Annotated in this window: 84 protein-coding genes, 1 tRNA gene, 1 pseudogene and 1 riboswitch (1 of these 87 running past the window's edge); of the genes and pseudogenes, 37 read left to right on the top strand and 49 right to left on the bottom strand. The window is 72.3% G+C overall.

Translation table 11 applies throughout. From position 1 onward, the window contains the following. A protein-coding gene (locus LN042_RS37670; protein ID WP_308191790.1) for an MBL fold metallo-hydrolase crosses the window boundary here: on the bottom strand, positions 1–306 show its 5' portion. The gene continues 129 nt to the left of window position 1, outside the view; 306 of the gene's 435 nt are visible here — the first part of the coding sequence; it begins with the start codon at positions 304–306; its stop codon lies off the left edge, out of view. Positions 307–436: 130 nt separating this feature from the next. On the opposite strand from LN042_RS37670, the gene LN042_RS10970 reads away from it, so the two are divergent. From LN042_RS10970 to LN042_RS10960, 3 genes are all read left to right on the top strand, one after another. Beyond that, entirely contained in the window at positions 437–967 is a 531-nt protein-coding gene (locus LN042_RS10970; protein ID WP_230050940.1) for an SMI1/KNR4 family protein, read from the top strand. Between the two features lie 118 nt (positions 968–1,085). Beyond that, positions 1,086–1,844: a VOC family protein gene (locus LN042_RS10965; protein ID WP_230050938.1), complete on the top strand. Its 759-nt coding sequence runs from the start codon at positions 1,086–1,088 to the stop codon at positions 1,842–1,844. Between the two features lie 510 nt (positions 1,845–2,354). Further along, positions 2,355–3,080, top strand: a complete 726-nt coding sequence (locus LN042_RS10960) for a nucleoside/nucleotide kinase family protein (protein ID WP_230050936.1) — start codon at positions 2,355–2,357, stop codon at positions 3,078–3,080. A 341-nt stretch (positions 3,081–3,421) separates the two neighbouring features. Here the strand turns inward: LN042_RS10960 and LN042_RS10955 are convergent, their stop codons facing one another. The 7 genes from LN042_RS10955 to LN042_RS10925 all read right to left on the bottom strand — a co-directional run bounded on the left by LN042_RS10955 (position 3,422) and on the right by LN042_RS10925 (position 15,301). Beyond that, the gene (locus tag LN042_RS10955; protein ID WP_230050935.1) at positions 3,422–4,453 is read right to left on the bottom strand and encodes a GNAT family N-acetyltransferase; all 1,032 of its coding nucleotides are present in this window, start codon (positions 4,451–4,453) and stop codon (positions 3,422–3,424) included. A gap of 390 nt (positions 4,454–4,843) precedes the next feature. Continuing rightward, positions 4,844–6,358, bottom strand: a complete 1,515-nt coding sequence (locus tag LN042_RS37225; protein ID WP_283843673.1) for a C40 family peptidase — start codon at positions 6,356–6,358, stop codon at positions 4,844–4,846. A gap of 142 nt (positions 6,359–6,500) precedes the next feature. Next, entirely contained in the window at positions 6,501–7,454 is a 954-nt protein-coding gene (locus tag LN042_RS10945; RefSeq protein ID WP_230050933.1) for a hypothetical protein, read from the bottom strand. A gap of 62 nt (positions 7,455–7,516) precedes the next feature. After that, positions 7,517–9,448 carry a threonine/serine exporter family protein gene (locus LN042_RS10940; RefSeq protein ID WP_230050931.1) on the bottom strand — a complete coding sequence of 644 codons (1,932 nt, stop codon included), beginning with the start codon at positions 9,446–9,448 and terminating at the stop codon, positions 7,517–7,519. Positions 9,449–9,648: 200 nt separating this feature from the next. Next, positions 9,649–12,108, bottom strand: a complete 2,460-nt coding sequence (locus tag LN042_RS10935; protein WP_230050929.1) for a hypothetical protein — start codon at positions 12,106–12,108, stop codon at positions 9,649–9,651. Beyond that, positions 12,105–14,000 (bottom strand): ATP-binding protein, encoded by a 1,896-nt coding sequence (locus LN042_RS10930; protein WP_230050928.1) that lies wholly within the window; start codon positions 13,998–14,000, stop codon positions 12,105–12,107. The genes LN042_RS10935 and LN042_RS10930 overlap by 4 nt, the downstream gene beginning before the upstream one ends. Before the next feature lie 113 nt (positions 14,001–14,113). Further along, complete coding sequence (locus LN042_RS10925) at positions 14,114–15,301, bottom strand: TetR/AcrR family transcriptional regulator (protein ID WP_230050926.1); 1,188 nt, start codon at positions 15,299–15,301, stop codon at positions 14,114–14,116. 239 nt (positions 15,302–15,540) lie between these two features. Here LN042_RS10925 and LN042_RS10920 point away from each other — a divergent pair, with 239 nt between their 5' ends. After that, a complete protein-coding gene (locus LN042_RS10920) occupies positions 15,541–16,698 on the top strand; it encodes an acyl-CoA dehydrogenase family protein (protein ID WP_230050924.1) in 1,158 nt (385 codons plus the stop codon). Between the two features lie 136 nt (positions 16,699–16,834). Here LN042_RS10920 and LN042_RS10915 read toward each other — a convergent pair whose 3' ends face one another. Then, positions 16,835–17,098 (bottom strand): hypothetical protein, encoded by a 264-nt coding sequence (locus LN042_RS10915; protein WP_230050923.1) that lies wholly within the window; start codon positions 17,096–17,098, stop codon positions 16,835–16,837. Between the two features lie 246 nt (positions 17,099–17,344). On the opposite strand from LN042_RS10915, the gene tatA reads away from it, so the two are divergent. The 3 genes from tatA (at position 17,345) to LN042_RS10900 (ending at position 19,964) form a co-directional block, all read left to right on the top strand. Next, positions 17,345–17,602, top strand: a complete 258-nt coding sequence (gene tatA / locus LN042_RS10910) for a Sec-independent protein translocase subunit TatA (protein WP_230050921.1) — start codon at positions 17,345–17,347, stop codon at positions 17,600–17,602. A gap of 154 nt (positions 17,603–17,756) precedes the next feature. Beyond that, positions 17,757–19,223, top strand: a complete 1,467-nt coding sequence (locus LN042_RS10905; protein ID WP_230050919.1) for a hypothetical protein — start codon at positions 17,757–17,759, stop codon at positions 19,221–19,223. An 81-nt stretch (positions 19,224–19,304) separates the two neighbouring features. Then, positions 19,305–19,964: a double zinc ribbon domain-containing protein gene (locus tag LN042_RS10900; protein WP_230050917.1), complete on the top strand. Its 660-nt coding sequence runs from the start codon at positions 19,305–19,307 to the stop codon at positions 19,962–19,964. Positions 19,965–20,155: 191 nt separating this feature from the next. Here LN042_RS10900 and LN042_RS10895 read toward each other — a convergent pair whose 3' ends face one another. Beyond that, a complete protein-coding gene (locus LN042_RS10895) occupies positions 20,156–21,118 on the bottom strand; it encodes an MmcQ/YjbR family DNA-binding protein (protein WP_230050915.1) in 963 nt (320 codons plus the stop codon). Between the two features lie 61 nt (positions 21,119–21,179). Then, positions 21,180–22,829 (bottom strand): protein kinase domain-containing protein, encoded by a 1,650-nt coding sequence (locus LN042_RS10890; protein ID WP_230050913.1) that lies wholly within the window; start codon positions 22,827–22,829, stop codon positions 21,180–21,182. Positions 22,830–23,012: 183 nt separating this feature from the next. Between LN042_RS10890 and LN042_RS10885 the strand changes: the two genes are divergently transcribed. From LN042_RS10885 to LN042_RS10870, 4 genes are all read left to right on the top strand, one after another. Next, positions 23,013–23,921: an ABC transporter ATP-binding protein gene (locus LN042_RS10885; protein WP_230050911.1), complete on the top strand. Its 909-nt coding sequence runs from the start codon at positions 23,013–23,015 to the stop codon at positions 23,919–23,921. A 68-nt stretch (positions 23,922–23,989) separates the two neighbouring features. Continuing rightward, on the top strand, positions 23,990–24,598 hold the full coding sequence (locus LN042_RS10880; RefSeq protein WP_230050910.1) for an HAD-IA family hydrolase: 609 nt from the start codon (positions 23,990–23,992) through the stop codon (positions 24,596–24,598). Between the two features lie 307 nt (positions 24,599–24,905). Next, positions 24,906–25,661, top strand: coding sequence for a hypothetical protein (locus LN042_RS10875; protein WP_230050908.1), 756 nt, complete (start codon positions 24,906–24,908; stop codon positions 25,659–25,661). Further along, entirely contained in the window at positions 25,648–26,304 is a 657-nt protein-coding gene (locus tag LN042_RS10870; protein ID WP_230050907.1) for a class F sortase, read from the top strand. Before LN042_RS10875 ends, LN042_RS10870 begins: the two co-directional genes overlap by 14 nt. Before the next feature lie 53 nt (positions 26,305–26,357). Here LN042_RS10870 and LN042_RS10865 read toward each other — a convergent pair whose 3' ends face one another. Beyond that, the gene (locus LN042_RS10865; RefSeq protein WP_230050905.1) at positions 26,358–26,765 is read right to left on the bottom strand and encodes a DUF3224 domain-containing protein; all 408 of its coding nucleotides are present in this window, start codon (positions 26,763–26,765) and stop codon (positions 26,358–26,360) included. 290 nt (positions 26,766–27,055) lie between these two features. Beyond that, positions 27,056–27,508, bottom strand: coding sequence for an ATP-binding protein (locus LN042_RS10860; RefSeq protein ID WP_230050903.1), 453 nt, complete (start codon positions 27,506–27,508; stop codon positions 27,056–27,058). A gap of 171 nt (positions 27,509–27,679) precedes the next feature. On the opposite strand from LN042_RS10860, the gene LN042_RS10855 reads away from it, so the two are divergent. The 4 genes from LN042_RS10855 (at position 27,680) to LN042_RS10840 (ending at position 31,304) form a co-directional block, all read left to right on the top strand. Beyond that, complete coding sequence (locus tag LN042_RS10855; RefSeq protein WP_230050902.1) at positions 27,680–28,492, top strand: helix-turn-helix domain-containing protein; 813 nt, start codon at positions 27,680–27,682, stop codon at positions 28,490–28,492. Positions 28,493–28,524: 32 nt separating this feature from the next. Further along, positions 28,525–28,716, top strand: a complete 192-nt coding sequence (locus LN042_RS10850; RefSeq protein ID WP_230050900.1) for a DUF397 domain-containing protein — start codon at positions 28,525–28,527, stop codon at positions 28,714–28,716. A 477-nt stretch (positions 28,717–29,193) separates the two neighbouring features. Beyond that, entirely contained in the window at positions 29,194–30,249 is a 1,056-nt protein-coding gene (locus LN042_RS10845; protein WP_230050898.1) for a hypothetical protein, read from the top strand. Between the two features lie 47 nt (positions 30,250–30,296). Further along, positions 30,297–31,304: a phosphotransferase family protein gene (locus LN042_RS10840; protein WP_230050897.1), complete on the top strand. Its 1,008-nt coding sequence runs from the start codon at positions 30,297–30,299 to the stop codon at positions 31,302–31,304. Positions 31,305–31,379: 75 nt separating this feature from the next. Here the strand turns inward: LN042_RS10840 and LN042_RS10835 are convergent, their stop codons facing one another. The 4 genes from LN042_RS10835 to LN042_RS10820 form a co-directional block, all read right to left on the bottom strand. After that, the gene (locus LN042_RS10835) at positions 31,380–32,585 is read right to left on the bottom strand and encodes an MFS transporter (RefSeq protein ID WP_230050895.1); all 1,206 of its coding nucleotides are present in this window, start codon (positions 32,583–32,585) and stop codon (positions 31,380–31,382) included. 84 nt (positions 32,586–32,669) lie between these two features. Then, a complete protein-coding gene (locus LN042_RS10830; protein ID WP_230050893.1) occupies positions 32,670–33,554 on the bottom strand; it encodes a helix-turn-helix transcriptional regulator in 885 nt (294 codons plus the stop codon). Positions 33,555–33,831: 277 nt separating this feature from the next. Continuing rightward, complete coding sequence (locus LN042_RS10825) at positions 33,832–34,410, bottom strand: Uma2 family endonuclease (protein WP_230050892.1); 579 nt, start codon at positions 34,408–34,410, stop codon at positions 33,832–33,834. 158 nt (positions 34,411–34,568) lie between these two features. Further along, a complete protein-coding gene (locus LN042_RS10820; protein ID WP_230050890.1) occupies positions 34,569–36,260 on the bottom strand; it encodes an NRAMP family divalent metal transporter in 1,692 nt (563 codons plus the stop codon). Between the two features lie 296 nt (positions 36,261–36,556). Beyond that, positions 36,557–36,733, bottom strand: a riboswitch (M-box (ykoK) riboswitch). A 153-nt stretch (positions 36,734–36,886) separates the two neighbouring features. Between LN042_RS10820 and LN042_RS10815 the strand changes: the two genes are divergently transcribed. Both LN042_RS10815 and pglW read left to right on the top strand, forming a co-directional pair. Next, a complete protein-coding gene (locus tag LN042_RS10815; protein WP_230050888.1) occupies positions 36,887–37,672 on the top strand; it encodes an aminotransferase class IV in 786 nt (261 codons plus the stop codon). A 500-nt stretch (positions 37,673–38,172) separates the two neighbouring features. Then, positions 38,173–42,555 (top strand): BREX system serine/threonine kinase PglW, encoded by a 4,383-nt coding sequence (gene pglW, locus LN042_RS10810; protein ID WP_230050887.1) that lies wholly within the window; start codon positions 38,173–38,175, stop codon positions 42,553–42,555. A gap of 12 nt (positions 42,556–42,567) precedes the next feature. Here pglW and LN042_RS10805 read toward each other — a convergent pair whose 3' ends face one another. The 5 genes from LN042_RS10805 to LN042_RS10785 are packed head-to-tail and all read right to left on the bottom strand — an operon-like array spanning position 42,568 to position 47,745. Continuing rightward, the gene (locus LN042_RS10805) at positions 42,568–43,620 is read right to left on the bottom strand and encodes a ParA family protein (RefSeq protein WP_230050885.1); all 1,053 of its coding nucleotides are present in this window, start codon (positions 43,618–43,620) and stop codon (positions 42,568–42,570) included. Further along, the gene (locus tag LN042_RS10800; protein WP_230050883.1) at positions 43,617–44,408 is read right to left on the bottom strand and encodes an RNA/DNA-binding domain-containing protein; all 792 of its coding nucleotides are present in this window, start codon (positions 44,406–44,408) and stop codon (positions 43,617–43,619) included. The genes LN042_RS10805 and LN042_RS10800 overlap by 4 nt, the downstream gene beginning before the upstream one ends. Before the next feature lie 54 nt (positions 44,409–44,462). After that, positions 44,463–45,914, bottom strand: coding sequence for a hypothetical protein (locus LN042_RS10795; protein ID WP_230050882.1), 1,452 nt, complete (start codon positions 45,912–45,914; stop codon positions 44,463–44,465). Further along, positions 45,911–47,257 carry a KGGVGR-motif variant AAA ATPase gene (locus tag LN042_RS10790; RefSeq protein ID WP_230050880.1) on the bottom strand — a complete coding sequence of 449 codons (1,347 nt, stop codon included), beginning with the start codon at positions 47,255–47,257 and terminating at the stop codon, positions 45,911–45,913. Before LN042_RS10790 ends, LN042_RS10795 begins: the two co-directional genes overlap by 4 nt. Continuing rightward, positions 47,254–47,745 (bottom strand): hypothetical protein, encoded by a 492-nt coding sequence (locus LN042_RS10785; protein WP_230050878.1) that lies wholly within the window; start codon positions 47,743–47,745, stop codon positions 47,254–47,256. The genes LN042_RS10790 and LN042_RS10785 overlap by 4 nt, the downstream gene beginning before the upstream one ends. Positions 47,746–48,092: 347 nt before the next feature. Between LN042_RS10785 and LN042_RS10780 the strand changes: the two genes are divergently transcribed. Both LN042_RS10780 and pglX read left to right on the top strand, forming a co-directional pair. Beyond that, complete coding sequence (locus LN042_RS10780; protein WP_230050877.1) at positions 48,093–48,806, top strand: hypothetical protein; 714 nt, start codon at positions 48,093–48,095, stop codon at positions 48,804–48,806. A gap of 311 nt (positions 48,807–49,117) precedes the next feature. Beyond that, positions 49,118–52,885 (top strand): BREX-2 system adenine-specific DNA-methyltransferase PglX, encoded by a 3,768-nt coding sequence (gene pglX / locus LN042_RS10775; RefSeq protein WP_230050875.1) that lies wholly within the window; start codon positions 49,118–49,120, stop codon positions 52,883–52,885. 60 nt (positions 52,886–52,945) lie between these two features. On the opposite strand, the gene LN042_RS10770 is transcribed toward pglX, so the two are convergent. After that, entirely contained in the window at positions 52,946–53,164 is a 219-nt protein-coding gene (locus LN042_RS10770) for a DUF397 domain-containing protein (protein WP_230050873.1), read from the bottom strand. Further along, positions 53,161–54,009, bottom strand: coding sequence for a helix-turn-helix domain-containing protein (locus LN042_RS10765; RefSeq protein WP_230050872.1), 849 nt, complete (start codon positions 54,007–54,009; stop codon positions 53,161–53,163). Before LN042_RS10765 ends, LN042_RS10770 begins: the two co-directional genes overlap by 4 nt. Positions 54,010–54,241: 232 nt before the next feature. On the opposite strand from LN042_RS10765, the gene LN042_RS10760 reads away from it, so the two are divergent. Next, a complete protein-coding gene (locus LN042_RS10760; RefSeq protein ID WP_230050870.1) occupies positions 54,242–54,715 on the top strand; it encodes an ATP-binding protein in 474 nt (157 codons plus the stop codon). 560 nt (positions 54,716–55,275) lie between these two features. Here LN042_RS10760 and LN042_RS10755 read toward each other — a convergent pair. The 3 genes from LN042_RS10755 to LN042_RS10745 all read right to left on the bottom strand — a co-directional run bounded on the left by LN042_RS10755 (position 55,276) and on the right by LN042_RS10745 (position 58,066). Then, the gene (locus LN042_RS10755; RefSeq protein ID WP_230050869.1) at positions 55,276–55,608 is read right to left on the bottom strand and encodes a hypothetical protein; all 333 of its coding nucleotides are present in this window, start codon (positions 55,606–55,608) and stop codon (positions 55,276–55,278) included. Between the two features lie 481 nt (positions 55,609–56,089). Continuing rightward, entirely contained in the window at positions 56,090–57,049 is a 960-nt protein-coding gene (locus LN042_RS10750) for a hypothetical protein (protein WP_230050867.1), read from the bottom strand. A gap of 18 nt (positions 57,050–57,067) precedes the next feature. Then, a complete protein-coding gene (locus LN042_RS10745) occupies positions 57,068–58,066 on the bottom strand; it encodes a serine hydrolase (protein WP_230050865.1) in 999 nt (332 codons plus the stop codon). Positions 58,067–58,319: 253 nt separating this feature from the next. Here LN042_RS10745 and LN042_RS10740 point away from each other — a divergent pair, with 253 nt between their 5' ends. The 10 genes from LN042_RS10740 (at position 58,320) to LN042_RS10695 (ending at position 77,752) form a co-directional block, all read left to right on the top strand. Next, positions 58,320–58,661, top strand: coding sequence for a hypothetical protein (locus LN042_RS10740; RefSeq protein WP_230050863.1), 342 nt, complete (start codon positions 58,320–58,322; stop codon positions 58,659–58,661). Positions 58,662–58,798: 137 nt separating this feature from the next. Beyond that, positions 58,799–62,749 carry a DUF6079 family protein gene (locus LN042_RS37220; protein ID WP_283843672.1) on the top strand — a complete coding sequence of 1,317 codons (3,951 nt, stop codon included), beginning with the start codon at positions 58,799–58,801 and terminating at the stop codon, positions 62,747–62,749. Then, complete coding sequence (gene pglZ / locus LN042_RS10730; protein ID WP_230050862.1) at positions 62,749–65,532, top strand: BREX-2 system phosphatase PglZ; 2,784 nt, start codon at positions 62,749–62,751, stop codon at positions 65,530–65,532. Before LN042_RS37220 ends, pglZ begins: the two co-directional genes overlap by 1 nt. Continuing rightward, positions 65,529–66,860, top strand: coding sequence for a BREX system ATP-binding protein BrxD (gene brxD, locus LN042_RS10725; protein WP_230050860.1), 1,332 nt, complete (start codon positions 65,529–65,531; stop codon positions 66,858–66,860). Before pglZ ends, brxD begins: the two co-directional genes overlap by 4 nt. Further along, positions 66,857–69,019, top strand: a complete 2,163-nt coding sequence (locus LN042_RS10720; RefSeq protein WP_230050858.1) for a DEAD/DEAH box helicase — start codon at positions 66,857–66,859, stop codon at positions 69,017–69,019. The genes brxD and LN042_RS10720 overlap by 4 nt, the downstream gene beginning before the upstream one ends. 47 nt (positions 69,020–69,066) lie before the next feature. After that, complete coding sequence (locus tag LN042_RS10715; protein ID WP_230050856.1) at positions 69,067–69,345, top strand: PIN domain-containing protein; 279 nt, start codon at positions 69,067–69,069, stop codon at positions 69,343–69,345. A gap of 161 nt (positions 69,346–69,506) precedes the next feature. Next, on the top strand, positions 69,507–71,105 hold the full coding sequence (locus LN042_RS10710) for a TIGR02677 family protein (protein WP_230050855.1): 1,599 nt from the start codon (positions 69,507–69,509) through the stop codon (positions 71,103–71,105). Then, entirely contained in the window at positions 71,098–72,372 is a 1,275-nt protein-coding gene (locus tag LN042_RS10705) for a TIGR02678 family protein (RefSeq protein ID WP_230050853.1), read from the top strand. The genes LN042_RS10710 and LN042_RS10705 overlap by 8 nt, the downstream gene beginning before the upstream one ends. Next, entirely contained in the window at positions 72,369–76,472 is a 4,104-nt protein-coding gene (locus tag LN042_RS10700; RefSeq protein WP_230050851.1) for a TIGR02680 family protein, read from the top strand. Before LN042_RS10705 ends, LN042_RS10700 begins: the two co-directional genes overlap by 4 nt. A 14-nt stretch (positions 76,473–76,486) precedes the next feature. After that, the gene (locus LN042_RS10695) at positions 76,487–77,752 is read left to right on the top strand and encodes a TIGR02679 family protein (protein ID WP_230050849.1); all 1,266 of its coding nucleotides are present in this window, start codon (positions 76,487–76,489) and stop codon (positions 77,750–77,752) included. Between the two features lie 12 nt (positions 77,753–77,764). On the opposite strand, the gene LN042_RS37665 is transcribed toward LN042_RS10695, so the two are convergent. Further along, complete coding sequence (locus tag LN042_RS37665; RefSeq protein ID WP_230050848.1) at positions 77,765–78,445, bottom strand: ATP-binding protein; 681 nt, start codon at positions 78,443–78,445, stop codon at positions 77,765–77,767. A gap of 622 nt (positions 78,446–79,067) precedes the next feature. Here LN042_RS37665 and LN042_RS10685 point away from each other — a divergent pair. The 3 genes from LN042_RS10685 to LN042_RS10675 are packed head-to-tail and all read left to right on the top strand — an operon-like array spanning position 79,068 to position 81,304. Beyond that, positions 79,068–80,342 (top strand): helix-turn-helix domain-containing protein, encoded by a 1,275-nt coding sequence (locus tag LN042_RS10685; RefSeq protein WP_230050846.1) that lies wholly within the window; start codon positions 79,068–79,070, stop codon positions 80,340–80,342. After that, positions 80,339–80,890: a flavoprotein gene (locus tag LN042_RS10680; protein ID WP_230050844.1), complete on the top strand. Its 552-nt coding sequence runs from the start codon at positions 80,339–80,341 to the stop codon at positions 80,888–80,890. The genes LN042_RS10685 and LN042_RS10680 overlap by 4 nt, the downstream gene beginning before the upstream one ends. A 3-nt stretch (positions 80,891–80,893) precedes the next feature. Further along, a complete protein-coding gene (locus LN042_RS10675) occupies positions 80,894–81,304 on the top strand; it encodes an NUDIX hydrolase (RefSeq protein ID WP_230050842.1) in 411 nt (136 codons plus the stop codon). A gap of 202 nt (positions 81,305–81,506) precedes the next feature. Here the strand turns inward: LN042_RS10675 and LN042_RS10670 are convergent. Beyond that, a tRNA-Thr gene (locus LN042_RS10670) sits at positions 81,507–81,580 on the bottom strand. Positions 81,581–81,719: 139 nt separating this feature from the next. Beyond that, on the bottom strand, positions 81,720–82,211 hold the full coding sequence (locus LN042_RS37215) for an AfsA-related hotdog domain-containing protein (RefSeq protein WP_230050840.1): 492 nt from the start codon (positions 82,209–82,211) through the stop codon (positions 81,720–81,722). Between the two features lie 383 nt (positions 82,212–82,594). On the opposite strand from LN042_RS37215, the gene LN042_RS10660 reads away from it, so the two are divergent. Then, on the top strand, positions 82,595–83,248 hold the full coding sequence (locus tag LN042_RS10660; RefSeq protein WP_230050838.1) for a TetR/AcrR family transcriptional regulator: 654 nt from the start codon (positions 82,595–82,597) through the stop codon (positions 83,246–83,248). On the opposite strand, the gene LN042_RS10655 is transcribed toward LN042_RS10660, so the two are convergent. The 11 genes from LN042_RS10655 to LN042_RS10605 form a co-directional block, all read right to left on the bottom strand. After that, a complete protein-coding gene (locus LN042_RS10655) occupies positions 83,193–84,755 on the bottom strand; it encodes an alpha/beta hydrolase (protein WP_230050837.1) in 1,563 nt (520 codons plus the stop codon). The genes LN042_RS10660 and LN042_RS10655 overlap by 56 nt on opposite strands. Before the next feature lie 195 nt (positions 84,756–84,950). Beyond that, entirely contained in the window at positions 84,951–85,997 is a 1,047-nt protein-coding gene (locus LN042_RS10650; protein ID WP_230050835.1) for an alpha/beta hydrolase, read from the bottom strand. A 358-nt stretch (positions 85,998–86,355) separates the two neighbouring features. Next, positions 86,356–87,573 (bottom strand): DNA polymerase III subunit delta', encoded by a 1,218-nt coding sequence (locus tag LN042_RS10645; protein ID WP_230050833.1) that lies wholly within the window; start codon positions 87,571–87,573, stop codon positions 86,356–86,358. A 129-nt stretch (positions 87,574–87,702) separates the two neighbouring features. Next, complete coding sequence (gene tmk, locus LN042_RS10640; protein WP_230050831.1) at positions 87,703–90,984, bottom strand: dTMP kinase; 3,282 nt, start codon at positions 90,982–90,984, stop codon at positions 87,703–87,705. A gap of 137 nt (positions 90,985–91,121) precedes the next feature. Next, positions 91,122–94,043, bottom strand: coding sequence for a type I DNA topoisomerase (gene topA / locus LN042_RS10635; protein WP_230050829.1), 2,922 nt, complete (start codon positions 94,041–94,043; stop codon positions 91,122–91,124). A gap of 546 nt (positions 94,044–94,589) precedes the next feature. Beyond that, positions 94,590–95,051, bottom strand: coding sequence for a DUF3592 domain-containing protein (locus tag LN042_RS10630; protein WP_230050828.1), 462 nt, complete (start codon positions 95,049–95,051; stop codon positions 94,590–94,592). A 301-nt stretch (positions 95,052–95,352) separates the two neighbouring features. Further along, the gene (locus LN042_RS10625; RefSeq protein WP_230050826.1) at positions 95,353–96,885 is read right to left on the bottom strand and encodes a DUF7059 domain-containing protein; all 1,533 of its coding nucleotides are present in this window, start codon (positions 96,883–96,885) and stop codon (positions 95,353–95,355) included. A gap of 151 nt (positions 96,886–97,036) precedes the next feature. Next, the gene (locus LN042_RS10620; RefSeq protein WP_230050824.1) at positions 97,037–97,885 is read right to left on the bottom strand and encodes a hypothetical protein; all 849 of its coding nucleotides are present in this window, start codon (positions 97,883–97,885) and stop codon (positions 97,037–97,039) included. Positions 97,886–98,185: 300 nt separating this feature from the next. Further along, positions 98,186–100,537 (bottom strand): sodium-translocating pyrophosphatase, encoded by a 2,352-nt coding sequence (locus LN042_RS10615; RefSeq protein ID WP_230051086.1) that lies wholly within the window; start codon positions 100,535–100,537, stop codon positions 98,186–98,188. 687 nt (positions 100,538–101,224) lie between these two features. After that, positions 101,225–101,644: an ATP-binding protein gene (locus tag LN042_RS10610; RefSeq protein WP_230050822.1), complete on the bottom strand. Its 420-nt coding sequence runs from the start codon at positions 101,642–101,644 to the stop codon at positions 101,225–101,227. Between the two features lie 176 nt (positions 101,645–101,820). Next, on the bottom strand, positions 101,821–102,162 hold the full coding sequence (locus LN042_RS10605; RefSeq protein ID WP_230050821.1) for an STAS domain-containing protein: 342 nt from the start codon (positions 102,160–102,162) through the stop codon (positions 101,821–101,823). 269 nt (positions 102,163–102,431) lie between these two features. Between LN042_RS10605 and sftH the strand changes: the two genes are divergently transcribed. Further along, entirely contained in the window at positions 102,432–104,786 is a 2,355-nt protein-coding gene (gene sftH, locus LN042_RS10600; protein WP_230050819.1) for a DEAD/DEAH box helicase, read from the top strand. Between the two features lie 480 nt (positions 104,787–105,266). Here sftH and LN042_RS10595 read toward each other — a convergent pair. From LN042_RS10595 to ssd, 7 genes and pseudogenes are all read right to left on the bottom strand, one after another. Beyond that, positions 105,267–105,641, bottom strand: a pseudogene (locus LN042_RS10595) (Rv3654c family TadE-like protein); the annotation flags it as partial. Continuing rightward, a complete protein-coding gene (locus tag LN042_RS10590) occupies positions 105,628–106,071 on the bottom strand; it encodes a TadE family type IV pilus minor pilin (RefSeq protein WP_230050817.1) in 444 nt (147 codons plus the stop codon). The gene LN042_RS10590 and the pseudogene LN042_RS10595, both read right to left, overlap by 14 nt. Next, a complete protein-coding gene (locus tag LN042_RS10585; protein ID WP_372495715.1) occupies positions 106,061–106,252 on the bottom strand; it encodes a DUF4244 domain-containing protein in 192 nt (63 codons plus the stop codon). Before LN042_RS10585 ends, LN042_RS10590 begins: the two co-directional genes overlap by 11 nt. A gap of 326 nt (positions 106,253–106,578) precedes the next feature. Next, positions 106,579–107,229 carry a type II secretion system F family protein gene (locus LN042_RS10580; RefSeq protein ID WP_230050816.1) on the bottom strand — a complete coding sequence of 217 codons (651 nt, stop codon included), beginning with the start codon at positions 107,227–107,229 and terminating at the stop codon, positions 106,579–106,581. 197 nt (positions 107,230–107,426) lie between these two features. Then, complete coding sequence (locus tag LN042_RS10575) at positions 107,427–108,581, bottom strand: type II secretion system F family protein (RefSeq protein WP_230050814.1); 1,155 nt, start codon at positions 108,579–108,581, stop codon at positions 107,427–107,429. After that, positions 108,578–109,813, bottom strand: a complete 1,236-nt coding sequence (locus tag LN042_RS10570) for a TadA family conjugal transfer-associated ATPase (RefSeq protein ID WP_372495714.1) — start codon at positions 109,811–109,813, stop codon at positions 108,578–108,580. The genes LN042_RS10575 and LN042_RS10570 overlap by 4 nt, the downstream gene beginning before the upstream one ends. 92 nt (positions 109,814–109,905) lie before the next feature. Next, positions 109,906–111,006 carry a septum site-determining protein Ssd gene (gene ssd / locus LN042_RS10565; protein ID WP_230051084.1) on the bottom strand — a complete coding sequence of 367 codons (1,101 nt, stop codon included), beginning with the start codon at positions 111,004–111,006 and terminating at the stop codon, positions 109,906–109,908. A gap of 566 nt (positions 111,007–111,572) precedes the next feature. Here ssd and LN042_RS10560 point away from each other — a divergent pair. Further along, positions 111,573–112,520 (top strand): HAD family hydrolase, encoded by a 948-nt coding sequence (locus LN042_RS10560; protein WP_308191789.1) that lies wholly within the window; start codon positions 111,573–111,575, stop codon positions 112,518–112,520. A 450-nt stretch (positions 112,521–112,970) separates the two neighbouring features. On the opposite strand, the gene LN042_RS10555 is transcribed toward LN042_RS10560, so the two are convergent. Next, the gene (locus LN042_RS10555; protein ID WP_230050812.1) at positions 112,971–113,873 is read right to left on the bottom strand and encodes a Fic family protein; all 903 of its coding nucleotides are present in this window, start codon (positions 113,871–113,873) and stop codon (positions 112,971–112,973) included. 191 nt (positions 113,874–114,064) lie between these two features. On the opposite strand from LN042_RS10555, the gene LN042_RS10550 reads away from it, so the two are divergent. Then, positions 114,065–115,084: an ATP-binding protein gene (locus LN042_RS10550; RefSeq protein WP_230050810.1), complete on the top strand. Its 1,020-nt coding sequence runs from the start codon at positions 114,065–114,067 to the stop codon at positions 115,082–115,084. The last annotated feature ends 259 nt before the right edge of the window (positions 115,085–115,343 follow it).

The raw sequence follows: 115,343 nt of genomic DNA, 5'->3' as shown, positions 1-115,343 counted from the left end.
CCGATGGCCTTCGGTCAACTCCGTGACGGTGAAGGCGGATTCGATCGGAGAGCGCTCCGGGGTGTTGCTGAGGAAGGCAGCCGGCCGGTCCGCGGTGCCCGGCGGGCCGTGGAGCGGGATCGGCGCATCGAGGCGGATGTCCGCGTACCGGGCGCCGTAGTAGGCGGTCAGCAGCTCCGCGCCGTGGTCGGCGTGCAGGTGCGAGACCCAGGTCGCGTCCAATTCGTCCAGTAGGACACGGCGTTGCAGCGGTCCCGGGGTTCCGCTGCCGGCCTCCACCCACACCCGGGTGCTCCCAGCGGACACCAGGTAGCCGGAGCACGGGTTGTCCGCACTCGGATACGGGTCGCACTGCCCAGGACGGTCAGTCCGAGCGGCTCGTTGCTCATCGCGCAAGCCCCACGGAGGTGACAGTGCCGGCCCGTAGCGTGTGCGCATGACGTCGATCGATGACCGCGCCTTCCCTGCCGCACTCGCCGCCGCACTCGCCGTCCCGTTCGCGGACGACGAGGAGAGCTGGGTGGATTTCGAGCCCTATCCGGCCTTCGAGGCCGCAGCGGACACCGCTTGGTGGTTCCGGCTCTGGACCGGTAACCAGGAGGCGGACGGCAGCCAGTTCCGTTTCTTCGGGGCGAACGGCGCCGGCGGGTACGCGGGGTTCTGGCTGGTCCGGCCGGGCCGGCCGGTCGCCGAGCAGCCCGTGGTGTTCCTCGGGTCGGAGGGTGAAACTGCCGTGGTGGCACGGGACTTGGGCGACCTGCTGTGGCTGCTGGCCAGCGGTTACGGCCCCTCGGAAGCGGCCTGCCCGACCCTCTGCGACGATTGGACCCCTCGCGCCAACCCCGAGCTCACCGCCATTGCCGAACGGTTCGCGCCGGACCGGCGCCGCTCGCCCGAGGCCGTGATCGAGGCGGCCGTCCGGGAGTTCCCCGACTTCGAGGAGACCATCTCGCAGCTCTGCCGCTGATCCCGCGGCTCCCGCGGACACCCCGGACGCGACCGCGGTCCGGTGGCGCCCGCGCCGGGGGCGGGTTTGGATGGGAGGACCGCCCCTGAAGACGACGTCGAGAGGGACTGCGTTGAAGGTGACCGACTTCCCCCCTGGCGCGCCCTGCTGGGCGCAGCTGAGCGCCTCCGATCCTGAGGCGGCCAAGCGGTTCTACGGCCAGCTGTTCGACTGGACCGCCGCCGCCCCGGATCCCCAGTACGGCGGCTACACCGTCCTCTCCCTGGACGGCGCCCCCGCCGCGGCCGTCGCCCCGCTGATGAATCCGCAGCAGCCGGTGATGTGGCTGCTCTCCTTCGCCACCAACGACACCGATGCCACCTGCGAAGCCGCCAAGAAGGCCGGCGCACAGGTCTGGATGGAGCCGATGGACGTCGGCGAGCTGGGCCGCTGGGCCCTGCTCAGCGATCCGACCGGCGCGCCGCTCTCGGTGTGGCAGGCCAAGCAGTTCGCCGGGTTCGGCGTGCTGGACGAGCCCAACGCCTTCGGCTGGATCGACCTCGCCACCCGGGACACCACCGCCGCGCTGGCTTTCTACCAGGGCGTCTTCGGCTGGGAGGTCACGCCGCACGAGCAGTACCCGATGGTGGGCCTGGCCGGCAAGATGTTCGGCGGCGTCATGGACATGGGCGACAGGTTCCCCAAGGAGGTGCCCGCGCACTGGACCCCGTTCTTCCGGGTCCGCGACGTGGACGCCGTCGCCGGTACGGCCTCGAAGCTCGGCGCGGACGTCCTGCACGGCCCGACCGACGTGGAGATGGAGAACGGCCCCAGGATCGCGGTCATCCGCGACCCGCAGGGCGCCACCTTCGGTGTCTTCGCCCCGCGCACCGGCTGAGCGAGCCGCATCCACCCACCCCACCACCACTCCCGGGGGCCGCGTCGGACGCATGGCGCGGCCCCGACGGCTGTCGCCCCCGAAAACCGGCCGGCCCGAGCCGGTGCCCGCCGCCCCGGCGGACCACCGCCCGGACCAGCGCCGGTCCGCACCGGCGGCAGGCCCGCGGTCGGGCCAGCGCAGCTCGGCCCGGACCACGGCCCCGGACCACGGCCCCGGACCACGGCCCCGGACCAGCGCCGGTCCAGAACACCCCACATGTCCCGTCGCATTGGATCTTGCTTTCAGGGGCTTGTCTGACCAGCGGGTATGCAAGGTGTCGTGAGACGGGGCAGCGCCCGTGTCTCACCGCATCGTGTCTGTGCGGGGCAGATGATGGCAGGTGTCTCAGGGCATCGTGTTTGCTGTGCCCATGAGTTGGTGGGGAGGCGACTGTGCGCTTGCCCGTGCCTCCGTACGGGCGGGCAGGGCGATCTTTCTCGCCATTGAGGGAGCCGATAGGTTCGCCTCATGGGACTGCAGCGAGCGGGCGTGCATCATTCGGTTTCGACTTGGCAGCAGCCGTGTCCTCCGACGACCTCTCACGAACGCACTGCGCTGGTCGAACGGATCGCGAAGCGGATCCTGGCACTCGGCCAGGGCCGTCTGATGGTAGGGATCGACGGTTTCACCGCTGCGGGCAAGACGAGTTTCGGGCACGAATTGGCTGAGTGGATCAGTACTGCGGGACGGCCCGTGCTCCGGGCAACCCTCGATGACTTCAAGAAGCCGTGGAAGGACCGGCACCTGTATGACCGGGAGTCAGGTGAGGGGTATTACCGCAACGCGTACGACTATGACGCGGTCAAGCGGCTGCTGCTTGGGCCCTGCCGGTCGCCGGAGGCCACGTCGTGCGTGCTGTGCAGCATCGACCCGCTGACGCAGAAGGATCATTCCTCAGACCGGACGTCCCTTGCTTCGGATGCGGTGCTGATCGTGGATGGCGTCTTCGCCTTCCGGCCGGAGATCAACGAGTACTGGGACTTCCGTGTCTGGCTGCAGGTAGATGCGGAACTGTCCGTTCAGCGAGGTGCTGACCGTGATCAGGACTGGGCCGGGAGCGATGCGGAGTCGATCCACCGCAACCGGTATCTGGTGGCAGAGCGCATCTATCTTCAGGAAGTCGACCCGATCCCGATGATGGACGTCGTCATCGACAACTCGACGTTCGCCAGCCCGCGCGTCGTGGAGTCGTGACCTCTGGAGGGATCTGCGGCTGCTGGTGTCGGGCTCGGTTCAAAGTGCCTGCCGGTCGTCCTTCCCGGTGGCGAGGCTGACGTGGCGATAGACCGTTCCGCGAGACCTTGAAGGTCCGGACGAGTTGCGGGACTGACGGGTCCTTGCGCTTTCCTCGTTGACGGGGTGGGTGCGCTGCCCAGTGCGTGGTCTCGTGGTTGGTGATCGTCTCGTTCAGCTGGAGGAGTTGGTAGTAGGTGCGGCGGCGCCCGGGACTGCGTCCGGGCGCGGGTCAGAAGAGCACCCACCCGCTCCTCTTCTGACCCGTGCCGTCAGCCGCTCATCGACCGGCGGGTCTGGGCTCAGAGGGCGTTGGAAGGGGTGGCCGCCAGCTTCTCGGCGAGGCTCGTCGTTGTGGTCTCGACCCAGTTCATCGTCCGGGCCGTGTGGTAACCGAGTGCGAGGTTGATGTCGATCATGTAGGTGTTCGTCGTGGCGGTGGTGGTGAGGATGCGTTCCAGGTCCGGTCGCTCGTCGGTGAGCTGGCGCATCATGGCAGCCTTGATCGCCCGACCGAGCCCGTGGCCGCGATGTGCGGCCAGCACGGAGGTGTCGTGGATGAAGCCGACCCCGGGGCGGTGCGGGTAGGTGTGGATGACGTGCGCGCCGACGACCTGGTCCGTGGCGTCGTCGATGGCGATGACGACTCGCTGTTCTGCGCCGGCCTCCGCCAGCTCACGGTCGGTCGCGCAGATCTGGGCGGGGGTCCAGACGGTCGGCCGGTAGCTGGTGCGACCGAACGGAGCGTCCTGGATGGCCTGTCGGGCCATGGCATAGGAGTCGATGAACCGTTCGGGCGTCGCTCCCGTCCAGTGCGCCAGGCGGTAGCCAGCCGGGTCGGGCACGTCCCACAGCTGCGCGGGAGTCGTCGCGATGGGCAGGACCTGCATCACCATGCTGTGCGTCACCTCGAACCCGAGGCCCGCCACCCACGGAGCCCCGGCGGAATCGGGCTTCATGGGTTGCCCGAGGACGGTGCCGCGCCGAGCGTCCAGGACCGCGGGCATCGCGGCCCGGAGCAGTGCGGTGCCGATACCGCGACGCCGCAGCTCGGGGTGCACGTGGACCTCGACATTGACGATCCCGCTGTTCGAGCCCTCCGGCAGCGCGACCCTGACCGAACCGACCAGACGTCCGTCCAAGTGACCGACCCAGAAGCGGCACGGTCCGTCCTCGAGCGGCGGGGTGCGTAGGCGGCCGATCGAAGCCTCATAGGTCAGCGGTGGGTCCTCGGAAAAGTCCACCGCTGCGACAGCCGCCCGCATCGCGTGGTAATCGGCCAGCTGCTGTTCTGGGGCAAGGTGCGGATCGAGCGGCTGTATGTCGAGGGTCACCGGATCTCCATGTTCTCTGCGGGTGGGGCCGTTGGCGTTGGCTGGATCTCGCCAGCCGCGGGCCCGTTGAGCGGTTGCGGCGCTGGGAAGCGGTTCGTTCGTGATCTTCTTTCGGCTTCAGTGTGCGCTGGTCTCATCGATGCCGCGCGGCCTTTGGCGCATCCTCCTCGCACTTTCGTCGTTGGCGGGGTGGGTGTGCTGCCAGGCGGACGGTCTCGTGGATGGCGGCGTCTCGTCCGGCCGGGGTGAGTTGGTAGTAGGTGCGGCGGCGTCCGGGGCGCCGGCCCGCCCAGTCGGCGTCCCACTGATCTTGCGCATGCGCAGCTTGGGCGCAGAATCAGTGGGAAAGCGCAAAGTGAAATGGGAAGCTACACGGCCGCCCCGCCTGGTTCAGGGTCGGGCGAAGAAGCTGGGCCCGCCCATCACCCAGACGCTGGTCTGCTCGATCCTGCCGCCCGGGTGGGGCGCCATGATGACCTGATCGTCACCCAGGTAGATCGCCACGTGGTAGATGTCGGCGGCCTTGCCGGTGTGCGACCAGAAGACCAGGTCACCGGGGCGCAGCTGGTGGTAGGTGACGGGAGTGGACTCGGCGTACTGGTCGGCCGCGAAGTGGGTGAGCCGGCGGCCGCCCTGCTGCCAGGCGATCTTGGTCAGGCCCGAGCAGTCGTAGCCGCCCGGCCCCTCGCCGCCCCAGAGGTACGGCAGCCCCAGCCGGGCCTTCGCGAAGGCGACGGCCGCCTGACCGCCCGACTCGGACGAGGACGAGGACGAGGACGAGGGTGGCGGCGGTGCGGGCCGCTGCGACCGACCCGGCGCGCCCCCGGACTGCTGCGCGGCCTTCCCGGCGGCGGCCTTGTCCGCAGCCGCCCTATCCGCAGCCGTCCTATCCGCAGCCGCCCTGTCCGCGGCCGCCCTGTCCGTAGCAGCCTTCTCCGCCGCGGCCTTCTGGGCTGCCGCCTTCTCGGCGGCGAGTGCCGCCGCCTTGGCCACCTCCTCGGCCTGCTGCGCGGCGATCGCCTCCAGAGCGGCCTGTCGCCGCCGCTCCAGCTCCACGGTGGTGTTGCGGGCGGCGGCAAGCTCCCCGAGCAGGCGTTCGCTGCGGTCGGCGAGCTCGGCGACGGTCTGCTGGTGGGCCGTCAGCTGTGCCTGGGCCTCGGCCTTGGCCCGGGCGACCGCGTCGGCCGCCCGCTCGGCCGCGGCCGCGTCGGCCTGGGCGGCCCGCTGAGCGTCGGCGGCGGCCCGGGCGGTGCTGGTGGCGTCCTCCAGGATCTGCCGGGTGGTGCGGGCGGCGGCGCCCACGGCGACCGCTTGGTCGGCGGCGGCGCGGGGCCCCCGGGCGCCGAACAGGTCGTTGAAGGCGGAGAGCTCGGGGGTGGCGCCGGTGCGGTAGGTGGCGGCGGCCAGCGCGGCGGCCTGCTCGGCGGCGGCGGCGCGGGCCGACTCGGCGGCGGCCGCGTGGACGGCGGCATCGGCCGCTGCCGCGCGGGCCCGGGCGAGCCTGGCCTGGGCGCCGTTGTAGGCCTCGACGGCCTGGTCGGCGCGCTGTCCGGCCTGCTCGAGCTCGGTGCGGGCGGCCGCCAGCTGGGCCTCGATCGCGCTTGCGGCGGCGGCCCGCCGGGCGGCGTCGGCCCGGGCCCGGTCGATGTCGCCGGTGCTGGGGTAGGCCTGGCCGTTGGGCTGCGGCGGGTCGTCGGTCGGCGCGTGCGCGGGCGCGAGGGCCGGCGCGAGGGCGGGCGCCAGGCGCGGTGCGGCGACCGGCCCCACCAGCACCGGGTGGGCAGCGGCCGGCGGAGCGAGTACCGTGCCGCTGACCAGTAGGACCAGGGCGAGCAGCGGGACCCAGCCGCAGCGCCGAGCGCGGATCCGGGGGAGCATCCGGCTGCGGTTCCGAGTGCGGACCATCCGTTCGGTGATCAATGAGCCATCCCATCGCGTAACCAACAGGTCACTCGACGTAATATTCTCAAATCCGACGATGCTCGGCATCACGGCCCCGGCAGCCATTCGGGTGAGATCGCAGAGACCCGCGCGCCCGCGCGCAGGATCAGAGCACGCGCCGGCGCGCGCGGCGCGCCCGGTAGGAGCGGACCCGTCCGGCCTGGACGGTGCGGCGCCGCTGGTCGGCGGCGCGCTCGGCGGGCGCCGCTGCCGGGCGCCCGGTGCGGTGCGGGTCGAGGTGCGCGGTCGCCCGGGCCGCCACCCGTTCGGCCATCCGGTGCGTCACCGCGTGGTGCGCGGGCACCTTGTCGGGGGCGCCGGCGATCAGGTCGAAGAGCCACATCCGGGCCCGGTCCACCCGGGCGTGCAGCCGCTGCTCCCGCCGCACCGCGCGGGCCCGGCGGCGCGACCGGTCACCGTACCGCCAGCGCGCCCAGGGGCTGGACGGCCGGGCCAGCCGAACCGCTCCGATCCACGACAGGCCGGGCACCATGATGCCGAGCAGCCCGGTCCACACCTTGCCCTTGAGCAGCGCGACGATCGACATCAGCGCGTTGAAGGAGATGAGCCCCACCACGCCCCAGCTGCCCGACCCATCGGCACCGCTCTCCCCGGGCACCACCCCGAGCGGCGCGAAGCCGATCAGCAGCAGGCCGGTGATCAGGATGCCCAGGATCACCGCGTCCACCGACTTGCGGCCCTGCTCGCTCCAGTAGACGTCCTCCAGGTGGAGGATCAGTGCGAACTCGTCCAGCACCAGGCCGCAGCCGATCCCGAAGACCAGCCCGAACCAGTCGATCCACGGATGGCCGCCGTCGGTGGCGAACACCCCGATGCCGGCGACCAGCAGCGCGCCCACCCCGAAGACCACGTGGTGGATGTGCAGCCCGCCCGGCGTGATGTTCCCGGGCCACCAGCGCACCTTGGCCCTGATCATCCGCACGCTCACCCTGATGAGGACGAACGAGCTGATGAACCCGGCCAGCAGCAGGAAGAGCGGCTGCTTGTGCGCGGCCACGATGTGCGTGCGGTATGCCTCCACCAGGCCGGCCAACTGCATCGGTGCTACGTCCTCGGGCTCGTGGTCATCGGCGTGCTGCCCCCCTCGACTCCAACGGGCGATCAGAAGCCGCGGGTGCGCTTCGCGGCCCGGCGCGGCCCGGTCAGGTACGGCACCAGGCGGCCCGCGGCCTCGATCCCGCCGCTCGGCCCCGGCACCTTCATGAAGAGCCGGGCCACCTCGCCACCGAGGTTCACCCCGATCGCCAGCGCCATGGCCAGCGCGGCGGCCTTGCTTATCGACACCAGGCCGGGGGACGACTGCCCCTGGGCGAAGGCGAGCATCCCAAGGTACAGCGCGGATCCGGGCATCAGCGGGCCGAGCGCGGCGGTGACGTAGGGCAGCGCCGAGGCGTACCGGTACCGGGCCATCAGCTGTCCGAACAGGCCGACCACGCCGGCCGCGATCCCGGTCGCCACGATCGGCGAGACCCCGCCGTCGTAGACCAGCACACCGTAGACCGCCCAGCCGATGCCGCCGTTGACCGTGACCAGCGGCAGCGTGCGGCGGCTCGCCTGGAGCAGCATCGCGAAGAACAGCGTCAGCAGCATCGCGGCGACCAGCTGCACCGGCGGGTCGTAGGTGCCGACCAGCGACTCGCTGGGCTTGAGCTGGGCGTCGAAGCTGACTCCCGCGTAGAGGATCAGCATCACGCCGATCACGATGCCCGCCACCAGGTAGACCACTTCCAGCAAGCGGGCGGCGGCGGTGATGTAGAAGCCGGTCAGGCCGTCCTGCACGGCGGCGACCAGCGCCCGCCCGGGCAGCAGCGCGAACAGGCCACCGGTGACCACCACCGAGCCGCGCAGGCCGGAGCTGTTCAGCGACAGGATGATGCCGGAGGTGGCGGCCGGCATCGCGGCCAGCACGAACTGGTAGAACTCCGGCAGCCCGCGGCCGGCCACCAGCGAGGCCAGCCGGTCGCCGACGACGGCGGCGACCACGGCGTTCACGAAGACCAGCCACGCGGCGGCGTCCACCCGGCCGCCGACCAGGAAGGTCGCGGCGCCCGCCAGCAGACCGGCGGTGAGCGACAGCACCCAGCCCGGGTACGGGTGCCGGTTGCGGCGGATCGCCGCGAGCCGGCGGTACGCGTCGTTGACGCTGACCTTGCCGCCGGTGATGTCGGCGACCAGCCGGTACACCGCCGCCAGCCGGGTGTAGTCGGAGGTGCGGCGACGCACCACCCGGGCCGAGGTGACCGGTGCCTCCACCAGCGAGGGCTGGTAGGAGATCGAGATCAGGGTGAAGGTGACCTGCGGCTCGCAGCGGTCCAGCCCGTAGGCGTGGGTGACGCCGAGCATCGCGGCCTCCACGTCCTCGGCCGCCTCGCCGCTGGCCAGCAGCAGCTCGCCGATGCGCAGCGTCAGGTCGAAGATCCGGGGCACGTTGCGGGCGGCGGCCTCCGGCTTGGCCAGGTGCGGCGCCCGTTCGGAGGCCGGGCGCTCGTGCATCGGGGTGCGCAGCAGGGTGCGCATCCGGTCCGGCCAGGGCTCGGCGCCGCGCGGACCCTGCCGCAGGATCGGGATCGCGCCGCTGGGCGGGTTGTAGCCGACGGCGCGCCAGACCTCCGGCGAGAGGGTGTCCTCGGAGCCGCCGCCGAACGCCTCGAAGGCGGCGAACTCGTCGGTGTCGACGAGCTCGGGCCGCCGCTCGACGGCGTCCTCGGCGGTCCGCTCGGCGGCGTCCTCCGGCCTCTCCCGGGCGGTCTCCTCGGGGGCCTCCCCGCCGGTCTCCCCGCCGGTCTCCTCGCCGGGCTCCTCGGTGACGGCCGGCAGCGGCTGCTCCCCGGTGCGCTGACCCGGCGTCAGCAGTCCCTCGGTCTCCTGCGGCAGCGGGGCCAGCGGGATCAGCTGCACCTGGTCGGCCGGCGGTGCGGGGTTGGTGAGCAGGTTCTCGGTGGGCGGCGCCTGGGACGGCGGGACCGGCTCACCCCCCTTGCCGGCGCTGCCGCCCTGCTGCTCGCTCCCGCCCCGACGGCCCCGCTTAGGCACTGCTACTGCTCCTGACTGCTGGTGATCTCCGCTCCACCTTGCCCGACGCCAAGTCATGACGCACAGGGACAAGTCGGCCGCTCCCGGCTACCGCGCGTACCGGACCGGCCATCCCGACGATACGACCACCGGGTGCCCGAACGCGATGCCCGGGACCGGTCGGTGGGGAGAATCACCGCAGCTCAGACGCCCCTGGCGAGTCAGAGCCCGTAGCGCAGCACCGCCTCCTCGTGCCGGGCGGTGTCGACACCGGCCGCCTTGGCCAGGTCGAGCCAGCTGAGCCGGTGCCGCCACCCCGCGGTCAGCTGCTCCAGCAGCGCGTCGGCCTCGGCCGCCGAGGCGGTGGGCGGCACCCCGACCGCCGCGTAGACCCCCGGCAGCGTGACCTCCCCACTGGCCGGGTCGGTGATCAGGTACTGGTCGCCGCTGTACGCCCAGATTGCGAAGCCGCGCTCCCGGAGCCCGCGGCGCAGCGCCTCCCAGCCCGCCTCGCCCGGCCAGGCGCCGTCCACGAACCAGGTGGTGTAGCCGGCCGGGTCGAGCAGGGTCAGGACTTCGAAGGTCGGCCGCCAGCGCTCCTTCTCCTGCTCCGGGGCGTCCTCGGCCGGGGCAGGCTCCAGCAGCTCGGGGCGGAACACCACCACGTCGCCGTGGTTGAGCGCGATGTCCTCGCCGAGCACCGGCAGGATCCGCGCGGTGGCCGGGCCGGTGCGCACGGCCGGCAGGTCGGCCTGCGCGCCGTTGCCGCGGCGGGCTCGGACGATGACGTACTGCCACTCCTCGTCCACCGGCCCGTCCGGCTGGTCGAACTCGATGCCGAGCCGGGCCCCCGTCGAGCGGACCACCGCCCAGTCGCGGTTGGCGGTCGCCGCGGTGATCAGCTCCCACAGGTCGGACGGCTGCACGGTGCGGTACCCCAGCTCGGGCGCGGTGCCCTCGGCGGGCAGCGCGTGCTCCAGCAGCTCCAGGTAGAACTGCTGGGCGGCGGCGTGGTCGCCCAGCTCGGTGGCGGCGGCAGCGGCCATCCGGCGCGGGTTGATCCGGTCCGGTTGCGCGCGCAGCAGCGCCCGGCACTGCTCCAGCACCTCCGGCCAGCGGCCCTCGGCCATCGCCCAGCGGGCCCGCAGCCAGTGCCCCTGGGGGGAGCCGGCGGCGGCCACCCGGTCGGCCAGCCGGCGCACCCCGTCGCCGTCCCTGGCCTCGATCAGCACCGAGCCGAGCATGCCCACCAAGTCCTGGTGGTTCGGGTCCTGGTCCAGCCGGGCCCAGAGCAGTCCGGCCGAGGCCTGCTCATGGCCGAGCGAGGCGAGCAGGCCGGCCAGGCTCAGCAGCAGGTCGGTGGCGGCGGTCGGCGCCATCGATTCGTCGGCCGCCGCCCAGGCCGCGGCCAGCAGTTCGAGGTCGGCCTCCGGGTCGGCCGGCGCCGCCTCTCCCCCGGCCTTCGGCTGGGTTGGGGTCCCTCCCGGCCTCCCCCGGCCTCCGGCCGGGGGGACTCCCATGGCTGGGGGCGTGCCCTCGTTGCGCCCGGCGAGGTGGGCCAGCAGCTCGGCGGCCGGCACCGGCAGCTCGGCCGTCGGCAGGGCCAGCGCCGCCGCCCGCAGCTCGGCCAGCCGGTCGGCCACCCGGTCGGTGCGGCGCAGCAGCGCCAGCTTGCGCTCCCCGGTGGCGACCAGCGCCAGCGCCACCTCGCGGGCACCGCGCCGCACCGCGAGCCGGCCCGCCGTCAGGGCCAGGTCGAGGCAGGGGCGGTGCGAGCCGGCGGAGTCCAGGAAGGAGACCCAGCGGGCCAGCCGGGCGCCGAGCAGGGCGTCATTGGGGTACCGGTCGGCGGCGGTCAGCAGCTCGACGGCCTCGGCCCAGCGGTGCCTGATGTCGGGGAACCCGTCCGCCTCGGCGGCGTCGGGAAGATCGGCCAGGGCCTCGTCGAACCTGCCGAGCCGGGCCAGCAGCCGGGCCCGGATCACGCCGCCCTTGCGCCGGTCGTCGTCGTCCAGGCTGTGCCCGGCCTTGGTGTACGCCTGCTCGGCGGCGGCCAGCGAGTCCAGCGCCTCCTGGTACCGGCCGAGCTGGTGGAGGGCGGAGGCGCGCGCGTGGCCGAAGGAGAGCGAGACCGACTGGCCGGCCGCCTGGATCCGGGCCTGGGCGCGGTCCAGGTGGGCCAGGGCGGCGTCGGCCCGGCCGTCGTCCTCCAGGGTGTCCGCGTACTCCCGGGAGAGGCAGTCGAAGCAGGCCCGGGCCGGTTCCACCCGCTCCAGCGTCTCCTCCAGCACCGCCAGTCGCTCCGGCACGTAGCCGGGGCCGTCGATGTTGGCGTGGCAGATGGTGAAGTCCTGCACCGCGCAGACCGACTGCGGGCAGCCGGCCGTCTCGTCGCGGTGGGCGAACTCCAGCAGCGAGACCGCCTCGGCCATCGCCTGCTCGCCCTGGTGGCGCTTGTTCAGCAGGTTCTGCAGGCGCCAGTGCCGCAGGAAGACCTCGACCCAGGGCAGGCCCAGCGCGCGGGCCGAGGCCAGCGCCTCCGGGTACATCGCGTCGAGCTGGTCGTTGCGGCCGTCCACGGCGTGGCCGGCGATCTCCACCAGCGCCGTGGCCAGCCGGTGCCGGCCGCCCTCGACCAGGCGGGTGTGGGTCTCGTGGACCCAGTCCCAGATGTCGGTCATCGGTCGTCCTCCCCGCCGTCGGCCTGCGGGAACAGTGTGTCGACGTCCACTGACAATCCGTCCGCCGGGGCGGTCAGTGCGGCCACGGCGGTGCCGATGCCGGCCAGCGCGGCGGTCAGGTCGCCGCCGGCCCGGCCGTCCGAGCCGGCCGCCGCCATGATCACCTTGACCGAGCGGAGCAGTCCGGCGGCGGTGGCGGCGCCGGTGTGGCCGGCCCGGTAGGCGCGCAGCAGGTCGCGGACGGCGGGCGCGTCGGTGTTCAGGTAGAGCCGGGCGCGCACGCTGCCGTCGGTGCGGGAGGTGAACGCCCGGGCCAGGCGCAGCGCGGCGGACGGGATCCGGGCGTCGGCCTGGTCGTCCTCGATCCGGGCCTTCAGCTCGGCCTCCCGGTCCGGGACCAGCACCAGCGGCAGGCCCGGCGGGTCGAACCTGGCCGGCACCAGCTGCTCGCCGTCGTCGGCGAGCGCGGCGGCCAGCCAGCCGGCCTCCTCGGGCGGCAGCGGGGTCTCGGGGTCGCGGAACAGCTCGCGGTTGCCGCTCTCGCTGCCGAGCTCGACGATCCGGCAGCCGCGCAGCTGCGCGTACCGGCGCAGGAACGGCAGCACGGCGTACCGGTCGCCGCGCGCGATCGGCACCCGCATGGCGCGGTAGAGCATCTCCTCGAAGCCGCCGCCGGAGCCCAGCGCCACGTGCAGCGCGCCGCCGCCGGCCGCGCGCAGCGCACCCGCCGTCAGGTCGCCCTGCGAACTGGGCACCGGCACGTCGTCGGCGAGCAGGGTGAAGAGCCGGTCGTCGCAGAGCGCGGCGCCGAGCAGCTCCTGGCCGTGCCGGGCCAGGATGCGGCGCCAGGCGGCCGGGTGCAGTCGCGCGGTCTCGTAGAGGCCGTTGACGATGGCGTCGGCGAGGGCCTGCTGGAGCGCCCGGTAGTGCTCGTCGCGCTGCAGGTCCTCGCGGCTGGCGGTGGGGGTGAGCCGGTTGGACTCGACCACGCCGCCGATGAACCCGGCCCAGCTGGGCAGCAGGTCGCGGGCGTCCTCGGCGAGCAGCATGCCGCGCAGGTAGACGGCCAGGTCGCGGTTGTCGCTGCTGCCGTAGGTGCCGCCGTCCTGCACCCAGAGCAGGCCGACGGCGTCGGTCTGCTCGGTGGGCTCGACCGGAAAGGCCGTCAGCGGTTCGAAGCGGCGGCCGAAGGCGGTGGCGAAGGCCATCCGGGCGGCGTGCTGCCCGCCTGCGGGCGGTTCCTCGCGCCAGGGCACCGGGACGGCGTTGACCGGGTGCTCGTCGTCGCCGACGTGCACCGGGATGCCGAGCAGCACGCAGTAGCGGGCCAGGACGTCGCGCAGCACCTGCTCGTCGGCGAGGTGGGCGTGCTCGGGCTTCAGGGCCAGCTCGACCACAGTGCCGGGCTGCGGGCGCGGCGGCACCGGGTCGACGCTGTACTGCTCGCCGCCGCGGCTGCGGTAGCGGTGGCCGAGCTGCGGGGCGCGGTGCGAGGTGCTGGTGACGGTGACCTCGTCGGCCACCGAGAAGGCGGAGAGGAAGCCCAGGCCGAACGCGCCGATCAGCTCCTCGTTGCCGGTGAGGTCGCGCAGCAGCCGGGTGTAGCCGGTGCCGACGGTCGCCAGGTAGGCGTGGATCTCCGGTTCGGTGAGGCCTGCGCCGGTGTCCTCGATGGCGACGGTGCGCCGGAGCGGGTCGCCGCTGACCCGGATCAGGGCCGGGTGGGCGCCGGCCGGGTCCTCCAGGCGGCGCCGGGTGTGCGAGTCGTGGGCGTTCTGGACGAGTTCGCGCAGGGCGACCAGCGGCGTGGAGTAGAGGTGGGTGGCGAGGACGCTCACCAGTCCGCCGAGGTCGACCTCGGTGGTGCGCAGGTTCTCGTGACCTTCAGACATGAGGCCCCAGTCTGCCAGTCTGACAATCGCCGGACCACCGGGTTTGCCCGTGCCGGGCGGAAACCTGACGCGGCGGGAGTGCCGGCCGTACGCCCCCTTCGGGGCCCACCCCGTCAGGCCGCTCCCGGCAGCCCCAGCACGATGCCGGCCAACTGCGCCAGCCCCGCTGCCGGTTGGCCGGTCCGCCGCCAAGCCGGGTGCCGCACCCCGTCGTTGACCAGGGCGAACATGGCGTGCACCCGGATCCGGGCCTCCGCCTTGTCGTACTCCGGGCGCACCTGCCGCAGCAGGTCGACCCAGAGCCGCAGGAAGTCCCGGCGGAAGTCCACCGCCCGGGTGCGGTCCGGCTCGGCCAGCCGTTCGGTCTCGCTGACCATCGCGCCGAGGTAGTGGTGGTGCCGGCGGGCGAAGTCCACGTAGTCGGCCAGGCCCTTCGCCAGCGTGCCGGCCGGGTCGCCCGGTGCGGCCAGGGTGCCCGCCACCTCGTGCCAGAGCCGCTCCCGGCAGCGGACCAGGGCGGCGGCCAGCAGGTCGACCTTGGTCGGGAAGTGCTTGTAGAGGCTGGGCCCGGCGATGCCGACCGCCGCACCGATACGGTCGGTGCTGACGTTGTCGAAGCCGCGCTCGTCGAAGAGCCGCACGGCGGCGGCCAGCAGCTCCTCCCGCCGCCCGACCGGCTCATCCTCCTCGAACCGGCGGTCCCGACGACGTTCTGACGTGACGTCAATTCCTGCTCCCAGCACGCCGCGCAGCAGGCCGGAGAGGAGCTGCTCGAACCGGCGGCGCGGCGGCGCGAAGGTGTGGTACGACAGGCTGCCGCCCACCGAGAGCGCCGACCACAGCAACAACTCGGCCTCGCCCATGGTGAGTTCCTGGCGGGCAGCGCGCAGCTGACCCGCCCCGGCGCGCACCGTGGCACACAACTGGCGCCGCAGCTCGGAGCGTTGGGCGGCCGGCAGCAGTCTGGCGTCCCGCTGGCAGAGCGTGCCCAGGGCCCGCTGGTCCAGCGCCACGGCGGTCAGCGCCGCGGCGAGCGCCGCCGGTCCCCGCTCCGCTGCGCCGCCGGCCGCGGTGACCGCCCGGTCCAGCTCGTCCAGGCCGCCGCGCACCGCTTGGCGCAGCAGCTCCGGCTTGCCCCGGTAGTGCCGGTAGAGCGCGGGGGCGGTGATCCCGACGGCGGCCGCCACCTCGGCCATCGCCACCTGGTGGTAGCCGCGCCGGTGGAACTGCTCGGCGGCCACCAGCAGGATCTGGGTGCGGCGCCCGCGCGGTCGGCGCACCACCGCCGCCTCCCGGTCCATCCGCGCTCGCCTCCTCCCGCCTGCGGGCCTGCGGCTAGCAATGATTCACAAAAAGTCGACGCAGGTCCACTGTCACGGGCATCGGGGGCGCGGATTCCGACCCCCCCGAGGCACGCGCCCACCCTGGACAGCAAAGCTACCGAGGATTAACTTAGGCCGCGTTCAACCCGGCACCCGGGAGCGCGGCCGCAGCCCGACCGGCCCCGCCGGGCAGGCCCCTGTGCGAAGGGAGCGCCGTCGTGCGCCGCACTGTGTACAACGAGGACCACGAGGCGTTCCGGGCGACGATCCGGGACTTCATCACCAAGGAGGTCGTCCCGGTCTACGAGACCTGGGAGAAGGACGGCCACCCGCCGCGCAGCTTCTACAACAAGCTCGGCGAGCTGGGCGTGTTCGGCATCGAGGTGCCGGAGGAGTACGGCGGCGCGGGTGAGACGGGCTTCAAGTACCAGGCCGTGCTCATGGAGGAGACCGCCCGGGCCGGAGTCACCTTCGGCTCGTCGGGCGTGCACACCGGCCTGGTGCTGCCGTACCTGCTGGAGTACGCCAACGAGGAGCAGAAGCAGCGCTGGCTGCCCGGCTTCGTCTCCGGCGACATCATGACCGCGATCGCGATGACCGAGCCCGGCACCGGCTCCGACCTCGCCGGCATCGCCACCACCGCCAAGCTCTCCGAGGACGGCACCCACTACGTCCTCAACGGCGCCAAGACCTTCATCACCGGCGGCGTGCTGGCCGACCTGGTGCTGGTGGTCGCCCGGACCAGCCCGTACGACCCGGCCAACCGCCGCGCCGGCCTCTCCATCCTGTGCGTGGACACCAAGTCCGAGGGCTACACGGTCGGCCGCAAGCTGGAGAAGATCGGCCTGCGCAGCTCGGACACCGCCGAACTGTCCTTCGTGGACGTCAAGGTGCCGGTCGCCGACCTGCTCGGCGAGGAGGGCAAGGCGTTCAGCTACCTCACCCACAACCTGGTGCAGGAGCGCCTGGCGATCGCGGTCAGCGGCTACGCGGTGGCCGCCGCGGCGGTCAACTTCGCACTGCAGTACGTCAAGGACCGCAAGGTCTTCGGCCAGGCGGTGGCCGAGTTCCAGAACACCAAGTTCGTGCTGGCCGAGTGCAAGACCCAGGTCACCGCGATGCAGGCGGTTGTGGACCAGGCCCTGGAGCTGTACCAGCAGGGCGAGTTGACGGTGGCCGACGCCGCCGAGGCGAAGCTGTTCACCACCGAGGCCGCCTCCGCGGTGGTCGACAAGTGCCTCCAGCTGCACGGCGGTTACGGCTACATCCTGGAGTACCCGATCGCCCGTCTCTACGCCGACAACCGGGTGTTCCGGATCTACGGCGGCACCAGCGAGGTCATGAAGACCATCATCGCCAAGTCGCTGGGCCTGTAGCACCAGCGGTCGCGGGCCGCGCCGGCCCGCGACCCAGCCCCGCATCGGTGGCGGGCGGTCCGGGGCGGCGCCGCGCCGGTGTGGTGCCGCGCCCCGGGGTGGTGCCGCGCCGGCGGCCGCTCGCCCGGCCCGGGGCTTAGTTGGACGCCGCCGCGTTGCGCCAGGCCTCCAGCCCGGCCTGGGACGCGGCCTTGGCCTGCGTCAGCGCCCGGGAGGCCCGCTCGGCCGGCGCGGTCTCCAGCTGCCGGAGCCAGTCCCGTCCCGCCGCGGCCAGCGCCGAGCAGACCAGCATCGTGCCCACCGCGGCGGTGGCCGCGCCCACGGTGGCGAGCAGCGTCCCGACCCGGATCAGCTGCCGGTTGGGCTGGAATCCCATGGAGATCTTCTGGGTGTTCATCATGTGACCAACCATCGGTCCGGCGCCGCACCCCCGCACCCCGGACGGTCCGACAGGGGTACGCCCACCGGGGCCGTGGTGTGGACCGCGCCAGGAGTGCCGCCGCGGCGGACGCCTTCACCGCCTCTTTGACCGCCGTTTCCCGGGCGGTGTATACGTTCCCCGTCCGGGTTGGGCATACTTGGCAGGGTCGGGCGGCCCCGCCCGGCTCTGCAACGGCGAGTAAACCGAAGGGACCGGTGGTCAGGGATGTTCCGCAACGGTCTGGAGCCCTGGCACCTCCTGGTGGTGCTGGTCGTCCTCATTCTGCTGTTCGGCTCGAAGAAGCTGCCGGAGATGGCGCGCGGGCTGGGCAAGTCGATGCGCATCCTGAAGGCCGAGACCAAGGCGATGCGCGAGGACGGCTCGGACTCCGACGGCACCGCCACGGCGACCGAGCGCCCGGCCGTGGAGCGGGTCAACGTCACCAAGGCCGAGGACGCCGTGACCAAGGACAACGTCGCCTGAGACGCCGAGGTCCGGCACCCGTCCGGTCCCTCATGAGCCCCTGACCCGTCGCTGCCCGACGGCCCATCAGGGGCTTCGTGGTGCCCGAGGTCGCACCTGACCTTTTGCACCAGCACAAGTGGCCGTCCGTTTTGTCCGGGTATCTCCTGGTCTGGTGGCCAATCACCCCGGCAACCAGCCACCCCCCGAGGGGCCCGAGCCTGCCGAGCCCGGGCCTTCAGGCCCCGAGCCTGCCGGACCCCCGCGCGACGCCGGCGCCGACGGTCGTGCCGACGACAGGCGTGGCAACGCCGACGACGGGCGCGGCGGCGCCGACGACGGCGATGGCGAGGCCGCCGAGCTCGCCGAGCTGCGCGGTCGGCTCGCCGTCCTGGAGCAGCGCAAGCGCGGCGCCCGGTTCCGCCTGCTGAGCCTGCTCTCCGCCGTCCTGGTCGTCCTGGCCGCTCTGCTGGCCCCTGTCTCGGTGGTCGCCACCTGGGCCCACTCGCAGATCACCGACACCGACCGCTATGTGGCCACGGTGGGCCCGCTGGCCCTCGACCCGGCCGTGCGCGGCGCCGTCACCGACCAGGTGACCGCCCAGATCGTCGCCGCCCTGCCGATCGACAGTCTGCTCTCCCTGGTGCCCGGCGCCGACCAGCCGCTCATCAGGCAGCTGCTGGGCGCGGCCGGCGGAGCGCTGAACAACGCGGTCACCTCGGTGGTGCGCGACCAGGTGGCCGCGGTGGTGGACAGCGACGCCTTCGCCGGTCTGTGGGTCGAGATCAACCGGACGGCCCATGACTCCCTGAACCGCGCGCTGACCGGCCAGGGCGGCGGCGCGGTGCAGATCAAGGGCAACACCGTGACCCTCGACCTGGCGCCCGTGATCGACCAGGTGAAGAACCGGCTGGCGGCGCGGGGCCTGGGCGTCGCCAGTCAGATCCCCGTCATCCACACGGACTACGTGCTGGTCGAGTCGGACGCCATCCCCAAGGTCCGGTCCTTGCTGCGGCTGCTCCAGGTGGTCGGGAACTGGGTGCCGGTGGCCGCCGTGCTGCTGGCCGTCGGCGGTGTGCTGGCGGCCGCCCGGCGCCGGCGGGCCGCCGTGACGGTGGCCCTGGCCATGGCGGGCGCGACGGCGGCGCTGGGCATCGGGCTGACCGTGTTCCGGTCGATCTACCTGGATCAGCTGCCCGCCGACGTGAACCAGGCAGCGGCCGGTGCCGTCTACGACGCACTGGCGCACTACCTGTACACCAGCGTGCGCGTGGTGGTGGTGCTCGGCGTGCTGGTCGCGCTGGGCGCCTGGGTGAGCGGTTCCGGGCGCTGGGCGCGCGCGGTGCGCATCCTCTGGCGGGCCGGGATCGACGCGGTGCGGCGGGCCGCCGAGCGGCTCGGCATGCGACTGGGACCGGTCGGGCGGTTCGTCCACCGGGCCAAGCTGTGGCTGAACTGGGCGGCCGTGCTGGCGGCGTTCGGCCTGCTGGTGACCTGGCACTATCCGACCGACCTGGTGGTGGTCTGGCTCACGGTCGCCCTGCTCGCCGTGCTGGCCGTGGTGGAGTTCCTGGACGAACCGGGCGGGTTCCGTGAAACGGCTGAGCAACAAGAGGTCGATGAGGCTGGCGGCACCGCCTGATTGTCGGTAGAACCACCCGGGGAGGCCGGGCGTCCTGCGACGCCGCAGGGCCGAGGACCAGACTGCCGGGGGGCATCACTCATGAGCACCGAGATCTCGTTCAGCAACAACTACCGCGACCTGTGCGAGCAGCACGGCACCGGTGCGGGCTTCCAGTTCGAGTTCAGCTGCCAGCGCTGCTGGGACACCTGGCGCTCGCCGTTCGAGGCGTTCACCGCCGGACGGGCGGCGGGCTGGGTCGGCAAGGGCGTCAGCGCCGCCTGGAACCTGCTGGGCGGCAACGGGAGCACCATCAGCAACGCCGCCGACGGCCTGGCCGGCGCCGGTTGGGGCAGCTCCCGGGACGCCGCCTTCCAGCGCGCCGTCGCCGCCGCCCAACAGCACTTCCACCGCTGCGCCCGGTGCACCCACCACGTCTGCGACAAGTGCTGGAACGCCGCCCAGGGCCTCTGCCTGGCCTGCGCTCCGGACACCGCCGCCGAGGCCGAGGCGGCCCGCCACCGAGGCCTCAACGACCAGGTGACCGAGCGCGCCTACGCGGCCGGGCAGCAGCAGGGCGCGGGATGGGACGTGACCGCACCCAGGCAGCTGGTCTGCCCGCAGTGCGGCACCGAGACGCACGGCGGGGCGTTCTGCACAGGCTGTGGACACAGGCTCGCCAACCCGGCCCCCTGCGGCTCCTGCGGCGGCGAGCTGCCGACCGGCGCGGCGTTCTGTCCGGGCTGCGGGGCGCGGCAGTGACGGCAGCCCGCCCCGGTGGGCGGTGAGCGTCAGCCCGCCCCGGGGAGCGGCGAGCGCCAGCCCGCCCCGGGGAGCGGCGAGCGCCAGCCCGCCCCGGGGAGCGGCGAGCGCCAGCCCGCCCCGGGGAGCGGCGAGCGTCAGCCCGCCCCGATGGGCGGCGAGCGTCAGCCCGCCCCGATGGGCGGTGAGCGTCAGCCCGCCGCGGTGATCGTCACGTAGAGGTAGTCGTCCAGCACCTTGGCCAGCGGCACCGAGCCGCGCCCCAGCGCGTCCGGCAGCCGCTGCTCGGACAGCCCGGACTCGGCCAGCACCGCACCGGCCCAGGCCCGGCCGCAGCGCAGGTGGCGGGCGAACGCAGCGCCGTCCCGGGCGCCGTGCAGCCGCTTGGCGATCGCCGCGTCCCACGGCATCACGGCGGCCGGGCGCAGGGCGTACAGCGCCTTGGCGGCGGCGGTCGGCCCCAGGGTGCGGGTCGGGCCGGCCGGCAGGGCCTGCAACTCGGCGTAGGCGTCGGCCAACCGGTCGATCTGCCGGTCCGTCAGGTTCACCAGGCCGACCGCCGGCAGTGCGGCCGCGTGCCGCTGCCACCACGCGGCCAGCCCGTCCGCCATCAGGTCCGGCTCCCCCGGGCGCGGGTAGCGGATGCGGCAGCCCCAGGAGTTGAGCCAGCGGTGCAGTGCCGCCCGGTGGGCCGGGTCGGACAGGTCGGCGGCCGGCGCGGTCTCGGCGGCCCAGCGCTCCCAGCCCGCGTCCACCGTGCCGTAGCCGGCGAAGACCTCGGCGGCCGACCGCAGTTCCGCCAGGGTGGGGCCGACCGGCAGGACGACCGAGGCCGCCAGCTTCTTCGGCACCACCATCCGCCAGGCCTCCTCGACGATCTCGGTGAGCTCGGTCACGTCCACCGCCGCCAGGCGCAGCCGCAGCCAGTTGTAGCGCTCGTCCGCCGGCTCGGGGGGCAGGAACCGGTCCGGCTCGGCGGCCAGCAGCGCGGCCCGTTCCTCGCGCGGGAAGGCGAAGCCGAGCAGCGTCTCGTCCTGGGAGAGCGCCAGGTAGACGATCCGGCCGACCCGGAACTTCACCCGGTCGCGGATCAGGTGCTCCTCGGTCCGCGGCAGCCGCAGTGCCGCCGCCCTGACCTGTTCGACCGTGGCCATCCCGTCCCCCCGTTCGTCCTGCCGATCAGGGAATGGTGCCACAAGCCGGCACGCCAGGGCGTCAGTTGTCCCCGCCGTCAGCGGCATTGGCGGCGGCGTCGGCACCGCCGCTGAGGGCGCCGATGATCGAGGTGAGCTGACGCTGCCAGCCGGCGGCGGTCTGGGCGTCGACGGTGTGCTTCTTGCTCAGGTCGTGGACCTGGCGCTGCGCCGCCCGCAGGGCCGTCACCGCCTCGGGCTGACGCTGGGCGTTCAGTGCGGCGGTCGCCGTGTCCAGCGTCTTGACCAGCGCGGTCTGGCGGTCCTTCGGCTGCATCGGGGTGGCCGCGACGTCGGTGCGCAGTCCGGCGATGGCGGCGATCTGGGCGCCCGGGCCGCCGGGGGTCGGGCGGTCCGCGGCCGGCGACGGCGGGGCGGCCGCGGTCGTCGGGGCGATGGCGGTCGTCGGCGCGGTGGCCGGCTGGGTGGCCGCCGCGTTCGGTGACTGCGCGTGCGCGGCGGTCTGCGGGTGGCTCGGCGAGGAGGAGTTCACCAGGGCCAGCACGCCGAGCACCGCCAGCACCGACACGCCCGCACCGCCGAGCAGCAGCGCCATGGTGCGCCGGGACTTGGGCGCCGGTTCGTGCTCGGGGGCCTGCCCCGGCAGCGCGTCCATCAGCGAAGTGGCCGCCGTGCCGCCGCCGAACCCGCCGGTGCCGCCGCCGTAGCCCCCGGTGCCGCCGCCCTGGCCGCCGGCTCCACCGCCGTAGCCGCCGGTGGCGCTGCCGTAGCTCCCGGTGCCACCGCCGAAGCCCGCCGCGCCGCTCCCGGAGCCCATCGGCAGCACCGTCGTGTGGTCGCCGTCCGAGGCGGCCGTCGCCAGCAGCTCGGCGGTGCGGTCCACCGCGCCGGCCACCGGCACCGCGGCCAGCAGCTCGGCCCGGGCGGCGGCCGCCGTGGCCGGCCGCTCCCCGGGCCGCTTGGCGAGCAGCCGGGTCACCACGATGTCCAGCGCCGCCGGCACCTCGGGACGGTGCAGGCTGGGCGGCGCGGCCTCCTCGGTGACCTGCTTGAAGGCGATCGCCACCGGCGTGTCCGCGGTGAACGGCGGCTCACCGGTGAGCATCTCGGTGAGCACGCAGCCCAGCGCGTAGAGGTCGGCCCGGCCGTCCACCTCGCCGGCGGTGGCCTGCTCGGGCGAGAGGTAGGCGGCGGTGCCGAGCACGGTCGCGGTCTGGGTGAGCTGCTGGCCGGAGTCGGAGGCCCGGGCGATGCCGAAGTCCACCACCTTGACCCCGCCGTCGTTGGTGATCATCACATTGCCGGGCTTGATGTCCCGGTGCACCAGGCCTGCGGTGTGCGCCACCTCCAGCGCCTCGCAGACCGCCGCCGCGATGCCGACCGCCCGCTCCACCGGCAGCGGCCCGGCCTCGGCCAGCACCGAGCCCAGCGAGCGGCCCCTGATCAGCTCCATCACGATGTACGGGGAGCCGTCGTCCACGCCGGAGTCGAAGACCATGGCGATCCGCGGGTTCACCAGCATCGCGGCATGCTGCGCCTCCCGCTGGAACCGCTCGGCGAACCGCGGGTCCTCGGCCAGCCCGCCGTTGAGTATCTTGACGGCGACCGGGCGACCCAGCACCCGGTCCACCCCGTGGTACACCGTGGCCATGCCGCCGACCCCGAGGGTGCCGACCAGTTCATAGCGGCCGTTCAGCGCTCGTCCGATCACCTGGTCCAGCTCCTCATAGTCCGTACCGCCGGTCGTCGGACCGACCTGGGCTCCTGCGAAGAGTAGCGGCGGATTCCGGCCGGGGCGCAGTCCACCCTGTGGAACACGGCCGGGACGGCGGCCGACCCCTTGCTAGCGTGCCCGAACCAGCCCGCTCGCGACAGTCGTACTGGAGGCGCGCCGATGCCCACCGTCGAATCCCTTCCGGCGGAACCCGACCTGCAACCCGTTCTGCAGGCCGAGGCCGTGGACGTCGTCCGGGACGGCCGCCACCTGCTGCGGAACATCTCACTGACCATCAGGCCAGGCGAGCACTGGGCGGTCCTCGGGGCCAACGGCGCGGGCAAGAGCACCCTGTTGGCCCTGCTCGGCGCCGTGTCGCACCCCACCCGGGGCGTGGTCCGGGTGCTGGGCAAGCAGCTCGGCCGGGTCGACATCCGCGAACTGCGCGCCCATCTCGGTCACGTGAATCCGCGTCACCCCCTGCGCTCGCCGCTGACCGTGCGCGAGGTGGTGCTCACCGGGCTGACCAACAGCATCGAGCCCGACCCCTTCCACCGCCCCTCCCCGGAACAGCGGGAGCAAGCCGACGCCCTCATCCACACCCTGGGGATGACCCGCCGGGCCGACGCGCCCTGGACGACCCTCTCCCAGGGCGAACGCGGCCGCACCCTGATCGCGCGCGCCCTGATGCCGCAGCCGCGCCTGCTGCTCCTCGACGAGCCGGCCACCGGCCTCGACCTCACCGCTCGTGAGCAACTCCTCACCAGCCTGGACGAGTTGCGCCGCCGCCACCCCGCGCTCTGCAGCGTCCTGGTCACCCACCACCTGGAGGAGCTGCCGACCAGCACCTCCCACGCCCTGCTGCTGCGCGACGGCGAGTGCGTGGCCGGCGGTCCCGCGCAGGACGTGGTGACCACCGATCTGATCAGCGCCTGCTTCGACCACCCGGTCCGCATCACCCGCGAAGACGGCCGCTGGGCGGCGCGGGCGGCATCGCCCGAAGACGGCCACTGGGCGGCGCGGGCGGCATCGCCCGAAGACGGCCGCTGGGCGGCGCCGGCCGCATCGCCCGAGACCACCCGCGCTTGACCTTGCCCCAACGGGAACCCCCAGCGTGGAGCGCAGTTGTCCGCTGCATCCACCAAGGGAGTCCTGCAATGCAACTGCCCTGCCTGATCGTTGACATCGGCGGCGTCCTGGAGATCACCCCGCACACCGGCTGGCCGGAGCGGTGGGAGCGGCGGCTGGGGCTGCCGGAGGGGGCGGTGGAGGAGCGGATGGCCGATGTCTGGGCCGCCGGGATGGTCGGCGGGATCGACGAGCCCGGGGTGTCGGCCCAGCTCACCAAGCGGCTCGGACTCGACGGTGAGCAGCTCAGCGCGCTGCTGGACGACCTGTGGGCCGACTACCTGGGCAGCCCCAACCAGCAGATGATCGACTACCTGGCCGGTCTGCGGTCCCGCTGCCGCATCGCGATCCTGAGCAACAGCTTCGTCGGCGCCCGGGAGCGCGAGGAGGCCGCATACGGCTTCGCGGGCCTGACCGACCACCTCGTCTACTCGCACGAGATCGGCGTGCAGAAGCCCGACCCGCGCGCCTTCGCCGCGGCCGTCACCGCGCTGGCGGCGGCCCCGGCCGACTGCCTCTTCATCGACGACCACGCGCCCAACGTCGAGGGCGCCCGAGCGGTCGGCCTGCACGCGCACCTCTTCACCGGCAACGCCGACGCGATCGCCCGGATCGAGCGCCACCTGGCCGAACACTGACCTAACGCGGTCGAACGCCGACCGAACGCCGACCGAACGCCGACCGAACGCCGACCATGGCGGCGGCCCGTGCCTCGAAGGCCACCGAGTACCCCGGAACCCCCAGGTGTCCCGGGGCTGCCAGGTGTCCCGGGGCCGCCGAGTCAACGGGCCGCCGAGTCACGGGCCGCCGCCGGCTCATGAGCCAGACGACTGAACCTGGACCGGGCCGCCGCGCGGCACCGGGGCCGCTGGGCAGCCTCCTTGCAGGCTCGGAAGCTACCGCCGATCACCGGATCATCAGCTGTTCCGATCTTGGAGGCTTCCCGTGCACCAGCTACCCCGGTGGCGCCGCACGCGTGCGCATGCCGTCGGCGTGCTCGCCGCTGCCACGACCGCGCTGCTCTGCTGCCCCGCCCCCGCCCACGCCGCCCCAGGGGACCACGGCGACGTGAAGATCCACATGTCGACCACACCGCCCCGCTCCCAGCTCGACGAGGCGAAGGTCTGCTCCTTCTACCTGGCCGCGTTCGGCTTCGACACCGTGCAGTTGGTGTCGTGGACCGTCGACCAGCTGCCCCCCACCGGGACCGTGCAGGTCCTGACCGGCAGCCTCGTCATCATCAACGGCAACGGCCACACCAACGACCTCAAGCTGCGCGACGGCCGCTACCGGCTGAGCTGGACCTTCGCGGGCGAGACCGGCGGCGCCCGGCACAAGGACTTCGACGTCGACTGCGCCGGTTCCTCCCCCGCCGCCACCGCGTCGCCCGCCTCGACGGGCGCGAGCTCGTCCGCGTCACCGAGCGGCCAGAGCAGCTCTCCCGCATCGCCGGACGGCTCCTCCAGTGGCACCTCCAGCCGCGCCACCAGTGGCTCGGCCGGCGGCTCCTCCGTGTCGCCGAACGCCCAGAGCAGCGGCAGCGGGCCGGCCCTGCCCATCGGCGGGGTGGGCACCGGCACCGGCGGCTCCATCAAGGACCTCAACGGCATGGAGATCACGGCCGGTTGTGCGCTCGTCGCCGGAGCCGGCGGGCTGGTTCTGCGCAACCGCCGACGCGCCCGGCGTCATGAGTCGTCCTGATCGACGCACCCGCCGCCGCCGTCCCGGCCAACTCACGGTCGCGACCGCGGCGGCGGCCCTCTTGTGCGGGGTATGGCTCATCAAGGCCGGCGCCACCACCGCGCACCCGCCACAGCCCGAACCCAGCGCCGGACCCCCGGCAGCGGCAGCCGGCGTCGCCCCGCAAGCGGCCCCCGGCCCCGCGCTGGCCCCTTCGCCGCCGGTGCGGCTGCGCATCCCCGCCATCGCCGTCAACGCCCGTGTCGCCCCGGTCACCGTCGACGGCGCCGGGCAGCTCGGCACCCCGCCGACCGGGCGGCACGACCTCACCGGCTGGTACCAGGACGGCGCCAGCCCCGGAGCACGCGGCGTGGCCGTCATCGTGGGGCACGTCGACGACCAGCGCGGCCCCAGCGTCTTCTACCTCCTCGGACGCCTGCGGCCCGGTCGCACCATCAGCGTCACCCGCGCGGACGAGCACACCGCCACGTTCACCGTGGACAGCGTGCGCTCCTACCCCAAGGCCGCCTTCCCCAGCCGGCAGGTGTACGCCCCGACCGGCCGCGCCGAACTGCGCCTCATCACCTGCGGCGGACAGTACGACCACCGGACCGGCTACCAGTCCAACATCGTGGTCTCCGCCCACCTGACCTCGACCCGCTGACGTGCGGGCACTCGCTCCCTCCCCGAAGCCCCGGCCCTGACCCCGGCCCTGGATCAGGCGAGCGTGTACTCCAGCCAGATCCGGTGCGTCCCGTCCGCCTCCACGGTCAGGCCGCCCGTGCCCGCGATCCCCGACAGCTCCCCCGAACCGCTGCCCGGCACGACGGCGAAGAACTCGTTGCTCCGGTCGGTGCCCGACGTGCTCGCCGAGTGCGCGAAGTTGAACGCACCCCGGCGCCCGTTCAGCTCACCCTCGAAGGATTTCATCGCCAGGTACGTCCCCGTCCCGGTCGCATGGTCGAACGCCGCCGTGAACAAGGTCGCCGACCGGCCCGCGATCTCGCCCTCGAACCGCTTCTCCATCCGCGACACCCCGACGGGCACGTTGGTGGGGACGGCCGGCTGGGGCACGAGGTCGGTGGGCACGAAGGACTGGACGCTGAAGGTACCGGTTGCTCGCATGGGGCGACGGTACGGAAAGCCACTGACATCCGGGTCGACCCGGGCCCGGTGTTCGTGCGGGCCGGGACGGCCCGAGGAGGGACCCGCCTCGGCGATGAGGACGCCCCCGACCATGGCAGCCGTGCCGTCCGGGCCAGCCTCGGTCGTCGAAGGCAGATGGCCCACCGGGTCGTTCTGGGCCGCTCCCACCCAAACGTGGCCAGGATCGACTTTGATGAGGCTCTGTCGGGACCCATGTGCCGCCGGGCGCAACCGGCCGCCCCGATTGCCGAGTTGGCCCCCTACACTTCCTAAGCGCACATAGGGTTGGTCTCGCTCGCCGGCAACTTGAGCTCCGCCCAGACCGTCTTGCCGATCCCGTACGGCCGGACGTCCGCGCCCCAGGTGGTGGCGAGGGCCGCGAGGAGTTCCAGGCCCCGCCCGGACTCGTCGTCGGCGCCTGCGGGTCGAGGCTCGGGGAGGCGTCGGTTGGCGTCGGAGACCTCGATCCGGAGCAGGCCGGCGGCGGGGGTGAGGGTCCAGGTGGCGGAGACGTCGCGGCCCGGCGGGTACTTGGCGTGACGGCAGGCGTTGGTCAGGAGCTCGGAGAGCAGCAGTTCCGCCGTGCCGGTGGCGTCCTCGGGGAGCCCCCAGGCGTCGGCGTCGGCGCGGAAGGTGTGGCGTGCGCGGCCGACGCCGCGCGGGGCGCGGGGCGAGAAGCTCACGGTGGTGGTGAGGGGAGAGGAGGCGGGCTGAGGGAGCATCAGGGTCCTTGGCGGCACGACTCGAAGTCGGACTGTCACCCGAACCGGGCGCAATCCGGCTATTGCACCTTCCACGGTCGCGGCTCAGCCGTAGCCTGCGGAAGTGACGCTGCGGGTCCAGCTTGAGCGTGTACCTGTGGTGTACCCGCTGAGTACTCAGGAGGTGCCCTGATGAGCACAAACGCCGAGAATCCGGCGACGTGGCGGTACTGCGGCAACCAAGTGAAGCTCTGGCGCGAGCGGAGCGGAGTGAGCCGTGAGCAACTGGCTGCCGAGGCGAACTACGACTTAGAGACCGTGAAGTCGATGGAGCAGGGTCGGCGGCGACCAAGCGTCAGGCTGCTACAGGCGGCAGAAACCCTTTGTGACGCAAGAGGATTGTTGCTGGCGGCGGTCGACTACCTGCAGCCAGAACGGATTCCGAGGCGCACCAGGGAGTACTTCGCACTTGAGCACGATGCCATCTCCGTACATACGTACGAGCCCTTGCTGATCCCAGGCCTGCTGCAGACGCCTGAGTACGCACGAGCACTGATGGATAGTCACTGCCCGCCGGTAAGCGATGAGCTGGTTGACGAGCGTGTTGCTGCTCGCCTCAAACGCCAGGAAAAGCTGACTCGCACTCCACCCGCCCTTCTCGGGTTCATCCTCTACGCGCCAGCGCTGCAGACGCTGGTTGGAGGGCCAACGACGATGAAGAAACAGCTTCACCATCTACTGGAGGTTGGAGAGCTGAGGAATGTCAGCATCCAGGTTCTCCCGGCTGGTCGAGGTGCGTACTTTGCGCTGACAGGAGCGTTCAACCTGCTCGAAACGCCAGATCATCGGCGCTACGGGTACGCGGAGGGACAGGAGAGCGGAAACCTCTACTCCGACGCCGAGAAGGTGAGCAACCTCAGCCAGCGTCATGGCGTGATCCGCATGCAGGCTCTCAGCACTGAAGAGTCCGCCAGGTTCATCAGCGCAATGGCGGACGAACTGTAAGACTCGACTCCAACGAACCCCAGGAGTGTGCCATGGTCAAGGCCATCTTCAACTGGCGCAAGTCCAGTTACAGCCACAGCGGCGGCGGCGCCTGCGTCGAGGTCGCCGCCCACCCCATCGCGGTCCACGTCCGCGACTCCAAGGACAAGGCCGGCCCGCACCTCTCCTTCTCCCCCGCCGCCTGGTCCGAGTTCCTCACCACGGTCGTCACGCCCAACACCTGAGCACCGATGCCGGGTCCGTTGTCGCCGGGGGCATGCGTGCGCCCGTACCTGTAGGTCGAGCGTCTGACCCGTGCCGGAGTGTGGCCGGTGATCACGCATTGCACGCCTACCGTGGCCGCAAGGCCCTCTGGTCAAAGGCGCTGCGTTTCCGCGACGTTGTCCCACTCGGCGATCACCTGCTGGCTCTGACGAGCTAAAACCGGGCGCTGTGCGAGTAGTTGGGGCTCCGAGCGCCAGGCGTCGAGCTTCGAGCGCCTCCTACTGTCGAACGGCGGGAGGCTTCTTCCCACCCACCCACCCCTTGCGCCGAGTTCGGACTCAAGCACGGCCGCAAGCAGTGAATATGACTTTTAGTCAGCGATTGGCTACGGGGAGCTGCGGCGTGTACGGTTCGCCACGGAAAGCGAAAAAAGTCGACCCCCGCAGGCGCTAGCAACACCTGACGAGGGTCTGACCGACAAGATCGGCAGACGATCTGTGGCTGTTGACTACCCTACCGCCGCGCCCGGCTTCGGAAAGCGCACCGCGCCGTCGCAACACGCAAGAAGCGCCAACGACTTCGCGCACCTGCCCGAGCGCGAGGCGTATCTCGCTCACTTCATCGACCGCCTCCCCGAGGGCGCGGCGATCGACATCAAGACCCTTGCCCGCGAGCAACCCCGTTACGGGCAGCAGGCGGTGGGCAAGGCGCTGAAGGCGCTGTGCGAGGCCGGGCACCTCAAGCGGGAGCGTGAGAAGGTCGGCGACGGGGTCGTCCGGTGGGTGTGGCGCACCTTCTTCTCCCGCACCCCGCGCACCGAGTCCTGGTGGCACAACTTCCTGGGCAGTCGCCGCGAACGCCGGGCCAGTGCTGACGCCGACCCCGAACCCGGCCCGCCACCGCGCTCGGAGGCGTACCGCGCCCTGGCGGAGCTGGGCGGCGCCGACAAGCGCCTGATGCTCTCCGCCAAGGACTGCGAGGCGTTGGAGCCGCTCGCGGCCGAGTGGTTCGCGCGGCGCGTGACGCTGGACCGGTTCCTGCACGTGATGACCAACGACCTGCCGCACAGCGTCTCCGCGCCGGGCCCGTTCGTCCGGAGACGGCTGGTGGACAAGATCCCGCCCGAACCTCCGGCAGCCCCGACCGCCGTCCCGAGGTGCGCCGACTGCCGCGCGCCCGTCCCGCGCGCCGGTGCGCTCTGTCGGCGCTGCCGCACTGCCCTGCCGGACCTGCCTCACCCTGGGGTGGCGCAGCCGGACGTGGCCCAGCCGCCCGGTGTCCGCGACCGCATGATCGCCGAAGTCCGCGCCGTCGTCAGCAGAGCCCGCGAGCGCGGAGGTCGGGAACGCGGAGGCCGCGAACGCCGAGCCCGCGAACGCGGAGACCGGACAGGCGGGGCGTGGGAGAGCGCAGACCGAGCACCGAGCGCAGACGTCGGATCGGTACTCGCGGCCCCCCAGGCAGATCCACCCCCTCAGGGGACGGCCGCCGTGGATCCCGAGGTGCTCGGCGACGGGTGGCCTAGGAACAAATCGTTCGGCGCTGGGCGGTGAATCGCGTAGGGTGCCCGGGCTGGCGAGCCGGAAGGCGGGTTGTGGACATGGCACCTCGAACCGTGACGCGTGATCAGTTGTCAGGAGCGGCACGGACCGCACTGGGTGGCGGGCGGACGCTGGTGGCGGTCGAGCGACTCGCCGGCGGCACCACGAAGGGCGTGTACCGCCTGACGATGGACGACGCCACGACGGCGGTCGCCTACCTGTGGCACGAGTCGGAGAACTACTGGCCGGCGGCTGAGGGGGACGGCGACCTCACCGACCCGTTCTCGCCCGGTGTCGGACTCGACCTGTTCGAGGCCGGCCACGCGCGCCTGACCTCGCTCGGACTGCGGGTTCCCGAGGTCATCCTCGTCGACCGCGACCGTACCCACTACCCGGCCGACCTGGCGATCGTCGAGGACTTCCCCGGCGAGGACTTGATGGACCTGTTCAACCGCGACCCGCGCGCCGCAGAGCCGACGATGGCGCGCCTCGCCGATGCCCTGGCGGAGATGCGGCGCCATCGAGCGCCGTCGTTCGGCAAGGTGGCCCAGATCGACAAGGGGGGCACGTCCAGGGCGGCTTCGTGCGAGGAGGCAGCGCTCGAGTTCGCGCTGCGCTGCCTCACCGAGGCGGCGTCCCGCGACCGGAGGATCGCGGACGCCGGCAGCAGGCTGGAGGAGCGGCTGCGTGAACTCGCCGCGGCGGTGCGGCCCCGAGCCGAGTACTCGGTCGTCCATGGTGAACTGGGGCTGGACCACGTGCTGGTGGACCGGGACGGCAACCCGGTCCTGATCGACTTCGAGGAGCTGCTGTACTTCGACGTCGAGTGGGAGCACGTGTTCCTGCGACTGCGCCACTCCGAGGACCAGTACCGGCGGTTGGCGGTGGCCGACCTCGACCAGGACCGGCTCGCGCTCTACAGGCTCACCCAGCACCTGTCGCTGACGGCGGGGCCGCTGCGGCTGCTCGACGGGGACTTCCCCGACCGGGCGTTCATGCAGGGAATCGCCGAGTACCACCTGAACGAGGCGCTGGCACAGCTCCCGTGGTCTGGACACCCGCGCTGAGGCCGGGCGCGGCGCCTCGGATCCAGCCCGGGGCGCCCCGCCCTCACGCCTCCGGCGGGTGTACCGGCCCCGCCCTCACGCCTCCGGCGGGGTGTACCGGGCCCGCGCGATCGCGGCCAGCAGGGTGAGGGGGATCGCGGTCGCCGCGGCGGCCGCGAAGAGGGCGCGGTAGGCGTGGTGGTCGGCCAGGGTGGCGCCGAGGGAGGAGCCCAGGGCGCTGCCCGCGAACAGGGCGGCGACGAAGAGGGCGACCGCGGTGCCACGGGCCGCCGGCACCAGGGAGGTTGCCCAGGTCTGCAGCGAGGAGTGGAAGAAGGACCAGCCGCCGCCCAGCAGTACGGCGGCCAGCCCGATCCCCGGGGCGGACGGGGTGGTGGCGGCGACCGCGAAGCCGAGCACCAGCATCGTGCCGCCCGCCGTGATCAGCGCCCAAGCCGGTTGCGTCGCAAGGCGCTTGAGCAGCCGCGAGAAGGCGATCGTGCCGACCCCGTAGAGCGCGGTGATCCCGCCGGCGCCGATCGTACCGATCCCCTGCTGCTGCAACGCCGGTGCCAGGAAGGTGAAGCAGCCGAGCAGCACCGCGCCCTCGACCAGGCCCAACCCCATCACCAGCCAGGCCCAGCGCAGCCGCAGCACCGAGCCGAGCTGCTTGCCCGGGCTGCGCAGGGTGCCGGCGGCGCGGGACTCGGTGAGGTCGCGCATGCGCAGCACGGTGACGGCCGCCAGTGCCGCCGGGATCGCGAACATCAGGCGCCAGCTGAGCAGTTCGGCCACCACTCCGGCGACCACGGTGGCGGCCGCGGTGCCGATGGCCAGGGCCCGTTGCAGGTCCGCGAGGGCGCGCTGGCGGACGGCCGCGGGTACGGCGTCGCCCACGTAGGTGAGCGAGGTCGGCACCACCGCGCCGAAGAACGCGCCGGTGGCTATCCGCAGCACGGCCAGCGCCGGCAGCGTGGGCGCGAGCGCGGAGAGCAGGCCGCAGACGGACGTGGCCCACAGCGTGCCGCGGACGACCCGCAACCGCCCGTAGCGGTCGGACAGCATCCCCCACAGCGGCTGCGCCAGGCCGTAGGCGAAGAAGTACCCGCTGGCCACCAGCACCGCGTCGCCCAGCCGGGCGTGCAGGCCGGCCGCGACGGCGACCAGCATGGGCGTGATGGCGAACCGGTCGAAGTTGCTGAGGAAGCAGGCCACGGTGAACGCCGTGGGCACCTTGGCCGTTGGGGTCTGCGCACCGGAGGTGACCGGCGCGGGCACGGTGTCGGCTACGGCTTCGGGCATGGTGATCCCCCTGGTGGGTCCTGGCTGGTGACCTGGCCAGGCTCCGCCACGCGCCGCTGACCGGCAAGGACAGCAGTGGTCCTGTTAGTGGCGGTCACACCCTGCCGGTGGGTCCGCCGGGGTTCCGTCCAGCAGCAGTGGCAGCCGGGCCGCCGTCACCTCGTCGGCCGGGAAGCGGGCGACCAGGTGGATCCGGGAGTCCTCGGCGGCCAGCAGCTTGGACTGGCGCAGGAGCAGTCGCCCCGCCCGTGGATGCTGGTACCCCTTCAGCACCACCTGGTAGCCGACCACGTCGTGCCGGTCCCACCAGTGCGGGAAGTCCGGTGCGGCGGCGCGCAGTTCGGCCAGGATCTCGGCGAACCGCGGATCGTCCGGGTGCTCGTCGGCGGCCACCCGGAACTGGGCCAGGATGCGCGGGGCCTGCTCCTCCCAGTCCAGCATCAGGGTCCGCGCCGGTGGCCAGCCGAAGACCAGCCACAGCATGTTGCGACGGGCCGGCGGCAGCGCCGCACAGGCCGAGTACAGGCCCTGCTCGGCCCGGTTCCAGGCCAGGATGTCCCAGTGCTGGTCGAGCACGCACGCGGGGTTGGGGTCCAGCGCGTTCACCATGGTCAGCAGGTTCTCGTCCAGCGCGGGGCAGGATGCGGTGTCCTCGGTCCGCGGCGGCAGTTCGCCGGCGAGCCGGTACAGGTGGCGCTGCTCGTCCGGGGAGAGCCGCAGCGTGCGGGCGAGCGAACCGAGCACCTGCCGGGAGACGTTGATGTCCCTTCCCTGCTCCAGCCAGGCCAGCCAGCTCAGGCTCACCCCGGAGAGCGCGGCCACCTCCTCCCGGCGCAGCCCGGGGGTGCGCCGGCGCGCGGTCTCGCCGAGCCCGACGGCGGCGGGCGAGAGCCGCTCCCGGCGCGACCGGAGGAAGGCTCCGAGGGTGCGCCGACCGGCGTCACCGAGGCGGGGCGGGGTCGATGGCATCGTGGACCAGCCTATGTGCGTCAGCCGACGGCTTTCCAGGCGGCTCAGTTGAAGAGCCGCGGGCATCGGTGAGCGGTGCGATCGCGGCCGAGGTCGTGGAGGCGGAGATGCCGCTCACGCACACTTCACATCCTCCACGCCACCTCCCCGAATCCGGTGGCCGTGGTGTCGCCCGGCCCAACCCCCACCTGGGGGCCGGTGAGCCGGAGCGCCACGGCGATCCGCCCGTCGCCCCGCAGGCGGCTGGTGGATCGCGGAGGGCACGCCTGAGGGGGCGTCAGCGCACCCAGTTCTTCATCCGCTCGGTGTCCAGCACCATGCCGGCTGGGGCGGGGAGCTCGACGGCGTCGCCGAACGGCCGGCGGACCAGGGTGCTGTAGATGCCGTTCGACGGCTCGCTGTAGACCAGCGTCTCGCAGCTGTCCCGGTCGATCAGGAGATAGACCGGGATGCCAGTCTCCGCGTAGGCGCGCACCTTGTCCCGCCGGTCGCGGGCGTCGCTGTCCGAGTCGTAGGAGGTGACCTCGACTGCCATCAGGACCGGGGCGGGGTCGGCCCACTCGCCCTGGCCGGCGAAGCTCTCGTCGGGGGCGAGCAACGCGTCAGGGCGAGCCCGACCAGTGCGGTAGGCCTCCACGCACAAACCTTGCTCCTGGTACATCCAGAGTTCTGGGCACTGCTGGAGGCACTGCCTCATGACCCAGCGGATGATCTCGTTGTGGTCGCCGTCGGGCACGGCCTTGACCCCCAGCTTTCCGTGGATGAGCTCCAAGCGGATGTCGTCGCGAGCGGCGACCTCCGCAAGGCGCTCGAACTCCTCACCCAGCATCTGGGGACGCTCCTCGATGGCTGTCACCGGACCCTCCGTCCTTCACATCATCCCTGGGACTCCCAGCTTCTCGCACTCTAAAGCCCACCTACACCTCCACTACGGCTTTCGCTTGCTTGTCCCCCGAACGGACGACGGCGCCCGCCCCGGTGACCGGGGCGGGCGCCGTCGGCAGCGAACCCGCGTCAGTGGCCCAGGGCCGTCTGCACCAGCTTGATGACGACCAGGATCATCGAGATCAGCAGGTAGGTGCGCAGGGCGCCCATACCGACCTTGCGGCCGGTGGACATGACCGGCTGGGCGAGGGTCTCCAGCGGGGGCATCCGCCAGTTGTCGCGGCCGGCGCGGTCAGCGGGGCGTCCCCGGTCGGAGGCCGCGGCAAGGTCCTCCCCGGTGGCGGTCCGGCGGCGGGTGAAGGAGAACCCGGCGACCAGCACGCCCGCCACACCGCAGCCGGCCATGATGTCGAGGATCGCGCCCGAGGAGATGTCCGGGAACAGCACCGAGGCGGTCAGGATGACCGACAGGGTCACCAGGACGCCGACGACGGCCGAGGTGAAGGCGTTGGTCCTGGGCCCGTTGGCCCAGGGGCCGAGCACCTGCTTGTCGTTGCAGAGCAGCAGCAGGAAGACCGACGCGGAGGGCAGCAGCACCCCGGCGAGCACCTGGACTCCCTGGGTCAGCAGGCCCAGCGTGTGGTCGCTGGCGAGCAGGACGATCGCGGCGGCGGCCACGACCAGGCCGGCGTAGACCGCGTAGAAGCCCTTGGCACCGCCGATGCCGCGGTGCAGCGAGTGCTTGATGCCGAAGACGTCACCGATCGCGTAGGCGGTGGAGAGCGAGACCGCGAAGGCGCCGATGATCGAGGCGTCCAGCAGGGCGATCGCGAACAGCACGCCCGCCAGCTTGCCGGCGTGGGCCTCGATGCCCTTGGCCACGCCCGCCGCGTCGCTGAACTGGCCGAAGCCGTCGGTGCCGGCGAAGGCGGCGGCGGTCAGGCCCATCATGGCGGCGGCGCCGATCACCACGATCGCGATGCCGATCCACAGGTCGGCCTTCTCGTACTTCATGAAGCGCGGGGTGATGCGCTTGTCGATGACGTAGCTCTGCTGGAAGAACAGCTGCCAGGGGGCGACGGTGGTGCCGACGATGGAGATGATCACCAGCATCACGGTGGCCAGCTGGCCGCTGCCGCCCGGCATGCCGGGCACCACGAAGTCGTGCGCCATCTGCGACGTCTTCGGGTGAACCATGAAGTAGACCGGTACCAGCAGCAGCGAGCCGATGCAGAGCGAGACGGCCACCCGCTCGAACCGGCGGAAGGAGCCGGTGAAGGCGGAGGCGATGATGATCGCCGCCGCCAGGATCACCGAGAGGACCTTGGGCAGTCCGAGGTAGCCGGCCGCCAGGGTGACCCCGATGAACTCGGTGACCAGCGTCAGCGCGTTCAGCAGGAACAGGTCGATGACGCTGAACGCGCCCCAGAACTTGCCGAACCGCTCCAGGATCAGGCGGGCGTGGCCGACGCCGGTGACGGCGCCCAGGCGCAGCACCATCTCCTGGTTGACGTAGAGGACGGGGACCAGCAGCAGCAGCGTCCACAGCAGGTGGGTGCCGTAGTTCTGGCCGGCCTGGCCGTAGGTGGAGAAGGCGCCGGCGTCGTTGTCGCCGACCATCACGATCAGGCCGGGGCCGACGATGGCCAGCAGCGTCTTCAGCTTGGCGGACAGCCCCTGGCGCGGGGCGGTGTCGTCCAGGCTGATGGTGCCGAACGCGCCCTGGATGTCGCCGATGTGGGCGTCGTCCAGCACGGCCGCCGGATGCGCGGTGGCGCTGGGCGGGTTGATGCCGGGTGCGGTGGTGATGGTGTCGGTCATGACGAACCTCCCTCAGCCCCCCGATCAGGGGGAGTTCGGGGGCACGCAGCAGCTATCCGCCCTACGTGGGGTGCATCCGGGCAGCGTTCAGCAAGAAACTGACGCCACGTCAGAACAGCGCGTAGAGAAGGTGGTTACCGCGTGCCGTTGGAGTACGAGGACAGGCGGGGGAAGGGGCTACTGTGGCCCGGACTACTGCAGTCCATGTCTCTCGCCTCCTCCCGGCCGGTGCGCGCGGACCATCCGTCGCGCATGACGACACGGCAAGGAGCGGACCAACCCGCCTCGGGCAGGCCGGTACACCCCAACTCGTCAGAGCTTTGGCACTTCACGGCGTGATCCGGCACCACTCGCCGGAAGCCACTTGGGATCAACCCTTAGGTCGGGAAGATCTGTCCTGATCCGGAGCGTCTCTCGACGGTTGGGATCAGTGGCCTGTGTCCGTGAAGACGCCTCACCGAACGAGGTGCCTTCGAATTGCGGTCTGCGAAGCATCGCAAACCTCTACAAGCTTAGCCCCGGGGCGAACAGACGCTTGCCACATTTACCAAACCTTGACGTGTGACGCGGAACGCCCGGCGGGTGGGGGCGTCCACCGGGCATCCGTCACTGCCATGCTGGCGGCCATGATGATCCTCGACGGCCGGCCGGTGACCGCCGACGCCCTGGCGCCCCTGGCCCTGACGCCCTACGGGCACTTCACCACGCTGCGCACCGACGACGGCCGCACGGTGCGCGGGCTCGGGCTGCACCTGGCGCGGCTGGCGGCCGACTGCCGGGCCCTGTTCGGGGTCGAGTTGGACACCGGCCTGGTGCGCGACCGGCTGCGGCAGGCGCTGGCCGCCGAGACCGCGCCGGTGATCGCCAGGGTGACGGTCTACGACCCCGCCTTCGACCTCGGGCGGCCGGCCGACGCCCGCGATCCGCGGATCCTGGTCAGCACCCGGGCCGCCGGCGAACCGAGCGCACTGGCGCCCCTGCGGGTCTGCTCGGCGGTGCACCGGCGCGTGGACCCGGCGGTCAAGCACGTCGGCCTCTACGACTCGCTGCGGCTGCGCCGGGACGCCCAACTGCGGGGCTGGGACGACGTGCTCTTCACCGACCCGGACGGGCTGGTCGGTGAGGGCGCCACCTGGAACCTGGGCCTGGTGCGCGGCGGGCGGCTGGTCTGGCCGCGTGCCGAGGTGCTGATGGGCGTCACCATGCGGCTGCTCACCGGGCTCCACGCCGACCACGGCGACGAGCCGGTGCACCGCGACGAACTGGGCGGCTACGACGCCGCGTTCGCCTGCAACACGGCGATCGGGGTGCGCCCGCTCACCGCCGTCGACGGTCACCGGTTCCCACCCGCGCACCCGGTGCTCGACCGGCTGCGCGCGGCGTACTGGGCGTCGGAGGGAGAGGAGGTCTGACCCGCTCCCCCGTCCCAACCCGTCCCTGCGGAAGCTCGGTTGGCGATCCGGCCGGCGGCGGCGTCGATGGTGGGACCGGTGAGCCGGCCGGCGGCGTCGGAGGCGGGGAACTCCGTCCTCAAGCCCGCCGGACGGCCGCGCAGTTGACGAACCGGGCCGCGCCCGCCGCACCTCGGCCCGCGGCAGGGCGCCGGGGGAGACCAAGTCCGGACAGGTCGACGTGTACTCGTTGGTGGCCTCCACATCCACGAACGGCGCTCGGTGCGCAGTATCCCCATCTTGCAGGGTCAGCTGCATTCGGTCGCCCCTGAGGAACTGGCCAGCTGCTCGCTGACCTCCGCCGCCGGCGGAGTCACCGTGCCCCGCCGGACGGTCGGCCAAGTGCGCAGCCCCGGAAAACCTGTCATCGGCGAACGGTCCTCCGCCGACGCGTGTCACGCTAGGGTCGTGCGGGGACCTGCATGCCCCGAAGACGAGATTCGTACCGCGGAGGTCGGACGGTGCCCGCACCGAAGTCCCCAACAGCACCCAAGCCCGGCCCGCCGCGGCCCGTGCAGCAGTGGCACCAGGACCGCCCTTCGCCGTACCCGCACGAGCAGGACGCCCTCGACCACATCCGACACCTCATGCCGCCGGCAGAGCCCTACCGGGCCTGGGCGACGTTCTCCTTCACCGCCCGCTCCGGCCGGGTGAACGAGTGCGACCTGCTGATCGCCGTACCCGCCGGGCTGTACCTGGTCGAGATCAAGAGCCACCCGGGCCGTCTGGAGAACACCGGGTCAACGTGGAACTTCCACGGCCCCGACCGAATGCGCACCATCGACAACCCACTCCACCTCAACGACCTGAAGGCGAAGGAGCTGAAGAGCCAGCTTCAGTGGGCCGCAAGGAAGTTGGGGATCAACGAACGCACGCTCCCCCGGGTGGAGCCTGCCGTCTTCCTCTCCGCGCCGGATCTCGACAGCCGGCTCGACGAGGTCCAGCAGATCAAGGTGTTCGGGCGGGACGACCGCACGACCGGTCTCAAGCGCATCTGGCAGGACTTCCTCGGCCTGCCGCCCGACCGCCCCGAGCGCCGGATCACTCCGGAGTTCTCCCGCCACACCCTGCCGCAGCTGCTGAAGACCGCCGGGATCCGCCAGTCCACCGCCCACCTGCGGTACGGCGACGCCTGGAAGCTCGAGCCGAGGCCGCTGGACGCGGGAGCCACCTGGGAAGACCGCCTCGCCCGACGCGACGACGGCCTGGTCGAGCAGGAGGGCCGGGTCCGCATCTACCTGGTGGAGGCCCAGGCCGGTGAAGCCGTGCGCAAGGCCACCGCGCGGGCGGCGCGGCGCGAGTACGAGGTGCTGCAGGGCATCAACCACCGCGGCATCGCGGAGGCCGTGGAAATCCGGGAGCACCAGGGCGGTCCGGCGATCCTGTTCCGGCACCGCCACACGGACCTGCGCCTGGACCACTACCTCGCCACCTACGGCGGTCGGCTCACCCCGGAACTGCGCCTCGACCTGGTCCGCCAACTGGCCGAGGCCGTGCGATACGCGCACAACCGCTCGCTCTACCACCGGGCCCTGGCTGCCCGCTCGGTCTATGTGTCCTGCCGGTCGGACGGCTCCCGCCCCGAACTCCGGATCACCGACTGGCAGACCGCCGCCCGTGACTTCGACACCAACGCCACCCTGCTGCGCTCGATCGGCGGCTCGGCGCTGGATACCGGGCTGATCGAGGATGCCGCCCAGGTCTACCTGGCCCCCGAGACCGACCAGCCGTTCGCCGATCCGGCGGACCTCGACATCTTCGGGCTCGGCGCGCTGTCGTACCTACTGCTCACCGGCCGTCCCCCGGCCACCCAGCGCAGCGGCCTGCTGGAACGGCTGCGCACCGACTCCGGCCTGCGGATGATCGCGGTGGCCGACGGGCTGTCGGACAACCTGGACGACTTGGTCTTCCAGGCCACCCGGTCGGACGTCCGCGACCGCCTCGGCTCGGTGGACCGCTTCGTCGACCTGCTCGACGAAGCCGAGCGGGCCGCCGCCGTCCCCGAGCCGGCCCGCGCCGCCGAGGTCGATCCGCTGGAGGCCCTGCCCGGTCAGGCACTGGCCGGCGAGTGGCTGGTGGAGCGCGTCCTCGGCACCGGTGCGACCGCCCGCGCCCTGCTGGTCTGCCGCGAGATCGAAGATGAGGACGGTGAAACGCTCACCGATGAGCGGGTGTTCAAGGTCGCGCTCGACGAGGAGAAGGCCGAACGGCTGCGCGCCGAGGAAGCGGCGCTGAAGGCCGTCGGCGGTGGGGCGATCGTCCAGTTGCGCGGGGCGGGCCTGCGCGAGCTGAGTGGCCGCACGGTGCTCGAACTCGAGTACGCCGGCAAGGAGTCACTGGGCGCCCGGATCCGCGGCGAGGGCCGCCTGACCTACCACGAGCTGGAGCGCTTCGGGGACGACCTGTTCAAGGCGCTGGACCAGCTGGCGGCCAAGGGCGTGCGGCACCGGGACCTGAAGCCCGACAACTTCGCCGTCTACAAGCGGCGCGACCGCACCCAGCAGCTGATGCTGTTCGACTTCTCGCTCACGGACGCCTCGGACCGGGACATCAAGGCGGGCACCCGCGGCTACCTCGACCCGTTCCTGGGCTCCGTCCGCCGTCCACGTTTCGACGACCACGCGGAGCGCTACGCCGCAGCGGTGACGCTGCACGAGATGGCCTCCGGTGAACGGCCGGTCTGGGACGACGGCCGGGTCGATCCGCTCACCAACGAGGACGTCGAACTCCGCGTCGCCACCGAGCTGTTCGAGCCCGCCCTGCGCGAGGGCCTGACGGCCTTCTTCCAGCGCTCGCTGCACCGCGACATCGAGCACCGCTTCGACACGCTCCGTCAGATGCACGATGCCTGGCGCGACATCTTCCGGGCTGCCGACTCCACTCGGCCCACCACCACCCCGGCCACCGTCGGCACGATAGCGGAGGACACCGAGGAGGCCCGGGACACCGCGGCCCGCGCCGCGGACGCCGGCACCCTGCTGGAAGCCGCCGGGCTCTCGCCGCGGGCGGTCTCGGTGGCGAACGGGCTGGGCGCCACCACGGTCGGCGAGCTCCTGGAGGTCCAGCCGTACACGATCACGGCGGCCCGGGGTGCCGGCGCGCTGGTCCGTCGGGAGCTCAACCGCCGACGCAAGCAGTGGGCGGCGGCCCTGCGGTACGCGGATGCCCCGACAGCGCTCCCGCAGGCACCCCTGCCCGCCGATGCCACTGAACCGCAGGCCACGCTGCCCGCCGTCCTGTCCATCGACGCGATGGCCGACCTGCTGACTCCCGCCGCTGGCCGTCGCAACTCCCACCGGGAGCAGGTGGTCCGGCTCACCCTCGGCCTGCCGTCATCGGAGGGCGAGCTGTCGCCGCTCGGCTCCTGGCCGGTCCAGTCCCGGATCGCCGCACACCTGGACATCAAGCAGCCACCCGTCTCCCGGCACCACCGCATCGAGATCAAGGAGTGGGCGCAGGCCGACTGGCTAGGGCCGGTCCGGGACGAGCTGGTGGAGATCGTCGAGGCGGCCGGCCGGGTGATGACCGCGGCCGAGGCCGCGGCCGAGCTGCGGGTGCGGCACGGCGCCGTCGACGACGACCGGGAACGCACCATGGCCAGGGCGCTCGCCGTGGTGCGGGCCGCGGCGGAGTCCGAGCTGTGGGAGGGCGACGATCCCAAGCGGCCGCACGAACCCCGGCTCGCCGTGCACCGCCGTACGGACACCGTGCTGATCGCCGCCGAGTCCCTGCCGGGCACGGACGATCCGAGCCCGCGCGAGCTCGCCGACTACGCGGCGACGCTCGGCGAGACGGCCGAGCGGCTCGCGCGGCTCGACCCGCTGCCCGGCCCCACCGCCGTAGTGCGCGAGCTGCGTGCCGTCCCGGCACCGGTCGGGCTCGTCCCGCTCGCCGACACCCGTCTGGTGGCCCTGGCCGCCGCCGTCGCCGCGCGGACCGAGGTGACACCCCGCCTGGAGCTGTACTCCCGTGACCTGTCCCTGGAGCGCGCGCTGCGGATCTCGCAGGCCGGCGCCGGCGTCGGCGACAAGGGCATCGGTGTCGCCGACCTCAACGCCCGGGTCCGCGCCCGGTTCCCGGAGTTGGCGTTGTTCGACGGCGGGGCGGAGCCGACCCACGTGGAGTTGGAGGATGCCCTCCGCGAGGCCCGATTCTCCCTGGAGTTCCGGCAGGAGAGGTTCTTCCCGCCGGTGCGGGAGGCGGCTGTCTCCAGGACTACGACCGGGACGGTCACCAGCCTGCTGCCGGTGGGTCGGGCGCCACTGGACGACGACCCGGGGGTGCTCGTCCGGGCCAGGCTCGCAAGCTGCCACGAGCGCGGCGGATTCCTGGCGGTCACCGTCAAGGGCACCCAACTGCCTGGCACTGCCCAGGCGTTGGCCGGAGCGTTCGCAGTCCAGCGGATCGACCTCGGCGCCGTCTTCCTGGAGGAGTTCCGCGCCCTGGCCGAGGAGAAGGGCCAGGACTGGGCCAAGGTGCTCCGCGCCGACGCGGCCTCCGCTCCCGGCCGGGTCAAGCCCGGGCTGGCGTCATTCGCCCGTGCGGTGTGGCTGCGGGTCGAGGCCCGCTTGCTGGAACGCGCGGCTGCCCCCCGCACCGTGCTGTTCCTGCACGATGCGGGGCTGCTCGCGCGCTTCTGGGGGGAAGGCGGCCATGACCTGCTGGTCCGCCTGCAGGCCGCGGCCCGCCGCCCGGCCGACGCCCCGCACGGCCTCTGGCTGCTGTGCCCGGTGGAGGCCAGGAGCGACGCCCCCCGCCTGGACGGCCGGACGGTCGAGGTGATCGGCGGCGACGGCGAGCGGCTGCACCTGGACTCCGCGGCGCTGCGGGCCCTCCAGGGGTAGCCGCGGAGCCTGCTACGCCTCGTCGAATGCCATGTGCGCCTCCTCGAGTCTGGCCAGGATGTCCCTGGCCAGCCCCCGGAACTCCTGGTGGCAGGTCTGCACGTACTGCTGGGTGCTACCGAGCGCGCCGTCCGCCGCACGCAGGTCGAACATCGGCTTCCGGGCGTCGTGGGCCAACGGCATGAGGCTGCGGTAGTTCCGCAGCGTCGCGATCTCGTACGAACGGTCCGTGGGTGACCAGTCGGAGTCTCCCAGCACTGCCGTGGCGTAGACCCACGGAATGCGGGCGAGCCATCGCTCGTAGGCGCGGACCGGACGGTCCAGCCGCATCTCCGGCTGCATGATCACGTACCCGAGCGGTTGCATCCGGGCCATCGGCGCGGGAATCGATACGGGGATCTGCGGCCGCACCAGCTGCTGCCACTTCTGCCGCCAGTCCCGCAGGGTCGGGCCGAGGTTGAGCAGGCCCTTGAGTGAGAAGAGGTCCGCCGCCATGGGCGTCAGCACGGTGTCCGCCGCGATCAGCGCGGCCCGGTTGATGGCCCCCAGGTTGGGGCCCACGTCGATCAGCACCAAGTCGGCGCTCACCTCGTGCGCGGCCTGCAGGATGACCCGGTAGAAGGCGGTCGTCGTGCGGATGGCCGCCTGGTCGCCGCCGTAGCTCGTCAGCCAGGCCGCGGAGAGCTTGTCCTCGAACTTGCTGAGCTCCAGGTTGCCCGGGAGGAGCCACAGGCCGTCGTTGACCTTGACGGGGCTGACTGCGGCGATGTCCCCGGTGCCCTCCAGGATCGGCCGGACTGCGTCGGCGATGGTCTGCTGCCCCTCCGTGCGGGTGAAGAGCTTGCGCTGTGCCGGATGGCTCTGCTGCGCGAAGAGCTCGGAGTCCTTCCCCCAGAGTTCCTCGAGTTCCTCCTCGTCGAGGATGGCCGCCGTGAGGTTGGACTGCGGATCGAGATCCACGGCCAGTACCCGAACCCCCTGACGTTGCAGCATGTAAGCCAGGTGGTAGGCGAGTGTCGTCTTTCCGACCCCACCCTTGTTGTTGAACAGCGCGACCGAGATCACTGCGCCCTCCTCACCGTCACGAACCACGACGACTGGTCGACCAGGAACTCCGCCGGCGGATTCCCGTTGCGCTGGAGCGACGCCCTGACCCGGCCGATGCCGCGGCCGAAGCGGTTCACGTAGCCGAGCGACTTCATGGCGGCGGCGAGCGAAGGATTGCGGTAGTCGTTCACGCGGTCGAAGTTGTCGCTGCGGACCTGGCCGTAGGGCCCGCCGGGATTGGTGACTTCGATCCGGTCCTCGAACCAGGCGATGCGCGTGGGAGCGTACGACGTCTCGTAGTTGCGGTGCATGATCGCATTCATGCACAGCTCCCGGAGGGCGTCGAACGGGTAGTCGGGCCGCTGCTGCTCGCGGAATCCGCCCGCCTCCACGGTGAGCACCCGCTCGTCGTCCCTGGTGGCGCGGCGGGTGGTGGGGCCGGGCCGCACCCAGACCACCCCGTCGAACCGCACCGGTGGGGCTGCCGACGCCTCGACCCTGATCCGGATCACGGGCTTGCCCTTGAAGGGTTCGACCGTGACGGTCGTCGACGGCCGGTCGAGGATCAGACCGTCCTCGCGCATGTCGGTGAGTGCGAGCAGCGCACGGTCGCTCGTGTCGACCTCGTCCGCGGGCTCGCCGTTGTCGTCCACACCGATCAGCAGGTCACCGCCGCCCTGCCGGGCAAGGTCGTTCGCCATCGCACAGATCGCCCTGCGGATGACGTCCGGTTTCTTGGCGGTGCGCTTGAACTCCAGGCCGGCGCTCTCCCGGGTGCCGAGGAGTTCGGCGAGATCCGTGGTCATGGCGCCATTCTTCACGGTGAGGCTGACAGGGCGAAGCCGACCGGCCCGGCCCGGTCAGGTGGCGGACCGGCGGACGCCGCCCTTGCGGCCGATGCCGAAGGCGATGCGGTAGACGTCGGGGAGGTCGATCCGCTGGTCGGTGCGCCGCCGGGTCATGATGCCCAGCTCCTCCAACTGCCTGATCAGGCTGGGGTGGTCGGCGGTGTCGCGCGGGCCGCTGCTGCGCACCTCGAGCTCCTGCTGCGCGACGACCATCTTGTCCAGTTCAGCGGTGAGCCCCTTCTCGTTCCAGCACTGGCGCACGGCGCTCTCCTCGATCGGCACCTGCAGGCCCTCCAGCTTGCCGACGGCCACGGCAGCCCACGGGATGTCCTCGGTGATCTCGTCGACCCGCAGCAGCGAGGCGTCCCGCACACCCCGGCGGATGGCGTCGTGGTGCAGCGGGAGCTCGTGCGTGGCGAGGTTGTCACGGGTGTACGCGGCGGCCGTGCTGATCGCCTTGAGGAAGCTCCTCGGACTGACCTGCTGGTTGCCGTCCTGCAGGTGGTTGGGGAGCCAGGTGTAGGTGTAGCCCTTCTGCTTGGCACCCATGTAGCGCCCGGCGATGACGGCGAAGATCTCCTCCTGCCGCCCGGCGTCGGCCATGGCGTCGACGGGGGCGACGAACCGGCCGTCGCCCTCGTCCTGCCAGACGCCCGTCTGCTCGCGGAACCGCGCGGCGAGGTCGCCTCCGGCGTTGCCCATCTGATGGAAGAGCAGCCCGTACAGGCCGACGGTCTTCCAGTCGAGCAGGGCCGGGTTGGCCCGGATCTTGGACGCGTCGGGGAAGTTCCGGGGTGCGCTCTCGAACATGTCGGGTCGCAGGAAGACCTTGGCCCGCACGCACCGGGTGTTCATGCGCAGTTCCAGTGCGACCCGGAGCAGTCCGGAGACCAGGAGGTCGTCGATCCGCCGGGTGCCGTAGACGTGTTCGAGGCGGTCGAAGAGGATCAGCTGGACGGTGTCCTTGGCCCGCGCCTCGCGGTCGTGGTCCCACAGCCGCCGCTCGTAGGCGTCGGGGTTCTCCGCCACCCAGCGCACCCGGGCGGGCCAGTCCAGGTCGCGCAGCGCCGGATCGCCGAGGGCCACCAGGACGACGGCGTGCCAGATGTCGACCGGATCGGCTCCCGAGTCGAACAGTGCGCGCATGGTGCCGGGCCCGGGGTGCTCGTTGGCGCTGTCCCAGGAACCGAAGCCCGTGGTGACCGTCGCCCTGCGCAGCCGGGGCATCATGTACGCCGCGGCGGCCACGCCCCGGAGCCGGTCGTCGGTGAGCGCCCTGGCCCAGACCGTCTTGCCGGTGCCGCGCTCGCCCTGGACGACGGTCACCTCGGGGTCCAGCGCGAGCCGGTGGGTGTGCGGGGTGTAGAGCAACCGCAGGTTGGGCTCGACGGAGTCCGCTTCGAAGGTGGCTCCGGCCGCCGTGATCAGCAGGTCCCGGTACTGGGCCGGGGAGAGGTCGGTCACGCTGACTCCGTCCGCGCTTCGGGCATCAGGCGCTCGACCCTGCCGAGGAAGGCGCCGTAGGCGTTGGCGATGTGCGGCAGCGCTATCCAGTCCCGGTCGAGCGCCGGGTCGAGCCCCACCAGCTCGTTGCTGAAGTAGATCGGGATCGGGGCGTGCGGCGCGTTCTCGTCCTCCAGCGGCGGGTTGAACGCGTCGAAGTCGACGCCCTCCTCGTCGTCGTAGAGCAGGCCGAACTGCTCCTGCGCGTTGTCCCGCAGCACGTGCAGCCGCTCCTCCGAGCCGACCGCCGGCATCATCGCCGCGACCAGGCGCAGCCGCTCGCGCACCCGGGCGGCGCTGCCCGTGCGCCGCCACTGGTCGAAGAGCATGCCGTAGCCCGCCCAGGTGCCCGGGTTGTCGACCGCGAAGAGCAGCGCCAACCCGCTCAGCTGGGTGATGGTGACCGCGGCGATGTCGTGGATGCCCGCCCGGCTGTCCAGCAGCACGACGTCCGGCCGCCGGCTGAGGCGTGCGACCTGGTCCTCGCAGGCGGTGATGGCCGCGTCGAGCCGCTCGGCGAAGGTGCGCGGCCCGCTGCCGTCCGCGGCGGGCGGCAGGTCGCTGTAGATCCGGTTCAGTTTGGCGAGGAACTCGTAGCCCTCGCGCGGTCGCCCGCCGGCCGGGGCCAGCCACACCTCTCCGTTGCCGCTCATCGGCAGCACCGAGCTGCGGCAGACCAGGTCCAGGTCGTCCCCGCCTCCGACGGCGGCCTCCACCAGGTGGTCGACGACCCCGAAGTCGGGCAGCTGGCCCGGCTCCTGGAGCAGCCCGGAGACGCCCGGGGACTCCAGGTCGAGGTCGACGACCAGGACGCAGCGCCCCTGGTCGGCGAGGTGTCGGGCGAGCACGGTCGTGGCGGTGGAGCGGCCCACGCCGCCCTTGAAGCCGTAGAGGGCCACCCGCCGGTTCTCGGCCGCGCCGTCCGCGTGCGGGGGCCGCAGCCAGTCCGCACCGACGACGGTCCGTTCCAGCAGGCTGAGCCGCCCGGTGCCGCCACCGGGCGGCCGCTCGGCGATCACCGTCACGTCCGGCGAGTCGAGCAGCACCTCGGCGGCGAACATGCTGAGCGCGCGCTGCACCGGGGTCTTGCCGGTGAACGGGCGCGTGGCCTCGGTGAACTCCTCCTTGAGGGAGGTCAGGGCGCCCTCATCGCCGGCGTTCCCATCCTCCCGGTCGTCGATGACCAGGCTGAGGCGCCCGAGCAGGTCGCGGACGAGCAGCACGTCCCAACCGGTGCCGGCCACCCGCTCGGCAACGGACAGCCCCGCCTGCCATGCCTCGTCGAAGCGGGCGTTCCGGTTCATATCGCTCCTGTGGTGCTCAGGTCCACGTAGGCACCGCAGATGGTGCGTGCGGCGGTGAGATGCCTGGTGACGGTGTCCGCCGCTATGGTCTCACCGTCCGCGTAGCGGCCGGCGACGTCCCACCCCTCGAAGTGGTTCTCGTCGGGGAGCTTGGACATGATCAACTGGCCGACCCGCCCGACCGCCAGCGCCTCCAAGTGGCCCCACAGGTCGGGGAGGTGGCCGTGCTCGTACTCCTTGCGGTCCTGCCTGGGCCGTCGCTGCGCGTCGTGCAGCGCGGGGTTGTAGGGCCGGCCCCTGTCATTGAGCTCGGAGCCCAGGTGATCCATCAGGATCGCCTTCAACGCGCACTCGGCGGCCAGCCCGGCCAGGTGGTCGGCGGGGCCGCGCAGCTGCTTCTGATCGGCCAGCACCGCGGCCGAGTAGTGACCGATGGCGGCGGGCCCGAAGGCCGGCGGGAGCGTCTCGTCAGCGGTGGCGTCGGTCACGTTGATCACCATAGCCACAACAGAGCCGCTGGCGAGGGGTTTTCGGCCAGACCGGCGGCGCTCGTACGACGGCGGACCGGCCGGCACCTCCGCCGGCCGGCTCCCGCTGCTCACCTGGGCGGATTCGACCGAGCCGCTGGCGTGGGCAGCCCCCACACGGACAACTGAGCGGGGACGGCTTGCGTCTGACGGGCCCCCAGGGGCCAGCAGCGAGGCATATTAGCCAGGATGGATGGAAAACAAGACAACCGCCAGTTGCATTCATGCCAGCTAATGACATGACGGACCATCAGTGCCTGAATGGAGCACGCCCGGTTCCACTTCACCGACGAACGGACCGATGGACCATGAGGACGCTCTCCCGAGTGCTCGGCACCGTCGCGGCTGCCGGCACCATGCTGCTGGCCGCCACCATCCCCGCCTCGGCGGCAACGCCCGCTCAGGCCGACTACTACGGCGAGGCGGTGGCGAGCACGGCCGCCGGAGCCAAGCAAGCGGCCCTGAGCGACGCCTACGCGCTGGCCGCCGCAGCCGGCTTCAACAGCAGCCAGTGCCTGCCGCTCGGCGTCACGCAGGCCAGCCTGGACAACCCGTACCTGAGCCCGCGCGCGGCCCGCTCGGCCGCCGCTCCCCAGCTGCCGCCCCCCGGCAGCACCTGGGACGGCACCGCCCAGGTCCAGTGCACCACCCAGCCGGCGCCCGGCACGGTCAACCTCAACCGCTACAACGGCCCGGAGCACATGAGCACCATCGGTCCGATCCCGGCCGGATACTACCTGGAGGGCAGCCTCGGCTGGCTCTACAGCAGCCCGCAGCCCGGGACCATCCCGCTCTACATGTGCAAGGTCCTGGGAACGGTGGACACCTTCACCTCGCAGGCCTCCAACTGCGAGGGCCAGCAGTACCTCGGGCAGCTCGGCTACATCAACACCGCACCGCCGGCCGGCGTGGCCAGCCGCGTGGTGCGGCGCTGCCGGGTCGGCTCGGAGCACTTCGACTCCAACGACATCAACTGCGAGGGCCAGATCGCCGAGGGCATCCTCGGCTATTCGCTCGACTGATCCCCGTCAGCCGCGCCCGACCGGAGTCCCCACGGGGCTACGGCCGGGCGCGGGCAGACCAGTTGCCGTCCGAGGCCGGGCCCGTCCCGGCCGCGGACCGCGGCCTGTCCGGCCTCGGACGGCGACCTGTCCGGATCGTCTCGGAAGAGCCGCTGCCGGGTGTTCCAGAGCGCGCCTACGGCGCTCGCTCCGGCGGCGGCCGGTCCGCTCCGGCCTGCGGCGGGAGACGACCTGGCAGGATGGTGGTTGGTGGTTCAGGTCGGCGCGGCCGAGGTCGGCGGCGGAGCGCGGTGCGAAGGATGCGGGGAACGATGGAAGCGGGCCAGGGAGCGGGGACGGAACCGGAGCCGGGGACGGGCGTCGACAAGGCCGGGCTGCTGCGCGACCTGCGGCGACAGGTGACGGCCCTGGAGGACGACCTGCGGGAACGCAGCGCCTCCGAGGAGGAGTTCGACACCCGGCTGAGGCGCGAGTACCAGCAGGCCAGGGACGCCAAGCGGACCGCCGCGACGTACGAGGCCTGGCGCGAGGACCGGATCACCCAGGCCGCGGTGGCGTGGGTGCTGGCGTGCGTGTTCGTCCGGTTCTGCGAGGACAACGGGCTGATCGACGTGCCGTTCCTGGCCGGCCCCGGCGAGCGGCAGGCCGAGGCGGAGGAGCGGCACGAGGCGTTCTTCCGCGAGCACCCGCACCTCAACAACCGCGACTGGCTGATCGAGTCGTTCCGCTACCTGGCCGGGACGAACGGCACGGTGGCCGGGCTGTTCGACGAACGCCACAACCCGCTGTGGGAACTGACGCCCAGTTATGAGGCGGCGACCGAGCTGCTGCGGTTCTGGCGGCGCTGGGGGTCGGACGGCCACATCCAGTACGACTTCACCGACCCCACGTTGAGCACCCGCTTCCTGGGCGACCTCTACCAGGACCTCAGCGACCACGCGCGCAAGACCTACGCGCTGCTCCAGACACCGGAGTTCGTGGAGGAGTTCATCCTCGACCTCACGTTGGAGCCGGCGATCGAGGAGTTCGGCCTCGACCCGGTGTGGGCGTACCCCGAGGGGACCGAGCGGCGCGGCCTGCGGACCATCGACCCCGCGTGCGGGTCCGGGCACTTCCTGCTGGGCATCTTCGAGCGCCTGGTCGCCAAGTGGCGCGCCGCCGAACCGGGGACGGACCGCTGGACCATCGTGCGGCGTGCCCTGGAGTCGGTGCACGGCTGCGACAAGAACCCCTTCGCCGCGAACATCGCCCGCTTCCGGCTCCTGGTGGCGGCGATGCGGGCGGCGGGGACGAAGCGGCTGAAGGATGCGCCGGCGTTCCCGATCAACGTCGCGGTGGGGGACTCGCTGCTCCACGGGCGCGGGGCGGCGGGTGTGCAGACGGACCTGGGGACGCTGTTCGCGGAGCTGGAGGCCGAGGAAGAGGGCACCTTCGTGTACGCCACGGAGGATGTCGCGGAGTACGCGGCGCGGGTGGACCTTCTGGGGCGGGGGTCGTACCACGTGGTGGTGGGGAATCCGCCGTACATCACTCCGAAGGACAGCCAGGAGAACGAAAACTACCGGGACTCCTACCTCGAGACCTGCTCCGGCAAATATGCCCTGTCGATCCCGTTCGCTCAGCGAATCTTTGAGCTAGCAATTCGTGGCACGGGCGGGACTGCGGGCGGCGGAGGCTTCAGCGGCCAGATCACGGCAAACTCTTTCATGAAAAGGGAGTTCGGCAAGAAGATCATCGAACGATTCTTCCACGGAATCGTAGAACTGTCACATGTAATCGATACGTCTGGCGCATACATTCCGGGCCACGGCACACCGACAGTGATCCTCCTCGGCCGCAACCGGAACCCACGCCAAGAACGGACAATCCGCACCGTTCTCGGCGTACGAGGTGAGCCATCCCAGCCCAACGACGCAGCCAGTGGACTGGTCTGGAAAGCAATCACCAATCAGGTGCGGACTCCCGGAAGCAGCTCAGACTGGGTATCGGTGGAGGATACCCCGGCGAGCAAGTTCTCCACCCACCCCTGGTCCGTCAGCGGAGGGGGAGCCGGAGACCTCTTCGAGGCCCTGGAGAAGAAATCAACGCAACGCATCAAGAGCAGGGCTTTCAGAATTGGCGTCTTCGGCGTCCTAGGGTCTGACGATGCCATGACCGCTCCCCATCGCGTCTTCGCAGCCAAACAAGTCGAAGAAAACTTCCTGAGGGCACTCACCACTGGCGACGAAGTGCGCAATTGGGCTTCAAGTGCAGCACTTTTCGTCACCTTCCCATACGATTCCCATCGCGGACTGGTTGAAATGCCATCCATGTCAGCCCTCGCTAGGCACATGTGGCCCATGCGTACTGAATTGGGCAATCGGGCGACCTTCGCCAAACGCACCTACTTTGCGGAGGGGCGCCCCTGGCACGAATGGCACCAGCTGCCAAAGGACATTGGCGCGAGTGACAAGACTCTTACCTTCGCCTTCGTAGCCACGCATAACCACTTCGTACTTGATCGGGGCGGCAAAGTCTTCAACCGCTCAGCGCCGGTGATCAAGTTGCCAGGGGAAGCCAGCGAGGACGAGCACCTGGAGCTGCTGGGGGTGCTCAACTCGTCGACGGCTTGCTTTTGGTTGAAGCAGGTAAGCCAGGGCAAGGGGGGCAGTGGCCTCGGCCGCGGCCTCCAGGATGAAGAGTGGGAAGAACGCTACGAGTTCACTGGCACCAAGCTCCAGGAGTTCCCGCTTCCCCAGCAGCTTCCGCTCGAACTTGCCCGCACGCTCGATGCGCTCGCACAGGAGCTAGCGCAGGCTGAGCCGTCTGCTGTGTGCGCAACAGGCGCACCCTCCCGCAGCGTCCTTACCGAGGCCCACACCAGCCACACCCTCACTCGCCAGCGCCTGATCGCCCTCCAGGAGGAGCTGGACTGGCAGGTGTACGGCCTCTACGGGCTGCTCCGCGACCACGAGACAGCACGAGTCACCGCCTCATCCCCCAAGCCGGAATCCATCCCCGAAGTAAGACTCGGAGAGCGGGCGTTCGAGATCGTCCTGGCGCGGAAGGTGGCGAGCGGTGAGACCGAGACCGCATGGTTCGAGCGCCACGGCTCCACGCCCATCACCGAGGTCCCCACCCACTGGCCCGACTGGTACCGCGAGATCGTTCAGGCACGCATTGACACCATCGAGAACCGCAGGGACATCGCCCTCATCGAGCGGCCGGAGTGCAAGCGGCGCTGGTCGTCCGAGCCGTGGGAGAAGAAGGAGAAGGCGGCCCTCCGGACCTGGCTGCTCGATCACTGCGAGAGCCGTGACCTCTGGTTCACCCTCGCCGACGGCATGGAGCAGCCCCGCCTGCTCACAGTGAACCAGCTCGCGGATGCACTCCACAACGACACCGACGTGAACGCCGTGGCGCAGCTCTACGCCACCGACCACCTCGGCAAGCCGGACCTCCCACTCGCCGACGTGCTCGCGGAGATCACCACCGACGAACACGTGCCCTACCTCGCCGCCATGCGCTACAAGGACACCGGCCTGCGCATTCGCGCGCAGTGGGAGGAGGTTTGGGAGAAGCAGCGCGAGGAGGATCGCACCGGCGAGCGACTCGACATCCCCGTCCCGCCGAAGTACAAGGCATCCGACTTCCTCAAGCCGTCGTACTGGTCGCATCGCGGCAAGCTCGACGTGCCCAAGGAGCGGTTCGTCTCGTACCTCGGGGCGAGCCCGGACGCTGACCCCACCACGCTGCTCGGCTGGGCGGGTTGGGACGACAAGGAGCAGGCGCAGGCCCTGATCAACCTGATCGAGGACCGCACCGAGCAGGCGGCCTGGGGCACCGAGCGCATCACTCCCCTGCTGGCCGGCCTGCGCGAACTCATGCCGTGGGTGCGGCAGTGGCACGGCGAGTACGACCCGGAGTGGGAGAGCGTCCCGGCCGACGACTGCGAGGCTTACCTCTCCGACCAGATAGCCAAGCACCAGCTGAGCGCCGACGACCTGACGGCTTGGCGTCCGGAGCGGAAGACCCGAGGCCGCAAGCCCGCAACTGCCAAGAAGCCCAAGGCCGAACAGCCCACCCTCGACGAGGGGTAACCGACCACGCCTGTGGGGGGCGGACCAAGCCACGCATGGCCCGCCCACCACCTGCCGAGGTCAACCGAGCTGCAGCCCTTCCGCCTTCAGAGCGGCCACAAACCCGGTCCACGCAACGGCGGTGTAGGCCAACGCCGGACCTTCCGGGTCCTTGGAGTCCCGAACGTACGCGGTGGTGCCGGCTTCGCCGAGTTCGACACAGTCCCCGTTGGCTCCGCTGTGGCTCGACTTTCGCCAACCCACCTCCAGCAAGGTGGAGTTCGACACGAACTTGTTCACGTGATCAGCTCTTCTCTCTGTGTGGCAATGAAGTCCAGTGACTGCTCAAGCGGCCATGCGTCGGCCGTGATCTCCCGGAAGGCCCGGTCGAAGACGCTGACCCGCTCTGGTGCCTCGACCCACTCGCTGGTCAGCATGCCTTCCACGAGGACGACATCGAGGGCCGACTCGGGGAAGCCCAAGATCGCGAAGGAACCGTTCATGCCGGGATGTGCTCCAGCAGCTGACGGCATGACTTGGATGGTGACGTTCGGCAGGGCCACCAGTTCGAGCAGCTTCTCCAACTGAGCGCGCATGACGGAAGCGCCACCGACGCGACTCCTCAGCGCCGCTTCATGGATGACCGCCCACACGTCGAGCGGCTGGGGCTGGGTCAGTACCGACTGACGCTCACGGCGGACTTGCACTCGGGCCTCGACATCGGTAGGCGAGACACCGATTCCCAGCCGCGTGATGATTGCCCGCGCGTAGTCCGCAGTCTGGAAGAGGCCCGGAATCAGGTGTGACTGGTAGGTCCGGAACGAAGTAGCGGATGCTTCGAGACTGATCTGGTCCGCGTACCACGGTGCCAGCACGTCAAGGTAGTTGAACCACCAACCGCGCTTGCTTCCGTCCTTGGCCACTGCGATGAGTGCGGCACGGAGTTGCTCATCGCACCCGTACGCATCGGCCAGGCGCTCGACGTCCACCGGCTTGGCTGCCGAGCGGGCAGTTTCCAGGCGCGACAGCTTGGCCGGAGTGATTCCAGTGAGCCGCTCCACCTCCTCCAGCGTCAGTGCTTGCTTCTCGCGAAGCGCGCGCAGCTGGTTGCCCAGCTGGCGTCGACGAACCGTGGGCTGCGTCACGGACCCCTCCTTACGTGCCTCGCAGGCCAGTTTGCCCGCTTCCCCGACTCGATCGCCACCGCCTCCAGGCCGTGCATCGAGAACCAGCGGCATCAGTATGAGAATTTGCAAGTTGAGCCGAGCGCCTTGCAGTGACGAGGCATCAGGAGCATGCTATCCGTAACGAGCCGACCACACGGCGCTATGGGCGCTGTTAGCGGTGCTTCCCTCCCCTCCTGAGAGGTGATCCCTCATGCCCGAAACCCTCCGCCACCCCTCCGCCCCCGCCGCCGCCCACCGGTTGCCCCGGCACCGCAGGTCCGCCGGAGCCGCCCGCCGCCTGCTGCGGGACTTCCTCGCGCAGCAGGAGAGCGGTGAACGCTACGTCGAGGTCGGTGAGTTGCTGCTCAGCGAGCTCGTCGCCAACGCGGTGCAGCACGCCCGAGTGCCAGCCGACCGCCTGATCGCCGTTCAGTTCGCCCTCGCGGACGACGAACTGCGCATCGAGGTTCACGACGCCGACGGCACCCACCACCCCGACGCCCACCCCGACGCCCACCCCGACAGCGTCCCGACTGCCGAACCGCCCGACTGGCAGCAGGAGTCCGGGCGCGGTCTCTTCCTCGTCCACCAGCTCTCCGCCCGCTGGGGCTGCGACCCGCGCCCGGGCGGCATCGGCAAGACCATCTGGTGCACCGTCCTCCCCGCCCCCACCGGCAGCGCGTGATCCCGGGCGCCGAGTCCTCGACCACTTCCTCGCCCGCCGCGGCGCACCCCGGCACGTCCGCCGGCTGCTGACCCGCAACGGCTCCCCCACTTTCACCGTGCACGTCATCGGGCGCCGCACTACCGCCACGTCCGAGCCGCGGGCACCGCGCCCGCCGCACGGCCCGTCGCTGGCAGCACCGCCGCCCCCACCGGCGGGAAGCCCTCCGAATCGGGCGCCAACTCTCCAGTCGCGTGCCCCCGTTCACCCTAGAGCAGCCCACCCCACCACGCGGGGAAGTGCAGCCGCCACTCGACGGCCGAGCCACCCCGCACCCCGAGGAGCCGCCTTGTTCTCCCTCACCGGCCTGGCCACCCACCCCGCCCGAGCCCCGGGTACCGACCACCGCAGCGGCCACCGCGCCGCTCCCATCCTCGCGCCCGGAACGACCAGCAGGTGTCCCGGTCGATGGCGAACGCCATGACGCTCCCCGGCCGGAACGGGAACAGCGACGGCACCGGGCCCGCCGGGTTGCCGAACAGTACGAGCAGGGCGTTGCGAACGCCGGCGCCGCGCGCCGCCTACCGGAGTTCGGTCACCACCCGCGCACCGCCGAAGCAGGGGCTCGGCTGCGGCCGGGAGTCCTGCACCGCGATCCGCACCACGGCGACCTGGAACAGCACGGCGATGGCTGCCAGCGGCAGCACGGCGCAGAGCAGGGCGTGCCCGGCGCTGAACCGGCGTGACTTCTTCCGGAAGGCGGCGGCCAACTGCCATCCGCCCCAGCAGACGGCGACGATGCCCAGCGCCAGCCCCGCCCAGGCGAGAGGCAGGACGTAAGCCGGGGCGGCGGGGCTGTCGTGGCACTTCTTGAGGAGCGCGCCCGCGTCATCGTCCGCCAGGATCGTGGGCACGGTGAACGCCCAAGCTGCGAGGCCCAGGGCCAAGGAGTACCGGGCCCTGGACCACCCGGGAGTCCGCACGGGGTCGTCGGGTTCCAACTGTCACCAGTCCGGGTTCACACGCACGAAGTGCAGCTTCTGGTGGCCGCGCTGCTCCTGGAAGCCGTCGATGCGACCGCCGATGCCGCGGCCGCTCCCGCCTGTCCGGCGGCGTCCTGCACACCGCCCGCCGAGCTCCGCAGCGTGTCCGGGTGGACGCTGATGTCGTACATGCTCCCCCCTTGGCTCCCCGATGCCCCGGGAAGTCGACTTCTCCCCCTCAGGGCCGCTACCCATTGTGCCAGGGCGTACACGATCCAGAGCAACCGATCGGCATATGCGCGATCAACTCGGCAGGGAAGAACCGACCCAGGCGGGAGCAGGACGACGGGCGCGTCGTCCTCCGTCCACTGGCTGCGGGCAGCACGCTCAGCCGGGCGACTGTCCCTCGCGATCAACCGATCTCCCGGTCGATGGTGAACGCCATGACGCTCCCCGGCTGCAGTGGGAAGGGCAGCTGCACCAAGCCCGCCAGGTTGCCGAACGGCGCGGGAAAGGTACTGCGGACGCTGCCGCCGTGCGCGGCGCCCAGCGGGCTGACCTCGGAGGCGCTCACGGCCAGCCGCACCGGTTTGAGCGCGGGGTCGACGGTCAGGCGGTACTCGGCGTCGGTGACGTGGCGGAAGACCTGCGCCTGGATGCGCACCCGGCGGTCATTGCCGATGTACTTGCGGGCCGTGATGCTCAACTCCACCAGGTGGCCGGGGGTGACGCGGGCGTCGGACGGCACGGAGAACTGGTGGATCCGAGCCTTCCCGCCGGCGACCGGCTCGTGCACCGGTGGCTTGCGTTCGAGCTCCCGGTTGTCCACGCGAACCGCGCCGATGGTGAAGACCTCCGGGTCGTCGGGGTCGAGGGTGTCGTCGATCATCCAGCGCAGCAGCCAGTCCGGGCCGGTGTAGCCGGTCAGGCAGGCGTCGTCATTGGATGCCATGCAGACGATTCCCACCGTCTTGGGGAGCGTCTCGACCCGGTAGGAGATGCGGAAGTTCTGGTAGAGGTAGTCAGGGTGGGCGTCGCCCGGTGGCGGGACGGTGAGCAGGCAGTCGTACCGGTAGGCGGACAGCGCTCCGGCGAACAGCGGATCACGCACCGGGCCGAGCACGTCCTGCATGCCGCGCAGTACCGCGCTGTCCACCTGCTCGGTCGTCTCGCGCACGGTGAGCGACCCGATGGCCAAGGTCACCACCGCGGCGGAGACGAAAGCACCGCCGATCAGGCTGAGCACTGTGGCGAGCACCTGTTGGTGCGTCATCAGCGAAGCCGCCACGACGCTCACCATGCCGATGGTCAGCGCGAGTACGTTGACCAGTACCAGGATCTTGCGGAGCTGTTGTTCCCGTGGCCGTGCCACATGCCACCCCCCGGGGCGTCAGTGCACCGCCCCCGCCGTGATGATCCGGACGATCCGCTCGGAGACCTCCCCGATCTCCTGTGCCGTGCGGGTATTGTCCACCTGGCCGTCCGTCAGCACCACCATGCCGATGCGAACCGCCGGGTGCAGGATGATGCCCGCATCGTTGACCACGCCGCGCAGGCTGCCGGTCTTGTGCCGCACTGGAACGTCGTCGTCCAGCCGCGCCGGAATCCGGTCATTGCGCTGGTAGTTGACCAGGTAGCGCCGCATCGGCTCCAGGTGCCGCATCCGGTCGATGTACTCGATCAGGCGCAGCATGTCCGCTGCCGTCGTGGTGTTGGCCCGCCCCAGCGGTCCGAGTTCACGCTCGGAGAACCCGGCTGGGAAGACCGTGGAGTCCAGCCGCAGATCCTTCAGCACGGCGTCGATGCGCTCCTGCCCCAGGAACGCACGCACGTACTCGGCGGCCGGATTGTCACTGGTGACCAGCGAGAACCCGCACAACTCCCGCACGGTGACGGCCGTGTCCGCGTCCAGGGCCTGCAGGACGCTCGGATACATCGTGGTGCTCAGGTCACCGATCCGCACCCGCGTGTCCAGATCGAGCTCGCCCCGCTCGCCCGCCTCGAAGAGCGCGACGCCCAGGATCATCTTCGCCAAGCTCGCCGCGGGGAGGACCCGATCGGGCAGATGCTCGACGGTGATTGCCGGGCCGCCGAACGTCTTGACCAGGATGCTGCGGATTCCCTCGCCGCCACCGGAGTTCACGAACTCATCGACCTGCGCGGCAACCGCGGCCCGGACTGAATCGACCGTCGGTGTCATCCCGCTCCTCCCACGATGCTGACGATTCACGGTAACAGCCAGCACCCTTGCCGCCCGCCCGAACGCCGCAAGAGGCGGCGCGGATTCGCCGAACAGTCCGTGTAACGGGCCACGCGCCGGCTGCGCGGCCCCGCCCGCCCGCGATCGCCTCGGCGCGACCCCCGCCACAAGATGCGGGGCGGACCTCATCTACTACAACCACACGCGCGAGAGCCTCGTCCTCGTCCAGTACAAGAAGCTCAGCCACCCCAAGGGCGGCTTCTACTACCCGAACAGCGACGACAACCTCGCCGGCGAGCTGGAACGCCTGCGCGAACTCGACGACCAGGCCGCCGATCTCCGCCGTCCCTGGGACGACCACCGCCTCTGCGCCGACCCGAGCTGGATCAAGCTGTGCGTTCCGGATCCGATCATCCCGCTCACCGACGTGATGGTGCCGGGCATGTACTTCTCGCGGAGTCACTTCGAGCGACTCGCGGACGACCACCGGATGCGCGACGGCCGGGGCGGCGCGACCCGCTTCGGCTATGCCAACGTACCCAGCTACCTCGACAACACGCTCTTCACCAGGCTCGTGGAGACCGGCATGATCGGCACCACCGGCGTCGGCACCGACCTGGTCCACCGGCAGATCAACGAGAGCTTCGCCCAAGGCCGCCTGGTGACCTTCGGCTTCCTCGCCGGCCCCGAGGCGCCGCAGTCGGTGCGCAACACCCGTCGCCGCAGCCAGCAACCGCGCGACACGGGTCGTGGCGTGCAAGCCGAACCGCTCCCCGGCCTCTGATCGCCGCCGGGCGCAGCGGGAGGACGACGGCCCCCGAACGCCGGTGCGAAGGCCCCCAGGGCTGGCAAGATGGGAGATCGCATGCACGATGCGTGCGCACCCCGTGCGGTCGTCGAGGAGAGGGAACGAGAGCCCAGATGCCCACCAGCGAGCTCTTCCTGCGGGACGTCTTCGACATCAAGGAGGACGTCCACGCCGGCGACTTCAAGATCGAGCTCTCCCAGGGCTTCTCCGAGACCGACGCCCGGGTCGCGGAGTACGTGGTCACCGAGCAGTTGGAGACGGCCTTCACCAAGGCGCTCGGCATCGTCGCCGCCGCCGTCCGCACCGGCAACTCGCACGCCGCCTACCTGCACGGCTCGTTCGGCGCCGGTAAGAGCCACTTCCTCACCGTGCTGCACGCCGTGCTCGAAGGCCACCCCGGCGCCTGGGCCAAGGACCGCCTGCAGGGTGTGGTGGCCCAGCACCGCGACTGGCTCCAGCGCTCCCGGTTCCTCATGGTGCCCTACCACCTGGTCGGCTCCACCGATCTGGACTCGGCCCTGCTCGGCGGTTACGTGCAGACGGTCCGCGCGCTGCACCCGGACAAGCCCACCCCTGCCGTCTACCGGGCCGACTCCGCCCTCGCCGACGCCCAGCGCCAGCGCGAATTCCTCGCCGACGACGGCAAGTTCCTCCAGTGGCTCGGCACCGGAGCAGCAGCCCTGACCCCGGGCGCTGCCGCCACCTCCACCGGCCCGGACGCGGAGGACGACGACCTCGACGCCAGCCTCCTCACCAGTGCGGAGACCGGCGGCGCCCCCGGCGCTGCCGTGCCGGCCGCCACCGACTGGACCTCCGCCGACCTCGACCGCGCCTTCGCCGCCCCGGCCGGCGACCCGCGGCGCGAGGCGCTGGTCTCGGCGCTGCTCACCGGCCCGATGGCCGCCTACGCGCAGGGCGCCCGGGGCGTCCAGGGCGCCTTCCTGCCGCTGGAGAACGGCCTGTCGGTGATCTCCCGGCACGCCGAGTCCCTCGGCTACCACGGCATCGTGCTCTACCTCGACGAGCTGATCCTCTGGCTCCAGGCGCACATGGGCGACCAGGACTTCGTCCGCACGCAGGTGCAGCAGATGGTCAAGCTGATCGAGTCCGGCGACAGCAACCGGCCGGTGCCGATCATCTCCTTCGTCTCCCGCCAGCGCGACCTCTCCCAGCTCGTCGGCTCCGACGTGGCCGGTGCGGACGTGCAGAACCTGGAACAGCAGGTCGAGTACCTCGCCGAGCGCTTCGACGTGATCGAGCTGGAGGACAGCAACCTCGTCGAGATCATCAAGCACCGGGTGCTCTCCCCCAAGCCCGGCATGGAGGGCGAGCGCGACGAGGCGTTCCGGCGGGTGGAGTCCGCGCGGGACGGCGTGCGGCAGGTGCTGCTCGACGCCCACGGCCGCACCGAGGCTGACTGGGACGACTTCCGCACCCTCTACCCGCTCTCACCCGCACTGCTCAACGTGCTGGTCGACCTCTCGGGTGCGCTCCAGCGCGAGCGCACCGGCCTCAAGCTCGTCCAGGAGCTGCTCCGGCGTCGCCGCGACGACCTGCGGATGGGCGACCTGATCCCGATCGGCGACCTGTGGGACGTGATCGCCGTCCGCTCCACCGAGGCGTTCACCGGCCGGCTGCGCAAGGATGCCGAGACGGCCAACCGCTTCCACGCGCGCGTCCGCAACTTCCTGCTCCAGAAGTACGGTTCGGCCGAGGACCCGCGGTTCCAGGCGGACGAGCGGCTGGTCAAGACCCTGCTGCTGGCGGCCCTGGCCCCCAACGTGCCGGCCCTCACCCGGCTCACCGGGGACCGGCTCGCCGCGCTCAACCACGGCTCCATCAGGACCAAGGTGGGCTCAGCGGGTTCGGTCGCCGTCAAGCGGCTCCAGGAACTCCAGCCCGACTTCGGTGAGTTGCGCAGTGACGGCACCTCCGACCCGGTCTTCCACCTGCACCTGTCGGACCTCGACGTCGAGCCGCTGCTCGACGAGGTCCGCGGCGAGGACAACATGGGCCGCCGCCGGCAGTGGGTGAAGGACCAGCTGTGGTCCGCGCTGGGGATCAACGACGCCCAGCCGTTCGTCTGCGAGCGCCAGGTGGTGTGGCGCGGCACCCGGCGGACCGCCGAGTTCGTCTTCGGCAACGTCCGCGACCCCCACCTGCCCGACGACCAGTTCGAACCGCAGACCAAGGGCAACGTCCGCTTCGTCCTCGACTACCCGTTCGACGAGAACCACCTGCCGCCGAGCGACGACGTGCGCCGCATCGAGGAGCTCAAGCGCAAGGGCAGGACCGCGCAGACCATCGTCTGGCTGCCAGACTTCCTCTCCGAGCAGCGCGCCAACCAGCTCGGCCGCCTGCTGCGGATGAACTACCTGCTGGAGCGCAACCGGCTGGACGACCACACCGCCACCCGGCCGGCCGACGAACGCGTGCAGATCCGCCAGCAGCTCAAGGAGCAGGCCGGCATCCTCACCACCCAGCTGACCAGCGTCCTGCACCAGCTCTACGGGATCAACGCACCCGACCCGTCCAACATCGGCGCCGAGGTCCCCGACGGCCAGCACCTGTGGTCGCTCGAACCCTCGTTCCCCAACCCCCAGCCGGAGCCCGGGATCGGCTTCGAGCAGAACCTGCTCCGGCTCACCGACGGCCTGTACGACGCGCTCTACCCCAAGCACCCGGACTTCGACCCGAAGCTCGAGCGCAAGGCGATCACACCCAAGGACCTGCGCACGGCCCTGGAGTGGATCGGGCGCGCCACGGCGAACGGCACCCGCCGTGAGGTGGTGGACCGCCACCACCTGGAGACCGTCCGCAGGGTCGTGCACGCCCTGCAGCTGGGCGAGGTCCACGACGGGCCGCTCAACCTCACCAACGACTGGCGCATCCGGATCAACCAGAAGGCCGCCGAGGCCAAGGCCGGGCCGGACATCGCCGTCGACGACATCCACCGGTGGATCGAGGAACTCGGCTACACCGGGCTCGACCGGCTGGTCCGCAACCTGCTCATCGCGACCTACGCTCTGCTCGACGACCGCACCTGGCTGTTCCAGACCTCGCCGCTCGACCAGGCCCCCGACCTCGAACGGATCGGGGCCGGATACGGGCTGCGCGCGGTCTCCCTGCCCACCGAGGACGAGTTCGCGACCGCTCGCATCCGCGCCGGCCACGTCTTCGGCATCTCGGTCACCCCCGCCCTGTTCGCCCGCAACGTCGCCAAGCTCGCCAGTGCCGTTCACAAGGCCGCCCAGGAGCGCAAGGAGGCCGTCGGCGGCCTGCGCACCACCCTCCAGAAGCACGCCGCGGACCTCGGGTTGACCGGGCCCGACGCGCCCCGGCTGCGGTCCACCAGGGCCGCCGCCGACCTCATCGCCCGGCTCACCCGCACCACCGACGCCACCACCCTGGTGCGGGAACTCGCCTCCGCTGCCTATGACGTCACCGACCAGGAGATCGGCGCCGCGATCTCCCACGCGCCCGACGTGCTCGACGCCCTCGATCAGACCAGGTGGAACCTGGTGCAGAGCGCCCGGGGCTTCGCGGGACGCCCGGACGGCATCGGGGACCGCGCCGAGCGGCTGATCACCGGACTTCACAAGACGGCCGCCGCCCACGAGCAGGCCGACCCACTCGCCCCCGTCCTGTCCCAGTTCCCCGACCGCGCCCTGGCACTCGTCGACGAGGTCGCCCGGCTGGCCCAGGCGACGCCTCCCGCTCCTCAACCGGTGGTGGCGCCTCCTGCCGCACCGGGCGCCGACGACATCAGCCTGACCGACCACGGGGACCCCTCCGTGCCCTCCGGCGCGCCCACCGACCCGGGCAGCGAGCAGCCGGCAGCACCCGCCGCCACGCCCACCGCACCGGCGGCCCCCGCCCCGTCCCGGTGGGACCTGCCCGGAACCAGCCGGCTGGAGGACGAACTGGCCGTCGCAGTCAGCGGGATGTCCGAGGAGATCCGCGCGTACCTGACCCGGCATCCCGGCAGCCGCGTCCAGATCTCCTGGCACCCCGTCAGCGACGCACCGGACGGCGCGTCCGGCACCGAGTCAGGCGCCTCCTGATGGCCGGCGGACCGCCCCGGATCGGCCGTCGCACGGTCGAGGCCCTCCTCGAGGGCCACTGGAGCGCCCTGCGCGAGCGCCGCCTCGTCCTGGTTCACGGGCACTACCCGCAGAACGAACTCGTCGAGTTCACCGCCCGGATCGGCGGCACCACCAGGCGGGTGCACGTCACCGAGGAGGACTCCGTCCTCGGAATCCTCACGGCCTGGCAGGACCACCAGCGCCAACCCGGCCGCGACGTCCTGGTGGTGGCCACCGCCGTGGACGACGACCAACTCGGCTGGGACCTGCGCGGACACGCCGTCAAACGCCGCACCCTCACCGTCGAGGCCGCCGAGATCGTCAAGCAGCGCTTCGGCACCGGCCGGCTCGACACGCGCCTCTACCGGGAGACCTGGCTCCTCGACGCACTGCTCGACGCCGAGCCCGCGGACGGCTGGCCCCGGATCGGTTCGCTGCTCACCCGGGACACCGCCCTGCGTCTCCTGCTGACCGCCCGCCTCGGATTCGGCTCCACCCCGGGGCAAGGACGCGGTGAGGGCGGGCCGACCACACCGGACACTGCCATCGACATGGACACCCTGCTCGCCTGGACCGGGAACCCCACCGGACTGCGCCGGTTCGCCGAACTCCCGCCGCAGGAGCGCACCGAGCTGAAGAAGTGGCTGGCGGAGAACGCCGGCACCGCAGCCCCGGTGCTGATGTCCCTGGTCGAAGCCGACCGCGGGGAGGACGCCATGGCGCTCGGCCTGCTGGGCGCCGTACTCGACGCGCCCGAGGCCGACCCCGACGTGGCCCTGTCCGTCGGCGGACTCTTCGGGCAGGTCATGCCGCGGCGGGCGGACCTGCGGCACTTCACCGAAGCCGTCGAAGGCACGCTCACCCGCTGGATCGGCCAGGCCCAGAACCGGGAGGAGACCCGACGGCGGGTGGAGACCGTCCTCCAGCGGGCCGATGCGCTGGCCGAGAAGGCGGGCCTCACCCCGAGCCTGCGGAGCAGCCGCTTCCTCCGGGCCGGCTTCACGGCCCAGCTGCGCCGGGTCACCGACGCAGCCGCCCGGCAGGCCACCGCCGAGGCGGAGTCGGCCCTCGCCGACCTGGCCGGGCATGCGCTCGCGTCGCTGCTCCCCGACCGGGTCGCCACCGCCGAGATGGCCGTCCGCGTCGCCCGGTGGCTGGCGCAGCCGCACCCGACCGTCGCTTCGGTCCCCATCGGCGTCCGGCACCACCTCGCCGAGTGGGGCTGGGTCGACCGCGCGCTCACGGTCCTCTGGGCGGGTGATCCGGGTGCGGACCCGGTCATCGGACAGGACCTCCACACCCTGTACCGGGCGGCCAGGGCCCGCCGAGCCGCGCTGGACGGGGAGTTCGCGCAGCGGCTCGCCGGCTGGACGGTCGCCGCCACCGCTGCGCACCCCGCCGGATGCCTGGTCGTGGAGAACGTCCTCACCGAAGCCGTCCGGCCACTGCTGCGCAACGGCTCGCCCGCCCCGCTGGTCCTCGTGGTGGACGGCATGAGCAGCGCCGTGGCCGCCCAACTGGGCGAGGACTTCGAACGCGAGGGCTGGATCGAGACGGTCCCCCGCCCCACGGCGGGCGATGCCCCGGCCAGGATCGCCGCGGTGTCGATGCTGCCGTCCGTCACGGAGATCAGCCGGGCCTCGCTGCTCACCGCCTCCGCCGTCAAGGGCGGCCAGAGTGTCGAGGCGGCCGGCTTCGCGGCGTTCTGGGCACGGCACCGGCGATCCGCCGTGCTGTTCCACAAGGCCGCCATCGGCGGCGCGGACGGCCGGTTCCTCGCCGAGGAGCTGAGCGTCGCGCTCGCCTCCGAGCACGTCGTGGGCGTCGTCCTCAACACCGTCGACGACGCCCTGGACAAGGGGCAGCAGGGGCGGCGCACCGCCTGGACCCTCGACGACATCACCTACCTGCGCGAGCTCCTGGCAGCGGCCAGCAGCTACGGGCGACCGGTGGCCGTGGTCGCCGACCACGGCCACGTGCTCGAACGCGGTGAGGCCCCCGGTGCGGCCGGCGCCGAGGGCGCGGAGAGCGCCCGCTGGCGCACCGGCACACCGGCCGAGGGGGAGGTCCTCCTCACCGGACCGCGCGTCTTCGAGGGCTCGGGCAGCGTCGTGGCCGCTTGGCGCGAGGACATCCGCCACACCGCCAGGCGGGCCGGCTACCACGGTGGCGCCGCCCTCGCGGAGGTCACGGTGCCGCTGCTGCTACTGGTGCCCTCCCGCGACGCGGTACCGGCCAACTGGGTGGTACTGCCCCGCGAGCGGGCCATGCCCGACTGGTGGTCATCACCGCGGAGCGAACAGGTGCGGCTCGACGCCGAACCGGTCGGCGGACCGCTCCCGCCGACGCTGGAGACCGGAGCGCGGGAGACCGAGGCCGGGAGCGGGGATCTGCCCGCCGGAGCCGGAAGCGCCGACTCCGCGTCACCGCCGTCGGCGGACACCCTCGGCGGCCGCGTCGTGGCCAGCGAGGTGTACCAGGCGCAGAAGGAGTACGTCCGCAAGGCGCCGGAGACCAAGGTCGTGACCGCCGTGATCGACGCCCTCGCCGACGCCGGCGGAAAGATGTCACCCGCCGCGCTGATCGCCGCGGTGTCCGCCACCGGCCGGATCCGCAGCCGGGTCGACGGATTCGTCGCCGTCCTCCAGCGGCTGCTCAACGTCGAGGGCTACCCGGTACTGGGTTTCGTCGACGGCGGGCACACCGTCAAGCTGGACGTCCGCCTGCTCACCGAGCAGTTCCGCCTGAAGGAGCAGCAGTGACCGCTCGCCCGCAGGTCAGCGCCGTGCGGCGGCGCGAGGTCCTGGACGCCCTGCGCCGCGGCACCGTCCCGCAATCCGGGCTCGACCTGCTCGCCGTCGGGCTCGACCGGTTCGCCTCCGCACTGGACGACGACCTCGCCACGGTCGCCCGCGGCGGCGCGGCCTTCCACGCCATCCGCGGTGAGTACGGCTCCGGCAAGACCTTCTTCGCGCGCTGGCTCGCCGAGCGGGCCAAACGCGCGGGTCTCGCCACCAGCGAGGTGCAGATCTCGGAGACCGAGACGCCCCTGCACCGATTGGAGACGGTGTACCGCAGGCTCACCGAACGGCTGAGCACCTCCACCCACCAGCCCAGTGCGCTGCGGGCCATCGTCGACTCCTGGTTCTACACGCTGGAGGAGGAGGTCCTCGACACCGGCGAGGTCGAGGAGGACGACGAGGCCGCCCTCGGCCGCGCCGTCGACGTGCTCATGGAACGGCGACTGGTCGATGTCGCCCGCACGACACCGGCCTTCGCCTCCGCCCTGCGCGGCTACCGGCAGGCGCTCGCGGCCGGCGATCCGGCGACGGCAGAAGCGGTCATCGCCTGGCTCGGCGGCCAGCGGTCCGTCGCGGCTTCGGCGCGCAGAGCAGCCGGAGTGCGCGGCGACCTCGACCACTTCGCGGCCCTCGGCTTCCTCCAGGGTCTGCTCACCGTGCTGCGCGACTGCGGGCATCCGGGCCTGCTCGTGGTGCTCGACGAGACGGAAACCCTGCAACGGGTGCGCGGGGACGTACGGGAGAAGGGTCTTAACGCGCTGCGCCAACTGCTGGACGAGATCGACGCCGGGCGGTTCCCCGGCCTCTTCCTCGTGATCACCGGCACCCCCGCCTTCTACGACGGGCAGCAGGGCGTGCAGCGCCTCCCCCCGTTGGCCCAGCGGCTCGCCACCGACTTCACCACCGAGCCGCGCTTCGACTCGCCGCGTGCGGTTCAACTCCGGCTGCCCGGCTTCGATCTCGCCAGCCTGAGCGAACTCGGCCGCACTGTCCGCGATTTGTACGCCGGAGATGCTCGGAACCCGCAACGCGTCACCGGCCGGGTCGATGACGGCTACCTCGCCGAGCTCGCCACCGCGGTGACCGGCGGCCTCGGCGGCAAGGTCGGCGTCGCACCCCGCCTCTACCTGCGCAAGCTCATCGCCGACGTCCTCGACCGCGTCGACGAGTTCGACGACTTCGATCCCCGCCGACACTACGCGCTCACGGTGTCCACCGCCGAACTGACGGAAGTGGAGCGCAACGCCGCCGCCGGCAGCGCCGACGACATCGAGCTGGAGCTGCCGTGAGCGAGGGCGGAACACCGCTGCCTGCTCCCGCGGTCGACCAGCTCGACCCGGTGCTCGTCCACCACATCGTCAACACGCTGGGCTGGCCAGGACTGCGCCCGCTCCAGGAACAGTCCGTTGAGCCCCTGCTGGCGGGCGAGGACGCCATCCTGCTCGCCCCCACCGCGGGCGGGAAGACCGAGGCGGCCGCCTTCCCCCTTCTCTCGACGATGACCCGGGAGCGCTGGAGCGGCACGTCCGTGCTGTACCTGTGCCCGCTCAAGGCACTGCTCAACAATCTGCTCGCCCGGTTGCAGACCTATGCGGCCTGGCTCGGCCGCACGGCCGAACTCTGGCACGGCGACGTCACCACCGGGCGACGTCGCAAGATCCTCGCGCAGCGGCCGGACATCCTGCTGACCACTCCCGAATCGCTCGAAGCGATGCTCGTCAGCACCCATGTCGATCACCGCGCCTTCTTCGCCGGCCTGCGGGCCGTGGTCGTCGACGAGGTCCACGCCTTCGCCGGCGATGATCGCGGCTGGCACCTGCTCGCCGTCCTCGAACGGCTCCAGCACGCCATCGGCCGACCGGTCCAGCGGGTGGGCCTGTCTGCCACCGTCGGGAACCCGGCCGACCTGCTCCACTGGCTCCAGGGAACGGGCGCGGCCGAGCGCGCCGCCCGCGTCGTCGCCCCGCACCTGCAGACAGGCCCGTCCGGCCGACCCGCACCCGACGCGGCAATGCCGAGCGCCGACATCCAGCTCGACCACGTCGGATCGGTCGACAACGCCGCGACGGTGATCGCCGCGCTCCACCGCGGCGAGAAGCGGCTGGTGTTCTGCGAGTCCCGGCGGCTCGTCGAGGAACTGGGTGAGAAGCTCCGGGCGAAGGGCGTGACGACATTCCTGTCCCACGCCTCCCTCTCAGTCGACCAACGCCGGCAGGCAGAGCAGGCGTTCGCCGAGGCCAGGGACTGCGTCATCGTGTCGACCAGCACGCTCGAACTCGGTATCGACGTCGGTGACCTCGACCGGGTCATCCAGCTCGACGCCCCGAGCACCGTCGCTTCGTTCCTGCAACGGCTCGGCCGCACCGGGCGCCGGCCCGGCAGCACACGCAACTGCCTGTTCCTGGCGCTCGACGAGGACGGCCTGCTGGACGCGGCAGCGCTGCTCTTGCAATGGTCCCGCGGGTGGGTGGAGCCCGTCATCGCACCCCCGGAGCCCCGTCACATCGTGGCCCAGCAGCTGCTCGCCCTCTGCCTCCAGGAGCACCGCGTCGGCGACCGGTTGTGGCAGCAGTGGTGGAACGGCCTCGGCCCGTTCGGCGCCCCGGCCGAACCGATCCTGCGCCACCTCATCAGTCAGGGCTACCTGGACCGGGACGGTGGTCTGCTCTTCATCGGTCCCGAGGCCGAACGGCGCTTCGGCCACCGGCACTTCATGAATCTCACCGCTGTCTTCACCGCTCCCCCCCAGTTCACCGTGCTGCACGGCCGAGCGCAAATCGGACAGACCGACCCCGACCTGCTCACCGAGAAGGTCGACGGCCCCCGCCGTCTCCTGCTTGCGGGGCGGAGCTGGCTGGTGACCTACATCGACTGGCAGCGCAAGCGCTGCTTCGTCGAGCCCACCGACGGCGGGGGGAAGGCCAAGTGGAGCGGTCTCGGCTTCGTCGGCGGCGCGTCCTTCGAGCTGACCCGAGCGGTACGGGAGGTACTCCTCGGTGCGGACCCACCCGTCGCCCTCACCAAACGCGCGGTGCGATGCCTGGCAGAGGCACGTGACCACTTCGCCGAGCACGTCCACCCGGGCGGCACCGTCGTCACGAGCGCCTCCAGCGGGCAAGTGCGGTGGTGGACTTGGGGCGGCCACCGCGCCAACGCCACCCTGGCATCCACCCTCTCGGACATCACGGTGCCCACCCAGCGCATGAACGACTGCTGGCTCAGGCTTCGCGAAGACATCACCCCGCAAGCGCTGAAGAAGGCGCTGGAAGCCGCTGTCGGCAGACTCTGCCTGCCAGAAGTTGACGATCACGCTGTGCGGGGACTGAAGTTCTCCGAGGCGCTGCCCGTCCGCTTGGCCCATGCCACACTCGCCCGTCGTCTGGCGGATCTGGATGGCGCTCGAGCAGTGCTCGAGGAGCGGGTGAGGTTTGTGACCGGCAGCCTCTGATCCCTCTCAAACGGAGGCCCCTCGCGACCACCGCTCCACCGTGCCCAATGCCGCGAGGCAGTGCCACCGCGCCCAGCAACCGTGGACCGTGCGCGGTCCGAGCCGCCGAGCTCCGCCACTTCTCATGCACCGCCCGCTCCCGCTGGACCGACGAAGACCTCCGCCACACCCGCACCGCCAAGCCAGGCACCCTGTCCACTGCCGATTCGCTGTGCATCGCCGTCGCCGAACGCCACGGCCTCCCCGTCCTGACCACCGACCGAGCCTGGTCGGTCATCGAACGCCTCATCGGCGGATTCACCGTCAAGACGATCTGCATCCGCTGACCACACAGCCGAGTTGGCGACGGGCGGTCAGTCAGTGCGCCACCGGCCCCCTGTACGGCAGCAGCTGGGGTGTGCGGCATGGTACAACAGCCCCGGGCGCCGAGCCGTCCGATTCGGTCAAGCCGACCGAGCGCACTCGGCCATCAGGCACAATGGTGCGCATGACCAGCGTCGACGACCCGCCTGCGAGCTCGCCGGTCGGCGACACCGGCCGCGGTGACGCGCCGTACCAGCCGTTCGCCCACCTCACCACCGAGCATTGCGCCCTCTACCGCCAGGTGATGGGGGTGTTCGTCCGCGCCAAGCAGGAGTTCACCGTCCATCTGCGCCCGGAGGACGTCCACCTGGGGCTGCCACCGGAAGGGCGTCCACCGATCGAAGGAGTGGCGAGCGCGCTGGAGCGGCTCGCCAGGTGGGGCAACCTACGGGCCGACCCGGACACCAGCCGGGTCACCGCGCTGGAGGACTTCTACCGCGCCCGCCACATCTACCAGCTCACCCGTGCAGGCGAGGCCGCCGAGGAGGCGCTGGCCGCGTACGACGCGGCGCTCGGTCGGCGCGGTGAGCTGCAGGCGGTCGCGCTGGCGGACATCACGGTGCAGCTGCGCGCGCTGCTGGCGCTGGCCGGGCAGCCCGGACCCGACCCGGCCGTGGTGCACCTGTCGCTGCTGGCCCTGGTGGACCGCTTCTCGGGCCTGGCGGACAACGCGCGGGCGTTCATGAACTCGCTGCAACGGACGGTCGACCTGCACGAGGCCGAGGTCGAGGTGTTCCTCGCCTACAAGCAGCGGCTGATCGAGTACCTGGAGCGGTTCATCGAGGACCTGGTTACCCGGGGAGCCGAGATCGCCGGTCTGCTGACGGACTTGGGCACGGCCGAGGTAGGTCCGGTCGGGCCGCTGCTGCGGCTGGCCGCCGAGCGCGAGGCCTCCGACGCAGCCCCGGACGCCGCCGCCGAGGCCCTGGCCGCCGCCGAACGCTGCTGGGCCGGGCGTTGGGAGGGCCTGCGGGCGTGGTTCCTGAGCGTGCCGGGGCGCAACTCCCAGGCCAAGCTCCTGCGCTCGGCCGCCCGCCAGGCGATTCCCCAACTACTGGCCGTCGTCCAGGCGTTGAACGAACGCCGGGCCGGTCGGTCGGACCGCTCGGCCGACTTCCGGGAGCTGGCCCGCTGGTTCGCCGAGGCGCCCGACGACGAGTCCCGCCACCGGCTGTGGCGGTCCGCGTTCGGGCTGTACTCGGCGCGTCATCTGACCATCGACCAGGATGCCTTGGCCGAACGGGACGCCGAACCGGTGCCGGCCTCCGCGTCCTGGTACGAGGCACCAGGCGTGCGGATCAGCCCGCAGCTACGCCGGACCGGTTCGTACGAGCGGCGCGGCCGGGGCAGGGCGGTGCAGGACCGTGCCGAGGCCAAGGCGTATCTGGCCGAGCTGGCACGCAAGCAGACCGAGCAGGCCGCCGCAGCCCGGGCCCGGCTGGCCACCCGGGGGGAGGTCAGGTTGAGCGACCTCGACGAGTTGGACCGGGATTCCTTCCGGCTGTTCCTGCAGCTGCTCGGCGACGCCCTGGCGAAGTGGCGGCCGGGCACGGAGTCGGTGTCCACCACCACCAACGACGGGACGATGGAGATCAGGTTGACCAGGCTGACCGATGGTGGGATCGCCGAGATCCACACCCTCGACGGCGTCCTTCGAGGTCCGCAGCACCTGGTCGAGATCGTCGATCTCGCCGCTGAACGCGCGGGAGCGGGCCGTGAGTGACAACCGCCTGGGCGACGTCCTCGCCGCGCAGCGGGCGGAGGAGTTCCGCCGGGCCGCGCGGGCACTGCTGCGCCGGCCGCTGCTGCGCGCGGGCGGTCCCCACTCCGAGGAGTTCCGCCTGGTCCGGCAGCACGCGGCCGAACTGCGCACCTGGTTCGAGCGGAACACCGGCTGGGCCCTGCTGGTGGACTCCGAGGTGGCCCGGCTGCGCCGCATTCCGGGCCAGGACAGCGATCCGACCCACCCGGCACGGGACCAGCGCACCGGACTCCCGTTCTCCCGGCGGCGCTACGTCCTGGTCTGCCTGTGCCTGGCGGTGCTGGAACGTGCCGAGCACCAGATCGCGCTGGGCCGGCTGGCCGAGCAGGTGGTCCTCGCGGCAGCGGACCCGGTGCTGGAGACTGCCGGCATCGACTTCACCCTCTCCGACCGCGAGCAGCGCACCGACCTGGTGGCGGTGGTCCGGCTGCTGCTGGAGTGGGGCGTGCTGGCCAAGGTCGCCGGCGACGAGGACGCCTTCCTCAAGTCGGCCGGTGACGCCCTGTACGACGTGGACCGCCGGGTGCTGGCCGGGCTGCTGGTGTCCCGGCGCGGCCCGAGCACCGTACGCGCCGGCGGCTTCGCGGAGCGGCTGGCCGAACTCAACGCCGAGGTGCTGCCGGACAGCGACGAACTGCGCAACCGGGCCCTGCGCCACACGCTGACCCGGCGGCTGCTGGACGATCCGGTGCTGTACGCCGACGGGCTGTCAGAGGCCGAGAGCGCCTATCTCGCCTCCCAGCGCGGCGCGCTGACCCGCCGCATCAGCGAACTCACCGGGCTGGTACCGGAGGTGCGGGCCGAGGGCATCGCCATGGTGGACCCGGACGACGACCTGACGGATCTCCGGATGCCGGAGCAGGGCACCGACGGCCATGTGGCACTCCTACTCGCCGAGTACCTGGCTGGGAAGGGAAGTACCGTCCCACTCACCGAGCTGCACCGCCAGGTGGCTGGCTGGGCGCTGGAGCACGCCGGGTTCTGGCGGCGCAGCGCGACCACCCCCGGCACCGAGATCGAGCTGACCGAACAGGCCGCCGAACGGCTGGTCGCGCTCGGGCTGCTGGAACGCGCGGCAACCGCGGACGGCGCCCCGGCCGTCCGCCCCCGTCCGGCGCTGGACCGCTACCGGGTCGGCGAGACGATCCTGCTGGAGCCCGGCCAGAGCGCTCCCCGGAAGAGCACCCAGAAGTCCGCGAAGAGCACGAAAGGCAAGAGGACCCGATGAACCCGACTGTCGCGCTGCCGTCGCCCGGCCGCGCCCGCTGGCAGCCGCTGCGGGTCGGCCTGGTCGACCTCTTCTACTACGACGTCGAGGAGTTCCACTTCCGCGACGGCCGCCTGCTGCTGCGCGGCAACAACGGCACCGGCAAGTCCAAGGTGCTCGCCCTGACCCTGCCCTTCCTGCTGGACGGTGACCTCTCTCCGCACAGGGTCGAGCCGGACGCCGACCCGAAGAAGCGCATGGAGTGGAACCTCCTGCTGGGCGGCGAGCACCCGCACCCCGAACGGCTCGGCTACACCTGGATCGAGTTCGGCCGCCTGGACGAGGACGGCGCCGCGCACTACACCACCCTGGGCTGCGGCCTCAAGGCGGTCAGCGGCCGGGGTATCGCCCGGCACTGGTACTTCGTCACCGACCGGCGGATCGGCCCCGAGCTGCGGCTGCTGGACTCCACCGGCGCCGCGATCACCCGCGACCGGCTGGCCGAGGCGCTGGACGGGCGCGGCCTGGTGTACGACTCGGCGCGGTCGTACCGGCGGGCGGTGGACGAGGCGCTGTTCGGCCTCGGCGAGCAGCGCTACGCGGCCCTGGTCGACCTGCTGGTCCAGCTGCGCCAGCCGCAGCTGTCCAAGCGACCCAGCGAGAAGGCGCTCTCCCAGGCTCTGACTGAGTCGCTACCACCGATGGACCAGGCGGTGATCGCCGACGTGGCGGAGGCGTTCCGCTCGCTGGACGAGGAGAAGGAGCAGCTGGCGGTCATGGTCGCCGCCGAGCGCGCCGCCACCGGCTTCCTGGAGCACTACCGCCGGTACGCCCGGGTGGCCGCGCGGCGCAAGGCCCGCGCGCCCCGGGCGCAGCACTCCCGCTACGAGGCGCTGCGCACCGAACTGAACGCCGCAGAACAGGACTTCGAGGCGGCAGGAGCGGCACTGGAGACGACCGAGGCCCGGCTGGAGGAGCTGGACCAGCTGCGCTCCGGCCTGCGGGCCCGGGACGAGGCGCTGCGGGCCGGCCCGGAGATGCGCAGCGCCCGCGAGCTGGAGCAGGCCGCCGACCTCGCCGGACGCACCGCCCGGGACGCCGAACGCGCCGAGGCGGACCGCACCCGCGCCGAGGATGAGCTGACCCGGTACGTCACCCGGCTCGGCTCGGCGCGCTCGCGCGCCGAAGCCGCCGACCGGGCGCAGGACTCCGCCATGGCCAGGGCCGCAGAGGCGGCTACGGCCGCCGGAGTGGAGCGGGAGCACACCGACCGGGTCAGCCTCCCGCTCGCAGCGGGGGATCCGCCCGAGGCCACGCAGCGGAGCTCCGCCGAGTTCACCGACCGGCGGCTGCGTTCAGTCGTCCTGGTCGAGGAGCAGTTGGCTGCCACCCAGGACTCGCTGCGGGAACTCGACCGGAGCAGGCGGCAGTTGGCGGATGCCGATGAGGACCTGGCCCGCCGGGCCGACCTGCGGGCCGAGGCCGAGGAGAACGCCGCGCTGGCAGGTCGGCACTACCTCTCTTCCGTACGTGGGTACTTCGCCTCATGTACGCTGCTCCGACCCGCCGACCCTGAGGGCATGCTCGACGAACTCGCCGAGTGGGTTGAGACGTTGAACGGGCCCGACCCCTCCCGTACGGCGGCGCAGCAGACCGCCTCCGCAGTCGGCGCCGAACTCGCCTCCCGGCGGGCGGCACTGGAGCTCCAGCAGCGCGAGCTCCACACCCGGACGGAAGAACTGCACGCCGAACTCGTGGAGTTGAGCTCCGGCGGCCAGCGAGGTCCGCAGGCGCCGCACACCCGCTCCCCCGAGGCCCGGCAGGACCGCCCGGGCGCGCCGCTCTGGCGCCTGGTCGACTTCACCGGTCACCTGCCGGACCACCAGACCGCTGGGCTGGAAGCCGCCCTGGAGGCGTCCGGTCTGCTCGACGCGTGGGTCGGCCCGGACGGCTCACTGGCCGCCGCCGGCACCTGGGACACCCTGCTCACCGTGGGCCCGCCGGTGGACGGGCGCTCGCTGGCCGACATCCTGCGCCCGGCGGTCGACCGCGCCGACCCGGCCGCCGCCGCCCTGCCGAACGAACTGGTCTCGAGGCTGCTGAGCGGGATCGGCCTGCTCGACGCGGACGACGATCTCCCGGACACCGGCAGCTGGGTGGGCCTGGACGGCCGCTTCCGTCTCGGCGCCCTCACCGGCGCCTGGTCCAAGCCGACCGCCGAGTACCTCGGCGAGAGCACCCGCGAACAGGCCAGGCGCGCCCGGATCGCCGCCGTCAACACCGAACTCGACCGCCTCGCAGAGCGGTTGCAGGATCTGACGGCTCGGTCCGAGAACCTGGCGGCCGACGCACGCACCCTCGCGGGGGAGCAGGCCGCACTGCCGGACGACTCCCCCCTGCGGGCCGCCCAGGCCGGGGTGGCGGCGGCCCACCAGGAGCACGCTCGGGCCGCCGAGCGCCGCGTCACCGCCGACCGGGCCGCAGCCGACGCCGCCGCCGACGCTGACCGGGCGGCGGAAGACCTCCAGGCTCTCGCAGACGAGTTGCGGCTGCCAATCAGCAGCACCGGCTTGCTCGGCATCCGCGAGGCGCTCGGCTCCTACCGCGAGGCCCTGGCGGCACTCTGGCCGGCCGTACGCGAAACCCGCGCGGCCCGTGCCGCACTGGCCACCGAGGAGGCCGACCACACCCGCGCCGCCGAGCACGCCGCCGAACTCGCCGAGCGCTCCCGCGCGGCGGTCCGGGAGGCCGTCGCGGCCGGCGAGCGCCACGAGACGCTCAAGGCCACCGTGGGCGCGGCCGTCGCCGAGCTGCAACGCCAACTCGACGAGGTCAAGGCCGCCCTGCGCGACTGCGAGGAGACCGAGCGCGCCACCCGCCGCGAGCAGAACGCCGCCACCGGTCGCCGGGCCGCCGCCGACGCCCTGCGCACCCGGGTACGCGGTGAGATCGAGGACACCGCCCGCACCCGGGCGGAGGCGATCGACGCGCTGCGCCGCTTCGCCACCACCGGCCTGCTCGCCGTCGCCCTGCCCGAGCTGGAGCATGCCTCCGACTCCTGGGCTCCCGAGCCGGCCGTCCGGCTCGCCCGCGCCGTCGAGCGCGAGCTGGAGTCCGTCGACGACTCCGACCCGGCGTGGGAGCGCGTGCAGCGCAGGATCACCGAAGAGCTCAAGGACCTCTCCGACGCCCTGGCCCGCCACGGGCACACGGCCGCCGCCCGCATGATGGACGACGGCCTGGTCGTCGACGTCGTCTTCCAGGGCCGGGAACGCTCCGTCCCCGCGCTCGCGGCCGCCCTCACGGCCGAGGTGGCCGACCGGCAGCAACTGCTCTCCGCCCGCGAGCAGGAGATCCTGGAGAACCACCTGATCACCGAGGTGGCCGGAACCCTCCAGGAGCTCGTCAGCGCCGCCGAGCACCAGGTGCTGAAGATGAACGAGGAACTGAAGGACCGCCCGACCAGCACCGGCATGCTGCTCCGCCTGGTCTGGCGCCCCGCCCGCAACGCCCCCGGCGGGCTGGCCGCCGCCCGCGACCGCCTGCTGCGCCAGTCCTCCGACGCCTGGACCGCCGCCGACCGCACCGCCCTCGGCGAGTTCCTCCAGGCCCAGATCGACCGCGCCCGCACCGACAACCCCGCCGGCACCTGGCTCGAACACCTCACCACCGCCATGGACTACCGCTCCTGGCACGAGTTCGGCATCGAGCGCCACCAGCACGGCAGGTGGCAGTCCGCCACCGGCCCGGCCTCCGGCGGCGAGCGGGTGCTCTCCGTCTCCCTGCCGTTGTTCGCCGCCGCGTCCTCCCACTACGCCTCCGCCGGCAACCCGCACGCCCCGCGCCTGGTCACCCTGGACGAGGCGTTCGCCGGCGTCGACGACGACTCCCGGGCCAAGTCGCTCGGGCTGCTCACCGCCTTCGACCTGGACGTGGTGATGACCTCCGAGCGCGAATGGGGCTGTTACCCGCAGGTGCCGGGCCTCGCCATCGCCCAGCTCTCCCGCGTCGACGAGATCGCCGCCGTCCTGGTCACCCGCTGGGAGTGGGACGGCCGGCACCGCACCCTGGTGACCGACGGCGAGGTTCCGCCGCAACGTCAGGAAGGGCTGTTCGCCTGACCATGGACCTCTCCATGGACCTCCCCATGGACCTCCCCCGCCTCCAGCGTCTGCTCGGCGCACCCGAGCTCGCCTGGCTGCTCGACCGCGCCCGCCGACGTCTGGAAGCCGGGCGGCCGCTCGACGGCACGGTCTCCCTGGCCGAGGCCGACGACGCCGCACGGGCGGCCGTCGCCCGCCTCCTGGGCCGGTCCCCGCGCCCCGGCCGGTCGCTCTCCGTCTCGCTTGCCGCCGTCGACCGCACGCTCCGGGCCAGCGGCGCCAGCCCGGACGGGCTCGCCGCGGCCGTGGTGGCGCTCACCGGCCCGGTCACCGACAAGCGCGCGCAGGGCGCCGCCCTGGCCGCCGCCTGGCAACGCGCACTGGCCGAGCTTGACCACCCCGCTGTCATCGAGCGTCCCGAACTCGCCTCCTGGCAGGCCAAGGTGGCGGCGACGGGCCTGCTCAGGCGGCTCGCGGGCGGCGACCCGGCCACAGCCCGTCGGCTGGCCGCCGACGCCGTACGGGTCCTCGCCGAGCTCCCCGCCGACGGACTCACGCTGCCCGTCCTCGCCGCGCGCACCCTCGGCGACGCCCATGCCCTGGACCAGGGCCGTCCGCTCGCCGCGCTCGTCCACTCCGCCGTCCGGGCCCTGGCCGCCACCGAGCTGCCCAGCGGCGCCGAAGGCCGCCGGGCGGCCTGGGCGGCCGTCGGCGTGGCCCTGGACGAACTCTCCTCGCGCGTCCTCGTCCTCGGCCTGCCCGGTTCCACCAGCAGCACCACCGGGCGCATTCTCGCGGCAGCCCGCGAAGGCGGTGAACCCTGCCTGCTGACCCTACGCCAGCTCACCCGGCAGCTGGCCGAGCTCCACCTCACCGAGCGCACGGTCCACGTCTGCGAGAACCCCGCCGTCCTCGCGGCCGCCGCCGACGAACTGGGCTCCGACTGCCCGCCGCTGGTGTGCGTCGAAGGCCAACTGTCCGTCGCCGCCCGCAGCCTGCTCGGTCACCTCGCCGACCAGGGCTGCCGGCTCGCGTACCACGGCGACTTCGACTGGGGCGGCATCCGCATCGCCTCCGGCGTCCTCCGCCTCCCCGGCGCTCTCCCCTGGCGCTACGACAGCGCTTCCTACCTCACCGCCGTCGAACGCGGCCTCGGCACCCCGCTCACCACCGGGATCCCGGCCCCCACCCCCTGGGACCCTGGCCTCGCCCCGGCCATCACCGAGCACGCCGTCCGCATCGAGGAGGAACACCTGCTCGACCAGCTGCTCACCGACCTCCGTCGGCAGACCGCGTAGCCGGCGGAGACACTACGGCGACGCCACCTCTGCCGGGGCCAGCCATCGGGGAGGGCCGGCAGGGCGATCGCGGCGGGTGTCGATCGCCCTGCGGTAGGTCGAGGTGAAGACGTGCGGCTCGGGGCCCGCGAGCTGCGGGATGACCTCGGCAAGCCACCGCTCCCGGGGAAAAAAGCGACCGGCCCCCGTCACCGCCCGGCCGGTGCGCCTGGACCAGCACGGGCGGAGTCGGTAGGCGCGCGGCGAGCGGTGCTGCGAGAACCATCTGTACGCGCGGGCGCGTGGCCAGGTGGGCGCGTGGGGACGGGGCCTGGGACGGTCGGTGCGGACGAGGCTGGCGATGAGTGCCGCCCGGCGGGCCGAGCGAGGGTGCTCGGGTACCGCGACAGCGGGCACCGCCAGTTCGGCCCAGACCTTCTTGCCATGGGTCGTCGGTTCCGCGCCCCAGGTCTCCGACAGGCCCTCGATCAGCAGCATGCCTCGACCGGTGGTCAGTTCGTCGTTGCCGAAGTTCGCGGCGCCGGTGGGCATCCGGCGCGACGGGTCGTAGACCTCGATCACCACCCGGTCGCCGTCCGGAGAGAGGTAGATGCCGGCCAGCAGTCTTCCTGGCGCGTGGATGACCGCGTTGGCGAGCAGCTCGTCGGCGACCAGCGCGATGTCGCCCAGCGAAGTCGGGTCGACCCCACCCACGAGCGCGCGACTCGGACGACGGCTTCCCGGGCCGGCGGGACGTGGTCGCGCTTGGTGCCGATGAACGAGATACGCCGAGCGTGAGTGGAGGCGATCACTGGTCACCGTCGCAGGCTTGGACCGCGTCGACAACGCTGTTACACGGCCAGGGGCCGCAGCCGTCGCTGCACCGGCCGTCCTCGAACTGGTGGCGGTCGAGACCTCTCGGACGTGGCTGCTGGCGGTGACGAGCCGCTCGCGACGCGCGGCGGCGCGGTCTGAGGGGCTCGCGGTTGTGTTCGACGCCCGGCCGTCTTCCGAAGCGAGAGGAACGGCCGCTGCGTCCCGCTGGTGCGCGGTGTCGCCCCTCTGTGCGTCCGAGCGGAGGGTCATCGGCGCTTCTCCTTAGCCACTGGGTAGAGCCGCGCATGCGAGACCGCAGATGGGCCTCGGTCATGCGGGAGCGGGGAATCGCGAGCTGCGAGGGTGGTCGAGCTGCTGACGACCAGACAACTCCATCTCGATGCACCACGGTTAGGGCATGGGCTCCGCATGCATGATCCATGCAGATCGTGCATGACGGGTTGTCCTGGTGCGGCTACGCTCGGCTCACCAGGCAGGATCAGCATTGGCAGGAGAAGCCATGTCGCAGACGGCCAAAGGACACTCCGCAGCGGGCGGGATCGGAGAAGTAATCCGCCGCGCACGGGTGTTGAGCGGCCGGTCGCAGGCGGACGTGGCCACCGAACTGGGCTACCACCAGTCGAAGATCAGCCGGTTGGAGAGCGGCAAGGGGACGCAGGACATCGACGTCCTGCGCGCTGTCGCAGCCGTGCTCGACATCCCACTGGAAAGCCTCGGCCTGTCCTCCCATACCAGTGCGGACAGCAGGACGGACGACATGCACCGTCGCAACTTCCTGACCGCGAGCGTCGCCGCGCTCGCGACCCCGACGCCCCGTCCCCGCGTGGAGATAGAGCTGGTCCAGGCGCTGCTGCCCGGACCTGTTCCAGCCGAGCACGCGCCACAACCGCAGGCCACACTCGCGGCCCGGCTCTCCCAGGCCCGGAGGCTGTTCTACACCTGCCGGTACGCCGAACTCGAAGGCGCTCTGCCCTCGCTGATCGCCGACCTCCGCCAGGCCCAGGATGCCTCCCGCGGCGACGATCAGGTCCTGTCCGGCCTCCTCGCGACGGCGTACCAGACCGCGGTCAGCCTGCTGCTCAAGCTCGGCGACCACGGCAACGCCTGGCTGGCGGTCGGCCGTGCCATGGCCGAGGCCGAACGGAGCGCCGACCCCGTGGTGATGGCCTCAAGCGTCCGCGTCCAGGCGCACGTCCTCGCGCGCGACCGGCACACCGCGGCCGCCGTCACCCTCATCCGGCACACCGCCGACCAGCTCTCCGGCAGCTACGACCGGCGCCCACCCGAGTACCTCGCCGCGCTGGGGCTCATGCTCCTTCGCGGGGTGACGGCCGCAAGCGCCGGCGGCGACCGCGCCACGACCGCCGAGTTCCTCGCCGAGGCCCAGGAGGTCGCACGCTATGTCGACCTCGACAGCCCCGAAGCCTGGGCGAACTTCAGTCCGACCAACGTGGCACTTCACTCGGTGAGCGCCTCGGTCGTCCTGGGCGACGCGGGAACGGCGTTGAAAGCCGCCCAGCCCCTGATGCGCAGGCGCATCCCGGTCCCCGAGCGCCGAGCGGCACTGTGGGTGGAGGCTGCACGGGCCTACAGCCAGCAGGGCAGACTGGCCGAGGGATACAAAGCGCTCAGGATCGCGGAGAGCTGTGCCTCGGAGGACATCCGCCGACGGCCCAGCGTGCTCGAGCTGGCCAGTGACATGGCCGCTCGCGACTGGCGCGGCGCCGTCCCCGAGCTTCGCCGTTTCTGCCAGGAGTTGGGAGGCCAGGTTTGACCGAGCACCGCGAGCCGTTCCTCTACGTCGTCGTCTGCGCGTCGGGCATCGCCGACGGAGTGGGCGAACTGATCACCGCTGCCCATTCCGAGGGCTGGGGAGTCGGCGTGATCGCGACCCCGAACGGACTCGGGTTCATAGACCAGGAAGCCATCGAAGCCCAGACCGGCTACCCGATCCGCTCCGCCTGGCGCACACCGAGCATCCCCCAACCACTGCCCCCGGCCGACGCCATCGCCGTCGCCCCGGCCACCTTCAACACCATCAACAAGTGGGCCGCCGGTATCTCCGACACCCTCGCCCTCGGCATCCTCTGCGAGGCGTACGGCCTCGGCATCCCCGTGGCCGTCCAGCCCTACGTCAACTCCGCCCAGGCCGCCCACCCCGCGTACGCGGAGAGCCTGGCCCGGCTCCGGTCGATGGGCGTCCTGATCGGCGACTACGTCCCCCACAAGCCCAAGGCCGGCGGGGGCCGCGACAAGTACAACTGGACCCACGTCCTCGACCTGCTCCGCCCCGTGGCGGCCTCAGCGACGGAGAGGGATTAGCCGATGCACCCGGCTTCAGACGGACGGCCAGGTATCGCTGCCGCGATCGTGATCCGAGAGGGTCGGGTGCTGATGGTCCGGCGCCGAGTCAGCGAGGGCCAGCTCTCGTGGCAGTTCCCGGCAGGCAAGATCGAGCCCGGCGAGTCTCCCGAGCAAGCGGCTGTTCGCGAGACCGCGGAGGAGACGGGGCTGAACGTGGCCGCCATCAAGGTCCTCGGCGAGCGCGTCCACCCGGAGACCGGCCGATGGATGTCGTACATGGTCTGCAAGATCGTCAGCGGCACCGCTGCCGTCGGTGACCCACGAGAACTGGACGCGCTGGCGTGGGTGGCGCTTGCAGAGATCCCCGAATACGTTCCGTACGGGATCTTCGAGCCGGTGCAGGCATACCTGAACGTCGTGCTCAAGTGCTGACAGAACCGCTGCGGGCAGCCATCAGCTGGAGGCTGCCCGCAGCGGTGTCTGCGAAGTCCAGGACCATGAAGGCCAAGATCCAGACAGAGATCAACACCCGCGCTCACGCAAGCGATCTCGTATTGCGTCGCTGGCGCCTGCCCGCACGCCGGGAAACAGCAAAAGGCCCAGGTCAGCAAGCATCTGACCTGGGCCTTCTCTGAGCCGCCTGCGGGATTCGAACCCGCGACCTACGCATTACGAGTGCGTTGCTCTGGCCAACTGAGCTAAGGCGGCGCCGCTGCCACTATGGCAACGCGGGCTAGTTTACACAGGTTCGCGGGGTGCTCAGTACCAGGGGCTCGGGCGGGGGCCGGGGGCTCGGGTGGGGGCCGGGGTGAGGGCAGGTGAGTGTCACCCCGGGAGCCGGGGGCGGTCAGCGGATGCGCAGGGCGACGTCGACCCGGCCGACGAGGGCGTCGCCGGCGAAGAGCTCGACGGTGTGGTCCAGAGCGGTGACGGTGCCGTGGTGGACCTGGCGGTCGGTCACCGTGATCTTGAGGAGCAGGGAGTCCGCGACCGCGACCGGTCCGGGGCCCATGGAGTGGACCTGGAGGAAGGTCAGGGCGGTCTCGCCGCTCATGGGCGCCGAGTAGAAGCACCGGGCGCCGGCCGCCACCGCCTGCCGGGCGGCCTCCAGCATCAGCGCCGGCTCGTGGGCCGCGTCCGCGGAGAAGCCGAGGAGGCGGGCCTGGGCGGTGTACTCGGCGTCGCCGGTTTCGCGCAGTCCGCTCACCGTGACGGCACCGTAGGCCAGTGGTGCGGCCGGCTCGTCGAGGAGGAGTGCGGTCCCGGTGACTTCGACCATCGGGACCTGTGCGGGGGCGGCGGCGGTGCGGAGCGGCGCGGTGGTCATGGCGGTGGTCACGGGGGCTCCTCCCTGTCGGCGGCTGCCGGACGGCGGGCGACGGCGGCCGGTGTGCCCAGCCGCCGCTGCCCTGCCACCGCGCGTACCGCCCGAGTGCTTGGCCCGTTCAGTGTGACCCCGAAGCGGCCGGTCAGGCGATGCGCCTTGTGGCCACCGGAGTACCTCTTTGGAAACCCCCTGGAAACGCCCAGGAAGGCAGTCGGACCGGCACCGGCACCGGTGCGCCTGGTCAGGGTGGCAAAATCCGCGCCCAAGTTCGCCGAGGAGTGGTGGGCTGCCAGGCCCCGCCGCGCGGAGCGGAGGAGCGCTGGATGCGCCGCAGGCCTCGGAAGGGGACAGCGGCGGCCCGTACGCAACAGACGTTCGGCAGCTACCCTGGCGCCATGCCGCCCGCTCGTGGAGATCATGAAGCCCGCCGTCGCGACGTTTCGGCCGCCGTCTGGCGGGTGCTCGCCGACCGGGGTTTCGGGGCGCTGACGCTGCGCGCGGTCGCCGCCGAGATGGGCGCCTCCACCGGACTGCTCACCCACTACTTCCCGAACAAGCAGGCCCTGCTGCGCACCGCCCTGGAGGTGCTCGCCGAGCAGTCGGCCCGGCGGCCGCGCCGGACCGCCCCCGCCGACGGACTGCCCGCGCTGCGCACCCTGCTGCTCGACGTGCTGCCCCTGGACGCCGCCGGCACCGCGGGCAACCGGATCTGGGTCGGCTCGTGGGACGTCGCGCTTGCCGATCCGGAGCTGGCCGCCGAGCACGCCGAACGGTACCGGCGCTCCCGGGTCAAGCTCACCGAGCAGGTGGAGATCGCCCAGCGGCGCGGCGAGTTGCCCGCCGGCACCCCGGCAGCCGACCTGGCCGCCGCCGCCCAGTCGTTCGTGCTCGGCCTGGTGGTGCAGGCGCTGTTCGCGCCGACCGAGTTCCCGCCCGAGCGTCAGATCACCCTGCTGGACGACTGGTTGGCGGCGGTGGCGACCGACGGGGAAGTCAGGGGCAGCGCAGCCCGGACGCCGGCGGCTGCCCCTCGGTCAGGTAGCGATTGACCGCCGAATCCACGCAGTCGTCGTGCCGCCCGTAGGCGGTGTGGCCGTCGCCGTCGTAGCTGACCAGCCGACCCGACTCCAACTGACCGGCCAGTGACTGGGCCCAGGCGTAGGGGGTGGCCGGGTCCCGGGTGGTGCCGATCACCACGATCGGCGCGGCCCCGGCGGCGCGGATGGTGTGCGGCGCCCCGGTTGCCTTGACCGGCCAGTAGGCGCAACTCAGCGCCATCCAGGCCAGATCGGTGCCGAAGTGCGGCGAGGCTTGCCGGAACTGCGGCAGTGCCTTCGCCACGTCTGCCGGGGAGTTGAAGGCCGGCGGCAGGTCCAGGCAGTTGACTGCCGCGTTGGCGAACATCAGGTTCTGGTAACTGCCGTCCGCGGCACGCTCGTAGTACGCGTCGGAGAGCCGCAGCAGCGCGCTGCCGTCGCCGCCGTGCGCCGCGGCCAGCGCACTGCGCAGCTGCGGCCACAGCGGTGGCGCATACATCGCCGCCAGCACCCCGGTGACCGCCTGCGCCTCGGTCAGCTTGCGCGCGCCCGTGGCGGGCAACGGGTGTGCGTCCAAGGAGCCGAGCAGGGCGTCCAGTTGACTGCCGGCCTGCTGTTCATCGGTGCCGATCGGGCAGTCGGCCCGCTTGCCGCAGTCCTTGGCGAACGAGGCCCAGGCGGTCTCGAAGCCGCCGGCCTGGGCGCGGTTGCCGGTCGCCGCGTCGAGCGCCGGGTCCATCGCGCCGTCCAGCACCATCCGGCCGACCCGGCTGGGGAACAGCCCGGCGTAGGTGGCGCCCAGCAGGGTGCCGTAGGACTTGCCGACGTAGTTCAGCTTGTCGTCACCGAGCACGGCGCGCAGCACGTCCATGTCACGGGCGGCCTCCACGGTGCTGACGTGGCCCAGCAGGCCGCCTGAACGCTGCGCGCAGCCTGCCGCGAACTCCCGGTCGGCAGCGACCAGTTGATCGATCTCCTGCTGGTCGTGCGGGGTGGTGGTGACGGCGGTGAAGGCGTCCATCCGGTCCCCGCTCAAGCAGTTGACCGGAGCACTGCGGCCGACCCCGCGCGGATCCAGGCCGACCAGGTCGTAGGCGGCGCGGACCTGCGACGGATAGCTGCTCGCCACCGCCTCCACGTACTCCACCGCGGAGCCGCCCGGGCCGCCGGGGTTGAGCAGCAGCGAACCCGTCCGCGGCCGGCCGCCCTCGCCGTCCGCCGGGTGGCGCACCGCGCCCAGGCTCAGGTCGCCGGCTGCCGGGTGCGCGTAGTCCAGCGGCACCTTGACGGTGGCGCACTGGAACCCGTTGTCGCACGGCTGCCAGTCGAGCCGCTGGCCGTAGTAGGACGCCAGCTCGGCCGGCGCCTCGGCGGGCAGCGGCTGCAGCGGTGCCGGTGCGGCGGCCGCGGGGCTACCGGTGGTGGAGGGGCGCGCGTGGGTGGAGCGGTCACTGGCACAGCCGGCCAGCAGCAGTCCAGCGGCGAGCAGTGCGGTGACCGTCCTCAACGGCTGCGGCATGCGGCGTCTCCTCGGCGGATCGGGGGGCGAGCGGGGCGGGGCGGGGCGGATCGGGGGTGAGCGTCAGGCGGGGTGGGCAGGGTCGCGACGGCGGGTCAAGGGAGCAGAGGGCGAGCGTCACAGGGGCGGGCACAGGGACGGGGTGGGCAGGGTCACGGCGGCGGGTCAGGGGGCGGGCAGCGTCACGGGGGCAAGTCAAGGGGCAGAGCGGGTGAGCGTATCGCTCAGGTACTGGGCGGCCAGCCGGATCAGCCGCAGCCGCTCCCGCTCGGGGGTGTGGTCCTGCACCGCGTCGGAGAGCCCCACCTGGGTGCGCGGTGCCGGGCCCCGCCCGGTGCCCAGCGCGTCGGCCAGCCGGTGTGCGGCGGCCAAGCCGTCGGCGTCGTCCTTCGCCGCCGCCAGCAGCACCCGGGGCGCCGGGCCCGACGAGGTGTCAGCCGCCGCCTGGGAGAGGGCCTGCGCGTCGTAGCGGCCGGACACGCCGGCTGCCGCGCCGTACAGGTCAGGGTGGGTCAGCTCGGCCGCCACCGCGCACTGCGCGCCGTCCGCCACGCCCAGGGCGGCCCAGGCCGGCGGCCCGGGCGGCAGGGTGCGGAAGGCACCGGCCACGGCGGTGCGGATCGAGGCGTCGTCGACCGCCCCCGAGTCGCATGGGTGGGTGGTAGCCGCGGGGGCGACGGCGACGAACGGTCGGGTCCGGCCCAGCTTGATCGCCGAGGCCAGGCCGTCGAAGACGTCCGGCAGCTCGGCGTCCACGGTCCGGCCCGGGACGGCGCCGGGCAGCACCAGGACGGGGTAGCGGGCCGACGGGTCCTCGGCGTAGTGCGGCGGCAGCCAGACCCGCACGGCGCGCGGGCTGCCGTCCGCGCCGGGCACTGCCGCCTCCAGCAGCTCTCCCTCGGCGGGGTGGCCGATGCCGACGAATCGCGGTGGATCGGTCGCGCTCGCTGACGGCGCCGGCTTCGCGGGGGTGGGCAGCACGGCCAGCGCCGCAGCGGAGAGCCGACGCGTGCCGTCCGGGAGCTGTCGGCCGGTCAGCAGGGCGTCCACCACCAGCGCCGTCGCCCCCAGGCCACAGAGCACTGCGCCGGACATCCGTAACACCACCGGTCGCATCTCGGCCACCAGCTCGTACGCGCGCGCCGCGCGCTCCCCGCGCCACCGGGTGAGCGCTGCCCGGGCCAGCCAACAGCCCGCCGCCAGCACCACCGCGGCCGACGCCAGCAGCACTGGACGGGACATCGGGCACTCCCTCGCGAGGACTCGGAGCCGGAGTGGTCCCGGCGCGCTCGTTCCACAGCGTGCAAGAAGCCGACCGGGAAGCGGTGCAGCGCGATGCACCAACCCCGGTGTTCACTCGAACGAGCGATGGTCGCCCGAGCAGCGGACGGAAGCGGAGCGGCAGCCCGCGCGCACCGGCCGGCGCGCGCCTTACCAGCCCACGTGCACCTCGTAGCGCGCGCCCCGCAGCAGCCCGCCGCACAGCGGAGGGCGCGCCCCGCCGGCCAGCCCGCATGACGGTGAGTACACCCCGCCGGCCAGCATGCACCCCGGAGAGCGCACCCCGCCGGCCGGCGCGCGCCCCGGAGAGCGCGCCCTGTCAGCCCGCGCGCAGCGCCATCGTCATCGCCTCGACCGCCAGCAGCGGATCGACGTTGCGGTCCAGCGCCTCCCGGCAGGCCAGCACCGCCTCGATCCGGCGCAGCGTGCCCTCCGGCGGGCCGCCCGCGGCGATGCGGTCCAGCGCGGCGCGCTGGTCCTGGTTGGCCAGCGCGCCGGTCGAGCCGAGCTGCAGCGCCAGCACGTCCCGGTAGAAGCCGAGCAGGTCCAGCAGAGCGGTGGCCAGGGTCTCCCGGCGAGTCCGGGTGGCCCGGCTCTTCTGCCGCTTCTCAAGCTCCTTGACCGCTCCCGCCATGCCGCGCGGTGCTTTGCCCCCCAGGCCCTCGGCCGCGCCGTAGGCCGCCTTGAGGTCCTCGGTCTCCTTGGCGTCCCGGGTCTCGGCCAGTGCCTCGGCGTCCGCCTTCGCGGTGTCGACCAGGCGCTGGGCGGCCGCCAGGCAGCCGCCGATGTCCGCGACCTCCAGCGGGATCCGCAGCACCTCCAGGCGGCGGGTGCGGGCCTGCTCGTCCACCGCCAGGCGGCGCGAGCGCTCCACGTCGCCCTGGCCGGCCCGGGCCGCCAGCTCGGCCAGCTGCGGCGCCACGCCGTCCCGCCGCACCAGCAGGTCGGCCACTGCCTCCGGTGCGGGGGTGCGCAGCACCAGGTGGCGGCAGCGCGAGCGGATGGTCGGCAGGGTGTCCTGGACCGACGGTGCGCAGAGCAGCCAGACGGTCCGCGGTGAGGGCTCCTCGACGCCCTTGAGCAACGCGTTCGCCGCCGCCTCGGTGAGCCGGTGCGCCGCGTCGATCAGGATCACGGACCAGCGGCCGCCGGTCGGGTAGGAGGAGGCGCGCAGCACCAGCTCGCGCATGTCGCCGACGCCGATCGACAGGCCGTCACTGCGGACGATCTTCACGTCGGCATGGCTCTCGGCCATGACCGTGTGGCAGCCCTCGCAGAACCCGCAGCCGGGCGTGCCGCCCAGGTCGAGGTCGGGGCTGGTGCACTGCAGCGCGGCGGCGAAGGCCCGCGCGGCCGTGGTCTGGCCTGCGCCGGGCGGGCCGGTGAAGAGCCAGGCATGCGTCATCAGCGAGGCGTTGCCGCCCGGGGCCGGATCGCCGGAGCGACCTGCGAGCACGGTGGCGCGGGCCGCCGAGGCGGCCGCGGTCAGCTGCTCGACCACCCGTTCCTGGCCCACCAGGTCGTCCCAGACGGTCACCGCTGCTCCCACACTCCGCGCCCGGACCGCGCCCGGCCGGGTCTCGCGCCCGAGCCAACCCGCTCGAGCCTTCCGCCAGCGAGCATACGGCCCGCCCCGGACAGACCGGGGCGGGCTGCGGCACCACCGCTACTTGCGCCGCTTGCGGCCCCTGCCGCCGCGGTCGTCCTCGTCCGGGTCGGCCTGCTCCCACCGGGCCCACTCCTCGCGGGTGCCGAGCAGCGAGTCGGTCAGCGTCGGCAGGTCGTCCATCGGGGTCTCCTCTGCCCATGACGGGCGCCGCGGGCGCTTCGGCTCGGCCGCCGGCTCGGTGGGCTCGGGCCGCCACAGGCCCGGCGGCACCCGCTCCTCGACCGGCCGCACCGGCGGCAGCTTGCCCGGACCGACGGCCGGCAGCACGGCCGTGCGCTCCTCGGCTGCCTCGTCCCGCACCACCGGCAGCACCGCGGTGCGCTCCTCGGGCCTCTGCACGGCGCCCTTCGCGCCGTTGCCCTCAGTGCCGTTGCCGTCAGCGCCGTTGCCGTCAGCGCCGTTGCCCTTCGCGCCGTTGCCCTTCGCGCCGTTGCCCTCAGCGCCGCCGGCCTCGGTGCCGTTGCCGCTCGTGCCAGCGCCGCTCGTGCCGCCGTCGCTCGTGCCGCCCCGCTGCCCCGCCAGCTTCTCGGCGGCGGCCACGGCCGCCTGCCGCTGGGCCTCGGAGATCTCCTCGGTGAGCTCCTCGGAGCCCGGGATCGGGATCTCCTCGGTCACCGCCTCGGCGTCGTTCGCGGCGCGGGCCGCCGCCGCGGCCTCCTCGGCCTGGCGAGCCTCCTCGGCCCGCTGCAGAGCCTCCTCGGCGCGCCGGCGCTGCTCCTCGCGCTGCACATCGCGCTGGCGCTGCAACTCGGCCTGCGCCCGCGCCTCGGCCTCCTTGCGGGCCTGCTCGGCGGCCTCGGCCGCCAACCGAGCCTCCTCGGCGGCGCGCCGCTCGGCCTCCTCCGCCGCCTTGCGGGCGGCTTCCGCCTCGGCTGCCAGCCGGGCTTCCTCGGCGCGCTTGCGCTCCTCCTCGGCCTGCCTGCGGGCCGCCTCCTCGCGGGCCAGCCGCTCCTTCTCGGCCTGCTCGGCGCGCAGCTTCTCCAGCAGCTCCTGGCGCTTGCGCTCGGCCTCCTCGGCCTCGGCCTTCTTGCGGGCCTCCTCGGCGGCGCGACGCTCGGCCTCCTCACGGGCCAGCCGCTCCTGCTCGCGCCGCGCCTCCTTCTCCTTCTCGGAGAGCGGTAGCTCGCGGTCGAGCCGGTGCCGGATCGCGGTGGTGACCAGCGCGGGCGCCTTGCTGGCGTCGACCACCAGGTAGCGCACCGGGTCAGCGGCGGCCAGGGCCAGGAACCCGGCCCGGACCCGGGCGTGGAACTCGATCGGTTCGTTCTCCAGCCGGTCCAACGCCTCGGTGAAGCGCTCGCGGGCCCGCACCGGGTCGACGTCGAGCACCACGGTCAGGTCCGGCACCAGGCCGCCGGTGGCCCAGCGGGAGATCCGGGCCACCTCGGTGGCGGCCAGGTCGCGCCCGGCGCCCTGGTAGGCGATCGAGGAGTCCATGTAGCGGTCGGTGATCACCACTGCGCCACGGGCCAGCGCCGGCCGGATCACGTTCTCCACGTGCTCGGCCCGGTCGGCCGCGTAGATCAGCGCCTCGGCGCGGTGCGACAGGCCGGTGTTGCCGACGTCCAGCACCAGGCCGCGCAGCCGCTGCCCGACCGGGCTGCCACCCGGCTCCCGGGTCAGCACCACCTCGTGGCCCTTGCTGCGGATCCACTCGGCCAGCGCCTGCGCCTGGGTGGACTTGCCGGCGCCGTCGCCGCCCTCCAGCGCGATGAAGAAGCCGGTGCCGGTGGCCCGGTGCTCGGGCACGTCGCGGTCACCGCCGAGCGCCTCCAGCAGCTCCCTGCCGAACGGCACGGTGCCGCGCTGGTCGTCGGTCTTCAGCAGGACCAGGCCGGCCAGCGCCAGGATGAGCACCCCGGCGGTGGCCACCGCGATGCCGGCACCACCGTGCACGAAGCTGAAGCTGCCCGGAGCCCGGCTGCCGTAGTCGATCTCGCCGTAGGCGGCGGCCAGCAGCGGCATGCCGACCAGCGCGGCGCCCACCACGATCCGCAGCACCGCGTAGAGGTGCTCGGTCACCCGAGGCAGCCGGGCCTCCTCGACCTCCTGGGCGAGCAGCCCGCGACCGACCCCGATCACCAGGCCGGCCGCCACCGCGGCCGCCGAGGTGAGCAGCAGGATCAGCACGAAGTCGAAGACCAGCCCGGCCAGGATCAGCGCGACCCCGATGGTCAGCAGACCGACCGCGAGCAGCCGGCGGCGGGAGAGCGCGGGCAGTGTGACCCGGGTCAGCCGCAGGCCCAGCCAGGGCAGCCCGGTGGTGGCCAGCACCAGCAGGCCGTAGCCGATCGGTCCGGCGCCGTGCTCCGCGGCGGTGAACAGGGCCAGCGCCGCGGTGCCGGCCATCGCCGCGTAGGCCGCGGCGACGGCGAAGGTGAAGTACGGGGCGGAGCCGGTGCGGCCCTTGCCCAGCGCCGGGCCCGGGGTCGCGTCGGTCGGCGCCCGCAGGCCCTGCAGCGGCGAGGCGGGCCGGTGACCGGCCGGTACGCCGGGCAGGTCCTGCAGGTGGAGCAGGGCGGCCGAGCCGGCGAACAGCAGTGCCGCGCCGAGCGCGGCCGAGGTGACCTGGTGGGCCCGCAGCCAGTCCACGCCTAGCGCGGCCAGCAGGTTGTTCAGCAGGGTGAGAGCGACCAGCCCGACCGCCGCCAACGGCACGGTGGCCCAGCCGGTGCGCATGTCGATGGTGCGGACGGTGTCGAGGTTGGCCGCCGAGGGCCGCTGCTCCGCCTGCGGTGCGTAGGGGTCGCCGACCGGCAGCAGGGTGGGCGTGGTGGCGCCCTTGGCGGTCGACCAGACCCGCTCGGCCGCACCGGTCACGAAGATGGTGGCCAGCAGCGCGTAGACCGGCACCGCCTGGTGGGTCCAGACCGCCCACCAGGGCGCGATCCCGATCAGGGCCGCGCGCAGCCCGTCGGCGGCGATCAGCGTCCAGCGGCGGTCCAGCGGACCGCTGAGCAGCCGGTGCAGCGGGCCGAGCAGCGCCACCCCGACCAGCCCGGCGGCCAGCAGCCGGACCGCGAAGACCAGCGCCAGCGCGAAGGCCGCGCCCCGGTAGCCGCCGCCGAACAGGCCGGCCGTGGCGGCGGCGGTGACGGTCAGCGCGAGCAGCACCAGGAAGCCGAGCCGGTCGGCGGTGCCGCTGATCAGCTGGGTCACCCACAGCCGGCGGTACGGGCGCAACCGCAGCAGGGCACGCGCCCGCTCGCCGGGGGTGCCGGCCGGCGCCACTTCGGGGAGGACGGGCACAGTGGGGGTGGGCTGCTCCTCGCTCGTCATACGGTCAGCGTAGCGGGCGGGACGGAGCGCCAACGGGCGCACGGCAAGGTGAGGCCCGGCTATGACCGGGTTGTGACGCGGGAGCGGTGAGCGAGCTCACCGCTCCCGGCTGGTCCGGCTCACCGCTCGCGGTTGGTTCAGACCTCCTGACCAGGCTCGGCGGCGGTCTCCTTGGCCGCCGCCGTCTTCTTGGCGGTCGTCTTCTTCGCGGCGGTGGTCTTGGCCGCCGTGGCCTTCTTCGCCGTCGTGGTCTTCTTGGCCGTCGTGGTCTTCTTGGCGGCCGTCTTCTTGGCAGCGGCGGTCTTGGTCGCGGCCGTCTTGGTCGCGGCGGTCTTCTTGGTGGCCGCCTTCTTCGCGGTCTTCTTGGCCGCCTTCTTCACCGGTCCGCGGGCCCGCTTCTCCGCCAGCAGCTCGTAGCCGCGCTCAGGGGTGATGGTGGCGACGTCGTCGTCCTTGCGGAGCGTCGCATTGGTCTCGCCATCGGTCACGTACGGACCGAACCGGCCGTCCTTGACCACCACCGGGCGCTCGCTGACCGGATCGGTGCCCAGCTCGCGCAGCGGCGGGGCGGCGGCGGCCCGGCCGCGCTGCTTGGGCTGGGCGTAGATCGCCAGCGCCTCTTCCAGGGTGACCGTGAAGATCTGCTCCTCGCTGGTCAGCGAACGCGAGTCGGTCCCCTTCTTCAGGTACGGCCCGTAGCGGCCGTTCTGCGCGGTGATCTCCACGCCCTCGGCGTCGGTGCCGACCACCCGGGGCAGCGCCAGCAGCCGCAGCGCGTCCTCCAGGGTGACGGTGTCCAGCGACATCGTCTTGAAGAGCGAGGCGGTGCGCGGCTTGACCGCGTTCTTGCCGGTCTTCGGGGTGCCCTCGGGCAGCACCTCGGTGACGTACGGACCGTAGCGGCCGTCCTTGGCGACCAGCATGTGGCCGGTCTCCGGGTCGTGGCCCAGCTCGTAGTCGCCGCTGGGCTTGGCCAGCAGCTCCTCGGCCAGCTCCACGGTCAGCTCGTCCGGCGGCAGCTCGTCCGGGATGTCGGCGCGCTGGCCCGGCTGGTCGGCCTCGGCCGAAGCCTTCTCCACGTACGGACCGTAGCGGCCGACCCGCAGGGTGATGTCGTCGCTCAGCCGGAACGAGCTGATCTCCCGGGCGTCGATCGCGCCGAGGTCGGTGACCAGCTCCTTGAGGCCGCCCAGGTGGTCGCCGTCGCCGTTGCCGGCCTCGGCGGCACCGCCGGTGCCCTCGCCCTCACCGAAGTAGAAGCGCTTCAGCCACGGCACCGACTCGGCCTGACCGGCGGCGATCCGGTCGAGGTCGTCCTCCATCTTCGCGGTGAAGTCGTAGTCGACCAGCCGGCCGAAGTGCTTCTCCAGCAGGTTCACCACCGCGAAGGAGAGGAAGGACGGCACCAGGGCCGTGCCCTTCTTGAAGACGTAGCGGCGGTTGATGATGGTGTCGATGATCGACGCGTAGGTGGAGGGACGGCCGATCTCCCGGTCCTCCAGCTCCTTCACCAGCGAGGCCTCGGTGTAGCGGGCCGGCGGCTTGGTCGCGTGGCCCTCCGGCGTGAGCTGCTCGGCGGCCAGCGGGTCGCCCTGGGCCATCTGCGGCAGCCGGCGCTCGCGGTCGTCCAGCTCGGCGTTGGGGTCGTCGGCGCCCTCGACGTACGCCTTGAGGAACCCGTGGAAGGTGATGACCTTGCCGGAGGCCGAGAACTCGACGTCCCGCCCGTCGGCGGCCGTGCCACCGACCCGCACGGTGACCGACTGGCCGACCGCGTCCTTCATCTGGGAGGCGACCGTGCGCATCCAGATCAGCTCGTAGAGCCTGAAGTCGTCGCCGCTCAGGCCGGTCTCGGCCGGAGTGCGGAAGCGGTCGCCGGACGGGCGGATCGCCTCGTGCGCCTCCTGGGCGTTCTTGACCTTGCTCGCGTAGACCCGGGGGGCGTCCGGCAGGTAGTCGGCGCCGTAGAGCTGGGTCACCTGGGCCCGGGCCGCGGCCACCGCGGTCTCGGAGAGCGTGGTGGAGTCGGTGCGCATATAGGTGATGAAGCCGTTCTCGTACAGCTTCTGGGCCACCTGCATGGTCCGCTTGGCGCCGAAGCCCAGCTTGCGGCTGGCCTCCTGCTGCAGCGTGGTGGTGCGGAACGGGGCGTACGGCGAGCGGCGGTACGGCTTGGACTCGACGCTGCGCACGCCGAACGCGGTGCGCTCCAGGGCGGCGGCCAGCGCCCGGGCGGCCGTCTCGTCCAAGTGCAGGGTGTTGGCGGTCTTCAGCCGGCCGTCGGGGCCGAAGTCGCGACCGCTGGCGATCCGCTTGCCGTCCACGCTGGACAGCCGGGCGCCGAAGGTCTCCGGGTCAGCGGAGGCGGGCGACTGGCCGGAGTCGGCCGGGGTGCGGCCGGTGCCGAAGACGGCGACCAGGTCCCAGTACGAGGCCGAGGTGAAGGCGATCCGCTCGCGTTCCCGCTCGACCACCAGGCGGGTGGCCACGGACTGCACCCGGCCCGCCGACAGGCTCGGCATGACCTTCTTCCACAGCACCGGGGAGACCTCGTAGCCGTACAGCCGGTCGAGGATCCGACGGGTCTCCTGGGCATCGACCAGGCGCTGGTTGAGCTGGCGCGGGTTGGCCACCGCCTCCTGGATCGCGGCCTTGGTGATCTCGTGGAAGACCATCCGCTTGACCGGGACCTTGGGCTTGAGCACCTCCTGCAGGTGCCAGGCGATCGCCTCGCCCTCGCGGTCCTCATCGGTGGCGAGGAAGAGCTCGTCCGACTCCGCGAGCAACTGCTTGAGCTTGGTGACCTGGGCCTTCTTCTCGGCGCTGACCACGTAGATGGGGGTGAAGTCGTGCTCGACGTCCACCCCGAGCCGGCGCAGCTCGCCGGTGTACTTGTCCGGCACTTCGGCTGCCGTCTTCGGCAGGTCGCGGATGTGCCCGACGCTCGCCTCGACGATGTAGCCGGGGCCGAGGTAGCCCTTGATCGTCTTCGCCTTGGCGGGCGACTCGACAATGACGAGTCGCTTCCCGCCCTGCGCGGTCTCGCTGCTCGGGGACACCTTCGCTCTTCTCTTCCGGTCGCTTCCTGTGTGCTGGCCGACGGATGGCCGACGCCCGGCACACCACCGCCTGGGGCACCGCAATGCGACGACCCCACCAGCGGAGTGTGACCGTACCCTGGTCACCCTTGTCAAACGGACGGATCCCGCTTTTTCACTGGCAAGGCCGACCGACGCCACTCGAACGGTAACCCGATGATGGACGTTTCCGCCGCGCGGTTATGCCTCTGACCGGGTCGGGAGGCCGTCACAGCGGCAGGAACCGGCCCAATCAGGACACTGCGGCGCCTGTGATGGCCGAGTTCGGCCGTACCGTCCGAGCCGCGGGAAGCCGGCGGCGGGCCGGGTACCGGGGCGGGCGTCGTCGGCGGGGCGGACCGGGTGCTGGGGGCGGGCGTCGGCGGGGCGGCGGCAGGAGGATCAGCGCCGAGGGTTGGGTATCGTCGGCGGACCAGGTCGGACCAGGTGCCGGCTGGACGGCGGCGACAGCGCGGGCGCCGACGGACGGGCACCGACGGTTCGGACCCGGCAGGCGGGCGCCGGGGATCAGCGTCGCAGTGCGATGGCCAGCAGGCTCAGCCCGCCTGCCAGGGAGCTGGTGCCGAGCAGCGTCCAGAAGACGTCCATCGGCAGCGAGGCTGCGGTGCCCAGGCCGGTCAGCACGACTCGGGCCGGGCGGCGCGGGTCGTAGCAGACGCGCACCGAGCTGCCCGGCAGCAGGCCGATCGGCCGGCTCAGCGTGGTGGTACCGCGCGGGCGGGAGAGCAGCACGGCTGCCTCGGTCGGTTCGTCACAGGTCAGCCGCGCGGGCAGCGTGGCGTAGGAGAGCAGCGGAGCCGAGTCGGCCACCTGTCCCTGGGCGGTGTCCGGCACCACCAGGGCGGTCACCGGGACGCCGTTCCGGCGCAACCGGTGGCGCAGGCGCAGCTCCGCCGCGCACCAGAACAGCAGTGCGCCTCCGAAGAGCACCAGTACGCCCCCTGCGACCGTCGCCGGTTCCGCGGCCACCCGTCTCCCTCTCGCCTGCACCCGGGAGCATCCCCGGGCAGCGTGGACCTCCCGGGCAGCCTGGCAAGGCGGGGGCAACCGGAGGCGGAGCGGCCGGGTCCACCAGGGGAACGGGAGGTCACGACTGGGTGAACACGGCTCCCGGCCCGACTTGGGCCGGGGAGGCGCGTGCAGCCGCGCCGTGGCGGACGGCAGGCTGAGGCAGAGGACAGGCTGGGTCGGACGACCGGCCGGGTCGAACGGCTGGCTGAATCGACGAGGGCCAGGTCAGACAGCCTGCTGGGGCAGACGGCAGGCTGGGTCAGACGACAGGCTCGATGAAGCCCTGCTCGATCAGCAGCCGCAGTGACTCGGGCACCCGGTCGCGCAGCCGTGCCCCGTCCTCGTCCAGCAGCTGGGCGATCGCGTCGACGATGTCTCCGGCCGCCAGCGAACCGTCGCAGACGCCGGCGAACCCGGCGCCCACCGTGTCGACCTTGGTGGCCCGGCGCATTCCCCGGCCCTGCCGCAGCACCACGTGCTCCGGGTCCTCCGCACCAGGGGGGCCCACCTGCTCCTGGACCACCTCTTCGGCCAGCAAGTAGCGGGCGGCTAGCAGCGCCGCGTCGTCCTGCTCGCGCAGGAAGTCCTGCCGGGCGAACCAGCGCTCGATGTGCGGGCCGAGCGGCTGCTCGACCGGGTGCGGCCACTCCTCGATGCGCACGGCCGGCTGCTCGGCGCCGGAGTTGCGCAGGGTGATCCAGCCGAAGCCGATGCCCTCCGCGCCCGCCGCTTCGAAGGCGTCCAGCCACTCGTTGTAGCGGGCCTCGTAGACCTCTCGGCCGGCCAGGTGGTCGCCGCCGTCACGCAGCCAGAGTTCCGCGTACTGTGCCACGTCCTGCACCTCGCGCTGGACCACCCAGGCGTCCAGACCGGTACCGGCCACCCAGCCGGCCAGCCGGTCGTGCCAGTCCTCACCCTTGACGTGCTGCCAATTGGCCAGTAGCTGGCAGTAGCCGCCGGGCTCCAGGTGCGCGGCGGCGGACCGCACCACACTGCGGCAGAGCTCGTCGCCGGCCATGCCACCGTCCCGGTAGACGAACCGGCTGCCGGGGGAGATCACGAACGGCGGGTTGGAGAGGATCAGGTCGAACTTCTGGTCGCCGACCGGCTCGAAGAGGCTGCCCTCGACGGTCTCGACGCGGTCGAAGCCGGAGAGCGCCAGGGTCAGTCGGGCGAAGGCCAGCGCCCGCGGGTTGAGATCGGTGGCGGTCACCCGCTGGGCGTGCCGGGCCGCGTGCAGCGCCTGGACGCCGGAGCCGGTGCCCAGGTCGAGGACGGACCGGACCGGACGGCGGACCGCCAGGTTGGCCAGCGTGGTGGAGGCCCCGCCGACCCCCAGAACCAGCTCGCGCCGCGGCACGCCGGCCACGCTGCCGCCGCCACCGATCCCGCCCGCGCCGCCGACCGCGCAGCCGAGGTCGGAAACCACCCAGGCGTCGGCGCTGGCCAGGCCGGCCACCTCGTTGGCGTACGGGCGGACGTCCACCGTGGCCCGGACCAGGTCACCGTCGGCCGTCAGCCAGCCGTCGATCAGGCAGTCCTCGACCGGCAGTGCCGCCGCGGCCGCCGCGTAGGAGGCCGGCTGCTGCAGCAGGAAGAGCCGGATCAGCGTTTCCAGCGGCGTGCCGCCCCGGGTCGCGCGCAGTGCCGGTACCGCTTCGCTGCGGGCCAGCGCCGCGTAGCCGGTCGGGCCGAGGAGGTCGAGGCAGCCGTCAGCGGTGTAGGAGGCGGTCAGGAACGCCTCCCGCAGGCGGGCGAGGCGGTCGGGATCGGGGGTGGGAAGCGTGGTCACCCGCCCATTCTCCCGCCTGCCGGGGCCGCGACCGCCTGCCGGGGTGCGACACGGTCGGCGGTTCGCACCGGCGCGGCGGTTCGGCGGTTCGCGGCGATTCGCGGCGGTTCGGCGGTTCGCGCAGGCGCGGGGTGGGCGCCAGCCGGCAGCGTCAGCGCGGCGAAGCGGAGCCGCTCGGGGAGCCGCTGCCGCCGGCGCTCGGGCTAGCGCTTCCGCTCGGGCTCCCGCTCGGGGAGCCGCCGGCACCCGGGCCGCCACTCGGGGAGCCGGCCGGGGAGCCGCTCGCTGCCGGGCTGCCGCCGGCCGGGACGCCCGGGGAACCGCTGGTCGAGGCAGCCGGCGAGCCGCTGCCGGACGGAGCCGCGTTCGGCGCCGGGCTGCCCGAAGCGTCCGCCGCGGCCCGGCAACCGGGCTGGCGGGCGAACGCCTTGCCCAGGTCGCCGGCCTGCACCTTGGTCATCGCGCCGTTCGACAGCTTGGCCAGCTGCTGCGCCTGGTCACCGATGCTCTTCAGGCCGTCCGCGAACTTTCCCTGGTCGTTGGTGGGCAGCGCGGTGAGCTTCTGCTGCACGTCCTTGAAGCCCTGCGAGGCCTGGTGCAGTTCGTTGACCGCGTCCTGCTGCACCCCGGTGCCGTTGGCGACCTTCGGTGCGCCTGCCTTGCTCATTGCATCGGCGATCTGCTGGTTGCTGGTGCTGAGCTGGCCGAGGTCGCCCGCCAGCCGCTTCTGCAGGTCGGCCGCGGACTCGTTCTGCTTGACCTGGGCGGTGTCGTCCAGGGCGGCGCGGGACTGGGCGACCGGGTCGCGCAGTCCGTCACAGACCTGCTGGGCCCAGCCGTCGAGCGCCTTGCTGTTGTCGCTGCTGTTGTCGCTGCAGGCCGCCGCGCCGGTGGCGAGCACCACCCCGAGCAGCGGAAGGGCGAGCACTCGGCCCGCGCCGCCCGTCCGGAAGCGCCGTGCTCCGTTCCGCCCGCCGTCCACCAGTAGTCGCCCGTCCACCTGGAGAGTCCTCCGTCAGTCGCCATCGGTCCTGAGTGAACCTACCCGACACCCCTCCCCCGACGAGTCCGCCGGCCGGGTCGGTTCCCGCCGACGGGATCCGAGCCGCTCCGGGCCGGGCTTGCGCACTGACCTTCCCCACGAGCCCTGGTCGCGAGGCCGGAGCCGTGGCCCTGAACCGGGGTCGGCCCCGGCGCGAGGACCGCACCGGGGCCGACCTTCTCCGGGTGACCGGGCTCCGGACCGCCGGGCTACGAGTGACCGGGCTACGGACGGCCAAGTCATGGGTAGCCGGACGGCTCAGCCGCCGACTTCCGCGGTGCCGGCGGCAACGGTCGGGGCCTGCCCCGCCACGTCCACGGTGCGCCGCTTGGACGCGGACACCGCGCCCACCACCAGCAGCGCCGCCGCCGCCGCGATCGCACCGCGCAGTCCGGCGCTGGCGTGGGCGCCGTAGCTGAACTTCACGATCGCCGGTGCGATCAGCAACGAGACCAGGTTCATCACCTTGAGCAGCGGGTTGATCGCCGGTCCCGCCGTGTCCTTGAACGGGTCGCCGACCGTGTCACCGATCACCGTGGCCGCGTGTGCCTCACTGCCCTTGCCACCGTGCGCGCCGTCCTCCACCAGCTTCTTGGCGTTGTCCCAGGCGCCGCCGGAGTTGGCCAGGAAAACCGCCATCAGCGTGCCCGCACCGATCGCCCCGGCGAGGTAGCTGCCGAGCGCGCCGACGCCGAGCCCGAAGCCCACCGCGATCGGGGCCAGCACCGCCAGCAGCCCAGGGGTGGCCAGTTCGCGCAGCGCGTCGCGGGTGCAGATGTCGACCACCTTGCCGTACTCGGGGGTCTCGCTGCCGTCCATGATCCCGGGGTGGTCGCGGAACTGCCGGCGCACCTCGAAGACCACCGAACCCGCCGAGCGGGACACCGCGTTGACGGCCAGTCCGGAGAAGAGGAAGACCACCGCCGCGCCCAGCAGCAGGCCGACCAGGTTGTTGGGTTGCGAGATGTCCAGGCTCAGCCCGGCGGGGCTGCCGATCGCAGCGGCACCGCCCGCACGGGTCACCGCCTCACCGATCGCATCGGTGAACGAGCCGAACAGGGCGGTGGCCGCGAGCACTGCTGTGGCGATCGCGATGCCCTTGGTGATCGCCTTGGTGGTGTTGCCCACCGCGTCCAGTTCGGTCAGCACCCGGGCGCCGGCGCCCGCCACCTCGCCGGACATCTCGGCGATGCCCTGGGCGTTGTCCGAGACCGGTCCGAAGGTGTCCATCGCCACGATCACACCGACCGTGGTCAGCAGGCCGGTGCCGGCCAGGGCAACGGCGAACAGTGCCAGCACGATCGAGCCGCCGGCCAGCAAGTAGCAGCCATAGACCGCGGCTCCGATCAACGCCGCCGAGTACACCGCAGACTCCAGGCCCAGCGAGACGCCGGAGAGCACCACCGTGGCCGGGCCGGTCAGCGAGCTGCGTCCGACGTCGCGCACCGGACGCCGGGTGGTCTCGGTGAAGTAGCCGGTCAGCTGCTGGATCAGCACCGCCAGCACGATCCCGATCAGTACGGCGAGCAGTGCGAACAGCCGGGGGTCGCCGCTGTGGGTGGCGATCGCGGACGGCACGTGACGCAGGCCGCCGAATCCGGACGGCAGCACCGTGAACGCCGCCACTGCCACCAGCACCAGCGAGACCGCCGCGGAGAGGAAGAAGCCACGGTTGATCGCCGTCATGCCGCCGCGGTCACGCTCGCGCGGGGCGACCGCGACGATGCCCAGCACCGCCGTGAGCACCCCGATCCCGGGCACGATCAGCGGCAGCACCAGGCCGGTGTCGCCGAACACCGCCCGGCCCAGGACCAGTGCCGCCACCAGGGTCACCGCGTAGGACTCGAACAGGTCGGCCGCCATGCCCGCGCAGTCGCCCACGTTGTCACCGACGTTGTCGGCGATGGTGGCCGCGTTGCGCGGGTCGTCCTCCGGGATGCCCTGCTCGACCTTGCCGACCAGGTCGGCGCCGACGTCGGCCGCCTTGGTGAAGATGCCGCCGCCGACCCGCATGAACATCGCCAGCAACGCGGCACCGAACCCGAAGCCCTCCAACACCCGAGGCGCGTCCGCCCGGTAGACCAGCACCACCACGGCCGCGCCGAGCAGGCCCAGCCCCACGGTGCACATGCCGACAACGCCGCCGGTGCGGAAGGCGATCCGCATCGCGCCGCGCTGCGCCGGGCCTTCCTGGCCCTGCGCCACGCCACGAGCCACCGACGCCACCCGTACGTTGGCCCGGACCGCCAGCCACATGCCCAGGTAGCCGGTGGCAGCCGAGAAGACCGCGCCGACCAGGAAGAAGATCGAACGGCCAAGGCGCTGCGACCAGTTGTCCGCGGGCAGCAGCATCAGCAGGAAGAAGGCGCCGGTCGCGAAGACCGCCAGGGTGCGGAACTGACGGGCCAGATAAGCGTTGGCTCCCTCCTGGACCGCTGCCGCGATCCGCCGCATCGCCGGAGTGCCGGCATCGGCCGCGAGCACCTGTCGCACCAACAGGAAAGCCACGCCGAGCGCGGCGACGGCGATCAGAGCGACCACCACGACCACGATCCGGTTTCCGCCGGTGAGCACCGCGCCACCACTGGAACCGTCGGCCAGAGTGTTCATGATTTGTGGGCGCACCGGTGCTCCTGATCCCAATTCCGGTGCTGTCGTGAATCCCGCCATGCGTCCTCCCCGGTGGCCGGCGCACCGGCCGGTCCGAACGGCGCGCTGCTGGCTCTGGTGGCACAGGCGACCGGGACGGGGGCGACCAGCGCGGGCCGGACCGCCCTGTCCCGGCCGGGCATCCACGAGTGAGTGTAGGAATGCGCAGGGGATTCAAATAGACCGCGGACGGCGGAGAAAAAAGAATCATGAGTGGCAAGCCGAGGATTCCCGGCTTTCGAGCGCCCAGCCGAACCCTCGGGACCGTCCGGCCATCCCGCGACTATCCGGCCGCCTCGGAGTTCACCGGGCACGCCGAGATGCCCCGGCCGCTCCAGAAATCGCCAAGCTCGCCACAAGTCGCCGAATGCGCCAGAATTCGCCGGCCACCCAGGAATGTGCAAGCGCACCGGCACCCGCAGCTGCAGCAAAATTCACAGGTGCCGCTGAATGCGCAGCTGCCGCAGAATGCGCCAGCGGACCATAGTCGGACGTAGACATCAGGGCCGGTACGAGGGCATCAGCAATCGCTGGCGCCTCATCAGACGCACTGGACGCAGCCAGGTTGATGGCGGCCAGGGCAGGGTGGTCCGGTGGTCCCGGCCCAGGTTCGACGCGGCCCGGAGCTGAGGGCGTGGTGGTCCGGGCTCAGGCCGGGTTGATCGGCCAGCTCATTCGGATCAGGCCGCCGTCGTCGTCGCGGCCCACCTCGACTTCCTCCACCAGGCCGGTGATCACTGCCAGGCCCAGTGCGTCGTCGGTTGCATCACCGCCGTCGGCGGCACCCTCGTCGGCGGACGCGGCAAGCTCACTGTGCTCGCCGGCACCGTCGCCGACCTCGATGATGAACCGCTTCTCCTGATCGATCAGTGCCACCCGGACCGCACCGCCCACGCCGCCTTCCTGATGCAGCCCGACGGCGCGCGAGCAAGCCTCTCCGACCGCCAGCCGAACTTCGTCAAGGGCCGACTCACCCACACCGGCGCGTCTGGCCACCGCGGCCGCCACCAGTCGTGCCGTCCGCACGTGTTCGGGAAGGGCGCTGAAGCGCAGTTCGACGGTTGCCATCTCTCCCTCTCGGGGTTTCCCACACTCAGGCGTGCCGGGCGTCGGAGCGGCGCCCAGGCTGTGGCGGAAGCCGCCGGCTGGGAGCCACTGCACGCCCGGCTGTCCTGGGCCGGTCCCAGGGCAGCGAACGGGCCCGGGCCGACCGCACGGCGGCGGGCGGTCCGGGCCACGCCCGATCAGTCAGTCGCCTGGACGGCGTCCTCGATCGAGGTGTGGATCGGGAACACCTTGGTCAGCCCGGTGATCCGGAAAATCTTGAGGATGCGCTCCTGGGTGCAGACCAGGCGCAGCGAACCCTCGTGCGCCCGGACCCGCTTCAAGCCGCCCACCAGGACACCCAGACCGGTCGAGTCCAGGAAGTCCACACCCTCCATGTCGACGACCAGGTGGTAGCTGCCGTCGTTGACGAGCTCGACCAGCTGCTCGCGAAGCTTCGGGGCGGTGTACACATCAATCTCGCCACCAACCCGGACGACCGTGCGGTCGCCTACGGTTTCGGTCGACAGGGTCAGGTCCACGGAACCTCCAGCACCTTGCCTTGCTAGGTCACATTGCGTTCTCTACGGCGAGCCGGACGCACCGGTGGCCGAAACCACCGATCCCGCCCAGACGGTCTCCACCGCCGGTCTCCACCGTATGAACGGTCTCCACCGCATGGTCGAGCGACCGGCCCAGACGCTGCCGGCCCGGCCAACTGGCCGCCACCGCCTCATTCAACCACCTGGCACCATGCCCGCACGATGGCTTGCGGCGATTCTCCGTCACTCCGGTGACACACTGGGTCTCCATGCCGCCCAGCCACCGCCCGCCCGAGGCCCAACTCGACTTCCTGGTCGCCAGCCGGGGCCACTCGGACCAACTCACCCATACGGAGCATCTCCCCGCGCGACGGGGACGCCATGCCCCTTGGCCCGAATCAATCCGACCCGAGATTCGTGCCGCCGCGCTGGAACTCGGCATCCGCCAACCCTGGGTTCATCAGGTCGAGGCGATGCATTTGGCCGAAGCCGGCCAAACTGTGGTGATCGCCACAGGGACCGCCTCGGGCAAGTCGCTCGGCTACCTGGCACCGGTGCTCAGCGAACTGCTGACCGGCACCGAGGCGCCCAACGGCCGCGGCGCGACCGCGCTCTACCTGGCCCCGACCAAGGCGCTCGCCGCCGACCAGCGCCGAAGGGCCGGCGAGTTGGCCCCGGAGCGACTCCGAGCCGCGCTGTACGACGGCGACACCCCGCCGCAAGAGCGCGAATGGGTGCGCCAGTACGCCTCCTACGTGCTGACCAATCCGGACATGCTGCACCGGGGCATCCTGCCCGCCCACCCGCGCTGGTCCTCCTTCCTCAAGACGCTGCGCTACGTGGTGGTGGACGAGTGCCACAGCTACCGCGGTGTCTTCGGCTCCCATGTCGCCCAGGTGCTGCGCCGATTGCGCCGGGTCTGCCGGCGCTACGGCGCTGATCCGGCGTTCCTGCTGGCCTCGGCGACCACAGCCGAACCGGCGGCGACCGCCGAACGCCTCACGGGCCTGCCCGCCCGCGCGGTGACCGAGGACGCCTCACCGCGCGGCGAGATGGTCTTCGCCCTCTGGGAGCCACCGCTGACCGAGCGCGTCGGCGAGCAGGGCGCGCCCGTGCGGCGGACCGCGACCGCCGAGGCCGCCCACTTGCTCACCGACCTGGTGGGGGCCGGCACCCGCACGGTGGCGTTCGTCCGCTCCCGTCGTGCCGCGGAACTGGTCGCGCTGCAGGCCCAGGACAACCTGGAACCGCAACTGGCCAACCGAGTGGCCGCCTACCGCGGCGGCTACCTGCCCGAGGAACGCCGGGCGCTGGAGCGCGACCTGTACTCGGGACGACTGCTCGGTCTGGCTTCCACCTCCGCCCTGGAACTCGGCATCGACGTGGCCGGCCTGGACGCCGTCCTGCTCGCCGGCTTCCCCGGCACTCGAGCCTCGCTCTGGCAGCAGGCGGGACGGGCCGGGCGGGAGGCCCAGGGCGCGCTGGCCGTCCTCATCGCCCGCGACGACCCGCTGGACACCTATCTGGTCCACCACCCCGAGGCCCTGTTCGCCCGACCGGTCGAGGCCACCGTGCTGGACCCCGACAACCCGCACGTCCTTGCGCCCCACCTGTGCGCGGCGGCCGCCGAATTGCCACTCACCGAAGCGGACGTCGAACTGTTCGGGCCGAACGCCGCCGCCCTGCTGCCGGTGCTCGAACGGCGGGGACTGCTGCGCCGCCGGGCGGACGGCGCCTGGTACTGGACCCGACGGGAACGCGCGGCCGACGCCGTCGACCTGCGCGGCACCGGAGGTCCCCCCGTCCAGATCGTCGAGGAGTCCACCGGCCGGCTGCTGGGCACCGTGGACGCAGCCGCCGCGCACAGCGCCGTTCACACCGGCGCCGTCCACCTCCACCAGGGCCGCAGCTACCTGGTGCGCGCGCTGGACCTGGAGCACTCGGTCGCCCTGGTCTTCGCCGCTAATCCTTCCTACACCACCGCCGCTCGGGACATCACCTCCATCTCCGTGATGGCCACCGAGCAGACCGTGGCGTGGGACGAGGGCACCCTGAACTTCGGCTCGGTCGAGGTGGTCAATCAGGTGGTGGGCTACCTGCGCAAGCGCATCGCCACCGGCGAGGTGCTCGGCGAAACCAAACTCGACCTGCCCCCCAGGACTCTGCGCACCAAGGCGGTCTGGTGGACCGTCACCGAGGAGCAACTTCTGGACGCGCTCATCCCGTTCGACCAGCTGCCCGGCGCCGCCCACGCCGCCGAGCACGCCTCGATCGGCCTGCTGCCGCTGTTCGCCACCTGCGACCGGTGGGACATCGGCGGCGTCTCGGTGCCGCTGCACCCGGACACCCAGCTGCCCACGGTCTTCGTCTACGACGGCCATCCGGGCGGCGCCGGCTTCGCCGAGCACGGTTTCCGCCATGCGGTCCGCTGGCTGACCGCGACCCGGGATGCCATCCGAGCCTGCGAGTGCGATCGGGGCTGCCCGTCTTGCGTGCAGTCGCCCAAATGTGGCAATGGGAACGACCCGCTGGACAAGGCCGGTGCGATCCGCCTGCTCAGCGCACTGCTCGCCGGTGCGCCAGTGGAGCCGGCCGAGGAGGTGGGACGCGGCGGGAGCGCGTAGGCAGCCGTGGACGCGGACTCGCCAGGCGCTGCCGAGACCGGGGAGGCGAAGACAGCCACGCGCGCCGGAGGCACTGCCGGCACGGGGAACATGGAGACAGCCGAGGGTGGGGGCGAGGGAGGTCCTGCGGACGTGGGAACCACGGAGACAGCCGACGGTGGGGAGCCGGGAGGTGCTGCCGGCCCCCGGGACGCGGAGGCAGGGGGCGGTTGCGCCGGTTAGCGGGACAGCTCCGGAACGCGGGTGGTCGGCCGAACTGCGGCGGGCGGCCGCATGAAGGCGCTCAGTGGAACGGGGGCCGGCGGCCAAGTGGGACTCACCGGCCGAACGCGGTCGGGTAGCCGATCCGGACAGGAAGGCCCCGATAGGACTGCGTGGACCGTTCCGGTCCGCGGGCCTCGGAGCCGCCGCTTCGAGGGTCGGCAGATCGGGCAGGCCGGCCCCGTCAGTCCAGCCGGGCGCCCAGACCGGGGCCGCTCGCGCTCGCGCGGTAGCCGGCCCCACGGCCAAGCGGATGCCGCCCACCGGTGCGCTGACCTCGACCTCGACGCTGTCGTCCGTGCGGTCCACCGTGCAGGCGACCAGTGTGGTCCGCTGCGCCGCCGCCAGACTCGCCGCCCGGGCGCAGCCGCCGTCGGCATCCACCAGCAGGTGGCCGGCCGCGGCGAGCGCCGCAAGATCGGCGGCTGACTCGGCGCGATGGCGGGCGGCCAGTACCGCCCCGAGGGACAGGGCGAGTCCGAAGACCGCCAAGCCCACCGAAACGAGCCCGATCAGCCACACGCTGGCCGATCCTCGGTCGCGCCCGGATCCCGGAACCGCCGGGTTCACCCTCGCCAGGTCAGACACGGTCATCTCGGAGCCGCTCCCTTCCCGTGCTGTTTGCCTCGTTGGCCGTTTCACTGGCCGCCACGGCCACCGCCGAGACCTTCAGGGGTGCGGCCAGCCGGCCGATCCCCGGGCACGGGGCCTCCACCAGCACGCGAACCGTGTCCGACGACTCGACCACCTCCACGGCCGCTCCCGGCGGTGCCACCTTGCGGGCCTGGTCCGCAGGGTCTGCGTCGCCCCGAGCCGCTGCCCGGGCCGCCACCCTCGCCGCGTCGATGCAGCGCAGTTGGGCGGCGGCCACCAGCACTCCCCAGACCAGCAGCAGCATCAGCGCGATCAGGGCCGGCAGCAGCACGGCCGTCTCCGCCGTGACGTAGCCACCGTCGCGGCGGACGCGACCCGCGACCCCGTCGCGGCGGCGGAGCAGGCCGGGGCGCGCGCCGTCAGAGCGCATGAAGGGCTCGATTCACCAACTCGGTCAGCGCATCGCTCACTGCTCCGCCGGTGATCACCTTGTAGAGAACCCCGGCGAATGCACACGCCGTGACGGTGCCGATGGCGTACTCGGCCGTCGACATACCGGCGTCCGGCAGCGCTGCCCAGCGGTCGTGGGACCGCCGAGCGGTCCGGCGCAACCTCTGGCCCAGCAAGCCCTTGACGCGGGAGAACCGGTGCGACCGCGGCCGGGCCGGAGGCGCGGATCGCCCGGGCGGCGAGGAGGCCTGCTGCTCAGGCAGTGCGCTCCGGCGTGTCGGCGTCGCGGCTGAACGGCCATGGGACGGCAACGGGCAGAAGGTCGCCACCGGCAACCGGGAGAAGGTCGCGACCCGAACCGGCTCATCGCTTGTACGGCTCATGGAAACACTCCGATCTACGAAGATCTACGAAGGTCTGTGAAGGTCTGTGAAGGTCCGCGAATGTCGCGAACTGGATGCCTGCTTGGCTCATGGGCCGCGAGGCGTCAGATCCGAGCGGCGATGGAGGCAACGAGCCCCACCATCACCGGAACGATGCCGATCAGCACGAAGGCCGGGAGGAAGCAGAGGCCCAAGGGCACGGTGGCCAGCACTCCCGCCCGCTTGACCCGGGCGTGCGCGGCCCGCTGGGCGGCGGCGCGGTGGGAGGCGGCAAGTCCCTGGAGCGGCATGGCTGGGGGCGATCCACTGAGTGTGGTCCGGATCAAGCAGCGGGCCAGCGGACCCAGCGGCGCACAGTGTTGTCCGAACCGCTCCCAGCAGGCGGCCGGCGGAGCGCCCAGCGCGATCTCCGCGGCCACGGCGGACAGTCGGCCCTCCATCGGTTCGCCGACAGTCCGCGCCACCGCCTCCGCCGCCTGCTCCGGCGATGCGGTCGACCCCAAGCAGGCCGCCAACAGGTCGGCAGTGAGCGGCAGTTGGGACAGCAATTGTCCGTCCTCACGGGCCTGTCGCTGGGCGATCGTGGGGCGCGGTGACGGCAGTCGACGGCGCAGCAGCACGGCAGTCGCCACCCCAGCGGGCAGTCCGAGCAGCCCCGGAACGATCCAGGCCACCACCGCGCCGGAGAGTACGGATACCGCCACCACCGGGTCGATCCGCTTGCCCGTCCGCCAGCCGCTCAGGCGCTTGGCCACCCAGCCAGGGCGGAGGGATACCCCCGACGCCGCCACCCGAACTGCCCTGCGGCGAGCGGCCCGGCGCCCACACCAGCGCCGGATCACCATGGCCGCAGCCACGATCAGCTCGGCGAGTGTCACCCCAACCGCCAGTCCCACCAGCCACATGGGAGGTGCGGTAGCAGCGCCCGAGTTCGGGCCGAGAAAGGCACCCATCACCATGCCTCCGCCCCGCCACCGATGCCGGCGACCAGCTGCCTTTCCCGTAGCGCTCCGGTACGGGCCCGACGGCGCTCCAGGGGGCGGCCGGGGCCGGGTCGGCGTGATCGCAGGTGGCTGCCCCGCAGCACCGACCGACGGCCTGGCCGGGAGGGTCGAGGGGGCTTCGACCAGCGGTCCGGCACGGGTCGCTGAGCGGAGCTTGTGGTACCGCCGGCCTGAACTCCGAGGTCGGCCATCGCCTCCCGGACGATCCGCCCTGTCCACACCAGACCCGTGATCTCCAGAAGTACACCGGTCACCAGGCATCCCACACCGAGTGGAGTGCCCAGCAGGATCCGCAACGGTCCAGCGCCCAGCGCTGTCCCCAGGGCCAATCCGACGGCTGGCAGTGCCGCGAGAACGATGGCCGTGGTGCGGGGGCCCGCCAGCTCACCGCTGACCTCCTCGCGGAGGGCGCGGTCCGCTCGGAGTGCCTCGGCCACCCGGTCGAGGGCGACCGCTAGGCCGCTCCCGCTGTCCGCCGTCACCTGCCAGCACGCCGCGATCGCATTGGCGCCGCCACCGCCGGGCAGGGTGGCGAGCCAGCGCAGCGCAGCGGGCACATCGGCCCCGTAGCGGACCGCCGCCAGCCGGGCCGCCGCCTCCGGACCGAGGCGGCGCAGCACGTCATCGGAGTGTTCGGCCACGGCGTCGAGCGCCTGCTCAGGGGTCGCCCCGCTGCGGAGTTCGGCCGCCAAGGCCGCGCAGAGCTCGATCACCGCCGCGGCTCGCTCCCTCGCCCGCCGGTCGGCCCGCTGCCGCAGCCGCCACCGACGGCAGGGCAGGAGCAGCATCGCCGCGCCGACCAGCGGCACCACCGAGTTCCACTGCCAACCGGCGAGCGCTCCGCACGGCAACAGGAGGACTTCCGGCACCAGCCTCCGCGGCAACGGCCACGGCTCGCCCTGGGACCGCTGCCCGAACCGACCAGCCAGTCGACCCGGCAGGCGCCCCGCCCACCGCGCTGCCCATGACCCGCCCACCGGCTGCGCCAGCACCACCGCGATCCGCCGCGACCGACGGGCCCGCCGGTCGAGCCTGGTCCGCCCGAGGGCGGCAGCCGCGCCCAGCAGCGCGATCGACAGCAGAGGCAGCAGACGTCCGTTCATCGGTTCCCCCAGCGGTGCATCACGCCGCGGGCGGCGCAGAGCCGCACCAACCGGTCCCAGCCGGGCCCGCAGCTCACCAAGCCGTCCGACCGGAAGATCACGGCGGGTGCGGTGACCGCCAGACCGGACGAGTTGCGGTCCAGGGTGTGGAGCTCGGCCACCCGGCGCCTGCCGCTGCGGCGGTCGCGACTGAGGTGGATCACCAGATCGAGACCCGCCAACAGCTGGCTGTGCAGGGCGGGGCGCCGCAGTCCAGCCATCGACCCGAGGGCTTCGAGGCGGGCCGGCACATCGGCCGCCGCATTCGCGTGCACCGTGCCGCAGCCGCCCTCGTGCCCGGTGTTGAGCGCGCTCAACAGATCGAGCACCTCGGCGCCCCGCACCTCGCCCACCACCAGCCGGTCGGGCCGCATGCGCAAGGCCTGCCGGACCAAGTCCCGCATGGTCAGCTCGCCCAGGCCCTCCTGGTTGGGCGGCCGGCCCTGCAGCCGGACCACGTGCGGATGGTCCGGCAGGAGCTCCGCGGAGTCCTCAGCGATGACGATCCGCTCTCCGGGGCCGGCCATTCCGAGCAGGGCAGCGAGCAGGGTGGTCTTGCCCGAGCCGGTCCCGCCGGACACCAGGTAGGAGAGCCGGGCCCGCACGATGCCGAGCAGCAGGTCGGCGCCGGTCTGCGGAATGGCCCGGGCCGCCACCAACTCACCCAAGGTGAAGGGACGCGGGCGACAGATCCGCAACGAGATGTGGGTGCAGCCGGTCGCGATGGGCGGAAGCACCGCGTGCAGTCTGGTGCCGTCGGGCAGTCGGCCGTCGACCCACGGCCGGGCGTCGTCCAGCCGGCGGCCCGCCACCGTGGCGAGTCGGTGCGCGAGGTGCCGCACCGCTTCGGCGTTGGGGAAGCGGATCGAGGTCTCCCGGCACAGCCCCTCACCCCGGTCGACCCAGATCTCGTCGGGACCGTTGACCAGGACGTCCGTCACACCGGGGGCCCTGAGCAGTTCGTCCAGCGGACCGGCACCGACGAGTTCCGAGCGGAGCGCACGCACCGCGTCCAGCACCGAGTCACCGTCCAGCGACGGTCGGGCCGCCCGGACCGCGGCCGCGACTTCCGACGCGGTCGGCGGAGCACCGGCCTCGGCCAGGCGCAGCCGGACCGCGTCGAGCAGCGCGGTGGTTCGTTCCGGTGAGCCGCCGGGGCCGGCGGACGGGCCGGCGCCCGTGCGGCGGCGCAGCGCCGGCAGCGCGGATCGGCCAGGCGCACGGTCGGGTCTGGCCAACCGGCCATGGTGCTGGGGCGGGCGACCCGGGGGCGTGGTGGCGGCGTTCATGAAGGGGTTCCTCCTTCGCTGAGTGGCAGTACTTGGCCCAAGTAGGCGGTGCAGAAGCGGGCGAGCGGGCCGTGGCCACGCACTCCGGGCGGGCGGCCGTGCTCCGTGTCGGCCGCGAGACCGGTCTCGTCGGGGATCTCGCCGGCCAGCCGCAGTCCCAGCCCCTGGGCGATCTCGGCGCCGTCCAGACCGACCCGTCCGGATCGGCGGACCACCGCCCGCAGATCGGTTAGCCGCATCCCGGCGGCGGCCGCAGTCCGGCGGGCCGCGGCCATCGCGCGCAGTTCGGCCGGCACCACCAACAGGCCGGTGTCGGCCTGCTCCAGTGCCTGGGAGGCGGCCGGCTCCGGTCGGCGCGGCAGGTCGACGACCACCAGGCCGCCCCGCCGCCGGGCGGCCGCCAGGACGCCGCGCATGGCCTCGGCCGGGATGGCGGTGGTCTCGCCGCGATCCCAGGAGAGCAGGTGGAGTCCGTGTGGCCGGGGCAGCGAGCGAGTCAGCTCCGCCCCGTCGAGCCGGCCCCGCACGGTGGCGAGGTCGGGCCAGCGCAGCCCGTCGGCTGCCTCGGCGCCGAGCAGTACGTCCAGCCCGCCACCGAGCGGGTCACCGTCGATGAGGGTGGTGCGGTGACCGGCCCTGGCCGCTGTGACGGCCAGCGCGCAGGCGAGGGTCGAGGCGCCGGCACCGCCGCATCCGCCGAGGACCGCGACCGTCAGCGCCGGGGTGATCACGCCCTCCAGTGCGTCCGCGATCCGGTCCAGCAGCCAGGCCTGCGCGTCGGGCAGGAAGAGGACCTGCTCGGCACCGAGGTACACGCCGCGCACCCAGATGTCGCAGTCGTCGAGGTCCAGGCCGCACAGCAGCACGCCCGGTCTCCTGGTGAGGCCGGCGCACTGCTCGGCCTGGTCGTCGCCGACCAGCACCAGCGGCGCGGAGTCCCAGAGCTGCGGCGGCGGCACGCCGGCGCAGACCTGCGGTTCGGTGCCGACCGCGGCGCAGAGCCGAAGCAAGTGCTCGGTCAGCTCCTCGTCCCGGGTGAGCACCAACGGGACCGGGCGGACCGGCCGAGCGGAACCGGATTCGCTGGGGTGAACGATTGACGGCGGCACGGCTTTCTCCCCTACTGGCTTTTGACATCCCGTCAGCAGCAGTCGCTGCGGCGGACTGCTGCCACCGTGCCGCGCGGATCGGATTCCGTCAGCGGGGTCTCGAATCCCTGTGGATAACCCGGGGGGTGTGGATATCCACACTCACCCGGACGGCCCGCCTCACCCTTCCGGGCACATGCCATCAGCACAGTTGACGACAATCTCAAGCCTTGTCGGAGTGCCGTCAGGACGATTACTCAGAGTAGCGAATCAAGGGTCGTGGACTTCCCGCCGACCTCGCTGTGAACGCCTCCCCCAGCACCCCCGAAGAGCCCCGCGGCAACACGGCTGAACTCGAAAACGGGCCCGGACATGCGACGACCCCCGCCGGGGGGGAGAGCGGGGGTCGTCTATCCACGGCCCGACTCGGGGGGGAGGAGCCGGACCGGGTTAGCACGGTCGCGAACGATCCGTGACTTCCATGGTGTACCCGACAGGCCAGAAACACAAACCAGCAGGCACCCGAGTCCACCGAATGGCGGCCTGAACAGAACCGCCATCTATCCTCGGTTCCTGTGGACACCACCGAGAACGCCGACATCGCCAACGGTGCCGAGAACTCCGGACCGGACGCCGCACCGAATCCCGCCACAAGTGCCCGAGCCGCTGGCCGGCCGTCGCCGGCACCGGCCGCATCGGTCGACCATGCCGACGGCGCCCGACCGGCCCGCACCGCGGCGTTCTTCGACCTCGACAAGACGATCATCGCGAAGTCGAGCGCCCTGGCCTTCAGCCGACCGTTCTACCAGGGCGGCTTGATCAACCGTCGAACCGTGCTCAAGAGCGCCTATGCGCAGTTCGTCTTCCTGGTCGGCGGCGCCGACCACGATCAGATGGAGAAGATGCGCGCGTACCTCTCCGCCATGACCAGGGGCTGGAACGTCCAGCAGGTACGCGAAATCGTCGCCGAGACGCTGCACGGGCTGATCAACCCGCTGATCTACGAGGAGGCCGCCGCGCTGATCGCCCAGCACCACGCGGCCGGCCGCGACGTGGTGATCGTCAGCAGTTCCGGCTCCGAGGTGGTGGAGCCGATCGGCGCGCTGCTCGGCGCGGACCACGTGATCGCCACCCGGATGCGGATCGAGGACGGCTGCTACACCGGCGAGATCGAGTACTACGCCTACGCGGACAACAAGGCAGCTTCCATCCGCGAACTGGCCGCACGCCGAGGTTACGAACTCGCCGACTGCTACGCCTACAGCGACTCGATCACCGATCTGCCACTGCTGGAGGCGGTCGGCCGTCCGTCCGCCGTCAACCCGGACCGCGGCCTGCGCAAGGAGGCCACGGCCCGCGACTGGCCGATCCTCTACTTCGACCGGCCGATCGAACTCCACCGCCGGCTACCGGAGTTCAAGTCGCCGAGCGGAATGACGCTGACCGCCGTGGCGATCGGCACCGCCTGCCTGACCGCCGGCCTGCTCTGGCAGCTGGCCAGGCGCCGACGCCCCGAAGCCTGAGCCCCGTTGCAGGCCTCGGAGCCTGAATCGCCCAGGCGCGAAGTCACACATTCTCACTAAAACGGACAAAAGGTAAAGTCTTCGCCATTCGAGTTCCGTTTGCCCGCGATCCGAGATACAAAGGACTCACGGCCCGCGAGACCCGGAAGGACCGAAGAGGTCATACCGACACCGCAGTTCAGGCCCCACGGACCGCGTACAACTTCTGAGTACCCACGTGCAGCCGACCCGCTGATCGGGCCGCCGCACCAGGCGAACGGGCAGGATCCCCGCCTGATGGGCACATCCGGTGCACGCATGGTCATTCGGAAGGATGTACCAGCGGCGACATCAGCAGTCGGGATGTCGCCGCATCCCTCTGTCGAGGCAGCGGGGCGCGCGGCGACCGCCCTTCGGTGCCCGCCCTCGGAGCCGGCCGCCTTGGAACGGGCCCTGGACCGGGCCCTCTGATCAGACCATGCCCCGCTGCATCGCCTCGCAGACGGCCGTGCTCTCCCGCACGCCGAGGCCGACGGCCCGCCCGCCGTGTGCGATCCAGGCGGCCATCCCCTCGGGCGTCCCGGAAAGGTAGCCCGCCAGCGCGTCCCGGTACGTGGCCGTGCCGAGCTCGAACAGGCCGACCTCGACCGGGCAGATCGCCTTCGGGTCCAGGCCGTCGGCGATCAGCACCAGCCGCTGCGCCGCCCTGGCCACCAGCCCGTTGTGGCTGCGGAACGGCCGCAGCGCGAGCAGCTCGCCGTGCACCACCGCGGCGGCCACCAGCGCCGGCGCGCCCTGCTCGGCCCCGCCCGCACCGGCACGGGCCACCAGCAGCCGGGCCAACTGGTCGAGCCGGGCCGCCACCTCGGCCGGCGGCGGCGCCTCGGGCAGCCGCGCACCACCGACCACCGGCGGCTCGGCCGCGGCATCCTCGCCTTCCCGGGCGGGCAGGTCCAGGGGGAACAGCTCCTCCGCCGTCTCGCCGGCCTGGCGCGGCCTCCCGGCCGCTGGATCGGCGTCCCCGACCGCCAGCAGGTGCAGGCGGGCCAGCACCTGCAGCGGGGAGGTCCGCCAGACGCTCAGCAGCTGGCCGACCTCGGCCGAGATCCGCAGCGCCGCACCGATGACCCGATCCTCGGCGCCGGCACTGAAGTCACTGCGGCGCCGCACCTCCTCCAGCGGCCAGTCGACCCCGGCGAGGGCCGCGGAGGCGCGGGCGCCACGCAGCGCGGCCTCGGAGGTGACTTCGGGCGCACGGCGACGCATCACCCGGTGCCCGTAGAGCCGGTCAACGGCCTTGCGGACCTCGGCGACGGACTCGGGCACCCCGGGCAGCTCGGCAAGCGGGGCCAGCGGATCAGTTCCAGTGCTCACCTACCCGAGAGTAACGACCCCTCGCGACCGACCTCCACCGCAACCCCCGCATCACCCGTTCGAGGCAATCCGCACCTTCTCTCGGGCGGCGGTACTCCGGCTCGGACTACCATGAGCCCTATCGAAGACGATAACGATTACCAACAAGGCGCCCTGTGCGGTGATCGACGGAGCGAGAGCCGGGAGTCCAGATGAAGATCGCCTTCGTCGGCAAGGGCGGGAGTGGCAAGACCACGCTGTCCGCGCTGTTCATCCGCCACCTGGCCGCGGCGGGTCGGCCGGTGATCGCCGTCGACGCCGACATCAACCAGCACCTGGGCCCGGCCCTCGGCCTGACGGACGAGCAGGCCGCGCGGCTGCCTGCCCTGGGGGCCCACCTGCCGCAGATCAAGGAGTACCTGCGGGGCGGCAATCCCCGGATCCCCTCCGCCGACCTGATGATCAAGACCACGCCGCCCGGCGAAGGCTCGCGCCTGCTGCGGATCGTCGAAGAGAACCCGATCTACGCGGCCTGCGCCCGCCCGGTGGCGCTGGACGAGGGATCGGTCCGCCTGATGGTCACCGGCGTCTTCACCGAGGAGGACCTCGGCGTCGCCTGCTACCACTCCAAGGTCGGCGCGGTCGAGCTGCTGCTCAACCACCTGGTCGACGGGCCGGGCGAGTACCTGGTGACCGACATGACCGCCGGCTCCGACTCGTTCGCCTCCGGGCTCTTCACCCGGTTCGACCTGACCTTCCTGATCGCCGAGCCGACCCGCAAGGGCATCTCGGTCTACCGGCAGTACAAGGAGTACGCGCGGGACTTCGGCGTCGCGCTGCGCGTGGTCGGCAACAAGGTGCAGAGCACCGACGACCTGGCCTACCTGAGGCGCGAGGTCGGGGACGACCTGCTGGCCGCCTTCGGCCACTCGGACTGGGTCCGCCGCCTGGAGCAGGGCGACGAACCACGGCTGAGCTTCCTGGAGGCGGACAACCGGGCCGTCCTGGGCGTGCTGCAGCAGGCCGCGGACGCCGCCTTCGAGGCACGGGATCCGCGCCGCTACACGGAGCAGGCCGTCCACTTCCACTTGCGCAACGCGGAGAGCTGGGGCAACGCCAAGGCCGGCACCGATCTGGCCGCACAGGTCGACCCGGAGTTCACGCTTCCCCCGGTTGCCGCCCACGTGTCCGCGGCGCCGGACGACACGAGCCAGGCGACCGCGGGAGTCTGAGGCCGGCTCACGCAGTTGCGGTCAGCGGCGCCCAAGGGGCGGCGCCCACACCATTCCGGTGCGGGCGCCGCCCCCTTCGCCATTCCAGGGCATCTTCTCGGGCCGGTCACGCCCTCGAGAACACCGGCGGAGCGCCGGGGGCGCCACATCATCCCCATGCGCCACCCAGCCGAGTGAATGTGATCGCCAGGACTCCCGCCCTCCCACCTGCTGTGCGAAGCTTCCATTACCGATCATTTACCAACTCTTGGTGCTGAGG

The organism is Kitasatospora humi (genome assembly GCF_020907985.1).
GTDB lineage: Bacteria > Actinomycetota > Actinomycetes > Streptomycetales > Streptomycetaceae > Kitasatospora > Kitasatospora humi.
This window is presented reverse-complemented; position numbering and strand designations above follow the sequence as displayed.

What these genes read in the sequence shown, in the direction of transcription:
- LN042_RS10970 (WP_230050940.1), top strand. Translation starts at nt 437, where the DNA reads ATGACGTCGATCGATGACCGCGCCTTCCCTGCCGCACTCGCCGCCGCA.
- LN042_RS10960 (WP_230050936.1), top strand. Translation starts at nt 2,355, where the DNA reads ATGGGACTGCAGCGAGCGGGCGTGCATCATTCGGTTTCGACTTGGCAG.
- LN042_RS37225 (WP_283843673.1), bottom strand. Translation starts at nt 6,358, where the DNA reads ATGGTCCGCACTCGGAACCGCAGCCGGATGCTCCCCCGGATCCGCGCT.
- LN042_RS10945 (WP_230050933.1), bottom strand. Translation starts at nt 7,454, where the DNA reads ATGCAGTTGGCCGGCCTGGTGGAGGCATACCGCACGCACATCGTGGCC.
- LN042_RS10935 (WP_230050929.1), bottom strand. Translation starts at nt 12,108, where the DNA reads ATGACCGACATCTGGGACTGGGTCCACGAGACCCACACCCGCCTGGTC.
- LN042_RS10930 (WP_230050928.1), bottom strand. Translation starts at nt 14,000, where the DNA reads ATGTCTGAAGGTCACGAGAACCTGCGCACCACCGAGGTCGACCTCGGC.
- LN042_RS10925 (WP_230050926.1), bottom strand. Translation starts at nt 15,301, where the DNA reads ATGGACCGGGAGGCGGCGGTGGTGCGCCGACCGCGCGGGCGCCGCACC.
- LN042_RS10915 (WP_230050923.1), bottom strand. Translation starts at nt 17,098, where the DNA reads ATGATGAACACCCAGAAGATCTCCATGGGATTCCAGCCCAACCGGCAG.
- tatA (WP_230050921.1), top strand. Translation starts at nt 17,345, where the DNA reads ATGTTCCGCAACGGTCTGGAGCCCTGGCACCTCCTGGTGGTGCTGGTC.
- LN042_RS10900 (WP_230050917.1), top strand. Translation starts at nt 19,305, where the DNA reads ATGAGCACCGAGATCTCGTTCAGCAACAACTACCGCGACCTGTGCGAG.
- LN042_RS10895 (WP_230050915.1), bottom strand. Translation starts at nt 21,118, where the DNA reads ATGGCCACGGTCGAACAGGTCAGGGCGGCGGCACTGCGGCTGCCGCGG.
- LN042_RS10885 (WP_230050911.1), top strand. Translation starts at nt 23,013, where the DNA reads ATGCCCACCGTCGAATCCCTTCCGGCGGAACCCGACCTGCAACCCGTT.
- LN042_RS10880 (WP_230050910.1), top strand. Translation starts at nt 23,990, where the DNA reads ATGCAACTGCCCTGCCTGATCGTTGACATCGGCGGCGTCCTGGAGATC.
- LN042_RS10870 (WP_230050907.1), top strand. Translation starts at nt 25,648, where the DNA reads ATGAGTCGTCCTGATCGACGCACCCGCCGCCGCCGTCCCGGCCAACTC.
- LN042_RS10865 (WP_230050905.1), bottom strand. Translation starts at nt 26,765, where the DNA reads ATGCGAGCAACCGGTACCTTCAGCGTCCAGTCCTTCGTGCCCACCGAC.
- LN042_RS10860 (WP_230050903.1), bottom strand. Translation starts at nt 27,508, where the DNA reads ATGCTCCCTCAGCCCGCCTCCTCTCCCCTCACCACCACCGTGAGCTTC.
- LN042_RS10855 (WP_230050902.1), top strand. Translation starts at nt 27,680, where the DNA reads ATGAGCACAAACGCCGAGAATCCGGCGACGTGGCGGTACTGCGGCAAC.
- LN042_RS10850 (WP_230050900.1), top strand. Translation starts at nt 28,525, where the DNA reads ATGGTCAAGGCCATCTTCAACTGGCGCAAGTCCAGTTACAGCCACAGC.
- LN042_RS10840 (WP_230050897.1), top strand. Translation starts at nt 30,297, where the DNA reads ATGGCACCTCGAACCGTGACGCGTGATCAGTTGTCAGGAGCGGCACGG.
- LN042_RS10835 (WP_230050895.1), bottom strand. Translation starts at nt 32,585, where the DNA reads ATGCCCGAAGCCGTAGCCGACACCGTGCCCGCGCCGGTCACCTCCGGT.
- LN042_RS10830 (WP_230050893.1), bottom strand. Translation starts at nt 33,554, where the DNA reads ATGCCATCGACCCCGCCCCGCCTCGGTGACGCCGGTCGGCGCACCCTC.
- LN042_RS10820 (WP_230050890.1), bottom strand. Translation starts at nt 36,260, where the DNA reads ATGACCGACACCATCACCACCGCACCCGGCATCAACCCGCCCAGCGCC.
- LN042_RS10815 (WP_230050888.1), top strand. Translation starts at nt 36,887, where the DNA reads ATGATGATCCTCGACGGCCGGCCGGTGACCGCCGACGCCCTGGCGCCC.
- LN042_RS10800 (WP_230050883.1), bottom strand. Translation starts at nt 44,408, where the DNA reads ATGACCACGGATCTCGCCGAACTCCTCGGCACCCGGGAGAGCGCCGGC.
- LN042_RS10790 (WP_230050880.1), bottom strand. Translation starts at nt 47,257, where the DNA reads ATGAACCGGAACGCCCGCTTCGACGAGGCATGGCAGGCGGGGCTGTCC.
- LN042_RS10780 (WP_230050877.1), top strand. Translation starts at nt 48,093, where the DNA reads ATGAGGACGCTCTCCCGAGTGCTCGGCACCGTCGCGGCTGCCGGCACC.
- pglX (WP_230050875.1), top strand. Translation starts at nt 49,118, where the DNA reads ATGGAAGCGGGCCAGGGAGCGGGGACGGAACCGGAGCCGGGGACGGGC.
- LN042_RS10760 (WP_230050870.1), top strand. Translation starts at nt 54,242, where the DNA reads ATGCCCGAAACCCTCCGCCACCCCTCCGCCCCCGCCGCCGCCCACCGG.
- LN042_RS10745 (WP_230050865.1), bottom strand. Translation starts at nt 58,066, where the DNA reads ATGAGGTCCGCCCCGCATCTTGTGGCGGGGGTCGCGCCGAGGCGATCG.
- LN042_RS10740 (WP_230050863.1), top strand. Translation starts at nt 58,320, where the DNA reads ATGTACTTCTCGCGGAGTCACTTCGAGCGACTCGCGGACGACCACCGG.
- LN042_RS37220 (WP_283843672.1), top strand. Translation starts at nt 58,799, where the DNA reads ATGCCCACCAGCGAGCTCTTCCTGCGGGACGTCTTCGACATCAAGGAG.
- pglZ (WP_230050862.1), top strand. Translation starts at nt 62,749, where the DNA reads ATGGCCGGCGGACCGCCCCGGATCGGCCGTCGCACGGTCGAGGCCCTC.
- LN042_RS10715 (WP_230050856.1), top strand. Translation starts at nt 69,067, where the DNA reads ATGCCGCGAGGCAGTGCCACCGCGCCCAGCAACCGTGGACCGTGCGCG.
- LN042_RS10710 (WP_230050855.1), top strand. Translation starts at nt 69,507, where the DNA reads ATGACCAGCGTCGACGACCCGCCTGCGAGCTCGCCGGTCGGCGACACC.
- LN042_RS10700 (WP_230050851.1), top strand. Translation starts at nt 72,369, where the DNA reads ATGAACCCGACTGTCGCGCTGCCGTCGCCCGGCCGCGCCCGCTGGCAG.
- LN042_RS10695 (WP_230050849.1), top strand. Translation starts at nt 76,487, where the DNA reads ATGGACCTCCCCATGGACCTCCCCCGCCTCCAGCGTCTGCTCGGCGCA.
- LN042_RS10685 (WP_230050846.1), top strand. Translation starts at nt 79,068, where the DNA reads ATGTCGCAGACGGCCAAAGGACACTCCGCAGCGGGCGGGATCGGAGAA.
- LN042_RS10675 (WP_230050842.1), top strand. Translation starts at nt 80,894, where the DNA reads ATGCACCCGGCTTCAGACGGACGGCCAGGTATCGCTGCCGCGATCGTG.
- LN042_RS10660 (WP_230050838.1), top strand. Translation starts at nt 82,595, where the DNA reads ATGCCGCCCGCTCGTGGAGATCATGAAGCCCGCCGTCGCGACGTTTCG.
- LN042_RS10655 (WP_230050837.1), bottom strand. Translation starts at nt 84,755, where the DNA reads ATGCCGCAGCCGTTGAGGACGGTCACCGCACTGCTCGCCGCTGGACTG.
- LN042_RS10650 (WP_230050835.1), bottom strand. Translation starts at nt 85,997, where the DNA reads ATGTCCCGTCCAGTGCTGCTGGCGTCGGCCGCGGTGGTGCTGGCGGCG.
- tmk (WP_230050831.1), bottom strand. Translation starts at nt 90,984, where the DNA reads ATGACGAGCGAGGAGCAGCCCACCCCCACTGTGCCCGTCCTCCCCGAA.
- LN042_RS10615 (WP_230051086.1), bottom strand. Translation starts at nt 100,537, where the DNA reads ATGAACACTCTGGCCGACGGTTCCAGTGGTGGCGCGGTGCTCACCGGC.
- LN042_RS10610 (WP_230050822.1), bottom strand. Translation starts at nt 101,644, where the DNA reads ATGGCAACCGTCGAACTGCGCTTCAGCGCCCTTCCCGAACACGTGCGG.
- sftH (WP_230050819.1), top strand. Translation starts at nt 102,432, where the DNA reads ATGCCGCCCAGCCACCGCCCGCCCGAGGCCCAACTCGACTTCCTGGTC.
- LN042_RS10590 (WP_230050817.1), bottom strand. Translation starts at nt 106,071, where the DNA reads ATGCGCTCTGACGGCGCGCGCCCCGGCCTGCTCCGCCGCCGCGACGGG.
- LN042_RS10575 (WP_230050814.1), bottom strand. Translation starts at nt 108,581, where the DNA reads ATGAACGGACGTCTGCTGCCTCTGCTGTCGATCGCGCTGCTGGGCGCG.
- LN042_RS10550 (WP_230050810.1), top strand. Translation starts at nt 114,065, where the DNA reads ATGAAGATCGCCTTCGTCGGCAAGGGCGGGAGTGGCAAGACCACGCTG.